The following is a 112,902-nucleotide window of genomic DNA, read 5'->3' as shown; positions in this document are numbered from 1 at the left end:
GGAGCGGCCCAGCGCTCTCGATGGCGTCCTGGACAGCGAGCCCGCCGCAGCCTGGTCCGGGGTGACCGTCGGGAGGTCGGAACCGTTCCCGGACCTGGCGCTGTGGATGGCGGCCGCGTTCTCCGGCTTCTGCCACCTGGTCGTGGACACCAGTGACGGTGACCCCGGAGTCGCGGTCGAGCCGGGTGGACGCCAGTTCCCGTTCGCTGCGGTCGATGACGACGGCGACTCCTTCGCCTATCTGTCGGTCCGTCCGGCGGGCGAGGGTGTTGTCGAAATGGGCGCGCATGGTTACGGGCCTCACGGGTCTCAGATTGCTGAGGCCATCGTGGAGCAGGTGCGGGTGTGGGACCGCGACTATCGCAACGGTCCCAGCCCCGACTTCGCCGTCTGGCCGATCGGCACCCCTGAGAAGGCGCTGCCTGAGGGCGCGATGGTCATCGACAAGCGCCACACGAAGATCACGATCTCCTGGCCCGACGTAACTGCTCGGAGCCAGGTAGCCCCACCCATCCAGTGAAGGAGGAAGCAGTGTCCGTCGACACCGTCGAGGCACCCAACGGGTTGCCCGCCAAGGAGATCCCCGCCGACGAGTTCGAGCTCGACATGCGCGTGATCGAGGCAAGTATGCCGATGCCCGTGCTGGCGTGCGACACCAGCGACGGCTGCAACCCCTCGTGCGCGAGCTCCTGCGCCACCGCCGTCGCCGACCCGTTCTGACGACGGAGTAACCCCTGCTGTCGGCGCCTGCCCTTGGCGGCGCCGACAGCCCCACTCTCTGAGGCGGAGGATCATGAGATCAGCGCCGTTCTTCCGGCCCTCCGGCCCAGTACTGGCCCGGGTGAGCACCTACCCGGACGGGTTGGAAGCGCCCGACCACCTCAACAATGCAGACGCCCAGGCGGAAGCCGATCGGCGGTGGCTGACCCAGATCTGGGCGCGTCCCGACGTCCGGGCTGCCCTGCGTCTGGCCAGCCCATCCCTTGCCAGTCAGCTCGACATCGTCACCTCCGAGGAGGCGAGTGCCGATCGGCTACGGCGGCTCACGCTGACGGTGGTGTCCTATCTGCTGCGCTGGCAGCGCCGCCCCGTCCCCTTCGGGTTGTTCGCCGGGATCGCACCGGCACGCGTCGGACACGCTACGAAGCCCTGCTTCGGCTCGGACCATCGGGTGGCGATGCGCGCTGACGGTCAGTGGCTCGCCACGCTCGTTGACCGGCTGGAGAGGCATCCCGGGCTCCTGGCCCGTCTGCCGGTGATGGTCAACAACACGTGCTTCGTGCGTGACGACCGGTTCATCATCCCCAGCCGGCCCAGTATCGGGCAGCCAGGTCCGCTGACCGAGATCTCGATCCGCCGCACCCGGCCTGTACGGCTCGCTCTGAAGGCGGCAAGCGCGCCGGTCCCGTTCGGACACCTCGCCGAGCAGCTTCACGCGGCGTTCCCCGCCACCACGCTCGACACGATCAGCACCATGCTGGCCGACCTCGTCACGCAAGGGTTTCTGCTGACCGCCTTACGCCCACCTTCGACCATCGTGGATGGCCTGCCGCATGTGATCGCCCAACTGCACGACGTCGGCGACGGGCTTGCCGATATCGCGGACCTGCTGAGGGATCTCGAAGGCATTCAGGATGAGCTCACCCGACCTCCAGAGGGGGATCCGCTGGCGCACGCCGACATGGCCGCCGTCGCGGACCGGATGATCTCTGTCTGCAGCGGCACCGATACCGTGCTGGCCGCCGACACCGCGGTGGACGGGCGGATCAGCCTGCCGCCCACGGTGCTGGACGAGGCAGCCGCAGCCGCGTCGATGCTGCTGCGCCTGACCACGCGCCCGTTCGGCCCGGAGATCTGGCGGAACTACCATCTCGCGTTCCGGGCCCGCTATGGACCCGGCGCTCTCGTGCCGGTACGAGAACTGATCGCAGACTCAGGGCTCGGGCTTCCCGCCGGATTCCTCGGCGCGGCGCGGGAGCGGCCTCTCCGGCATCTGAGCGAGCGCGACAGCACGCTGCTGGCGCTCGTCCAGCAGGCCGCAGTGGACGGCCGCCCAGAGATCACGCTGACCGAGCCGCTGATCAGGCAGTTGACGGTCGGCGACCCCGCCGAGATGGTCGTCCCGCAGCGCGCCGAGTTGCCCTTCCAGGTGGACGCGGACTCGGCGGACGCGCTCGCACGGGGCGCATTCACCTTGTGGGTCACCGGGGCGCCGAGGACCAGCAGCAGCATGGCCGGCCGATTCGCCCACCTGCTACCGCAGGAGGAGCGCGACCTACTGGCGGCCTCCTTCGCGCCTGATGATGACGCGGTCGCGGCGCAGCTGTCCTTCCCGCCCCGCCGCAGGCACAACGAAAACGTCGTCCGCGTCCCGCAGCTCCTGCCCGAGATGATCTGTCTGGCCGAGCATCCCGCCACCGGCACCGACCCGATCAGCGTGGACGACCTCGCGGCGACCGCCGACGCGACCCAGATGTACCTGATCCAGCTCTCGACCGGCCGCCGCGTCATGCCCTGGGCATTACACGCGCTGGAGGCGTCGCTACACACCCCGCCGCTGGCCCGGTTCCTCGCCGGAGTACCGCGCGCCCGCCACGCCGTCTACGGGCTGTTCGACTGGGGCGCGGCCCGCAAGCTGCCGCACCTGCCGCGCCTGCGCTACGGCCATACGGTGCTGGCCCCGGCCCGCTGGATCCTCAATACTTCCGACCTGGGCACGCGGCGCGACCCCGCGCAGGTGTGGGAGAAGCACCTCGAGGCGTGGCGGGATCGATGGTGCGTCCCCTCCTGGGTCGTGCTGTACCAGGAAGAAGCCCGGCTCCCGCTCGATCTCGACTCTCGTCTGGACCGGATCCTGCTGCGCACCCGCCTCGGCCGCACCGGGCAGGTCGAACTTCGCGAACACCCCACCGGGAACTGGACCGGCCGGGCTTGTGAGTTCCTCGCCACGCTGACCGCCGCACCATCCATCCGCCGCCCTGCCCCGCCCGCTGTCCTGGAGCGGCCCACCGCGATGCTGATGCCCGGCGCCGGAGGCCTGATCCACGCGCAGTTGCACGGTCACCCCGCCCGCTACGACGAGATCCTGACCGGCCACCTGTCCCGCCTCCTGGAGGCCCTCGACCTCGATGGCTGGTGGTTCCGCCGCCACCGCGACACCCTCCGTCCCGACAGCACCCAAGAGCTGTGGCTCTACCTCCAGCTCGCCCACCCCGACCAGTACGGAGCAGCCGCCGCCCACCTGGCCGACTTCGCGGCCGACCTGCAAGCGCGGGGACTGCTCGCCCACCTGTCGCTCGCCGCCTACCAGCCGCAGACCGGCCGATACGGACCCGGGACGGCCATGGCGACCGCGCACCGGGTGGCCGCCGCCGACTCCGCTGCAGCGCTGACCCAAATCACGATGGCCACGCTCGCCGGGCTTCCCGGCCAGGCGATCGCCGCGGCGTCGATGGCCGATCTCGCCGCCGGCCTCGCCGCGTCCGAAGAGGGGTACGGGTGGCTGATCAACCAGCTCGACCGCACGTTCGGGGAGCTCGACCGTACGCTGCGAGACACGACGCTGCGCCTGGCCGACCCCGCCAACCACTATCAGGTCCTGCGCGGCCACCCGGGCGGCGCGGCGGTGGCCGACGCATGGGCGACGCGGCGGGCCGCGCTGAACACCTACCGCGCCCAACTCGGCCGCCACCACCGTCTGCCCATCACCGTGCTGCGGTCCCTGCTGCACGACCATCACGTGCGCGCCCTCGGCGTCGACCCCGACGTCGAGGCCATCACCAACCGTCTGGCCCGCGCCGCCGCAATGCGCCGCCTGGCCCTCACCGAACGGACTGCGCCATGACCACGCCACCCAATGCACCGGCGCAGTCGCTCGCCAGGGGTGTTGCCGGAGCCGCGCTACTGCATATCGAACGCGCCCACACAGGAGCGCAGTCATGGCGCGCTGTGCACACCTGGATTCAGGCTGCCACCCGCGACGACATCAGCGCGGCCGACGACGCCGGACTCTACTTCGGCGCCCCGGCCATCAGCTTCATCCTGCACGCGGCCCAGATCGGCCATGCCCGCCGCTATGACACCGCCGCTATCGACGGCTCCGTCATCCGGCTCGCTGAACGGCGGCTGGCGCACGCGACCGCCCGCGTCGATCGGGGCGAGGCGGTGACGTTCGCGGAATACGACGTGTTCTCTGGCCTGACCGGGATCGCCGCGCTGCTCCTCCGCTACATTCCGGACGCCGACGTCCTGCCCGCGATCCTGTCCCACCTGGTACGGCTGACCCAGACTGCCGACGACGGGCTGCCCGGTTGGTGGGTCTGCCACGGCCCCGCTCCAGCCTCACCCACCCCGGGCGGGCACGCCAACTTCGGCATGGCCCACGGCATCACGGGCGTACTCGCCCTGCTCTCCATAGCCTCGCGCGACGGCATCGCCGTGGACGGGCAGGCCGACGCCATCCAGCGCGTCTGCGACTGGCTGGACCAGTGGCGCCAGGACGGCGAGACCGGACCGTGGTGGCCGCAGTGGATCACCCGCTCGGAGCTGGAGACCGGCCACGTCCTGCAGAAGGAACCGCTGCGCCCCTCATGGTGTTACAGCACTCCGGGGATCGCCCGCGCTCTCCAATTGGCTGGCATCGCCCTCCGCGACACAGCCCGCCAGCACATGGCCGAGCACGCCATGGCCGCCTGCCTCGCCGACCCCACCCAGCTCGGGCACCTCACCGAGCCGGGGCTCTGCCACGGCGTCGCCGGCGTTTACCAGACCGCATGGCGCGCGTCCCGCGACGCCCTCGGCCCCGGGATCACCGCCCGCCTTCCCACGCTGGCCATCCTGCTCAACAAGCACGACGTAGCAGAGCGGTACTACGACGGCAGCCTGCTCGACGGATCCGCGGGCCTCGATCTGGCCGTGCACACCTCCGCGTACGACACACCCCCGCACTCGGGATGGGACACATGCCTACTGATCACCTGACCGCTGACCCGCCAAACCGGCTAACCGATGCCGTGCTGGCGGTTCTGTCCGGCACCCCCGTAGCCGTGGCCGCGGCAGCGATCGACGCACAGCCCGGCGACATCACCGACGCGATCGAGGTCTACCAGACGGCTGGACGCGAGGCGCTGGAGGCCCGCGGCGCCGGCCATGCTTGGTACCAGGTCAACGCGGATTTCCCCGACACAGCCGATGCCGCAGCCGCTGCCATCGGCCGGCAACTGGACCGTCTTCACGCACTGGTCGGCGCCTGGTGGTTCATCCGCAAGCAGCCCGGCCTGCGGCTACGGCTACGCCCACGCTCCGACTCCACCGCCATGAGAGCGGCAGTCAACGCCGCACTGAACGACCTCGCCACCTCTGGAGTGATCACATGCTGGCGGTCGGCCATCTACGAGCCGGAAACCGCCGCGTTCGGTGGCCCCACCGGCATGGACATCGCCCATGACCTCTTCTGTGCCGACAGCCACCACATCGTCACCTACCTGCGGCAATCGGCGCCAGACGTGGGCCGCAAGGAGGTGTCGATGCTGCTCCTCGGCACCATGCTGAACACCTGCCTGGACCGCTTTGAACGCGGCGACGTCTGGCACCGCATCGCCGAACTACGCCCTCTGCCCACGCCCCCGTCTCCCGGCCAAGTGGAGGCGCTGGCTGACAAGATCCGCCCTCTGGTCGCCTCTCCTCTCAGCCCCATCGCCCCTACCGGGCCGCTCGCCTTCGCCGCCCCTTGGGCAGACGACTTCCGCCAGGCTGGGCAATCCCTGTACGGAGCCGCCACCGCAGGACACCTCATCCGGGGCATCCGCAGCGTCTTCACCCACCACGTGATCTTCCACTGGAACCGGCTCGGCCTGTCCGCAACCACACAGGGTGTCCTCAGCCGCGCAGCCTGCGAAGCGCTCCTCCCCGCAGGGAGCCAGCCATGACGACGGCCGACATCGCCCAGCTCGCACGCTGGTTCCCGCTGGTCGACCGGCCGCGCCCCACGTACCCGCCCCTCGCCGCACGGGTGGCCGAGGTCTGTACCCTCGCCCGCGACATCGAGGACGCCACCGACCCGCTTCTCGGCGCTGCCCGAGCGCTCAATCGGGCCGCCCTGATCGCCAGCGACTGCGGCCTGCCCGAACTGGCGCGGGAACTGTGCTGGCGGCAGATCGCCCCGTATCGCAACGCTGGCCACCTCACCGTCCGACAAGCCATGCACATGCTCGAACCCGTGGTGAACCTGGCACGGCTGCGCATCCGGGCAGGCGACGCCGAGACGGCTTGGGCCTCACTCAGCACCCTCTACCACGCCCTGAAGACCAACACTCATGCCGTCATCGAGGGCCGGTCACTGCCGACCCAGGACCTGACCGGCAGCCCAGAGGAGCAGCAGGAGCTGCGCATCTGGGCGTATCGCGTCTACCTGTCCGAAGGCACCCGCGCCCTCGTACGCCTCGGCCAGTGGCAGGAAGCGCTCGCCCACATCGAACAGAACAAGGGGATCGGCCTGCACCTGCTGGACGGCCGCCAGGTCAAGATCGTGAACGCCTGCCTCGACGGGGACGCGGACGCCGCCCTCGCCGTGCTGGACGGCAGCACGATCACGCAGCCGTGGGAAGCCCAGGTTTCCGCGTGCCTGGAGGTGCTGTGCCGCCTCGTGGACAACCCGCACGCCGACCGGGAGACCGCCCTGATGATCGAACGGTACCTCGCCGGTAGGCAAGAGCCTGGACACGCCGTCTTCCGCGCCCGCCTGGGCCTAGCCGTCGTCGACCTCACCACCTGCGCCGCCCCCGCCAGAGTCCACCCAGCGTACGCCCGCCTCGTGGAAGACGCCCTCGACTCAGCGGACGGCTACGTGGCTCGGGAAGTACTCGCTCACTACGGGTGCCGAGCGTTCCTCAACCACGTCGATGAGAAGGCGCTCACCTCCGCAGTGAAGTCCGCCGGGCTCGGGCTCGGCTCCATCCCGGACCCGCTATTGGCCGATCTCCTCACAGCCGTGGAGAACGGCGAGACGGCGATCGAACGCGCCTTGAACGCGCCCACGAGGGTCGCAAGTGAGCACGCGCCGACATAGGAGCCATCCCGGCCGTGGTTGCGAACCCCGCAGTCAATCACGGCAGCCGCCCAGCGGCCCGAACCGGGCGGCGCGGCTGTGGGACGGCGACGCTGAGCACCATCCCACAGCCGCGCCCCTTCCCTCAGGACAGCCAGCAGTGAAGGACACGCCATGGATCCCCTCCCCACGCCACCTGACGGCGGCTCCTACGGCTGGGTCCCACCTGCTGAGTGCTCGCCACGCTGGCCGTGGGTCGCGAGGCTGTTCGGATACCCCAACAGCCCTTCAACGTTCGGTCCTTCAGAGGTTCGACCCAACGGGCCGACACTGACAGCTCGACCTCGCCAGGAGTCGATACTGGGATGAGCTCCGGCGTTAGCGGCAACCCCAGTCCAGCCCAGCGTGGAGGAACTCGCCCAACCGCAGCCTGCCCGCTGCGGACATGACAACGCGCTTCCCGATGGCCATCGAACGTGGGGGCCTGCAACGGTATTCAGTGGATGCATGGCCGGCTGTCTTTGTACCGTGGTGCCGACGGCGAAGGAGGACGGGGTGGCGGCTGCGGGCACGGCCTTGCGGAACCTGCGTGCACTTCGACACGACCCCCCTGGATACGCGAGACAGGGTGCGCGGCGCACGACGTTCCAGTCCGCGTTGGAGCAGTGTGAGCAGTTTCTGGGCGCCGCCGGTGGCGCGGGCTACGCCACCCGACCCGTTCAGCTGTTCTATGCGCTGTCGCAAGCTGGCCGGGCCATCGTGGCTGCATCACCGCGCGTCGGTAACCAGGCGTGGAGGGTTAGCGGACACGGGCTGAGCGCTAACACCAACGCCGCCGTAGCCGCCGATGTCAGTGTCACGGCCGTCAAGGGTGGCCTGTTCCCGGCCGTCGCTTCGGCACTGGATATCGAGGCTCTGGTCCCTGATGAGCCGGTTGCCCTTCGTGAGCTGTGGCCGTTGCTGCCGGAGACGGCGGACGTCGCGCTCACGGCCAACGCCATGCTGCCCGTGCTGCTGTTCTCCCAGAACGGATGGCCCCAAGCCGCCACCTTCTCCCAAGCCGAGGTCAGCTGGATTCCCCGCCAGGTGAAAGACCTGTACGGCAAGGACCGAGTGCGGGTTAAAGAGCATCTCGATCGCTATCCAGCGTTGAAAGACAGCGTGCCGCGGGTATCGCAGCCGATGGGTGAACTGGACTGGGCCAGCGCGGGACCTGGGCTAACTCTAGGCGTCGAGTGGCGCAGCGGTTCGCCGCCGCTGACGCTTTTCGACAACAAGACGCTCAACGAGCTGGGTGTTGCCTGCTATAGGTCCGCCGATGATTGCGTCGTCACGCCAGCGATCGGATCGATGTCGACCGGGCTGCATCCGTTCTTGGCGTTGTGGGCCGTGCTGCTGGCGCTGTCATCGCTAGCGCGTTATGAACCGGCCGCCTGGTCCAAGATGATCGATATTGACCGCTCACCAGAGGCTAACGCGATCGAGCACCTTCTGGAGGAAGCGACCGGCTCCATCCCCGCCACGACGCTTCACCTACTCACCACCTTCAAGTAATCGCGCCGAAGCGGTATGGATCAGCGACGTCGAGCTGCGCGCGATCGGCAACGGCCGGTTCTATGGCCGGTTGATGCTCGATCCCACCCCGGGACCACTCCGCCTCTGCAGGCACGTCTGGTCGCGGTCATCTTCGCTGACCAAGTGGGCGCCGCGCTCGACACTGGCAACAGCGGCTAAGTCGCCATGCCTGCCCCTCTGGTCTCCCACCTCCTTCGCCCGCAAACCGTCAGGAGATGTCACGTTCGGTGACAACGAAGCGCGTTCCTGCGAGCACCGCTCCGACGGGAGTCTCGACCCAACCTGCGAGTTGCCCTGGGTTCTGCGCGTTGCGGTTCAGCAGATCAGCGATGTCGGCTGCGGTGGGGGGCGCCGAACAGGCGCAGCTAAGCAGTATGCGCCCTGTCGCGCTGCTACATTCTTCGTCCTCCGGATCATCCGGCTCCCACCGGCTTATCTCAACGCTCCAGACATCAGCATCATCATCGCCGGGTTGTGGTGCCTTGACCGTCAGGTAGTACCCATCCGAGCCGAAAGGCTCATCGAAGATCGTGAAGTCGGCTGGTTCCAGCTCTGCCTGACTGCCCTGGCGCTGCGCGTAAGAAGTGACTAGCAGTCGTAGATCGGCGACCGCCCGCTCGCGCTGGTCGGTGGTGATCCCCTCCTCACGGCGATCCATGAACTCTCGGCTCGCCTTGCACAGGTCCGGCGTCCCACCGTCATAGATCACGAACGGATACCCGAAGTCCCAATAGCGCGGGCTTTCCGTCTCCGGCGGCGAAATCGCCTCCGAGTAGTCAGCCAGCGCGCCACGCAGTTCGAATGCCTCTCTTTCCAGCTCCGCGTGAATCGCCGTCCGAACTGGCGCGGGCACTGCCGCGATGGCATCGTCCAGATCGGTCAGCGCCTGGTGGAGCAGCAGCTTGACGTGCTCGTACCACAAGCTGTGCGCACCATTAAGCAGATCGGCGCGGGCACTGCGGTCGGCCAACGCCTCAAGGTGCTTGCTCGGGTAGTGGTCGAAGCCGCCGTCGCGGGTGTCATGGACGCTGACCGGCACGGTGGCGAAGGCGGAGATACGGTTGAGGGCATCGACGATCGGCGCCGCAAGGGCCGCTTCCGCAAGGCTCGTAACGGTAGAAGATGTAGCTCCCGCTGACCCTTTGTAGGTCGCTAAGATCTGCACCTTTCCACGGTTCGGATGCTGAGAGTAAATGGTCATGGCAACGCCTCTCGGCTGACCCACCCGTCCGGGATGCATCAGCAACAGGACTGCAAGACAGGACAGAGGCGGTGGCGAGGGCGCGCTCCGACGCTCCGTGCCTCAAGGAGATCAGCGGTGGCTCAGGTTCTGTCCCGAGCTCCTTGCTTGGCACGACCGTAAGCCATGACGACGCTTGCGACAACCCAGCTTGATTACCACAGCTCTTCGCAGCTGACATCGAGCGCCTTAAGAAGGCTCAAGACCGTGAAGTAGCCCGGCTCGATCACCGCCGCCGACTCGATCTTTCTGAGTGTCGACAGTGCGATCTCTGCCCGATCAGCCAGTTGCTGTTGAGTGTAGCCCTTGTCCACACGGAGCTCTCGTAGTCTCGACCCCAAGCGCATCGCTTGCAAAAAATACCTGCTCTCCGTGCGTTTCTTTCGCCCCAACGCCACCGTACCAACGCTTGAAGTGATAAATTAATAGCGCTAAAAATTTATCACCTCTTCGACACGACGCCGACTCCCTGGCACGCTAGGGTGACGGGAGGCAATACCGTGGCTAGGCGCACAGCCATCGAATGGACAGAAGCAACCTGGAATCCCACTACAGGTTGCGACCAGGTCTCCACCGGCTGCGATAACTGCTATGCGCTTACTCTGGCGAAACGTCTCAAGGCGATGGGCGCCGAAAAGTACCAGGTAGACGGGGACCCACGCACTTCTGGTCCCGGGTTCGGCTTGACCTTGCACCCCTCAGCACTGCGCCAACCGTACTCGTGGCGCACCTCTCAGGTTGTGTTCGTCAACTCCATGAGCGACCTCTTCCACGCCCGAGTCCCCATTAGCTTCGTCCGCGATGTCTTCAAGGTAATCGCCGAGACGCCTCAGCACACGTATCAGGTTCTCACCAAGCGTTCAACGCGTCTGCGCAAGATCGCCAACAAGCTTGAATGGCCAAGCAACCTATGGATGGGCGTCTCCGTTGAGAACGAGGCCGCCCTCTACCGAACCAACGACCTCCGCTCCATCCCCGCGGCTGTGAAGTTCTTGTCCTGTGAGCCCTTGGTAGGACCCTTGCCAGGACTCGACCTGACAGGCCTGGACTGGGTAATCGCAGGTGGCGAGAGCGGTCCAGTCCATCGCCCCATCCAACCGGAATGGGTGAGAGACATCCGTGATATCTGTATCGAAAGTCAAGTACCATTCTTCTTCAAGCAGTGGGGAGGACGCACGCCAAAGGCAGGCGGCCGACTCCTCGATGACCGCATATGGGACGAAGCGCCCACCCCGATTCATCCCCCTAACGCCGGATCCGGGGTCGCAACTGCCTGACCGATTCTGGACAGGTCACACACGGGGGATGCGTTGCGAAACCGGGTAGGAGTGATGCATGGCGACCCCCAAAGACCTTCTTTGGCCCTGCGACCCCCACACGCGTGCCAAGCATGAACTGCTCCGCCACTACCTGGACGCATGGTTTCCGATCATGATGCAAAGTTCACGCTCCTGGAAACGCGTGACCTATGCGGAGGGGTTCGCCGGCCCCGGAATCTACGAGACAGGTGAGCCCGGTTCGCCTGTCGTGGCGCTGGAGGCCTTCCTCCGCCAGCGCCGGTTCCTCGACTCGGGAAAGAAAGTAAATGTCACCCTAGTCGAGGACAACGCCGCGCGCCTGGAAAGACTTAAGCAAGAAGTAAATGCCATCACCACCAAGTATGGCGGCCGACCACAGACCATGGAGATCGGATATCATAAAGGGAAGTGTGCCAACACACTTCTTTCCGCGCTCAGTGACGCCGGGTCTATGACGACGCCAATATTCGCCTTCCTTGACAGTTGGGGCGGACCGGATATTCCACTAGATATTGCGCGCACTATCGCCTCCGTTCCTTCGAGCGAGGTGCTTGTAACGTTCGGCACGCGCTTTCTTTTGCAGTTCGGTAACGCAGAAGCCCATCAGGTCGCTGGAGATAAGGCCTTTGGCGGAACTGCGTGGCGCGAGGTTAAGAAGCTGCCTTCTCGCGAGAAGAAGGCATTCCTTGTGAGCACTTATCGCGACTCCCTCAAGACTGCAGGATTCCCCTTCGTCCTCTCCTTTGAGATGCTCGACGAGGGGGGCCGCGACATCCATCTCGTCTATGGCACCACCAGCCATAAGGGCTTGGAGAAGATGAAGGAAGCGGTGTGGAAGGTCGATCCGGTTCGGGGTGTTAGATATCGCGATCCTCGCGACCCCGACCAGACCACTCTCGACTTCACTCTCGATCCAGACACGCGACCATTGCGACAAGCCATTCTGGCCGAACTAAGCAAAGGCGAGAGAACGCTTGAGAAATTGAGAGAAATGGCCCTGCTGGAGACAGTCTATCGCCCGCCGCATGTAACGCCGGTAGTTCGGCAAATGCTAGGCACGGGAGTTATCGAGCGCTATCCAGAGCGAGGGCAACTGAGCGGCGACAAGACGATCAGGCTCGTCAAACAGAGCGAGACAAAGCTGGAAACGCTTTTCTAGCATCAGCTAAATCCACTCCGAGCCTCAAGCGGTTCAACCGCTCCCAAGAGGACACCCGCGAGAGCGTTAATGAACTTTAGCTAGGAAGCATGGAGAACCGCCACGGTCATCTTGGCAGTGTGCCCGGCGAAAGCGTGCCGGGGCGCAGCAGGATGGCGGAGGATTCTGGTGGCAGGAGCTGCTGGCGATTGACAGTCAGCGGACCAAGCTCTAGCGAATATGGTCGCTAGGTCTAGCGGCTCTGCTAGCGGAGGAACCTCCTCCTGACCTGAGGTCTAGCGTTCTAGCGGGGTTTCACGCGATCGCCCCCGGAATAGGCTCCAGGGGCGACCAGCAGAGTAGGACGAACTGCTAGGGCTGGATCTTCCGCTTGCCGAGCGCTTCAGTGACGTCGATGCGATTGAAACCCTTCCGGTTGCGACCCTTACCAGCGGCGTCGCGGCCCCACGTGTCCTCCGTCCTGACGGCGTACTCCTTCAAGCGTGTGGTCAGCGTGGCGGTCTTGGCGTCGTCTTCCAGGTCCGCCCACTGGCCGTAGGCGTCGGGCCGGAAATCCGCGAGACGGTCCACGACCGTGCTGTTCCAGACCTTCTCCTCCTTGGCCGTGGTCACGGTCAGGATGTCGGCTAGCAGGTCGTACGAGACCCGCTTGGGCGGTTCTTGGCCGATGGCCTGGCCGGACAGCGTCCCAGCTGTCTGGCGGAGCTGGTGGGCGCGTGCGGCGATCAGCTCCGATGTAGGCCCGTCGAGGTAGGCCGACCGGACGATGATCGGGTCCTCAGCGACGCCCACCGCCCAGGAGATGCCCTTGTCATTCAGCGTGAACATCGTGGCCTTGACTCCGGCCTGGTGCATGCCGGTGCCGAGGATCATGTCATTCTCCTGCCAACCCATCACCCGCAGGCAGATCCGGATGCCCGCGTTCGCCGAGATGGCCTTGGGCAGGCTGTCCTTGTCCGGGCGCTGGGTGGCCAGGATGAGGATGATCCCGAGGGCGGGACCGCGTTTGATGATCGCGGTGGCGTACTTGGCGGCCTCCTCGCCGTACTCGTCGTCGGCGAACAGCTCCTGGCACTCGTCGATCGCCACCACCATCGGGTGCAGGCCAAGGTCGCGCCGAGCGGCCAGTTCGGACGTGACCTTGAACTCGGGCGCCTGGTGGCGGGGCAGGCTGTCGATGACCTCCGCGCGTCGGTCCAGCTCGGCGTACACCTCGGCCAGCGAGGCGACGCACGCCGCCTTCGCGGCGTCGGTGGCGCCCTTGGCGTAGTGGTGGGCCACCTTCTCCAGCGCCGACAGGTCGCCGGTGCCCTTCAGCTCGAACAGTCGCAGCTCGGCCAGCGGATCGAGGGCGCACGCCAGTAGTAGCACCCGCAGCGCGAACGTTTTGCCGTAGCGCGGCATGGAGCCGATGAGCACGTTGGCGAACATGAGCAGGATCGAGACCGGCCGGCCGCGCTGGTCGTTGCCGTACGGGATCGGGTCGAACAGGCTGACCTGTCCCGACTTCAGCAGCGGCCAGGCGGGCTGTTTGGCCTTGCGCATCTCCCGGTCGCCCACCCATAGCACCAGGCGGCCGGGGTGCTCCTCCGACATGGGTTCGGGCCAGACGCAGCCCAGGGCGCGGCGCAGGCCGGAGGCGAGCTTGTCGCGCTTCTCCAGCACCTCGGACACTGTCACGCCGAGCGGGAGATCCACCTCGGCCCGCCAGCCCGGCCCGTCACGCATGATCGGAGCCGGGAAGGTGATGCCGCGCCCACTCTTGCCGAGCGCCTGGTTGATGGCCGAGATGCCGAGCGAGCCGAGCGCGTCCAGCACCTGGTCGCTGGTGAGCTTCCGCACGCGGCTCGGAACCACTGCCCGATCCAAAAGCGGCTTGTCGACGGGTGACCCGATCAGGCCCACCACGGCAACGAGCACACCGACAATCGCCCACTGGGCCCAGGTCGGCGCGGCCACCGCCACGAAGATGCTCGCCAGCACCAGTGTGATGGCGCCGATGAGGAGGGTCCACAGCCGGGCCTTGACTCGGCTGTCGCGCTGCCGGGACAGCGCCAGGTACTCCGCGGCCTCGTCCTTCGACACGGCTGCTCGGCGGACCGGGCGGCCTTCCAGGTCGAACAGCCAACGGACCAGTTCTACGAGCAGCCGCCAGGCGCCAGCGGGGGTCCGTGCCAGGAGCTTGGCCGCGTATTTCGGGATGCGGAGCGTGTGGTACGCCAGCACGTAGCCGGTGTGCTCGGCCTGCCACTTGAGCACCTGCAAGGCATCCACCCGCGATCTCAGCCACACCGGAACCAGCGGCGACCGCTCCTGGCGGCGTGCAGCCAGCTCAGCGAGCAGGTCTACCGAGCCGGACTCGTGCGGCTGATCGACCGGGACCACCCTGCCCTCAAGGACATCGTTCTCGTTCGCAACCTCCTGTGTCGGCTTCTCCGAGGCAGGCGCGAAGGCGTTCTCGCGGGCGAGCGGCGAGACCTCATCCTGGAATGCGACCGCTACGCCGTCCTGCATCTCGTCTGTGGCAGTCACGCCTTCACCTCCGTCCGAGCGACCAGCGATCCGAGGATCTCGACGTGCACGGCGAGCGCCTCGACGACGATCCGCACCGCCTGCAGGCCATAGCTGGCGAGACGGCACAGCTCCACGAGGATGAGCAGCACGACCACCACGGCAACGCGAGCCACCGTGAAGACGGTCCGAGCACCGCCAGCGTGGCGGATGGCCGTCCACATCTGCCTGACGCTCCGGGCGTTCGGAGTCGCCTCGTGAATAGCGCAGAGGAGGAACAGACACGTCCACAGTGTGGGGATCAGGATGTCCTTCACGCCGCGTCCACCTCGCTCGTCCGCATGCCGTCCGGCGGTGGTACGACGGTCTCTGCTTCCGACGCCTCGGCCCCTTTCGTGTCGGCTGCCTGTGCCCGCTCCCTTTCCACCTCGGCGATGATCTCCTCAGCCTCGCGCTGCTCCAGTCCCCACCGGGTCATGAGCGGGCGTCGGCCGAGGCGCTGGTTGCCCTCGCCGAGGCTGTCGACGTAGGCGAGCCGTGCCGCCTCGTACCGGTCGGTGGGCAGGACCGGCACCACGCGTGCCACCTCGACGAGGGTCTCGGCGGGCTGGCACACGTGCTCGTCCGCTGGGGACTCGACCAACTCTCGCCGAGTGTTGCGGACGATCCACATCAGCAGCTCGTACGCACCCGCGAACGCCACCGGTGCCAGGGCGCTGACCAGGCGCGATCCGAGTCCGCCGGACCAGCCGTGCGCCACGTTGGCCGCCAGGGTCACGGCGCCTCCCAGGGCGAGCGCGACCCATGCCAGGACTGGCACACGAAGCCGACGGCGGGAGCAGTAGACCATCACCAGCGAAGCCATGACGATCACGCCATCGGACATCGCCGGATACAGGATGGCCATGTCGTGCCGCTCGCCGAGAGCGATGGCGAGGCCGTAGAAGTGGTGGTACGAGACATAGGCCGCCGCGCCGGCGACTGCCAGCAGGACGGCCACCGCGAAGCCGAGGATGACCCGGTCCCCAAGTCGGCCTGTGCCGACGTTGGGCGGGCTTGCGGCGATCGGCGCGGTGTCCTCGCGATCGGGCCGGAAGAGGTTGATGAAGAAGCGCCGGGTGCGCTTGAGCGGGGCCGCTTCAGCGGACATCGTTTCCCCGGCGATTGGTTGTGTGGAAGGGTGGCGCATGGCCTGGCTCCTGGGTTGATCAGGTTGCTGGGTCACAGGCCGGGGTTCGGTGTTGGAGTCACCGAGCCCTGGCCGCCGTACTGCCGCTGTCCTGGGCGCAGCGCGATCGGCTGCTGAAGATCCCGAATGGGCAGTTGCTGGACTTCACCGGTATGGGCGTGTGCCGCGCAGTAAGACCCGATCTCGTTGAGTTGGGTCCGGGCGCAGCCTCCTGCACGCCTATTCCGGGCACGAGATGTCCAGCCACGGAGCGTCGAAGCTACTCAGGAGATAGGCGAACGGTTCAAGTCCCCCCTCGGACACTTCATATCGAAGCGGGAGAAGTGATGACTTCTCCCGCTTCGCATTTCAACGCCTGTGGAGCGTGTCCTCAGCCCCGGCGAGATCGACGCCATGGTCGAGTTTGTATGAACTTTCTTGGCGGCAGCCGAACCGAGAACGCTCGTTCGTACTCGCCGACCACGATCGCGTCCCAGCCCCGGTCCGAATCGGCCGGCGCCGCCGGCAGCACAGCGGACTGCGGCCACGGCAACCGCCGCGAGTCAGCCGTCCGAAGTCCCCCTACTGGACTATGGCCTTGAGGGTCACCTCGATGTTCCCCCTGGTGGCGTTGGAGTACGGGCACACCTGGTGTGTGGCCTTCACCAGCTCGTCGGCGGTGGGCTGCTCCAGGCCGGGCAGGAGCGCTGTCAGCGACACGGCGAGGGCGAAACCGCCGGTCCCCGTCGGGAGCAGGCTCACCTTCGACCGCACGCTCGACTCGGGCAGTTCGACGCCCATCCCCTTCGCGATCAGGCGGAGTCCGTTGTGGAAGCAGGCGGCGTATCCGGCGGCGAAGAGCTGCTCCGGGTTGGTCCTGTCGCCGCCGGGGCCGCCCAGGTCCTTCGGGATCGCGAGGGCTTCGTCCAGGACTCCGTCGAGGGACCGTACGTGGCCGTTGCGGCCGTCACCGGTCGACAGGGCCTCGGTGGTGTACAGCGCAGACATGTTGTTTCCTTTCGCGGGTGCCAGGGATGACGGTGTGGTGCGGAAGGTCGGGCCGGTGCCTCTTCGGAACCGGCCCGGGGAGAGAGGCGGGCCCGAACGGTGGTGCGGGTCAGCGCACGTTGACCGGGCGCAGCGTGAAGCCGTCGTTCGGCTTGCCGGCCAGCAGGGCTGCCAGGCCGCCGCTGAGCGCGTAGGTCGTACCTCGGGGGCCGGCCGTGACGGCGCTGCTGACCGGGTCGGCGACGGTGTCGGTGACCGAGACGGTGGCGGACTTCCAGTGGCGGCCGGGGCGAACCCGTTGCACGACGGCGGCCTTCCCGCTGAGCAGTCCGCTGCTGATCGCGGCGATCGACCCGTCCGGCAGGGCCCGGATGCCCGCGGTGAGGGCCTTGAGGTTCTTGGAGAGCCTGACCTTGGCGGCCTGTTCGGGGTGGGCGACCGGTACCCGCACCAGGCTGCCGTCGGCCTTCGCGACGATGAGGAGGTTGCCTGGCATCCATGCGACGGCGCTCATGCCCACGTTGTCCAGGAAGTCCGGGATCTTCAGATCACCGGCCAGCAGGTCGTCGCGCAGGAGGACGGAGGCCCGTCCGGCGCGGTCGATGCGGAAGATCGTCGGGGAGAGCTCGTCGACGGCGTACGCCGTGCCGTCCGGAGCGATCGTCACATCGGACACGAGATGCTGCTTGCCGTCGTCCGCGACCTTGTTCAGGTCGGCGTACCAGAGTCGGCGTCCGCTGTCGGCGTCGTAGCCGGCGACACCCGCGACCTTGAACTTGGTGGCGGGCGTGGAGCGGTCGGCCGTTCCGTAGTCCACGTTGCCGGCCAGGATCCGGTTCCGCCTGGAGTCCACCCGTACGGCCTGCACGGACACCAGCTTCTTGTCATCGACGAGGGTGCGCACCTTGCCCTTCTGGTCGACGGAGGAGATGGTGCTGTGCGCCAGCGAACCCGTCACGAACTTCCGGGAGTCCGGGTCGTAGTCCGCGGAGTGAGGGAAGACCCCCGGCCCCTTGGCGTCTACGGTGGGCGCCGCCGGACGGGATTGGTCGGAGACGGTGGCGGCGTACCGGTCGGGAGTGGCGAGGGCGCCGGTGGTGCCGGCCAGCACGATGCCGGGGACCGTCATGGCGGAGAGGGCCAAGGCGATCGCGGACTGCTTCAGCTTCATGGGGTGTTCTTCCTTCCGAAGACGCGGTCCGGCCCGGCCTGCCGGGCGGCGCGTGGATACCGTTGCCAAGTGAGTCAGGTCGAGCAGTTGCCGTACCGGACTCCGGCCCTGCGTCCTGCTCGTGGCGTCGAGTCTGCTGCCGCCGACCGTTCACAGCCTGTCCCTGGCGGGGTCAGGCTGCCTGGCGCCCCGGTGCTCGATACTCGGCGTATGAACAAGAAGTCGGGGTTGGGGGAGTTCCTCAGGATGCGCCGGTCGCAATTGCAGCCGGCGGATGTGGGACTCCGGGACTTCGGAGAGCGCCGTCGCGTGCCGGGGCTGCGCCGTGACGAGCTGGCACAGCTCGCCGGGGTGGGCCTGTCCTACTACACGCGCCTGGAGCAGGGGCTCTCGCTCAACGCGTCACCGGAGGTGCTGGACGCGCTGGCCCGTGCCCTCGGTCTTGACGAGGTGGAGCGGGCCCACCTGCACGACCTGGCCCGCGCCTCGCGCCGCACCGGCACCCGGCGCAGGCCCGCGCCGGAGCGAGCGGGAGACACGACCCGGCAGCTGCTCGCCGCGTTCGGCGACGCGCCCGCGATCGTGCTGGGGCGCCGTAGCGACGTACTGGCCTGGAACCGCACGGGACACGCACTGTTCGCCGGGCATCTGGACCCGCACATCCCCGATCAGCCCGACCAGCGTCCGAACACGGCCTGGCTGGTCTTCCTGGACGCGCACACGCGGGACCTGTACGCGGAGGACTGGCCGAAGAAGGCCAGGGACGTGGTGGGGAAACTGCGGCTCGCCGCCGGGCAGCATCCGGACGATCCTCGGCTGGCCGCGCTGATCGGTGAACTGACCATGAAGAGCCCGGAGTTCGCCAGCATGTGGTCCGAGCACCGGGTCAGGAAGTGGGACCTCGCGACCTACCGCATGCACCATCCGGTCGTAGGCCGCATGCAGCTCAACCTCCAGACCCTGAACGTCCCGCAGGAGGAAGGCCAGCGGATAGTCGTGGTGACCGCCGAGGCCGGCACCGGGTCAGCGGCGGCGCTGAGCCTTCTCGCCCGGGCCGATGGTCCGAGCGGTGTTCGGTCTGTGCGCCGGGCGGGGCGAACCGAGGCTGCGGGATCCCCGAGGCACGGGGCGGACGGCCAAGCCGGGGAGAGCGTTGATTCCAACCATGATCGCGACGTGTCACTGGGGCGCTAGGCGAGGTCGACGACTTCGTGCATGCGCAGCCGGCGGTTGAACCCGCCGGTGATCCGCGCGACGACGGTGCGCGGCAGCAGGCGCGCGGGCCAGGTCAGGGCGCGGTTCACGGCCCGGCCCGGGTAGGACACCGCGCGTCGCCGGGCGTAGTCGTCCAGCGTACGGGCCGCGACGGTGGCCGGCGCGTCGGCGACCCGGGAGTCGATCGTGGCCGAGGTGCCGTCGAAGAAGCCGGTCGCGATCGCGCCGGGGTGCGCGGCCATGACGTGGACGCCGGTGCCGCGCAGTTCCTCGGCCAGCGCCTCGGTGAAGGAGAGCACGAAAGCCTTGGTCGCGGCATAGCTGGCCTGGTAAGGCATCGGCTGGAAGGCCGCGGTGGACGAGACGTTGATGATGCCGCCGGAGCCGCGGGCGACCAGTTCGGCCCCGATCGCGTGGGTCAGCGCGATCAGACCGACGACGTTGAGCCCGACGGAGCGCAGTTGCGGCTCGAGCGGGCGGCTGAGGAACGGGCCCGCGCTGCCCGCGCCGGCGTTGTTGAGCAGCAGATCGACGGTCAGGCCACGGTCACGCAGCGCCCGCAGGACCCGCTCCGGACCATCCGGAGCGGCGAGGTCACCGGTGATGACCTCGGCGTCCGGCCTGCCGTGCCGTTCCCGAATGTGTGCGGCGAGCTCCCGCAGGCTCCCGTCCGAACGGGCCAGCAGGATCACCCGCGCTCCCCGGCGCGTCAGCTCCAGCGCGTACGCCCGCCCCAGCCCCTTGGACGCGCCCGTGACGAGCGCGGTGACGCCGCGATAGTCGTCGGCCACAAAGACCTCCATTGTTTCAAGTCTCGAAGCATTGACGCTAGCACGATCCTTCGAGACTCGAAACACCGGTAGAATGGCGGCATGACCACGCCCGAGCTCACCGCGGTGGTCGCCGCGACCCACGACATCTGGATGCGGACCAACGACCTGCTCGGGCAGGCGCTGGCCAGGCACGCCCTGACACCGGCGACGTTCCAGGCGCTGTGGGCCATCGACCCGGCCGAGCCGCCACCCTCGATGAAGGTGATGACCGAGCGCCTGTACTGCAACGCCCCCAACCTAACCTTCATCACCAACCAACTCGTCGATCGGGGGCTGGTGGAGCGCGCCGTGGACCCGGCCGACCGCCGCTCTCGCGTCCTGGTCCTGACCGCCAAGGGCCGTGAGGTTCGCGACGAACTGGTCCGGACGGCGCTGGAGAAGACCCCGCTGGCGGCTCTGAACCGCGACGAACTGCGGCAGCTCATGGTCCTGCTGAACCGCGCCGTCCGCTCCGGCTGATCCGCCCGAGGCGGCCCCAGCGTGAGACCGTCGGCGTCCGGCGGTCCCACGCTCATGCCGTTCGGCGGAACGCACTCACCCGAGTGTGCCCAGCCGGTGCCTACGGTGCGATCGACCAGAGCTGGCAGGTGTTGTTGAGCCACATCCACAGCCGGGCCGGCGTGCCGTTCGCCGTGCCGCAGTTCTGGTCGTCGAGCACCATGCCGCTGTTCTCGACCACCAGCTCATATCGGCCGTTGCCCGCGGGGATGACCGCCCACTGCTGGCAGGTGTTGCCGAGCGGCTCCCACAGGTTGACGGCCGTGCCGAGGGCCAGCCCGCAGTTGACCGCGTCGAGCACCTTGCCGGCGTTGACGTTGGTGATCGTCCACTTGTTCGCGCCGACGCTGTTGAAGCGCCACTGCTGGCAGGTGTTGCCGAGCGCCTGCCACTGGTCGATCTGCGTGCCGTTGGCCGTGCCGCAGTTGACCGCGTCGAGCACCTTGCCGCTCGTGAGGTTCGTGAGCCGGTAGGTGGCTCCGTTCACGGGGAAGGTGACGCTCTTGCCGTAGCCGACGGAGACGATGTTGGCCTGTACGGCGTTCTCCGTGGCGTCGCTCGGATAGCCGCTGGTCATCACGCCTTCGAAGAACGATCCGACGGAGCCGTTGCTGTTGTCGCCGCCGATGCCGAGGATGATCGCGCCTTGCTTGGTCATCGGGTTGTAGCCCGCCTGGGTCGGCAGCGCCCCGTTGTACCGCGTCGCCAGGCTGCCGGACTGCGCGTTGCCGTCCTTGATGGCGTATGTCGAGGTACCGTTGTTCTTCAGCATCGCCGTCACGAACGCGGAGCTGCGGCCGGTGTTCGCGGTCCAGGAGCCGTTGCCGCCGGCGAACAACCCGTTCTCGAGGTCCGCCGCGACGCGCGGTCCGCCCGCGCACGGTGAGAACCAGCAAAGCGTGCCGAAGTAGATCGCGTCCATGTCGCCGTTGCCGGTGTCCATGTTGTTGGTCTCGGCGTTGCCGTAGTCGAAGCAGCACCGGTTGTTGACGTGAGTCCCCTCGGTCACCATGTACATGCCCTCGGGCTGGCTGCCGGTGGCGACGCCGTTCGTCGCGTTGTTGCGGTAGCCGTTGCCCGCGGAGATGTAGACGCCGTAGACCTTGTGGCCACCTGCCGTCACGGGCAGAGCCGCCGCGTTCGCGCCTTGGTCGGCCGTGGGATTGGCGCCGCCGCCGGGAGCGATCGTGAGGTCGTTGTGGCGCGACGTCTGGTCGTAGATGCGAACGATCGTGCAGTACGTACCCGAGCAGAAGGAGTCCTGGGTCGCGGCGTTCGCGTAACCGCCGGCGCTGAGCACGCCGATGTTGGTCGTCGCACCGTCGGACCAGCGCCGCACCTGGTAGAGCGCCCCGTTGTAGGAGCCGAAGAGCGCACGGGTGGTGCTGTGAGCGGCGACGCACGGTGTGCCGCCGCTCGCGTAGATGTCGCAGGACAACGTGCCCGCCGCCTGTGCCGTGCTTGGCACGGCGACCAGCGCGGTGACGACGAGCGCCGCGAAGGAGGCGACGGTGAGGGCCGTTCGTCGCCAGTGGCGCAGAGACCAGAAACCCATTGTGTGCCTTTCGTGTGCGGCGGTGACCATTGGAGAATTGTTAGCGCTAACATCTATGTCGATAAAATTTGTTTGTTAGCGCTAACATAGTTATCTCTGTATCAACGGGCTATTGCACGGTTCCTTGGCGTGGGACCGTCGGCATGGCTCTACACACTCTGACGTGCGCCGCAGGTCAGTCACCGGCGCGCGCTCCGCTATGACATGCAGGTTTCCGCTGCGTTTCGACCAAAGTGTCATCAACGATGCGGCGGCTGTCAATACCCGGCGAAGATCGCCGTCTATTCCGTCACAACGTGCGACAGGAGAACTTGGCAAAAAGCGTTACGCCAAAACTGAACTGCCATGGCCCCGGCGCCATGGTGAGGCGTCGGGGCCGCGTGGATGAAGGTTGAGCAGGCGTTCGGCCGGTTACTCCGCCGGTCGCTCAGCGCGCGGCGCGCGAGGTGACGTGCTCGATGGCCTTGACGGCGAGCTTGGGCTGGTCGAGGTAGATGTAGTGCCCGCTGTTCTTGGCGGTGCTCAGCTTGCTCCGGCTGGACAGGCCGAGCCACTTGCGCTGGCCCGCGGCCCACGCCCGCTCCAGGCTCGGCCCGTACGTGGGGATGGCCGCCAGGTACTGCTTGCCGTGCTGGATCACCTTGACCGGGATGTTCCCGGCGGAACGGACCTTGCCGTCGGTGATGACCAGCTTCTCCGGGTTCTTTCCCTGGAATATCGCGAGGTTCTGTGCGCGCACCTCGGCCGCCGGGCCCTTGGCGGAGGCGGGGATCGTCGTGGAGATGTCGGCGACCATGGTCGAGGGTGTGGCGTCCATCAGGACCAGGCCCTTGACCCGGTCCCGGTGCTCGGGGGCGTACCTGGCAGCGATCAGCCCACCCAGCGAGTGCCCGGCCAGGACGACCGGGTTGTCACCGGCGATACGGTCGAGCACCCCGGTCAGGACCTTGCCGGTGCTCGCGAAGTCCTGCGGCCCATCCGGCTGGTCGCTGCCGCCCGCACCCAGCCGGTCGTAGGAACACACCCGGTTCTTCGCGCTCAGCGTCTTCTGCAGGGCAGCCATCTTGTCCAGAGCATCACCCCCGCCGTGCAGCAGGACGACGACCGGCTTGCCCTCCGCCAGGTCGCCCGAGCAGGACACGTTCACCGACCGCCCGCCGACCTCGATCTTCTTGGTGCCGGAGAACGGATCGGCCTTCCGCGGCGCGGAAGCGAAGGGGTCCCAGTCCTCCGCCTTGGTGGAGGAGAAAGGGTCCCAGTCCGCCGCCGTGGCGGTCCCCGTACCGGCGAGTCCCACACCGACCACGGTGCAGCACAGTACGGCCACAGCGGATGCCTTGAACTTGCGGAGCATGATGTCCTCCAGTCAGAGAAATGACCGAATTGCTGCGGCCATGACGTAACGCTATGGAATCGACAACCCCCAAATCGTCACCACCTGGTGGACATTCGCCGGTAGCTCGCACGGGGGACAAGCGCGCCGCACCAGACGTAAGCCAAGGCCGGCGACCCAGGTACGGCAGGGCCGTCAGAGGCTGAGAGGCGGGCGCCGCGGGAATAGCATGGCCTGGTGGGCTCGTTGTGGCCGAAGTGCTCGCCCGGCGACGGGCGCCCTTTCCGGTGATCGCCCGTTCGGCTGCTGCGGCCATGGCCACCACGACACGACCTTTCTTGATGGAGTGTGCATGACCGACCGCCTCACCGCCGGGCTGATCAGCCAGGCGGCCGAACGGCTGCGGCCGGTGATACGCCACACCGCACTGGAGCCGAACCAGCGGCTGTCCGACCTGCTCGGTGGTCAAGTGCTGCTCAAGCGCGAGGACGCGCAGGTCTGCCGCTCGTACAAGGTGCGCGGGGCGTTCAACCTGATCGGCTCCCTCACCGATGAGGAACGGCGGCGCGGCGTGGTCTGCGCGAGCGCGGGCAACCACGGGCAGGGCGTCGCGTTCGCCTGCGCCCGTCTGGGGATCAACGGCCGGGTGTACGTCCCGTCCACCACGCCACGGCAGAAGCGCGAGCGCATCGCTGCGCTCGGCGGCGACCGGGTGGAGGTCGTGGTCGGCGGCGGCACCTACGACGAGGCGAGCAGCGCCGCGCACGCCGACAGCGAGCACACCGGCGCCATCTACGTGCATCCGTTCGACGACGTCAGGACGATGGCCGGGCAGGGCACGGTCGGCCTGGAGATCCTGGCGCAGTGCGGGGAGGCGCCGCACACCGTGGTCGTCCCGGTGGGTGGAGGCGGCCTGATCAGCGGCATCGCCGTCTGGCTGCGCGAGCACTCACCCGCCACCCGCATCGTGGGGGCCGAGCCCGCCGGAGCGGCCAGCATGCGCGCCGCCCTCGACCACGGCGAGCCTCTCGCCCTGCCCGAGTTGGACACCTTCGTGGACGGCGCCGCCGTCGGGAGGGTGGGAGACGCCACGTTCCCTCTGGTCAAGGACCTGGTCGACGAGGTCGTGGCGGTCGATGAGGGTGCGGTGTGCACCGAGATGCTGGATCTCTACCAGACCGACGGCATCATCGCCGAACCCGCCGGAGCTCTCGCGGGTGCCGCGGCCCGTGAGCTGCTGCCCTACGCCTCCGGAGGACCGGTGGTGTGCGTGGTGTCGGGCGGCAACAACGACGTCAGCCGGTACAACGAGGTGCTGGAGCGCTCTCTTGTGCACATCGGGCTGAGGCACTACTTCCTGGTGACCTTCCCGCAGCGCCCTGGCGCCCTGCGCCACTTCCTGGACGAAGTTCTGGGAGAGGGCGAGGACATCATCGTCTTCGAGTACGTCAAGAAGAACAACCGTGAAACCGGCCCGGCGCTCGTCGGCATCGAACTCGAGCGGGCCGGCGACCTCGACAGCCTCCTGTCCCGGATGAAGGCCAGCCCGCTCACGGTGGAGCGCATCCCACCGGGCTCGCCGCTGTTCACGTTCCTTCTCTGACGTCCCGTGCCCGCAGGCCACGCGTGCGGTCAGGCCGAGGTCTCGGAGGCGCCGCGTGCCGCCAGCATGCGCCGCATCAGGTCGATCTCGGCCTTCTGGGCGGCCAGGATGGCGCCGGCCATGCGGCTGACCTGGGGATGCTCACTCTGAACGGCCGCTTGGGCCATCTGCACACCGCCCTGATGGTGCGGGATCATCAGGCGCAGGAACAGCACTTCGGCGTCCTTGCCGTCGGCCTGCTCCAGCTCCTTGATCTGGGCCGCGGTGGCCATGCCGGGCATGGCCTTGTTCGTGCTGTGATGGCTCTGGCCCATCCAGGCCATGCGCGGCTGCAGCGAGGCCTGGGACAGGCCCCACATGTCCAGCCAGGCGTACATCTGCCCGATCTGCTGCTGTTGAGTGGTCGCGATGTCGTAGGCGAGCGTCCTGACCTCGCGATCGCTGGTGCGATCCCGGACGATGAGCGCCATCTGAACGGCCTGCGCGTGATGAGCCTGCATGTCACGGGCGAACCCCGCCTCCACCGAGGCGTCCGCGGGCGGCCGGGGGTAGAGGAGTCCGAGGCCCAAGACGGCCACCGTGAACGCCAGCGCAGCGGTCGCGGGCACCAGCACGCGACGCCGCCGCAGAACGGCCGGCAGCTTCATGCGGACGGCTCCCCGACCCCGCCGGTGCAGGTCGCCCCCGGCTCGGGCGTGCCCGGGCCGTTGATGTGGGTACGCAGGAACACCGGCAGTCGCGGATCGTCGGCGCTGTCGAGTTTGAGCTGCTTGCCCCAGGAGTTGAGCGCGACCGGGGACGACAGGCCCGGGTAGGGGGACAGGAGGACGAAGTCGCGTCCCCTGGCCTGGTCGAGCAGCATGTCGAGCTGTTCTTTGGGCAGTCCCGGACGGTAGGCCACCCAGACCGCTCCGTGCTCCTGGCTGTGGACCGCGTTCTCGTTGCGGATCGGATCGGTGTAGACGCCGCAGTTCTGCCAGGCCGGGGAGTGATCCCCGCCGACGGGCGGCGCCTGCGGATACGTGACCGGCTTGCTGGTGTGGTTGCGTTGCGTCACGTTGACCGTCTGCACCGCGTCCAGGGACGTGCGGGCACGGTCGTCGAGCCAGAACACCGTCACCGCCGCGGCCAGCGCGCCGACGCCGGTCACGGAGACGCCGATCACGGCGATCCGGCGCCGTCTCTCCTGTCGTCGCTGCTGAGCCTGCAGCGCGGAGAGCCGCTCCTTGATCGTGCCCTGCGGCTTGTCGCCCATTCGACTGCCTCTCCCTACGAGCTTCTACGTTGCGTAGAAGTTCTACCGCATGTCGAATACAGAGGCCGTAAGAGCAGCTGGTGCGCTCAGTTACAGAGTCGGCGTCCGGGGAAGCGGAACGGGGTGCTCATTCCTGTCGAACAGGACACCGGAGACCGTCACCCTTGGTGATCGTCATCATCGTCTCTCTGGGGGCGGCGTGCCTTCTGGGTATCGGCTTCGTCGCTCAGCAGCATGCCGCGTACCGCGAGCCGCTGGAGGAGATGCTGCACGCGCGCCTGCTCCTGAACCTCATGCGCATGCCGTTGTGGCTGGTCGGGCTCGGGCTGATGGTGTGCGGCCAGATCCTCGGCGCCATCGCGCTCCGGTATGCGGACGTGTCGCAGGTGGAGCCGCTTCTTGCGATGAACCTGCTGTTCGCCCTGACCGCGGCCCATGTCATCTACCAGGAACCGTTCGGCCGCACGCTGCAGCTGGGCGCCTTGCTGGTGAGCGGAGGAGTGGCGCTGTTCCTGTTCGCCGGAAGGCCCCAGGGTGGCCGCCTCCCCGATCCGGTCTCCATACGGTGGCTCGCGGCGCTCCCGGTGGTCGTGGTCGCGGGGGCGCTGGTCCTCTTCGGCCTGCGGCGGACCCTGAAGGTCAAGGCGATCTTGCTGGCGGCCGCCGCCGGGGTGCTGTACGGCCTGCAGGACGTACTGACCCGCGGCTCCCTGCTCACGCTGGACGGCGGGCCGAACATGCTCACGACCTGGCAACTGTACGTCTTGCCGTGCGTCGCCGTGGTGGGGTTGCTCCTCAATCAGAGCGCGTTCGACGCCGCCCCGCTCCAGATCTCGCTACCGGCCACCACGGTCGCGGAGCCGATCTGCGGGATCGTGCTGGGTGTGGCGATCTTCGCCGAACGCCTGCAGGTCACCCCGGCGGCGATCGCAGGTGAGGTGGCCGGCTTGGTCGCGATGGTGACCGGCATCGTCATCCTCGGCCGATCCCCGTTCCTGGCCAAGCCCGCGCAGCCCGTGCTCCAAGGTCCGCACCGAAGAGAGCGGTGATCCGGACACGGACTCCAGGCTCAGAAGACCTGGGCCAGGCACCCCAGGGCGACTGCCACCACGATCGTGGCCACCGCCAGGGCTCTTACGGGTGTGGGTATGCGCAACACGATGCCCCTCCAGGTTTCACAGGCAGTACCGCACGAGCCATTCGTCCTCGTCATAGACACCCCGCGCGGGGTCCGGCGCAGTGGCCGCACGCTCTTCGACCGTGTCCTCGAGCCGGATCCGCTCGGGCAGCCGGCCGAAGCGGGCGCGGCGTGCCGCTTCGGCGGGGTCCTGAGCCGACCGCACTTCAAGCGGCTTTCGCGTTGATGGTGACCGGAATGTTGCCGCGGGTCGCCTTGGAGTAGGGGCAGATCTGGTGGGCCGCGGCGCCGAGCTCGTCGGCCGTCTGCTGGTCCACGCCTCCGAGCTCCAGGTTGAGCACGGCGCTGAGGCCGAACTCGCCGTCGTCGCCGTGGTGCAGGGTCACCTCCGCCGTGATGGCCGTGCTCGTCAGCCTGATCTTGCGCTCCGCCGCCGCCCTTCTGACTGCGCCGAGGAAGCAGGAGCCCCAGCCCGCGGCCAGCAACTGCTCGGGGTTGGTGGCCCCGCCCGCGCCGCCGAGCTGCTTCGGGATGGCGAGCGTGGTGTCGAGGAGGCCGTCGTCGGCCTGGACCCGGCCTCCGTTGCGGCCTTCTCCCGTGACGGTGACGACTCCGGTGTAGCTGACAGCCATGGCTTTCCCTTCAAGGTTTCCGGGGACACAAGGCGCGTCACCGGTTCAACTGGTGACGATATTGGCAAAGCCGCTCGTCACCTGTCAAGCCGGTGACACGTCCTGGCGGCGGAACAGGCTCGGGTCCCGGGTCGGCACGCCGGAGGAGGTCACGCTCGTCCTGTCCGGCCTGCCGGAGCCCGCGCAGCGGTTCGTGCCCGCGATGCGCGACGGTCCTGGCCGGCGCCACGGAAGGCTGAGCGCACGGGACACATCGCGGTGCCCTTCGTCAACCGTTCGTATGCAGGCGGCGCCTAGGGTCGTGCCGTACGGCCGGTGCCGCGCAGCAGTGTGTCGACCACGACGTCGGCAGCCTGTGCGGCGCTCAGCTCGGGCAGGTTCTCGGCGGCGTGCACCAGCAGCGGCGGCAGGATCGTGGCCACCCAGCCGGGCGGCAGGTCGGAGCGCAGCAGGCCCTCGTCGGTGGCGCGCCGCAGGAAGGCGTCGACCTCGTCGATCAGGCCGCGGCGGCGCTCGTGGAGCGTCTCCTCGCGGAGCATGCGGCTCGTTTCCACGGGCCATTTGCGGTTGACGGCGATGATGCCCTCGACGTAGCGGTGCAGCGCGACCTCGACCGGGGCCTCGCGCAGCCTGGCCGCCTCGATGGCCTTCTCGACCGCGTCGTAGCGGGCTCCGTAGACGGCGGCCATGAGGTCTTCGCGGGAGGCGAAGCGGCGGTAGACCGTGCGGCGGTCCACCCCCGCCGCCACGGCGATGGCGGCGATGGTCGCTGAGGGGTCGTCGGCGAGCATGCGGGCGCCTGTGCTCAGGACGCGTTCGAGGTTGCGGGTCGCGTCTGCTCTCACCAGCCCAAAGATACCCCTTCCGGCGATTTAGTGTCACGCTAACGCTGATCTTAGTTTTCTAAGTGCTACATTGATGAGGCAGTTAGGCAATATCGACCAAAGGAAGCACCCATGGCCAGGACATGGCTCATCACCGGATCGTCGCGCGGCTTCGGCCGCCACCTCGCTGAAGCGGTCCTCGAAGCGGGCGACCAGGTCATCGCCACCGCACGCAGCCCCAAGCAGCTCGACGACCTGGTGGCCCGCCACGGTGACCGGATACGGGCGGTCGCGCTCGACGTCACCGACGCCGCCGCGGCCGCCCGCGCGGTCAAGGAGGCCACCGACGCCTTCGGCAGCCTCGACGTGGTCGTCAACAACGCCGGCTACGGCAACAGCGCGCCGATCGAGGAGATGGCCGAGGACGACTTCCGCGCCCAGATCGAAACCAACCTCTTCGGCGTGGTGAACGTCACCCGGGCCGCCCTGCCCGTCCTGCGCGCCCAGCGATCAGGAGTCTTCGTACAGTTCTCCTCCATCGGCGGGCGCGTCGGCGGCACTCCCGGGATGGGGGCCTACCAGACCGCGAAGTTCGCCGTCGAAGGCTTCTCCGAAGTGCTCGCCAACGAGGTAGCGCCCTTCGGCGTCAAGGTCGTCATCGTCGAGCCGGGCGCGTTCCGTACCGACTGGCAAGGGACCTCCATGGAGATCCACCTCGTCGGCCCCGACTACGAGCAGACCGTAGGCACCATCCACCGCCACCGGCGCGACACCGACGGCACCCAGCCCGGCGACCCCGCGCGCGCCGCCAGGATCATCATCGACGTCGTCGGCCACGACGACCCGCCCAGGCGGCTCCTCCTCGGCAGCGACGCCGTCGCCTCCGCCCAGAAGGCCGCCGAGCTCCGTGCCGCCGAAACCGAGAAATGGGCCGATGTCAGCCGCTCGGCCGACTACCCCGCCGACGAACGCTAGTCACCGCCCCGGCCGCGGGGCCGGTGGGGGCGGCGGGAGTGCGAGGACCGCGCGGACCGCGGCCGTCAGCCGTTCTCGGCTGTCGGCCCCGATCACGGGGCGGCCGTCCGCGGTCGGGGCCGCCAGCGCCCGCCGGAACACGGCGGTCGGCAGGTCGACCACGCACAGCGTCACCACCTCGACGCTCGCCCCGTCAGCACGATCCCACAGCGCCCGCGACAGGCGGGTCAGCAGCGCCACCAACCGCTTGTCCAGGGCGAACATCTCCTCGGCCAGCTCCTGCGGCACCTCGGGACCGAGCAGCTGGTCACGGCGCACCGCCACGAGCATCCGGGCGGCGGCAGGCCGGCGGTCGGCGAACACCGCGGGCACGCTCGCCACCGCCGCCACCGCCTCGACTGCCGCTTCGCGGTCGCCCCCTTGCACCGCGTCGGCCAGCTCGACCTGGAGATCCAGGAAATCTCCCGCCGCCCTCAGCCACAGCCGCCCGAGCAGCACCGGCAACGACCCGAACGCGTGGTAGATCACCCCGTTCGACACCCCGGCGGCCGTCGCCAGCGCTCGCACCGTGAACCGCTCCGGGCCGCCATCGGCCACCAACTGCTCGGCGACGTCCAGCAACCGGTCGAGATCATGAACTCGAGGGCGAGGCATACCCATTAGCATAACAGAGCGCACGCTCCATAATCACGCGGTGGCGTCCACGCGGGTGCGGCGGCCGTCCCAGATCCGGCCGAGCTGAATGACGCTCATGCCGAACATCAGGACGCCCAACGGGACGTGCAGGGTCTTCACGTGCGCTATGCCCAGCGCTATCTGCGCCGACGTGACCACGAAGAAGCCGGCCGCGTACCGGATGGGCCTGGGCGAGCCGCCGCCCGGCCGCCAGACCAGGATCGAGACCACCAGGTGCAACAGGGTCACGACGAACGTCGCGTATGCTCCAGCACTGTGCAGTGCCCCACCTCCGGGCAAGGACAAAAGCAGCCCGGCGGTGATCGCCTGGACGAAGACGGCCAAGGTTTGCAGGGTGATCGCGATCCGCAGGAACCTGAGGTTCGTGGGTGTGGACATGTCGGGGCTTCCCTTCTCGATCCCGGTGTCTCGGCAGTCCGACGACACGACCGCCGGGAATGTGAGGTGCGGCGACCTCACGTTCCGGGGAGTTGTCTCGTCTGTCCGGGTGAGGGCGGAAACGACCGAGGAGCAGGCGACACCATGACCACCCCATCCGAGCCAGGGATCGACCCGAGCCTGAGCGTGATCATGAGCGAGCGGCGTCAGCTGATCAATCTCGCCTACCGCCTCCTCGGCTCCCTTGCCGATGCGGAGGATGTCGTCCAGGAGGCGTGCGCCCGCTGGTACGCCATGACCCCGCAACAGCAGCAGGCCATCAACTCCCCCGGTGCCTGGCTGACGAAGGTCGCCGGCCGCATCTGCCTCGATGTGCTCGGCTCGGCACGCGCGCGGCGCGAGCGCTACGTGGGCGAATGGATCCCCGAGCCGCTGCCCGACCGTACGGAGTGGATCAGCGCGCGGCCGGGCGGCGCCATGACCGACCCGGCCGACCGGATCACCCTCGACGAGTCGATCAACATGGCCTTCCTGGTCGTGCTCGAGTCGATGACCCCGGCCGAGCGCGTGGCGTTCATCCTGCACGACGTCTTCCGCTACTCCTTCGCCGAAGTGGCGGAGATCGTCGGTCGTACGCCGGTGGCGTGCCGCCAGCTGGCCTCCTCGGCCCGCCGTCGTCTTCGAGAGACACAGGCTCCCGCGACTCCGGCGGCCCGGCCCGGCATCGTCGGCGACTTCAAGCGGGCGTGGGAAGCCAAGGACATCAAAGCCCTCATCGGGCTCCTCGACCCCGACGCCACGGCGGTCATCGACGGCGGCGGCCTCGTCAGCGCCGGCCTCCACCCGATCGAAGGCAGCGAGCAGATCGCCCGCTACCTCCTCGCCATCGCCGGAATGTCACCCGGCCTGACGATCCTGGAACGTACGGTCAATGGTCAGCCCGGTCTGGTGGCCCAGCAGGACGGCGTGACGGTGACGGTGGCGGCGTTCGACGTCACGGGCGACCGGATCAAGCACATCTGGGCGGTACGCAACCCCGAGAAGCTCCGGCCTTGGACGGCGCAGCCACAGCCCTAGGACCGGCTCATCCGGCGTGCTCCAGGAAGGCGCGGACCTCCCCGGCCTCCGGAACGCCCAGTTCCTCGTACAGGCCGAGGGCCACCCGCCCGTGCTCGCAGGCCTGCTCCGCCCGCCCGAGCGCGAGGTGGGCGCGGGCCAGCCCGTCGTGAGCTCGCGCCTGCTCCGGGCGGTTGCGGGCCAGGTTGGCGAGCGCGAGCGCGGCCGTGTGCTCCCCGATCGCCCAGGCCGGGTCGTCTGCCGCCTCGGCCAGCCCGTTGAGCGCGGCCGCCTCGTCGGTGGTGTTGCCGAGCTTGCGGTAGAGGGCCGCGGCCTGCTCGTGGCGGGTGCGGGCCTGGGCGAGCTCGCCCTGGTGCCGGAGGACGACGCCGAGGTGGTTGAGGATCATCGCCTCCCCTGCCGGGTTGCCGACCTTGCGGTGCAGCGCCAGTGCCAGGTCGAGATGGCGCCGGGCCTCCTCCGGGCGGCCGGCCCGGTCGAGGGCCAGGGCGAGGATGCCGAGCACGTTGGCCTCGCCCCAGGTGTCGGCGCCGATCCGGGTGAGGTCGAGTGCCTGCTCCAGGTACTGCTCCGCCTGCTCGTCCTGGCGTCGGCGCAGGGCCACGTTGCCCAGGGTGAGCAGTGCCCGAGCGCGTTCGTAGGCCTCCTCGCACGCGTCGAGGGCCTGGTGGGCGTGCTCCTCCGCGCGCTCGTACTCGCCGAGCCGCCAGTAGGTCCACGCCAGGTCGGCGAGCGCCCGCTCCTCGAACTCGCGGTGGCCGAACTTGCGGCTGCGCTGCAACGCCAGGGTGTGCAGCGTGAGCGCGTCGTCGTGGTGCGCCTGCCGGTCGAGGAAGGGGCGCATCGTCAGAGCCAGCATGCCGACGCAGATCTCGGGGCCGTGGACGGCGGTCGCGATGATGTTGGAGCGTTCGGCGTCAAGCCAGGCGATCGCCTCCGCGGCGTCCCGGATGGGCGCGATCGGGGCGGTCGGCTGGGGGATGCCCTCCCGCTGGCCGACGCTGTACGGGTAGAGCCGGTCCATCGCCGCCCGAGCGCGGTGCAGGTAGTAGGTGAGCAGTCGCAGAACCTCGCCGTCGTCCTCGGCGATCGAGCGCGCGTGCTCGCGGAGGAGGTCGTGGAAGGTGTAGCGGCCGGGTTCGAACTGCAGGAGCATGTGGGCGTCGAGGAGGCCTTCCAGGAGCTCCTCCGCCTCGTCCTCCGGGATGCCCGCCAGCGCGGCCGCGCCGCAGGCGTCGATGTCGCGTCCCGGCGCCAGCCCGAGCAGGCGGAACATGCGCTGCTCGGCCTCGTCGAGCTGCTCATATGACAGGGTGAAGGCCGCCGACACCCCGTCCAGGAGCCGGCGATGGTCCCGCAGCCGGCCCGCCAGGTAGGACACGGTCCAGCGCGGACGGTGCTGGAGGCGGGCGGCCGAGATCCGGATGGCGAGCGGGAGGTGCCCGCACAGCTGCAGCACCTCGCGTACGGCCTCCGGCTCACGGCCGGCGCGTTCGCCCACGATCCGCCCGAACAGCTCGGCGGCGTCCTGCTCGCCCAGCACGTCGACCGAGAGCGCGTGGGTGCCGTCCAGGTCGACCAGCCGCCGCCGGCTGGTGATCAGGACGAGGGTGTCGGAGTGTCCCGGCAGCAGGGGGCGTACGTGCTCGGCGTCGAGAACGTTGTCCAGCACGGCGAGCGCGCGGCGATCGGCCAGCTCGGCGCGCCACAGGGCGCTCCGCTCGACCAGCGTGACCGGGATGCGGTCGGCGGGCACCCCGAGCTGGCGCAGGAGCGCTTCCAGCGCGGCGGCGGCGTCGAGCGGCTCCCGGCCCGCGGTGTGGGCCTGCAGGTCGATGAAGAGCCGGCCGTCGGGATAGCGGGCGGCCAGCCGATGGGCCACGTGTACGGCGAGCGTGGTCTTGCCGATCCCGGCCATGCCGTCGATCGTCACGACCGCCGGCCCGTGCCGCTCACCCACCTCGCCTATGAGCCGCTCCAGCTCGGTGGTACGTCCGGAGAAATCGGGAATGTCGTACGGCAGGAACGTGGAGCGACGCGGCGGGCTGGCAACCACCGGCGCCGCGCCGCCCAGACGCAACGCCGGATCGTCCGCCAGGACCGCCCGCTCCAGCTCGATGAAGGCGTGCCCGGGATCCAGCCCCTGCTCGTCCGCCAGAGCCGTCCGGTAGGAACGCGCCGCGGCCAGGGCGTCGGCCTGCCGCCCCGCCCGGTGCAGGGCCAGGACGAGGTGGCCGTTGAGCTTCTCGCGGAGCGGGTTGGCGGTCACCTGGGCGGCGAGCTCGTCGAGCAGCTCGCCGTGCCGCCCGGCGGCGAGCTCTCCCTCCACCAGGCGTTCGTAGGCCGACAGCCGCCGGTCGTTCCAGAGCTCGCGGACGCCGGTGACGTAATGCGCGTGCACGTCCTCCAGCGCCTCGCCGCCCCACAGCTCAAGGGCCTTGCGCAGCTCACCCGCGGCTGCCAGCTCGGTGAACTCCTGCGCGTCGACCTGCCCGGACTCCGGCTGCGCGACATAGCCGCCGGCACGCGTCTCAAGGAGGTTTACGGCTCCCGCTCCGCGCAGCACCTTGCGGATCGCGGTGATCGAGGCGTGGATCTGCGACCGGGCGGTGTCGGGCTGGTCGTAGCCCCACATCGCGTCGATCAGCCGCTCGATACTGATCACCCGGCCGGCGTTGAGCAGGAGGTAGGCCAGCACAGCCCGGTGACGTGGGGCGATGCCCGCCAGCGGCGCGCCGTCGACGATCATCTGGACGGGGCCGAGAAGAGTGAATCGCAACATTCGTCCCCCATCACCTTCGCATCGTGCACGCATCGCGAATGTATCAACCTGGCCAGACACTCTGATCTCACACGAACCGAGACAGAGGAGAGCACGATGGAAGCCCGGATGAAGAACCCCGCCACCCTCATCCCCGCCGCGATGCAGCCGATCATGCAGGTGATGAAGGCCGCTCAGTCGCAGGGCCTCCCCCAGGAGCTCATGGAGATGATCCACCTGCGGGTCAGCCAGATCAACCGCTGCAGCTTCTGCGTCGACGCCGGCCTGAAGAACCTGCGCAAGCTCGGCGAGAGCGACGACCGCATCGGCCTGATCGCCGCCTGGCGCGAGGCTCCGTACTACACCGACGCCGAGCGGGCCGCCCTGGAGCTGGCCGAGGCCTCGACCCGGCTGGCCGACCGCGACGACGCCGTCTCCGACGAGATCTGGGACAACGCCGCCGACCACTTCGACGAGCAGCAGCTGGCCTCGATCCTGCTGATGACCGCCGTCACCAACCTCTTCAACCGCCTGAACGCCCCGATCCGGCAGGTCGCCGGCACCTGGTAAGCCCCTGCTCACACGTACATAAGGAGACACCGACATGTCCGCCGTCCGCTCGCACCGCTACTCCGTCCCCGAGGCCGATCTGGAGGAGTTCCTGGCCCGCCGCAGGTCGCTGATCGCGACTGTCCGGAAGGGCCACCCCGGGCTCACCCGCACCGTGCTGATCCGGCTCGACGACGACACGTACACCGACACCTGGCACTGGGAGAGCGCCGAGCAGCTGGGCGCCGCGCTCGCCGCCCTGCCCACCTTTCCGGAGGCCCCACTGACCATGTCCCTCACCAAGGACGCCACCGCCCTGAACGGCCGGCTCGTCGACGAGCACTGAGCCGCCACTGACGAGGAGTCCACCACGTGTCCAGCTCGGTCGGCACCCCATCCACGACGACGAACCACTCGTACCGCTCGAACCGCTCGTACCGTGACGTGCTGCGCGACAAGCGCGTGGCCGGGCTGCTGCTCGGCGACCTGCTGGCCAACATCAGCACGGGCATGATCCTCGTGGCCATGCCCGTGCAGACCCTGCGCATCCACGGGGACATACCTCCGGCGATCGCCGTCGGGATGGTGGAGGCGGCCCCGTTCCTCCTGTCCACGGTCCTGGCGCTCGGCATCGGCCTGGGCCGGCTCCGGCTACCGCCCCGCACCCTGCTGCTCGCCGACTGCGTGCTGCGGGCGCTGACCTTCACCGGCCTGGGCCTGGCCGCGGTGACCGACCGGCTCACCCTGCCCGTACTGGTCGGCGGGCTGCTGCTGGGCGCGGCCTTCCGGATGGCCGGTGCGAGCGGCCGCCGTCTGCTCGTCACCTCGATGGCGGGCGAGTCGGAACGGTACGGTGTCAACGGACTGCTGGGCCTGAACAGCAACGTCGCACTCTACGTGCTGGGCCCCGTGGCCGGCGGGCTCATGGTGGCGGCCGACGGGCCGGGCGCGGTGCTGTTCGTCGACGCGTGCGGCGCACTGCTGCTGATGGCCTGCGTACTGCGCTGGGCACCACGGGCACGGTCGAAGCCACAGTCACGGCCGCGGTCGAAGCCACAGTCACGGCCGCGGTCGGAGCCGCAGCCGAAATCGGAGCGGTCGGAACCGGAGCGGTCAGAACCGCGATCGGAGCCGCAGTCGCGGTCGAAGCCACAGCCGAGGCCATGGCCGGAATCGCCGCCAGAGTCGCAGTCGGAGTCGCTGTCGCAGTCGCAGTCGCAGTTGGAGTCACCGCCGGAGCCATGGTCGGAGTCGCCGCCGCAGTCGCAGTCGCAGTCGCGGTCGCAGTCGCGGTCGCGGTCGGAGTCGCCGCCGGAGTCACCGTCGGAGTCACCGTCGGAGTCGGAGTCGCGGTCGGAGTCACCGCCGGAGGAGTCCACCCACACGCGGCAGGACGAGTCGGGCTGGCGCATCCTGCGCCGCCGCCCCGTGGCGGCCCGGCTGCTGGTCGTGGTGTTCTTCTTCAACTTCCTCTACATGCCGGTCGAGGTAGCACTCCCCCTGTACGTCCAGGGCACCCTGCACAGCGGCGCGTCCGGCCTCGGCCTGCTGTGGAGCGCCCTGGGCGTCGGCGCGATCGCGGGCGCCGCCCTGGTCAACCTGATGCGCGGCCTCCCCCAGCGCCATCTGCTCATCACGATCATCGGTTTGTGGGCACTCTGCCCGATCGCCCTGGCCACCGCGGACAACCTGACCGCCGCGATGATCGTGTTCGCCCTGGGCGGCCTGGTCTGGGCCCCGTTCACCCCCGTCGCGTACAGCTTCCTGCAGTCAGACCTGCGGCCCAGCGAACAGCAGCCGGTAGTGACCCTCTGGACGACGGGGTCAACAATCGCGGCCCCACTGGGCCTCGTGGCCGGCGGCCCGCTCATCCAACTGACCGGCACCGACACGGGCCTGGTCATCTCGGGCCTCCTCACCCTGCTCCTGGTCCCGCTCGCCGCCGCAACCGTCCTAACCCGCGGCCAGACCGCTGTCGAGACCAGCCGCAGAGCTCCCGGCGCCACCACCCGCCGATAACGGCATCTGGCGCGTACGCCAACCCGACTTGACGAGGCCGACCACAGAGACCTCGCCACCACCATCCGCCGATATCCACTTCAGGCGGGTACGCCAACCCCGCTTGCCAAGGCCAACCGCAAAGACCCCGGCACACCACCCACCCATAACCACTTCAGACGCGTACACCAACCCCGCTTGACAAGACCAACCGCAAAGACCCCGGCACACCACCCACCCATAACCACTTCAGGCGCGTACGCTAACCCGGCTTGACAAGGCCGGCTTCGTAGGCGGCAATGACGAGCTGGGCGCGGTCTCGGGCCTGCAGCTTGGCCAGCAAGCGGCCGATGTGCGTCTTGACGGTCCCGGGGCTCAGCTGGAGCTGGGCGCTGAGCTCGGCGTTGGACAGACCGTGGGCGATGAGCGTGAGCACCTCACGCTCCCGGTCCGTCAGATTGCCGAGCCCGTGGAAGACCCGCTGGGCCGGCCGCCGTACGAACTCCGCGATCAATCGCGTGGTGACGCTGGGCGCAAGCAGCGTCTCGCCCGACGCGACCACCCGGATCGCCCTCAGGAGATCGTCAGGGGGCGCATCCTTGAGCAGGAACCCGCTGGCACCCGCACGCAGCGCCGCGTAGACGTACTCATCGAGGTCGAACGTAGTCAGGATGAGTACTCGGGTATCCCCGGCGATCTGCCGGGTCGCGGCGATGCCGTCCATCTCCGGCATCCTGACGTCCATGAGCACCACATCGGGTGACTCCGTCCGCGCGAGTGCCACCGCCTGGTGTCCGTCGGCCGCCTCCCCAACCACGATGAGATCGTCCTCCGAGTCGATCAACAATCGGAAGCTGCCACGCAGCAGTGCCTGATCGTCGGCGATGAGCACTCGAATCAAGAGATCCCCCACAACACACCCACCACAAGCAGGTTCAGCACCAGGCTCGCAGACGCGCTACCCAGGTCTCTGCCTCCCACATTGCGCCACTCAACACCACGGACACCGGCTCCTGGGCCAGGATCTTGACATCAGGCACTCCCGCATCCATCCATCCCCATCGCGCGGAACCACCGACCTCGAACGACGTCGCCGGCGTGAGTCACGTAGGTCACGGGATCTCCCATGATGCGTGTACGCCGAACCCGCCTCCCGGCAGAGGCCCGGCCTCGAAGGTGCCGCCGTACATCATGGCCCGTTCCCGCATCCCCGCAAGACCGTGCCCGCCCTCCTTGCCCGGCAGCACTCGCTGCCCCGGCCCGTCGTCGACCACCGAGATCTTCAACAACCCGTCGACGACCGACACGCCGGCCCGGCAACGGGCGGGAGCGGCGTGCCTGACGACGTTGGTGATCGCCTCCTGAACGATGCGATAGACGGACAGCCCCATGCTGTCGGGCACGGTCCCGCTCACCGAGAGCTCGACCTGCACGCCGGCCTCCGCCGCGCGTTGTGCCAGGGACGGCAGGTCGGCGAGGCCGGGGAGCGGCGTGCTCTCGGGTGCGCTGCCTGACGAACGCAGGGCGCCGAGCAACTGGCGCATCTCCACGAGCGAGCCGCGCCCGATCTGCTCGATGGCCCGTAACGCCTCGCGCCCTTCCTCCGGATGCTTGTCCAGGACCTTGGCCGCCACCCCCGCCTTGACGGTGATCATGCTCAGCGAATGGGCGACGACGTCGTGCAGCTCGCGGGCGATCCGCAGGCGCTCGTCGACCACCGCCTTCTCGGCCTGCATCTTGGCCTCGCGCGCGGCGGACACCCGGCGGGTGCGCGCCGCCGTACCGAGACTCCAACCGGCTCCCACGACCAGCCAGGCCGCCCCGACGATGAAGACGGGATCCGGCCAGCCGTCCACTCGCGGTACGCCCATCACCGAGGTCAGCAGAGCGCCTCCGGTGACGAGCAGGCCCAGCACGAGGGCGATCGCCGACCGCCGCGCCGGTTGGGTGGCCGACACCGGGTAGATGGTCAAGGCCACTACCCCGACCATCATCAGCCGGTTCGCCTGTAGCGTGAGCAGAAGGAGGCCGACCAGGAGCGCACCGTAGTATGCGGGCACCGGCCAGATCCGCCGCACGGCCACGGGCACCGCGAGCAGCCAGCAGATCAGCACCGACGCGGTGCTCACCGCCAGGCCCTCCGGATCCGTCGTGGACCCCAGCGCGAGCAGCACCGCGACCACGGTGTCGGCGAGAACGAGCAGCCAGTGTGGGGGCCGCCGGACGAGCAGGTTCACAGCTCGACGCTATCGAGGAACGACCGCGAGCGAATCGGAGCACGATCCGTCAGACCAGGGTCGTACTCCGCTCTCTTACGCCCGCACCGTATGACCCTGGTCCGAGCCGCAAGACCGGATCTGGCTCCGATGTGCGCACCCACCGCCGTGCAGGATCGTTTCCCGCATGGATCGACGCACACTCATCGCCCTGAGCCTCACTGCCTGCCTCGCCCTCTCGCTCGGCGGCATCGCACTGGCGTCGGCGCAAGAGTATCGCCTCGCCTGGAAGGAATGTGGTGACGGTCTGCGATGCGCCGAGCTGGTCGTTCCCGTGGACTGGGCCGATCCGGGCGGCCCCAAGACCTCGGTGCACGTGGCCAGAATGCCCGCGACGGGCAGGAGCATGGGCCCGCTGATCGTCAACTTCGGAGGCCCGGCCACCAGCACGGTGATGCTCAGGCAGAGAGACGATCCCGACATCCCGCCGGAGCTGCCGACCCTGCTCAAGGAGTTGCGGAGCCGATTCGACGTCATCGCCCTGGATCCGCGCGGGATGTCCGAGCCCGGCAGCGGCAAGAGAGTGAGCTGCGAGGAGCCCTCGGCCTCCATCTTCGGACTGGTCCTGGCACGGACGAAGCAGGACTGGGACGCTCACGCCGCCAAGAACGCGGCCCATCAGGCGAGCTGCCGCAAGACGGCCAGGTCGGCGTGGTACGGAATGACGGCATGGAACGTGGCGCACGACATGGACGCGCTGCGCGCCGCACTCGGCCAGGAGAAGCTCCGCTACGCGGGCAACTCGTACGGCACCGTCTACGCCCAGGCCTACCTGGAGCTGTTCCCGCAGCGGGTGGAGCGGATGTATTTCGACGGGACCGCCGATCACACCCAGCAGGAGTTCGAGCCCTGGTTGCGCAACTACGCGCGGACCCAGGAGCGACATCTCACCCGCTTCCGTGACTGGTGCGCTCGCCGTACGGACTGCGCCCTGCACGGCAGAGATGCGGGCAAGGCATGGGACGAACTGGTCGCAAGAGTGCGCCGCGCGCCACTGCCGGCGTCGGCCGGCAGGACGGTGCACGAGGGACAGCTGTACGCGGGCGCGGTCAAAGGCATGAACCCGGCGTACTGGCCGCGATTCGCGACTGCCATCAGCAAGGCCCTCGACGGCGACGCCGCCGGCTTTCTCACCGAGCTCGCACCGGATCAGGGCAGCTCATCCGTGAGCCAGGACTCTCTGTGCAACGACTTCATGCCGAAGCTGCCGACGTACGAGGAGTTCCAAAGCATCGAGGCCAGGCTTCGTGAGATCGCGCCGAGGTTCGGCTGGATCGAGGGACGCTTCGAACTCGGGCGGTGCTGGGGGCGTAGCGGGGGCGCGTCCTGGGCGCCGCACCCGTTACGGGTGAAGGACGTCCCACCAATCCTCTTCGCGATCGGGGAGCTCGACAACAACACCAACTACCTCGGGCAGCAGCACGTGGCGGAGCAGGTTCCGTCCGCGCAGGTCCTGTGGCACGGAGACGGCCACGCGGCGTGGGCCGCCAACACCTGCCTGCGGCGGCATGTCTTCGCCTACCTGACCACGGGGACGCTGCCCGCGCGGGGCACGCGCTGCCCGGCCGAGCTGATTCAACGGGTGGGGAAATGATCGAAGTCATAGATCTGACGAAGGTGTACGGTTCCACGCGGGCGGTCTCGGGGCTGACGTTCGACGTCAAACCCGGACAGGTCACGGGCTTTCTCGGCCACAACGGGGCCGGCAAGTCCACCACCATGCGAGTGATCCTGGGCCTCCACGCGCCCACCTCGGGCAAGGCGTTGATCAACGGCGTCCGCAAGCGCGACCTCCATGACCCCATGCGTGAGGTCGGTGCCATGCTCGATGCCACCGAGGTGCAGGGCGGGCGCAGCGCGTTCGATCACCTCCAGGCGCTGGCGCATGCCGGCGGGATCGCGCGCCACAGAGTCATAGCGGTTCTCGAGGAGGTCGGCCTGGCCGGCGCGGCACGCAAGCGGATCGCCGGGTTCTCCCAGGGGATGCGCCAGCGCCTCGGCATCGCGGCGGCACTGCTCGGCGACCCGGGGGTGCTCATTCTTGACGAGCCGGTCAACGGCCTCGACCCCGACGGCATCCGCTGGCTCAGGACGCTGCTGAGATCTCTGGCGGCCGAGGGGCGGACCGTCCTCCTGTCGAGCCATCTGATGACCGAGATGTCCCTCACCGCCGACCGGCTCATCATCATCGGCCGCGGTCAGCTGATCGAGGACACCACGATGACGGAGCTGCTGGCCCGCTTCCAAGGCGACGTATCGGTCCGGTCGCCACACGCGGCCCGCTTGTCCGGGGCACTCGAAGCGGCGGGAGCAACCGTACGACGCACCCAGACGTCCGGCGCGAGCACGCCTTCGACTTCTACCTCCTGGGCCGAAGGAGTGCTGCTGGTGACCGGCTTGTCCGCAGCGGCCATAGGCGATGTCGCCCTGGCGAACGGCTGTGCCATCCACGAATTGACACCCCGCCAGGCATCGCTGGAAGAGGCCTTCATGGAGATAACCCAATGATCAACGTCGTCGCATCGGAATGGCTCAAGCTGCGCTCGCTCCGATCCACCTACTACGTCCTGGCCTCCACGCTCTCAGCCGTGGCGCTCACCGGCTTCGCCGCCCTCTCGATCTCGCACTACTTCGACACCAAGGGTCCCGGCGGCGAACCCGTCGGCACGGGGCTCACCTTCAGCGCCGACATTCCCCCCGTGCTCTTCGGCATGCTGGGCGTGCTCGCCATCTCCGGCGAGTACAGCACCGGCATGATCAGGCTGACGTTGACCACGCTCCGGCGCCCGGGGATCCTGCTCCTGGCCAAGGCCACCGTGGTGGCCACCGTGGCCGCGATCACGGGTCAGGTGCTGGCGTTCGCCACCTACTTCACCGCACAGGCGGTGGTGGGCGGACGCCCGATCGGCGCCTCGTTCTCCGAACCGACCGCCCTGTCCGAGGTACTGTCGACAGGCGCAGGCTCCGCCGTCGCAGCGGTGATGGGGTTGTGCCTGGCCACGATTCTGCGTTCGACACCGGGAGCACTCATCGCACTGGTCGCCTTCCTGACGGCCCCGACCGTGATCGAGCGCTTTCTCCCCGCCCCTTGGAACGACTGGACAGGCTCCCTGACGATCCCCTCGCTGACGAGGCAGTTAGCCGGCGTCCCCGACTCCGGCGCCTTCGCCCCTTCGTCGGCCAGCGCCATCTTCGCGGGTTATGTCACGATTTTCCTCGTCGCAGCGGCCCTGGCAATCACCCGTCGCGACGCCTGACCACAACTGACCCACACGGACGGCATCCCACGACGGTATGAGGGCTGCGGCCCTCGGTCACACGGGGCCCTTGCACCTCAGCCGCTTCCGACCGCTCGCTTCCACGCCTCCGTCGCTTGCACCTCGCAGCCTCAGGCCTTTCACGTCGGGTCGACTGCGCCGCTTGCGCCTCGCCAGCCTCGAGCCTTTCACCTCGGGTCGCCTCCGTCGCATGCACCTCGCAGCCGCAGGCCTTTCACGTCGGGTCGACTGCGCCGCTTGCGCCTCGCCAGCCTCGGACCTTTCACCTCGGACCGACTCCGCCTCCCTTGCACCTCGCCAGCCTCGAGCCTTTCACCTCGGGGCGCCTCCACCCCTTTCACATCGACCGCCTCGGGGGCTCCGTGGTATGCGCCAGAGATCCAACACATTTGGCTGACCAGACTCGTCCCCCCCGCGCCCAGGCCGAAATTGCGCTCAGACAGGGCAATCCGTCACTGGGGAGGGACCTGCGTCAACGCTCCAGCTTGGGGCTCATGGCCGTTATCCGAGCCCCGGGCCGTGATGGCGTCCTCGACCGTGGCGTGGCGCGCCATCACACACGCCACGACGGCACACGTGCTCTCCCGGGTCTCCTGGGCGGCCCACCTGCGCCACACCGTGCGCTTCTCGGACGCGTTGCGCACGCTGCTCACCACCGGCTAACACGCGCTGCTCGAGCTGGGCCCGGGCCGTACTTCAGCAGCCTGGCCCGGCAGCACCCGCTGCACCTCAGCTGTTCGGCGTTGCTGACCCGCCTACGGCTATGAGATCGCGGCCTGGCTGCGGGAGCAGCTGTAAGGGCCGTGTCAGGACGGCAACGGTCCGGTATCAGAACGGTCGGCGATCGTAAAGGCCATGAACGGTTGAACGCCTGCCCGCCCAACCGAATCCCCAACAGTTCTGAGGAGCGCACCACCATGGCCATCACCCTCACCGACCAGGACAAGCTCGCCCTTCGGACCGCCGCGTGGGGCGCCGTCTCCCTGATGTCCGCCGCCGGTGCCGCCGGCTCGGCCCACAAGGTCGCCACCGAAGGCTCCATCGCCCTGACCTCCGCCACCGGCCCCGTCGGACACGTGCTCGCCAAGGCTCCCAAGGGCGTCAAGTACGGCAAGACCGTCGCTGCCCTCGCCGACCAGGTGCTGCCGGCGCTGACCGCATCCATGAACCTGCTCAAGCAGCAGGACCCGGCCGAGGCCGACAACTTCCGCAGCACCGTCATGGTCGCCGTCGAAGCCTCCACCGGAGAGCACCAGGGCCGGCCCAGCCCCACCCTGACCGACATGGCCCGCAAGATCACCGCGGCCCTCGACGCCGCCTGACGGGCTGCTGCATCCCCATCGACTCCGGGAGGAACCATGAGAACTATCTTCGGCGTACCCCACCGCAGCAAGGTCGTGCGGCGAGCGGCGGTCACGGTGCTGGCGGCCGCGCTGGTGGCCGGGGCGGCCACCCCCGCCGCGGCTACCGCACAGGACCGTCCTGAGCTGCATAAAGCCATCCAGGAGTGGATCGACGACGGTTTCGCCGGGATACAGATGCGCGTCCACGACGAGCGGGGCGACTGGGTGGGCAGCGCCGGGGTGCGCAAGCTGGGCGAGAGCGCCAAGCCGCCGACGAACGGGCGCTACTGGATCGGCAGCACCACCAAGACCTTCATGGCGACCGTGGTGCTGCAGTTGGTGGCCGAGGGCAGGGTCGGGCTGGACGCTTCGGTGGCCGGCTACCTGCCCGACCTGGGCCTGGACCCGCGGATCACCGTGCGGATGATGTTGCAGCACACCAGCGGGTTGTTCAACTACACCGGCGACGCCTACGACGACGGCGTATGGGTGCCGGGCCTGCCCTCCGTGGGCAAGGAGTGGGTGGACAACCGGTTCAAGTCCTACCAGCCGGAGGAACTGGTACGGTTCGCGCTGTCCAAGCCTGCCAAGTTCGCGCCGGGGACGAGTTGGAGCTACGCCAACACCAACTACACCCTCGCCCTACTGCTGATCGAGAAGGTCACCGGCCGCCCGTACGCCGAGGAGATGCAGCGCCGGATCCTGGGGCCGCTACGGCTGACGGGCACCTCGGTGCCGGGCAACCGGCCGGACCTCCCCGGACCGCACGCGCACGGCTACTACCGGTACGAGGACGCCGGCCAGTGGAAGGTGGTCGACGTCACCCGCCAGAATCTCTCCCTGTTGGCCGGCGCCGGCAACATGATCTCGACGACCAAGGACGTGCAGACGTTCATGTCCGCGCTGGTGAGCGGCAGGCTCCTGCCAGCCGCGCTGCTGACCGAGATGAGCACGCCGGACCCGAGGAGCGCCGGCCTCTTCGGCAGCTACGGCCTGGGGCTGTACGTGCTGGACACCGGCCCGGACTGCGCCGGCATCGTCCTCAACCACGACGGCAGCCCTCCCGGGGGCTACGGATCGCTGATGTACAGCACGCCCGACGGCAGCAAGGTCCTGACCGCCTCGCTGACCTCCGGAGACGCCGCGGTCGACACGGCGACGGTGTTCCCCAAGGCGTTGAACAGGCTCATCAACGAGGTGTTCTGCGACGGCCGTCAGGCACAGTAGGCGAACCGGGCCACGCCGCGCTCACCGGGCTCGGCGTGGCCCGCCTGCATGGCCGCCCGGAACGTGGTCATCCGATGCCTGGCCGACCACCGGTGCCGCAGCACGCGGACCCGCCCCCGTCAACCGCTGCCCCCGCACCGCACGCCGGCCTCATCCGTCCAGGGCTGCGGCAGATTTCACGCCCGCTCCGCACGCCGGCTTCGTCCGTCCAGGGCTGCGGCGGATTTCACGCCTTAGGACGCGGAACCTGCAGCAGCCCCACCTCGGTCAGCCGATTCCATCTCTTCACCTCATCCGCGTCCGTCGTTTACACCTCAACAGTCGCAGGCCTTTCGCGTCCGCCCCTTGCACCTCAGCCTGCTGACACTGGGGCGAAGTGCTGCCGGAGAAGCCGCCGGTGCCATCCGCGGAGTAAGGGAGCGTCGTTCAGTGGGGTGCTAGCGGTACTTGTTGAGGGCTGTGGCGACGAGCTTGGCGGCGCGGTCGGCGGTGCCGAATCCGGAGCGTCGGGCTCTGACGGTGATGGTCACCTCGACGTTCGACAGTCGGAAGGAGATCTTGGTCTCGTAGACTCGCCACGGCCAGTTGGGCACCTGCCGGGTGTAGCTGAACGCCTCGTCGCCGACCTTCGGCCCCGTGCGGATCTTGGTCTTTTCGTTGCGCTTCGGCTCGTCCTCCATGTACTTGACCATCTGATCATGAGTCAAGTTGGCCGCGGAGGCGCTCGGCAAGCGGAACGCCATGATGTTCAGGCTGGAAGCGTCCTTATTGGACCAGGAGCAGGCGGTGTCGGTCAGGAACTGGCGCTTCATCGGACCGCCGAACAGCGAGCGCGTCTGGGCGCTGGTCAGCAGATCGCATGCCTCGAAGTCGCGGGAGATGACCGGGGTGGCCTCCGGCGACGAGCCGAACGTCGGCCGCGGGGAATAGGTATAGGTGACGGGGGGCGCGAGCATGGCGCCGAGTACGCGGATGACGTTCGGGAACAGGTACGGCACGACCACCGCCCCTGCCGCCACGACCAGCACCACCGCGAGCAGGGCGCCCACGACGACCTGGACGCGGCGACGCCGGCGTGGGCGGCTGCCCGGGACGGTCCGCGTCCGTGGCGAAGTCGAGACGTCCGTCGTCTCGCCCCGTGAGAGGGCCCTCAACCAGCCGGCCACCTCGTCCGGGGAGCAGCGGCGTACCGGGTCCTTCTCCAGGATCGCGGCCAGCACGGGTGCCAGCGGGCCGGCCAGCCGGAAAGGGGCGGGCTCCTGCATCAGTACGGCGGCCAGGACCGCGGCCTCGTTCGGGCGGGGGAACGGCGGGCCGCCCTCCACCGCCGTGAAGAGCGTGGCGCCGAGCGACCACAGGTCGGCGAGCGGGCCGTCGGCCTCGCCGCGCAGGCGCTCCGGGGCGATGTAGCCGGGCGAGCCGGTCAGCATCCCCGTCTGCGTGAGCCCGGTGTCCCCGGCGATCGTCGCGATGCCGAAGTCGGTGAGCAGCACCCGCCCGTCGTCGGGGAGCAGGACGTTGGCGGGTTTGACGTCCCGGTGCAGGATGCCGGACGCGTGCGCGGCACCGAGGGCGTCGAGCATCTGCATGCCGATCTCGGCTACGCGGTGCGGCGGCAGTGGGCCGTCATCGCGTACGACCCGGTCGAGGGAGCGGCCGCGCACCAGTTCCATGATGATCCACGGCCGGCCGTCGTCCAGGACCACGTCGTGCACGGTGACGATGGACGGGTGGGAGCGCAGCGTCGCCGCGGCGCGCGCTTCCCGGAGCGTGCGTTCGGCCAGTTCGGCCCGCGACGCCTCGTCTAAATCCGACGGGAGCCGGACCTCCTTGATGGCCACTTCCTGTCGGAGGAGCTCGTCCATCGCCCGCCAGACGGTGCCCATGCCGCCCTGGCCGAGCTGCGAAAGCAGCCGATAACGGCCCGCGAGCAACGTCACCGTGCCATTACCGACGTCTCGGACTCCGCGACCATTCGTCGCCTCCTGTCGATATCCGGCTCAGCACGGGCACATCAGATAGTAAGCGAACGGATCGTGAGCGTCAGGGAATGTCGATCAAAGGTCACCCGACACCTTTGGACATTTGGCTCAGGCCGATCTCAGCCTTCCTGGGGATACCTGGCTGCAGACGGTCGCGGCCGGCGCCGACATCGCGGTGTTCGCGATGCAGGCGGCGTTCGCGGTGCTTGCGGCGTTCGCGGTGCTTGCGGCGATCGCGGTGCTTGCGGCGATCGGTGCTCTCGATGCTCGTTCGGTGCGCGCGGTGTTCCCTACCTTCACGGCGGTCGGTGCTCGCGGTGCTCACGGCGATCGGTGCTCACGGTGCTGGCAGGGTTCGCGGTGCCCGCGGGGTTGCGGGCTGCGGGGCTGCGGGCTGCGGGGTTGCGGGCTGCGGGGTTGCGGGCTGCGGGGTTGCGGGGTTCACGGTGCTCGCGTTCGAGGATCTCGGCGCCGTCCTCACCCCCTTGAGCTGGCCGATGTCCGAGGTCTTCTCCGATGTGCTCGGCCGTTCGTTTGCTAGGTCTGGGCGTCCGATGATGACGTTTGCCGATTTTGACCTCAGCTGCCTGGTGGGCCCTTGGTGTCTGGCTCGATGAGCAAGGGGGGCCGCGCCGATGTGCCCGCGCTGCGGCTCGGCCCTGGTCTGCTCACCTTTCAGCATGTTTACCAGTGGTGGGCGCCGTGGAGCTGGCCGCGGACCGCGCCGTCGGGGAACTCAGAGGTGTGCAGGTTGGCGTACCAGTTCTTCGGGTTCTTCTTGATTCCGTTGAGGACGCTGGTGTCCTTGACACGGACGGAGCCGGAGCTCGTGTTGCCGCGGGTGGTGCCGTTGGACAGCAGGTCGATGACGACGGGGCCGTTCGTGCCGGCCTTGCCCCGGTGAATGTGGAAGGCGGTGGGCTTGGCGACCTTCTTCCACTGGACGAAGTAGTAGAGGCGGTTGCCCTTGATGCGGAACTTCGCGGCTGCCAGGCCGTTCCGGTCGTTGACCTTCTTGCCGGCCTCCGGCACCTCGTTCTTGCCGAGAAGAACTGCGGTGAAGTAGTACGTCTTGGCCGCGCTGGCCACCTTTGCGTTGGCCACCTTGGCGCTGGTGAACGTGGCGGGGGCGGCGTTGGCCGGTGCCGAGGTGACGGCCAGGGCCGCGGTCGAGGCCAGCGCCGCGATGGCCGCGCCGGCCACTGCACGCCGCCACTGGATACGGCCGTTGCTGATCTGCTCGAAAGTGTTCATGGGTACCTGCCTCCGGTTGGTCTTACGGATCTCTTCGGACAGGGCAGGACGTTAGTGAGGTGGTCTCCGACGTTCTGTGGACAAATCCGCATAAGGCGTTGGGGTGATCAGTGTCACAACGCCCGAGGCGGACAGACCAAAACCCGGTGGCGATTTCGTGCAGGGCGCAGGCGAGCGAAGGCTGGTGAGGGGCGGGCGAAAGCTGGCGACGGGCCGGTGGAGGCCCGCGACGGGCGTGCCAGGGCCGGTAGACGGCGGGTAAAGCCTGGCGACGGGCGGGCGACGGCGGGCGGGCGAAGGCTGGGGGCGGGCGGGCGAAGGCTGGGGGCGGGCGGGTGACGGATGGGGGCGGGTGTGAAGGGGTGACGGTATGTGGCTTGGCGTGGGTGGGGTGCTGAGTGGTGTGGTTTTGGGGTGGAGCTGGCTTGGGCTGGTTGACGGTTTGTATGTGGGTTACTGGGTGACGTCGAGTTCTGCGCGCATGCCCATGGCGTAGTGCCCCGGGAAGTTGCAGATCAGCTCGTACCGTCCAGGCTGCAGGGTCAGCGTCGCCCAGCCTGCGGACCCGGGGGCGATGCCTCCGCCCTCGCCTGCGGCGCAGTTGTGGGACGCCTCGCCGACGGAGCCCGTCTCGCTTACGCGGCTGTCGGCTCCGATCGGCTGCTTCCCGATGGGCTTACCCGCCGCGAGCGGCAGTACGACCACCTCGTGGGCCAGGGTGCCGGTGTTGGAGGCACGGAGAGACACGGTGCCTGCTGTGACCTTGGCCGGCTTCACGGTCAGGCGCATGGGCGCTGCGCCGGCCGTGTCGGTCAGGTCGACGTCCACCACCTTGCTTGGCAGCGGTGGAGGGGTGCATTCTTGGGCGAGCCGCGACCTTGCCGCCTGCCCCGTGGCCGTCGGTGTGCCGGTGAACAGTTGGCCTGTGGCTGTTGGTGTGCCGGTGGACAACTGCCCTGTGACCGTTGGTGTGTGGGTGAACAGCTGCTCTGTGGCTGTTGGTGTGCCGGTGGACAACTGCCCTGTGGCGGTTGGTGTGCGGGTGAGCAACTGCTCTGTGGCTGTTGGTGTGCCGGTGAACAGTGCGGCTGTTATTGCGACTGCTGCGGTGCCTGCGGACCAGACGTCGTGAGGCCTCATCGGGCTCACCCCCCGAGTGCGCGTGTGCTCACCCGTCTCCCGCGTCATGGTCGAGCTCGACCGGCGAGCGTCCCTCTTCCAGACTACGCGTGGCACTCACCAGGACTCGCGCGAGCCCATCAAGCGCCGTATGGCCTCACGTGAGCGGCGCATCCTCGTACCCAGGCGGGTCTGACTGCGTTCGTGGCTTCGTGCGGCAGGGCGGGGAGCGGGGTGGAGGTGATCATCGTGGCAGCCGCCGGCGGCATTGCCGTGACCCTCGTCGGTGCTCCTCTTCCGGGTGAGTGCTGGGCCGGCCGGAACCGGCTGCCTGATGAGACAGGGATCGGAAAGGGTGGGTTGAAATACGTAAGCGCCGGATGTGAAAGTTTCAGTCATCACGTGGCCGTCGTCGCAGATGGGCGGGATGCGCGGGTCGCGGCGATTGAGGTCCCGCGGTTGCGATGCCTACGGTGCGGGGGTCCGCACACGTGATCCCGTCAAGGAGTCCGTCATGCGCGCCCGTGTCGTACCTGCCCTGATTCTGGCCCTGATCGCCCTCATCGTCAGCGCTCCCGAGGCACGCGCTCAGGTGCTTGGGGGTTTCGACTTCGCCAGGGCGGAGGTGTCCGTCACGGGGCTGCAGGTGCCGTGGGGGCTGGCGTTCCTGCCGGACGGCAGCGCGCTGGTCTCCGAGCGGAACACCGGGCGGATCCTCCAGGTACGGCCCGGCCAGACCCCCACCCAGGTCGCCACCGTGAACGGGGTGAGCGCTTCCGGTGAGAGCGGCCTGCTCGGCATCGCGGCCAGGGACGGCTGGGTGTATGCGTACTTCACCAGCACCGCCGGGGACAACCGCCTGGTCAGGTTCCAGTTGAGCGCCCCTCAGACACAGACGGTGATCTTCTCCGGCGTCCCGAGCGCCACCATCCACGACGGCGGCCGCCTGGCGTTCGGCCCGGACGGCATGCTCTACCTGAGCACCGGCGACGCCAGCAACACCAGCAACGCCCAGAACCTCAACAGCCCCGCCGGCAAGATCCTGCGCATGACGCCCACCGGTGGGGTGCCTTCGGACAATCCGTTCGCGGGATCCCGCGTCTGGAGCTACGGCCACCGCAACGTGCAGGGCCTGGCCTGGGACTCCCAAGGCAGGATGTACGCCAGCGAATTCGGCCAGAACACCTGGGACGAGATCAACCAGATCGTCGCGGGCGGCAACTACGGCTGGCCCACCTGCGAAGGCAACTGCGGCAACTCCTCCTTCCGCAACCCCATCGTCACCTGGACGACCGCCGAGGCGTCGCCGAGCGGGCTCGCGTACGCCAACAACACGCTCTTCGCCGCGGCGCTGGGCGGCCGGCGTCTCTGGACGGTGCCGCTGACCGGCAGTGGCACTCCCGGCACGCCGGTGGCCGAATTCCAGTCCGTGTACGGACGCCTCCGCGCGGTCGCGCTCGGACCCGACGGCTGGCTCTGGGTGACGACCAGCAACCGGGACGGCCGCGGCACACCGGTTGCCCAGGACGACCGCATCATCCGCATCCCGCCCGCCACGAGCGGAACCGACACCACCCCGCCGACCACCCCCGGCAACCTGGCCGCCTCCGCGACCACCTCCACCGGCACCACGCTGACCTGGACCGCCTCGACCGACAACGTCGGCGTGACCGGCTACGACGTCCTGCGCGCGCCGGGCTCATCCGGCGGCACCTTCACACAGGTGGGCACCGCGGCGACCGCCTCGTTCACCGACACCGGGCTGACCGCCGCCACCACCTACCGCTACCAGGTACGCGCCCGCGACGCGGCGAGCAATTTGTCGCCGGTGTCCAACACGGTCACGGTCACCACCGGTCCGGGCGGTAGCACCGGCGGATGCACGGCCACGCCGACCACCCAGACCCAGTGGAGCACCGGCTACGTGATCCAGCCGGTCACGGTCGCCAACACCGGGACCGCCACGACCACGGGCTGGACGGTGACGTTCACGCTGCCCAGCGGGCACGCCGTCACCGGCTCATGGAACGCCACGCTGACCGTCAGCGGCCAGACCGTCACGGTCAGGAACGCCGGTCACAACGGCACGCTCGCGCCTGGCCAGAGCACGACGTTCGGCTTCCAGGCCAGCCGCCCCAACGGCGACACCCAGACTCCTTCCGCCTATCGGTGCACGAGTTCCTGACCTGGCCGCCCGTTTCGCTGGGGAGACTGATCGACGTCGCGCGGCGAGCCGGATGGCGGGATCGCCGCTGATGGTGGCTTCGGGGATTGACCAAAGATGTAAGGCCGTACATCGATCGATGTACGGCTCATTTCGCCCGACGGGACGACAGGGAGCAGCCACCGCGCCACCAGGCTTGATGATGTGACCAGACGTATAGACGCGCTTGACGTGTTACGCGGCGTGGCCATCATGGGCACGCTCGGCACGAACATCTGGATCTTCACCGCGCCCGGCGGGTCCGCCGAGTTCCTTCAGTTCGGGGGCGGCGCCGGTGTGGTGGAGACGTTCCTGCGATTCCTGTCCAACGGCAAGTTCCTCGGGCTGTTGACCCTGCTCTTCGGCGTCGGCCTGGAGCTGCAGTACCGCAGCGCGGTCCGGCGCGGGCTGACGTGGCCGGGCAGGTATCTCTGGCGTGCGACGCTGCTGTTCGTCGAGGGGGCACTGCACTACGTGCTGGTCTTCGAGTTCGACGTGCTGATGGGGTACGCGATCACCTCGATGATCGTGGCGTACCTGGTGGGCAGGAGCCGCCGTGCGGTCACCGCCTGGATGGTCGCCGCGGGGGCGGTGCACGTCGCCATGGTGACTCTGATCACGGCAGCCCTGATGGCGGGGCCGGCGGGTGGCGGCACCCCGATCTACCCCCAGGACGGCTGGCTCGACCAGGTCGCCTTCCGGCTGCGGCATGTCGCCGTCTTCCGTGCGGAGCTGGTGTTCATCATCCCCATGGGCATCGTGCTGTTCCTGCTCGGCGCCCGCCTGTTGCGCGCCGGCGTCTTCGAGGAGGACGGCGCCAGCCTGCGGAGGAAGCTGATCGTCATCGGCCTCGGCGTCGGTGTGCCGCTGAACCTGGCCACCTCCTTCGCGGGGCCGGCCTGGTTCGCCGTCGACCGGTATCTCGTGGCGCCGCTGGTCGCCCTGGGTCTGCTGGGGCTGATCACCTCGATCGTGCTCGGCATGCGTGGTGCGCCGGGCGTGCTCAGGAGGGGAATCACGGACGTGGGGCGTACGGCGCTGTCCTGCTACGTCTTCCAGAATCTGGCGGCCAGTGTCCTCTGTTACGGCTGGGGTCTGGGGCTGGCGGATCGGTTCGATGGGCTGCGGCCGTGGTGGGTGCCGGTGGCGTGGGCCGGGATCTGCGTGCTGTTCATGGTGCTGTCGTCGTTGTGGCTGCGCCGGTTCAGCCGAGGGCCGCTGGAGCTGGCCTGGCAATGGGCCTACCAGGCGCCGGCCCTGGCGCGACGTCCCTGAGAACCGGCGGCCATGCGCGGGTGACCGGGCCGAAGCGGCTGGCGGCATGAGGCAGGAGGGGCGGCAGGGGGCAGGGGAGCAGCGGGCGGGGCGGCTGGAGGGGGTGGGGAGACCGTACGCTGGGTCGCGAGTCCGGGACAGGGAGGCGAGCGGAGGATGCGCTACCGGCGAGCGGTGGACAGGCTGCGGCAGCTCGCCCAGGCCTGCGAGCAGACCCGCCGCGTGCCGGCGGACGAACCCTTCCTGCGCGCCGCGCACGTCTTCGGCGACCTGCTCACGGGCGCCGACCCCGTCGATCACCTCGAGATCGTCCTGGTGCTGAACCTCCCACCGGAGGAGGTGACCTGGGGCTCCCAGCCGCCCGGCACCGCGTGGCTGGTCGATTTCCTCCGGCTGGACCAGGGCGGGGTCGCGTACTGGTGGCGCTCCCACCTGGATCCGGTGGAGAACCATCGCATCCATGACCCGGTGCGGTTCTGGTCGCTGGACGGGCCCGACCAGGACGTGCTCGACGCGCTGGCCGAGCGGCGCTTCGACCGGGTGCGTGAGGTGACGTCCCGGCCTCAGGAGGAGCCCGCCCAGGTCGCCGGGGAGTTGCGGGCGGCGCTGGACCATCTGCGTGCCGTACGCGACTCGTACTGGGACCGGCAGTGGCGCCGGCGGCACCGCAGCCTGGGGCGCTACCCCGAGCACCACCTGTGGGAGGCCGTACAGGGCTACCTGGACCTCCTCGAGGCACACGGAGACGGGCACGAGCACGAGGAAATTCGATTGCCGCCGGAATCCGCGGAGGGCTAGGGTCGCGATCACCATCTCGTGACGGAGGAGTTGCTTTATGCGTGTCGATGAGCTGACCGTCTCGGTACATCAGCCATCACACCTAAGGACTCACGATCTTGGATCTGTCACGTAGCTTCACCATCCGGGAGAGCAGCCACCGGATCATCAACGCGTTCACCCCTGAGAAGCTGGCCACGCTCGGCGCGGCGATCGGGCTGCGGCCCGGAGCCACCGTGCTCGATCTGTGCTGCGGCAAGGGTGAGATGTTGTGCACCTGGTCCCGTGATCACGGGATCACCGGCGCCGGGGTCGACATCAGCACCGTCTTCCTCGCCGCCGCCCGCGAGCGAGCTGCCGAGCTCGGCGTCGGCGAGCGGGTGACGTTCACGCACGGGGACGCCTCCACGTACGTGACCGGGGAGCCGGTCGACGTCGCGGCGTGCGTCGGTGCGACGTGGATCGGCGGCGGGCCCGCCGGCACGGTCGCGCTGCTGGAGCGCAGCCTGCGCCCGGGCGGCACGATGCTGATCGGCGAGCCGTTCTGGCGGGCCGAGCCGCCCGGCCAGGAGGCCGTCGAGGCGTGCCACGCGACCTCGCGCGACGACTTCGGGACGCTGCCCGACCTCTTCGAGCTGTTCGACGGGCTCGGGTACGACGTCGTCGAGATGGTGCTCGCCGACGAGGACAGCTGGGACCGGTACGTCGCCGCCCAGTGGCGCAACCTGCGTACCTGGCTGGACGCCAACCCCGGCGACGAGCTCGCGCCCGAACTGCGTGCCGAGCTGTCGCGCGAGCCGATGCGTTACGTCCGCTTCCAGCGGCACCTGCTCGGCTGGGGCGTGTTCGCCCTCATGAAGCGCTGAGCTCCGCGGAGGTCAGGCCCGGCCTGTTCAAGCCGGGCCTGACCACCGCCGGAGCAGAAAGCCGGAGCAGAAAGCCGGAGCAGAAAGCCGGAGCAGATAGCCGGAGCAGATAGCCGGGCTGGAGCCCCTTCAACGCAGCGGTCAGGTTTGAAAGAGGACGCGCGGAGAAACTTGACGGTGGGATCACTTCGCGGGCTATTGTTGTTTATATGAATAGCTCTTCAAGTGAGCGAGTCGTCTTGTCGCCGGACGGCTGCGCGGTCCGGGTCGTCGACCCCGACCGGGTCGCCGCCGTGTGCGAGCGGATGCCGGCGGCCGACGATCTGGCCGACACCGCCGACGTCTTCAGCCTGCTGTCCGATCCGAACCGGCTGCGGCTGCTCGTGGCGCTGCTGGACGGAGAGCTGTGCGTGTGCGACCTCGCGGCCGTGACCGGCCAGAGCGAGTCCGCGGTCTCCCACGCCCTGCGGCTGCTGCGCGCCCACCGCATCGTCGTCGCCCGGCGCGCCGGGCGGATGGCGTACTACCGGCTGGACGACCCCCACGTACGCATGCTGCTCGACCTGGCGCTCGCCCACACCGAGCACACCGAGGCCATCCACCCCGAACGGGACGGGGCCGACTGATGGGCGCCGGGCACGGACACGGGCACGCCGGCGCCCAGCACCGGTGGCGGCTGGCGGTCTCCTTCGTCCTCATCGGCGCTTTCTTCGTGGTCGAGCTGGTCTACGGCCTGATCTCCGGCTCGCTGGCGCTGATGTCGGACGCCGGGCACATGGCCGCCGACGTCGTCACCCTGGGCGCCGCCCTGGTGGCCACCCGCATCGCCACCCGGCCGGACGCCACGGGAAGGCGCAGCTACGGCTCCTACCGGGCCGAGGTGTTCGCGTCCCTGCTGGCCGTGGTCATGATGCTCGGCGTCGCGCTGTACGTGGTCTTGGAGGCCATCGGGCGGATCGGCGGACCCGCGGAGGTCTCCTCCGGCCCGATGCTCGTCGTCGGCGGCATCGGCCTGGTCGTCAACCTCATCGCCCTGTTGCTGCTGCGTGCCGGAGCCGCCGAGAGCCTCAACGTCAAGGGCGCCTACCTGGAGGTCGTGGCCGACACGGCCGGGTCCGTCGGCGTCATCGTGGCGGGCTGGCTGATCACGGCCACCGGTCAGACGTTCTGGGACACCGTCGTCGCCCTCGCCATCGGCGTCTTCGTCGCCCTGCGCGCGATCTCCCTCGGCCGTCAGGTCTTCGCGGTGCTGGGGCAGCACGTGCCCGAGGGCATGGACGCGGCCGCGGTGGCGGCCGACCTGGCGGCGCTCGAAGGCGTACGCGACGTGCACGACCTGCACCTGTGGACCCTCACCTCCGGCATGAACGTCGCCACCGCCCACCTGGTCACCGTCGACCCGAAGGACCACCACGCCATCCTGGACAAGGCCCGCGACCTGCTGCTCCGCCGCCACGGCGTGGCGCACGCGACCCTTCAGGTGGAGCCCGCCGACCACACCGGCTGCGACGAGCTCGGCTGGTGACCGCCCCCGCCCCTGAGGGACTCCTCAGGGACGTCTCAGGGAACTCCCCGACGCCCGGGCGGGGCCTGGTGAACCACACTTGGGCGTCATGGGCATGAAGAGAGCGGGCATGATCGCAGGGCTGCTGGGGGTCGCGGCGGTGTTGACCGGGTGCGGCCTCGCCGGCCCCCTCGATGAGGACACCAAGTCCTACGACGTCACCGACAAGGTGGCCGGCATCAGGATCGGGTCCGACTCCGGCACCGTCGAGGTGGTGGAGTCGGACCGCCAGGGCATCCGCGTGACCGAGCATCTCGTCTGGCGCAAGAACAAGCCGGAGACCAGCCACGGTGTGGAGGGCGACACGCTCGCCCTGACGTACAAGTGCCCCCGCAGCTGGGGACTGGGCAGCGGGGCCGTGGCCTGCGACGTGAACTACAAGGTGGAGATCCCCAAGGGGCTCCGCGTCAAGATCGACTCCGACTCCGGGGATCTGACGCTGAAGGACCTGTCCGGCGAGGTGGACGTTCACAGCGACTCCGGGGTGATCGAGGCCGGCGGGCTGTCGGGCAAGCGGGTCGTCACGGAGACCGACTCGGGGGACGTCGAGCTGGTCTTCACCGCGCAGCCGGACAAGGTCGTGAGCTCCTCGGACTCGGGCTCGATCACGATTCGCGTGCCGCAGGGGCCGTACAACGTGATCGCCAAGACCGACTCCGGCAGCAAGGACGTCACGGCGGCCACCGACACCTCGGCGCCGCGTACGATCGAGCTTTCCAGCGACTCCGGCAACCTGGAGGTCGCCACCCCCTGAACCCCCCGAACCCCCTGAGGTCACAGGTCCGGCCGAAAGTACTGTCGCGAACCCTGCTTCCGGCCGAAGCCGCCACCGGCATGAGGCCCGCAGGATGAGGCGTCATGCCACCCGAAACTCCCGATTCCCGAAGAAGGGCGCGGATCACCGCGCTCGACGTCATACGCGGCTTCGCGCTCTGCGGAATCCTCCTGGCCAACGTCCAGCCGATCTCCCACGTCGGCGACGCCCTCGTCCCCGTCCAGCACGCGGCGAAGACCCCTGGCGCGATGTGGATGGGGCTGCTGGTCGAGCAGCGGTTCTTCCCGATCTTCTCGCTGCTGTTCGGCATCGGCTTCTCGCTGCTCCTGGAGTCCGCGGCAGGACGCACCGCCAGTCCGCGGCTGCTCCTGCTGCGCCGGCTCCTGGTGCTGCTCGCGATGGGGCTGGTGCACATGTTCGCGCTCTGGCGGGGCGACATCCTGACGATCTACGCCGTCGTCGGCCTGGTGGTGCTCCTGCCCTCGACCTGGCTGCCACGCTGGGCCGTGGCGGGCCTCGCCGTCGCGTTCCTCGCCGCGGCGCCGGCCTTCGGCGGCGGGACCGCGCTGGTCCCCGGGCTGTTCCTGGCCGGCTCCGCGCTGACCCGGTACGGGGTGATCGACCGGATCGAGCGCTCCGCCCCCGTGGCGCTGACCGCGCTCTTCGCGGCCGGTGCGGCGGTCGCCCTGTGGCTGCAGGCCCGCGCGCAGGACGGATCGCTCGCCGTCGGCGGGCTGCTGATGGCGGGCGTGTACGTGTGCGGCCTGCTGGTCCTGCTCAGGACGCCGCTCCGGCCGGTCCTGCAGGCCGTCTTCGCCCCGCTGGGCCGGATGGCGCTGACCAACTACCTGTCCGCCACGATCCTCGTCCTGGTGATCTCCAGGGCCGTGGCGAGCCCGCCGGAGACCTGGCCGGTGACGACGGTGCTGCTGATCGCCGGGGCGATCCTCGCGGCCCAGTGGCTGGTCTCCACCCTCTGGCTGCGCCGCTTCCGGTACGGCCCCATGGAGTGGCTCTGGCGCTGGGCCACCTGGCTGCGCCGCCCGGCGATGCAGCGGATCGGGGACGGTGCGCGTTCCTAAGGCATGAACGGTGAGACAGTCGCTCGCGCGCCCGCGCCGCCCGAAGCCGAGGCGGTGCTGGCGAGTCTGTACCGCGAGCACTGGCTCGCCCTGGTGCGCCTGGCCGTGCTGCTCGTCGGCGACCGGGAGAGCGCCGAGGACGTCGTGCAGGACGTCTTCTCCAGGTTGCACGGCAAACGCCCCGGGAAGCTCACCCTGGCCTACGTCCGCGTCTGCGTGCTGAACGCCTCCCGCTCGGTCCTGCGCAGGCGCGGCGTGGCCGCCCGGGCGCCGCTGGGCGGGCCGGGCGAGCCGGTGGACTCCGCGGAGACGGCGGCGCTGCTGGGAGAGTCGCGCGAGGAGATGCTCGACGCGCTGGCCCGGCTGCCCAGGCGGCAGCGCGAGGTCCTCGTCCTGCGTTACTACCTCGATCTTTCCGACGCCGAGATCGCGAAGGCGACGCGCGTCAGGCAGAGCACCGTGCGGTCCACCGCCTCCAGGGCCCTGGACCGGCTCCAGCGCGAACTGGGAGGCAGGGCATGACCGGCATCGAGGAACGCCTCAGGGACGCGCTGACCGCCAGGGCCGAGTCCGTGCGCGACGACGGGCGGCCCCGCCGGCTGCCCGCGCCGCGCGAGCGGTCGGCCGGCGCGAGGTGGCGGGCGCCGCTGGCGGTGGCGGCCGCGATCCTGATCGTGGTGGCGGCCACCGTCGCGGTCACCCGTACGGTCACGTCACCCGCTCCGGCGGTCCGGCCGACCCCCGCCACGTGGGCGCCCCCCATCGAGCAGGTGTGGCCGGGCACCGTGCACGAGATCCCGGCCAAGGGACCGGGCGGCGGCGGGTTCCTACCGGACGTGTTCGTCACCGACCGGGTCGTGGTTGGACGGGGGTTCCCCAAGGACCGGCCCGGCGAGATCTGGTCGTACGACCTGGACAAGCGGACGTTCGCCAGGATCGCGCGGCTCAAGAAGGAGGATGTGGGGAACCACCCGCTGGTCTTCGGCGACGGTCACCTGGCGTGGTCGGCGTTCAGCGGCCATATGAAGGAGGTCTGGACGGTGCCGGTCACGGGCGGCGTGCCCCGCCGGATCGCCTCGGACCGCGCCACGGTCACCCGCGACAACATGACCTTGGGGATCGGGCGCCTGGCCATCGCGGACGGCCAGGTCGTGTGGTCGCCCGACGAGGGGGGCGTCTACCGGGCCCCGCTGAAGGGCGGCAAGGCGACCCAGATCGACGGGACAAAGGGTTACAGCCTGGTCGAATGGCCCTGGGCCGGTTCACCGCGAAATGACAACCTGGCGGACGACTTCAGCCGGCGTCCCGTGGAGCACCTGAAGAACGTGCTCACCGGCGAACGCAGGGACGTGGTCCCGCCTTCCGGAAGAACGTCGTGGACCGACTGCGGGGTGACGTGGTGCTTCAACGGTTCCGAGGCATGGCGGCGCGACGGCACGGGCCTGCGGAAGCTGCCGGGGAGCGCCCACGGAGAGCTCTCTTCGGGCCGCTTCGTCCGGCTCCTCCAGGAGACCGGCGGAAAACAGGCGATCGGCGTGCACGACCTCGCCACGGGACGCACCGGACTGCTGTTCCAGCTCCCGACGCCCACCACCCTTCACCTGAAGGACGGCATCGCCTGGCTCCGGAGGGAACGGAGCACCCTGGTCATCAATCTGGCCGCCATCGGCCGATGAGTTTCGCCGGCGACGCGAGTCATAGCCACGACGGTGAAACGACTGGAGGCTTCCATGACGACCACGCACACCCTCGCCATCCCGGGCGGACGCCTGAGCTACGAGGTCCGCGGCGCCGGCCCGGTGCTGGTGATCACGGGGTCGCCGATGGCCGCGGCCGACTTCGCGCCGCTGGCCGAGGCGATGGCGGGCGACTACACGGTGGTCACCCACGACCCGCGGGGCATCTCGGGCAGCGTGCTCGACGACCCCACCCAGGACTCCACCCCCGAACTGCGGGCCGACGACCTGGCCCTGCTCCTGGACGCCCTGGGCGCCGAGACCGCCGACGTGTTCGGCAGCAGCGGCGGCGCGGTGACCGGCCTGGCGCTGGTGGCCCGGCACCCCGGCCGGGTCCGTACGCTCGTCGCGCACGAGCCGCCCTCGCTGGAGCTGCTCCCCGACGCCGCCGACCAGCGCGCCGCGACCGAGGACATCATCGCGACCTACCACCGGGACGGCGTCTGGGCGGCTTTCGCGAAGTTCATGGCCACCGCCGGGTTCGACGAGGGCGACGAGGGCGCCCCGGCCGGGCCTCCCGGGGAGCCGACGGAGCAGATGCTGGCCGACAGCGCGCGCTTCTTCGCCCATGAGCTGCGCGGCACCACCCGCTACGTGCCCGACGTCGCCGCGCTGAAGGCCGCCCCGGCCCAGGTCGTGGTGGGCATCGGTGACGAGTCGGGCGGGCTGGTCACGTACCGGACCTCCGTGGCGCTGGCCGAGCTGCTGGGCACGACTCCGACGGAGTTCCCCGGCGACCACGGCGGATTCATCGGCAGGACCGAGGAGTTCGCCGTGGTGCTGCGCAAGGTGCTCGCCGGCTGAGATCGGCGGAAGACGCCTGCGGGCCCCGGGCGTTGGGGTGGAAGAACCCCTATGAGGAGGGCCGATGAGCAAGCGGGCACTGGTACTGGGTGGCGGCGGGGTCGCCGGGATCGCGTGGACGACGGGCGTGCTGGCGGCGCTCGCCGACGGCGGTGTGGACGTGACAGGGGCCGACCGCATCGTCGGCACGTCGGCGGGCTCGGCGGTCGCCGCCCAGGTCACCAGCGGCCGGCCGCTCTCCGAGCTGCTGGAACGGCAGGTCGATCCCGCGCTCCAGACGCTCGAACTGCCCAGCGGGGTGCGGGTGGAGGAGATGTGGGCGAAGCTCATGGAGGTCTACGAGAGCACGTCCGACCCGGTCGAGCAGCGGCGGAAGATCGGCGCGCTGGCGCTGGCCGCCGACACGATCAGCGAGGCCAGGCGGCGCGAGGTGATCGAGGCCCGGCTGCCCGTGCACGAGTGGCCGCGGCGTGACCTGGTGATCGTGGCGGTCGAGGCGGTCAGCGGCGAGACCCGGCTGTTCGAGCCCGGGTCGGGGGTGGAGCTGGTGGACGCGGTGGCAGCCAGCTGCGCGGTGCCCGGCGTGTGGCCGTGCGTGACGATCGACGGGGTCCGGTACATGGACGGCGGCGTGCGTACGAGCACCAACTCCGACCTCGCGGCCGGGTTCGACCGGGTGCTGGTGCTGGCCCCGATGCCCGACGTCGGCGAGCCGTCCTGGGCCGCGCTCGACGGCCGGGTCGAGGTGATCGGGCCGGACGCCGACTCGCTGGCCGCCTTCGGGATCGACCCGCTCGACCCGGCGGTACGCACGCCCAGCGCCCGAGCCGGTTACGCCCAGGGCCGCGACGCGGTCGCCCAGGTGGCGGCACTCTGGGAGTGAACGGCTTGAACCTCCCGCCACGGGAGGTTCTACGGTCGGGTGCGTGAGCGAAGACGCGCGTCGATGGACGATCGGGGAGCTGGCCAGAGCCTCCGGGGTGACCGTCAGGACGCTCTACCACTACGACGAGATCGGCCTGGTCAGGGCCGGCGAGCGGACGGCGTCCGGGCACCGTCGCTACACCGAGGCGGACCTGCGCAGGCTCTACCGGGTGCGCGCGCTGCGCGGCCTCGGACTGTCGCTGGACGAGATCGCCGAGGTCCTGAACAGGCCTGAGGACGACTTGGGGACGCTGCGCGACCTGCTCGGCGCGCAGCTCGCCGAGATCGAGATCCAGACCGCCCGGCTGGGGCAGCTGAAGCAGCAGATCAGCGGCCTCATGTGGCTGCTGGACAAGTCGGTCATGCCCGACGCCGAGCAGTTCATGGCCGCGCTCGAGATGATCTCGGTGTACGAGACGTACTTCGCCCAGGAGCTCCGCGACCACCTGGCCACGCGGCGGGCGGAGCTGGGCGAGGAGCGGCTGGCGGGCCTGCGGGCCGAATGGCTGGAGCTCGTCCGCGAGACCCGGGAGCTCCTCCTTGCGGGCACGCCCGTCGACGACCCCAGGGTGCAGGAGATCTCCGCGCGCTGGGAGGCCATGACCGCCGCGGTGCAGCCCGGCGACGAGCGGGTCCAGGAACGGCTCACCGCCGCGGGCATGGCGCTGTGGCGTGACAACAGCGCCGGGGTCAGCGCGGAGATCAGCCGCCAGATCGACTGGCTGGGGGCGGGCGATCTGCCCGCCGTCATCGACTACCTCCAGCGCGCCAGGCAGGCGCGCGAGAGCGGAGAGTGACGCATGCGGTATCCCGACGCACCGGCACGCCCCCAGCACAACGAGGTCGGCGGGCTGACGTTCGACGACCCCTACCAGTGGCTGGAGGAGGACGGCCAGGACGTCCTGGCCTGGCAGGCGGCCCAGGACGAGCTGGCCAGGTCCTGGATCCACGGCTGGCCGCACCACGGCGCGCTCGCGGCCAGGGTCGGCGAGCTGGTCGAGCAGATGGACGCGCGCAACCTGGTGGTCCCCGTCCGGTACGGGCCCCGGTGGTTCAGCGGCCGGATCCCCGACGGGCGCGAGCTGATGGTCCTGGAGGTGGCCGACGCGCCCACCGGGCCCTGGCGTACCGTGATCGACCTCAACGAGCTGTCCGACGGCACGCCGCTGAGAATGTCCCCCAAGCCGTCGCCGGACGGGCGGCTCCTGGCGTACTCGCTGGACGCGGCCGGCCACGAGTTGCCCGTGCTCAAGGTGGTCGAGATCGACACCGGGAAGGTGCTGCTCGACGGCGTGCCCCAGCAGCGGCCCGGCCTGGTGGCCTGGCTCCCTGACAGCAGCGGCTTCTTCTACATGGCCAACGAGACGGTCTCGGGGCCGCTGCGCTGGCGGCTGTTCTTCCACCGGCTCGGGGAGGAGCCGCCCGCGGAGCCGGAGCCGCTGGACATCCCGCACATGTTCGCCATCCCCAAGATCTCCCCCGACGGGCGCTGGGTGGTGCTCCAGGTCGACCACCTCAGGCCCCGGCCGCACTTCCTGGCCCGGCTGGACGGCTCGGGCCGGGAGTGGCGGGAGTTCGTCACCGACGCCGAGCACCTCTACAAGGGCGAGATCATCGGCGACGCGTACGTGTGCGTCACCACGGCCGGCGCCCCGCGCGGCCGCCTGGTCCGCATCCCCCTCGACAGCCCCGGCGACCAGGACACCTGGACGGAGCTGGTGCCCGGCGGCGACGCGGTGCTGACCGGCGTGACCCCGGTGGGCGACCGGCTGGTGATCGGCGAGCTGGTGGACACGGTCTCCCGCGTCCGGATCCTCGACCCGGACGGCAAGGAGCTGGGTGAGGTCCCCCTGCCCGGCCCCGGCTCGGTCAGCTCGGTGGCCCAGGGAGTGGTCGCGCTCGGCGTGATGGACCAGGTCGTCGGCTGCGAGGACGCCATCACCTTCGGCTACACCTCCTACACGCAGGTGCCGACCGTCTACCACTACGAGCTGGAGTCGGGCGCCCTGACCGCCCTGCAGGGCGGCGGGCACAGCCTGTCCGGGCTGGTCACCACCCGCGTGTGGGCCACCTCGAAGGACGGCACGCCCATCCCCTGCACGCTGGTCCACCGGGCCGACCTGGACCGGACCGGGCCGCGGCCGACGCTGCTCCACGCGTACGGCGGCTTCAACGTCGCGGAGCTGGCCTCGTACCTCGGTCCCCTGGCCGCGTTCGTCGAGGCGGGCGGGATCTACGCGCACGCCCACGTGCGCGGCGGCGGCGAGTTCGGCCTGGAGTGGTGGGAGGCGGGCCGGCTGCACGCCAAGCAGAACTCCTTCGACGACCTGTACGCCATCGCCGGCCGGCTGATCGCCGACGGGGTCACCGCCCCGGACCGGCTGGCCTTCCAGGGCGCCTCGAACGGCGGGATGCTCGCGGGTGTGGCCGCGACCCAGCGCCCCGACCTGTGGCGGGCGGTGGTCTGCGTCGCCCCGAAGCTGGACCTGATGCGCGTGGTCCACGACCCGGTGGGAGCCGCCGCCACCCTGCCCGAGTACGGCAACCCGGCCGACCCGGCCGACGCGGCCGTGCTGATGGCCTACTCGCCGTACCACAACGTGCGGCCGGCCACGGCGTACCCGGCGATCCTGCTGGACGCGGGCGCGAACGACCCCCGCTGCCCGGCCTGGCACTCCCGCAAGTTCGCCGCCAGGGCGCAGGCCGCCACCACCGCCTCCCACCCGGTCCTGCTGCGCGTCTGGGCGGACGCCGGGCACGGCGGCACGAACTGGAGCACGATCGTCGCCCAGCAGACGGACTGGCTGGCCTTCGTCATGCGTGAGCTGGGCCTTCGTCCGGGCGACGACGTTCGCCAAACCGTGTCCTGACATGACCGGCATCAAGGAGTTCACTGGCGGAAGGGGGCGATTCACGAGACCGGTCGATGGGCCGCGCACCACCGATCCGCAAGGAACGCGAGGTCGTGCAGATGAAGAAGATCCACCCCAAAGTCGAAGAAGCGGTCGACACCCTCAAGCTGACCCCGATCGCCCGGCGGCGCCTGCTCACCGGCGCCGGGCTGGCCAGCGCGTCGGCCGCGGCCTCCGCACTGCTGGCGGCATGCACCGCCGGCCAGGACAAGCCCGCCGCGAGCGGCGCGGCCGGGGCAGCGGCCGGCGACTTCCCCGCCACACCCAAGTGGAAGTTCGTGCTGGTCTGTCACGTCACCACGAACCCGTTCTTCACCCCCACCCAGTACGGCGCCCAGGACGCGTGCGCGCTCCTCGGCACCGAGTTCCAGTGGACGGGCTCGAAGGACTCGATCGTGGCCGAGATGGTCAACGCGTGCAACACCGCCGTCTCGGGCAAGGCCGACGGGTTGGCCGTGGCCGTCGTGGACAAGGCGGCCTTCCGCGACCCGGTCAACCGGGCGCTGGACGCGGGCATCCCCGTGGTGTCGTACAACGCGGACGGCTCCCGCGACGACAAGGGCACGAGCCGGCTGGCCTACATCGGGCAGGGCCTGTACGAGTCCGGCTACGCGCTCGGCCAGCGGGCGCTGCAGCAGGTGGAGTCGGGCGAGGTCGCCGGCTTCATCGCCACCCCTGGGGCCCTGAACATCCAGCCCAGGATCGACGGCGCCCAGCAGGCGTTCAAGGACTCGGGCAAGCCCATCAAGTTCACCCCGGTGGGTACGAACGCCGACGTCACCAAGGGCCTGTCGATCATCGACGCCTACGCCCAGGGCCACGCGAACCTGGCCGGCATGCTGGCCGTGGACGCCGGCTCCACCCAGTCGATCGGGCAGACGGTCAAGAAGTACAACATGCGGAGCAAGGGCCTCAAGGTGGCCGGAGGCTTCGACCTGGTGCCGGAGACGCTGGCCGCGATCAAGGCGGGCGACCTCGACTACACCATCGACCAGCAGCCCTACCTGCAGGGTTTCCTGCCGGTGCTCTACCTCTACCTCTACAAGCTGTCCGGCGGGTTGCTCTTCCCCTCCGAGACGAACACTGGCCTGCTGTTCGTGACGAAGGACAACGTGGGCCCGTACCAGACGACCAAGACGCGCTTCGAGGGCTCCGACACCGCGCAGAAGCTGGTGGCACGTTCGGGCGCCATCGCCCATGCGTAGATTCCGGGAGGAGTTCCTGAAGCACCGGGAGGCCGGCGTCCTGGTGGTGGCGATCGCTCTGGGGCTGTACTTCATGTCGGTCACGGACGTCTTCCTGACCGGGGACAACCTGGTCAACATCACCCAGGCCGCCGCGCCCACGGCCATCGTCGCGTGCGGGACCGTACTGCTGCTGGTCAGCGGGGAGATCGACCTGTCGGTCGGCGTGGTGGCGGCGCTGGCGCCGTTCATGATGCACTACGCGATCGACTTCTGGGGGTTCCCGGCGCTGCCGGCGATCCTGCTGGCGCTGCTGACCGGGACCGCGATCGGGTTCGCGAACGGGTTCGTGACCGTGGTGCTGCGGGTGCCGTCGTTCGTCACGACGCTGGGCACCTTCTACGCGGTGACCGGCATCGTGCTCACCACGTCGCACGCCTACCCCGCCGAGATCCCGGCCGCGGTGGACGGGACGATCGGGTCGTGGCTGGGCGCCTATCCGTGGGCCCACCTGGCGTGGGCCGCGGTGATCGTGGCCGTCCTGCACGTGCTGCTGACGCGTACCAGGTGGGGGTTGCACACGATCGCGGTCGGGGGCAACCCGCTGGGGGCGTCGGAGGCGGGCGTCCGCACCGCGCGCATCAAAATAGGAAATTTCATGATTGGCGGGACTCTGGGGGCTTTCGCGGGGCTGATTGAGGCGTTCCGGATCCACACCATCGACCCGAACATCGGCGGCGGCACCGGCCTGATGTTCACCGCGGTGTCGGCCGCGGTGATCGGCGGCACGGCGCTGGCCGGCGGCTCCGGGACGATCGTCGGCGGCGCGATCGGGGCCCTCGTCCTGGCCGTCCTCCAGAACGGCATGAACCTCATCGGCATCTCCGCCAACCCCTACTTCCTCATCCTGGGCGGCGCGATCCTGCTCTCCATGATCGCGAACGTCTCCCTGACCCGGCTGCGAAGGGCGGGACGGACATGACCGAGGTCCTGCGTACCGAGTCGCTGTCCAAGCGGTTCGGGGCGGTGACCGCGCTGCGGGACGTCAGCCTGACCCTGACGCGGGGCGAGGTGCTCGGCCTGATCGGCGACAACGGCGCGGGCAAGTCGACACTGGTCAAACTCCTGTGCGGGTTCCACCAGCCGGACTCGGGCCGGATCCTGCTCGACGGCGAGGAGGTGGCGCTCAGGTCGGTGCGCCAGGCCAGGTCGCTGGGGATCGACATCGTCTACCAGGACCTCGCGCTCATCAACGAGCTCAGCGTCTACCACAACATGTTCCTGGGCCGGGAGCACGTCGGGTTCGCGCGGCTGCTGAGCAACCGGCGCATGCGCCGCCTGGCCACCGAGCACCTGGACGCCATGGGAGTGCGCATCCCGTCGGTGGACGTCGAGGTCGCCAAGCTGTCGGGCGGCCAGCGGCAGGCCATCGCGGTCGCCCGCTCGGTCTACTCGCGCTCGCGGATCCTGCTGCTCGACGAGCCGCTGGCCGCGATGGGGGCCAAGGAGGGGGCGCTGATCCTCGACCTGGTCAGCGACCTGAAGGCGCGCGGCGAGGTGTCCATCGTGATCATCGCGCACAACTACGCGCAGATCCTGGAGGTGTGCGACCGGGTCAACCTGCTCCAGCACGGCACGATCACGTTCGACAAGCCCACCGCGGACACCTCGCTCCAGGAGCTCACGGACCTGGTCGTGCAGGAGTACCGCAGGGCGCGCGGCGGCGGTCACTAGCGGAGCCGCACGGTCGTGGAGGCGCCCTCCCGGCCGGCCAGGCCGTCGAAGGTGAACGTCTCCCCCGCCCACGTGACGGTCAGCTCGTCGAGGTCGCACCGGGGGTCCGACACGGTCAGCGTGTCCCCGCGCACCAGCACCGCGCACGGGCCCGAGGCGGTCAGGCCGCCCGCGGTCCCGGCGTCCCAGAAGTTCGCCGCGGTAAGGCCCAGCGAGGGCACGTGGACGGCCTGCAGGCGGTCGGTGTTGGCGAGCACGCGCACCCAGCCGGGGTCGGCGGCTCTCGCGCGGGTCTCCTCCTGGCCGGCGCCCGGCATGAGCAGGTAGACGTATCCGGCCGAGCGCGGATCGACGCCGTGGTCGAGCCAGAGCGTCACGTAGTCGCGGGTCACGCCGCCGCCGGCGCGGCGCTCGCGCAGCGTGCGCAGGGGCCCGCGCACGACGTAGCCGCCGTGCCCTTCGAGGTGGGCCCAGCCCTCCCGCACCGTCAGTGCGGCGCCGGTCCTGCGGTTGTCCACGACCGTCTCGACGGGCACGCCGTCCTCCGCGGTGATGCCCGCGCCCAGGCACACGATCGCGTCGTCGAGGAAGAACCACGACCTGAACGCCTCCATCGTGCTCTCCAGGCCGTTCAGGTGCTGGCCGACGGTGGCGTACGTGCCGTCCGTGGCCCCGCCCACCCACCGGCCCGGCGGGCAGGTGTCGCCCCAGTCGCCGCCCGCGCCGTCGGGCAGCCTCTTGGTCGAGACGGTCGTCCCGGGCAGCCGGTAGGGGTCCACGGTGGGCCAGAAGTCGTCCGAATACTGGTCGCCGTGGCCCGTCGCCCACCAATAGAGCATCCCCGAGCCGGTGTGCCAGCCGCGCAGGTTCTCGCCGTTGCCGTGCTCGTAGTGGCCGATCCTGGAGGAGGCCATGCTGAGCGCCGCGCACCAGCCCGGCCTGCGGTGCACGGCCCGGGCGCTCATCGGCAGCAGCCGGTGCCCGATCGGCTCCGCCGCCGCGGGCACGGAGGCGTCGTCCACGACCGCGGCCAGCCGGGCGTGGAAGGCGGGCTCGGGGTGCTCCAGCATCGGCCGGTACGTGTCGCGTACCGCCCAGCCCTTGACCATGGCGTGCCAGCGCGCCCGCTCGGCGGCCGGGGCGCCCTCCCCCAGCAGCAGGACCGCGGCGGCGATCTCCCGCCCGCGCTCGTGGTCGCCGAACGGCTTCCTGGCGACTCCCCTGCCGCGGACCAGGTCCATGCAGGCGCCGTCGCGGACGAAGGGGGCGAACGACCGCTCGACCATGTCGAACACATTCTGGTCGGAGACCTCCCACGGCGTGCCCCGCAGCACCGCGAACATCGTCGCCAGCCCCGACAGCAGCGTCACCCCGTAGGCCCCCTGGTAGGGCACGTGCGTGTGCTGGATGAACGACCCGTCCCGGTAGAACCCGTCGCCCTCGCCGACGAGGCGGAACACCGGCGCGAGCGCGGACGCCGCCAGCGCCGCCCTGCCGTGGTCGGCGTCGAGCATGGCCCGCAGCAGCATCACCAGGCACAGGTCCACGCGGTTGGCCGCGGTGCTGTTGCCCCTGTACCGGCCGAGCCGGCGTTCCGGCACGAAGTGGTCGACCGCGTCCCGCAGCCGCGCGCTCTGCGGCTCGGGCAGGCCGGCGAGCACCGCCGCGTCGAGCAGCGCCTTCGGCACGCCGATCTGCCAGTGCCACCAGTTGCCGGTCGCCTCGGCGCCGTCGGCGTACACGCTGCGCCGGTAGTGGTCCACCCCTTCCGCGATCGCCGCCGCCAGCCCCGCGTCGCCGGTCAGGCCGGTGCCCTCCAGCACGTACGCCTGCGCCATGGCCCGCAGCCGCCGCGGCGTGGCCACGAAGGAGGGGAACGCCTGGTCGGGCCAGAGCGAGGCGCGGCCGGGGGCCATGGTGTCGCGGTGGCGGGCGGCCGTTCTGCCCAGCCTGTCCAGCCAGGTCCGGTACGGCTCGGCGGCCGGATCGTACCCGCCGCCCACCGTGACCTCCCGCCAGCGGCGGCGTAAGCGGAGGAAGGAGTCGTCCGGGGTGTGCGCGGGGTCGGCGGGCACCAGCGCGCCGAGCAGCCCGGCCGCGGTCACGCCGCCGAGCCGGAGGAACGAGCGCCTGGTTGGCCGGTGCACGCCTCGATTATCGGGTCAGAGCGGGAGCACGGCCCCGAACCGCTTCACGGTCCTGATGATCGGCGCGGTCTCGATGCGCCCGATCGCGGGCAGCGCGCCCAGGCTCTCGGTCAGGTAGCGGTAGAACGCCGCGTCGTCGCGGCACACGATGTTGGCCATCAGGTTGGCGGGGCCCGTCGTCGCGCCGACGTACGCGACCTCCGGGTGCCAGGTCAGCGCCCGCCCGGTGGCGTCCAGCTCGGCCGGCGGCACCGACATCCACAGCTGCGCCTCCACCCGGTGGCCCAGCAGCACGGGCATCACGTCGAGGTGGAAGAAGAGCGCCCCCGTCCCGTAGAGCTGCTCCACCCGGCGCCGGACCGTCGACTCGGACCAGCCCGTCGCCGCGGCCAGGTCCGCGTAGGGCGCCCGGCCGTCCCGCGACAGCGCCTCCAGCAGGGCGTCGTCACCGGGGCCCAGCGTGATCTCCTCGTCCTCGGCATGGCGGGCGAACGCCCGTCCCTCCTCGATGCCCGCCGCCTGCTCGGGGGAGAGCGCGGCCAGCCCGGCCCAGCCGACCCGCCCGCCGACGAACCTGTGCAGGGTCCGGTGCGCCGTGACCGACAGCACGCGGTCGGTCTTGGCGAGCCTGCCCAGCAGCAGCGACTGGCGCTCCTTGGCCGTGCGCTGGATCGTGGTGCAGGAGATCTCGGTGCCTCCGGACAGGAGATTCACCCAGAACGTGTCGGAGCGCCGCGCGAGCGCCTCGGCGATCGAGACCGCCGCGTCGGGGGTGCACCGCAACCTGATGGACCACGACTCGAAGCCGAGCCGCCGCCCGTCCACGGCGCCGACCACCCGTACGGTGCCGCTGGCGCGCAGCCGCCGGTAGCGGCGGGCCACCCGCTGGTCGGACACGCCGAGCACCTCGCCGATGCGGCTGAACGCGGCCCGCCCGTCCACCTGCAGCGCGTGCAGGAGCCCTCGGTCCAGCTCGTCCAGCGCGATGTTTTTCACCATCACAGGCTAGCTCGCGGGGAAAAGCGCCAGAAGTGCTGCTTCTGCTGGCGAATATCCCCATGCGGGCCCGATCTTATCCCCCATGACCCAGACCTCCGCAGCGACGAGGACCGGCTGGTGGCCGTTGGTGGCCGCGTGCACCGGCGCTTTCATGCTCCTCGTCGACGTGACCATCGTGATGGTCGCGCTCCCCGACATCATCGACGACCTTCACATGTCCTTCACCGGCACCCAGTGGCTGCTGGACGGCTACGCGCTGGCCCTGGCCGCCCTGCTGCTCGCCGCCGGTTCCTTCGCCGATCACGCGGGACAGCGCAAGGTCTATCTGTGGGCGCTGATCGTGTTCGCGCTGGCCTCGCTGGCCTGCGGGCTGGCGCCCAGCGGCGGCGTGCTGCTGGCCGCCCGCGTGATCCAGGGCGCGGGCGGGGCCGCCATGATGGCCACGACCCTGGCCCTGGTCAGCGCCACCTATCACGGCAGGCAGCGCGGCATCGCGTTCGGCGTGTGGGGCGGCGTCAGCGGGGCCGCCGCGGCCGTCGCCCCCGTGCTCGGCGGCCTGCTCACCGAGCACCTGCACTGGCGGGCCATCTTCCTGGTGAACCTGCCCATCAGCCTGGGTGCCGTCTGGCTGACCCTGCGCACGGTCGAGGAGTCGCGCCGGCCCGGCAAGGGGCGGCTCGACTGGCCGGGCATGGTGACGTTCACGGTGGCGGCGGGCGCGCTCACGTACGGGCTCATCGAGGTCGGGCAGCACGGCTGGACGTCGGCGCGGACGCTCGTGCCGCTGGCCGCGGCGGCGGTGGCGCTCGCGGTGTTCGGCGTCATCGAGACGCGCGGCGACCACCCCATGCTGGACCTCAGGCTCTTCGCGAACCGGTCGTTCAGCGGCATCATGACCGGCGCCATGCTGCTGGTGCCCGCCGCGTTCGCCTGTCTCGCGTTCACCTCGCTCTGGCTGCAGCAGGACCTCCGGCTCGGCCCGGTGATGGCGGGGCTGGCGCTGTCGCCGATGGCCCTCGCCTCCCTGGTGACCTCGGTCGCCGCCGCCCGGCTCCTCCCCGGGCTGTCCCCGAGGGCGGCGATCGGCGGCGGGCTGCTGCTGATCGGCGCGGGCGCCTTCCTCCAGGGCACGCTCGACGCCGACTCGTCGTGGACCGCGCTGGTGCCCGGCCTGATCGTGACGGGGGTGGGCGTGGGGCTGTCCATCCCGTCGCTGAGCTCGGCCGCCATGTCGTACGCCCCTCCGCACCGCGCGGGCATGGCCGCGGGCGCCGTCAACACGCTCAGGCAGCTCGGTTACGCGCTCGGCGTCGCCGTGTTCGGCATCCTGTACCAGGACGGCCTGGCGCCGTACGCCGCGCTCGACGACGTCTACCGGGCGAGCGCCGTCACCGGCCTGGCGGCGGGGCTCCTGGTCCTGGCGACCGTCCGTCCCGCGAGAGCCGCGTGAGCGTCAGAGCAGCCGGCGGATGTCCCCGTACGCGCGGTAGAAGCCGCCCCGGCCGGCGGAGCGCACGCCGTCGACGAGGTAGCGGGCTCCGGCCTCCCGGATGTCCTTGGGGAACTGCACGTTCCACGTCTCGAAGCCGGGGCTGACGACGCGGACCCGCAGCCGCTCGCCCTCCTTGAAGCACTCCACCACCACGCCGTCGCCCGCGTCGGTGGTGGTCTCCAGCGTCACCGACGGCTCCACCACCTGCAGCGACGCGGCCGCCTTGACGTCGAGCGGCTGCGGCACGGTGCCCGTGCGGGCCGCGGCGATGGCCGCCTCACTGGCGTCGATGCAGGCCAGCGAGCCGTCGGTGGTGACGATGTAGAGGCGGTCGTCCAGGAACTGCATGGAGAACGCGGATCCGCAGCCGGTGCCGAGCTTCCACAGCCGCTCGCCGGAGGCGTCGAAGCAGTAGACCGACGAGTGGTTGTCACCGGCGAAGACGTGGCGGCCGCCCGGCGAGGTGGCGCAGGAGTAGACGGCGCCGTCGCACTGGTAGGCCGCCTCGATCCGGCCGTCGCCCTTGGCCAGACGGATCACGCGGCCCACGGAGCCGCGGGCGGTGCCGGCGTAGACGGAGTGCGCCTCCTGCCAGCCGAACAGCACCTGCTCGCCGAGGGCGGTCTGCCAGACGGGCGTGCCGTCCTGGACGTCGTAGCGGGCCACGCCCTTGGAGTGCCCGTGGTACACGGAGTCCTCGTCGCACCTGACCATCCAGGCCGAGTCGCCGGCGACGCCGCGCGACCACTGGAACTCGTCCTCGTAGTCGATCGTGGTGACCCCGCCGGCGCGGTCGGAGACGCCGAGCACGCCGTCGTGGATGTCGAGCCAGTAGATGTCCACGTCGGTGGCGATCTCGTACGCGGACCTCGGCACCTTGCCGCTCAGGTCGTACACGCGGCCGTCGTCGCAGCCCGCGTAGATCCAGAAGTCGTCGGCCACGATGCACTTGACGCCGTCGGGCAGCTTGAAGCGGCCGGTCACGGTACCGGAGTGGGTGACGGTGTAGACGTCGCCGTGCTGGTTGCCGACCCAGCAGCGCTCGTCGTCCACGAAGATGCCGAACGCCGACGCCCCGCTGTCGAAGCGCCACAGGACCGGCGCCTGCTGGGCGGTCGACTGCGTGCTGGGGATGGCCCGGTGGGTGACGGCCCGGCGCTGGCGCACCCCGCGGACCGCCGCGGCGTACCCCTTGCGGGTCTTCTCGCCGATCTTCTTGGCGGCCGCGGCCTGGGCCTTGGCCACGGTGGGGAAGTCGGTGACCTTGGTCTGGCCGCTCTCGCCGATGCGTCCGTAGGTGATCGTGACGCGGGTGCCCGCCACGGTCACGTCGTAGAACTTGTGCGATCCGCCGCCGTCCTCTGACAGCTCCAGGTAGGTCATGTCCGTACTTCTCCTGATTTGCCGGGCTTGATCACTTGCCCCGGAGAGTAGAGGACGGTGGCGACAAATCGCAGGGACTTACTTGTCGTACTCGTACGCTCCGGCGTCGACCGCGCCATCACTGCCGTCGATGGCCCGGCCGGTCACGTCGCTGTCGCTGAACTTGGTGATCCCGAAGTCGATGGCCGGGCTCCCGGCACGCAGGCTCAGCGGGTTGGCGGTGTTCGACAGGTTGAACCGCGGGTCGGCCGTGATGTTGTCGTGGCCGCCCATCTGGTGCTGCGAGGCGCCGAAGAACACGTTGTGGTGGCTGTCGGTGACGTTCGGGCCGTAGGCGGTCTTGGCCGTGACCTGGATGATGTTCTGCGACATCGACAGGTGGGCGTTGGTGCAGCCGGCGTCGCAGACGACGCCCTGGGAGCCCGCCTGGGGCAGGTACACGGAGTTGTTGCGGAACACGGTGCCCAGCACGGGTCCGTTCGGGTCGGGGTCCTCCCCGGGCTCCTGCGGGCCGCGGGTGACGAGGGCCGCGCCGGTCTTGGGGCCGGTGATCACGTTGTACTCGAAGACGTTGCCCGAGGTGCCGTCGGGGTCCTCGGGGTCGCCGTTCTCGTCGACGCCGTGGCTGGTGCCGAGCTCGGTGAAGGTCTCGTTGTCCACCGAGATGTTGTGGTGGATGCGGTTGTCGGAGCCGAGGAAGATCTCCACGGCCGCGCCGTCCAACCCGTAGTCGTAGCTGGTCGCGATCGAGCCGCGGAACTCGTTCCAGCCGATGTCGGAGTTGTCACCCTGGACGAGGATCGCGAACGCGCCCGAGTCGTCGTTGCCCGGCTCCTCGGTGTTCTTGCTCATGAAGTTGTTGTCGATGAAGTCGTTGGCCGTCACCGCGTTACGCTGCGCCTTCGGCGCGATGTAGACCCCGGCCGCGGCGCCCGTGATGTAGTTGCGCTCGACGACGTTGTCGTTGCCCGTCACCTTCACGCCGGCCCACGAACAGCGGCCGTCGTCCTGGGGCACTCCCACCTGGAGGTTGTAGACCTCGATGTGGTCGCCGTCCAGGCTCACGCACGCCTCGTTGTCCCCGGAGACGATCGGCCTGGCGCTGCTCGTGCCGTAGGTGTCCACGACGATCGGGGCCTGCGCCGTGCCCGACTCGGTGATCGCGAGTTGCTGCCCCTTCCACCTGCTGCCGCGCTTCAAGAACAGCTTGGCGCCTTCGGGCAGATTCGCCGCCGTCGCCTTGGTGAGGGTCTTCCACGCGGTGGCCTCCGAGGTGCCTAAGGCGGAGTCGTTGCCGTTGACGGAGTCCACGTAGAAGACGGCGGCATCCGCCGATGCGGTACCCGTGGCCACGGTCGTGGCGAGCGTGGTGGTGACGAGCGCGAGCGCTGCCGTCGACGCGCCGGTCCGCAAGTTCCAGCCTGACATTTCAGCCTCCAGAACTGCCGGGGCTCCGTCACGCAACGAAGATCATCCCCGGCTTGCGGCTGACACATTAACCGGATTTAGTCGGAAAGTCCCGATTTTTCCTGACTCAAATCGGAGGTTTAGGTCCCGGCCCTGATCGGCACCACGTTGCCGGGCGCCCCGCTGCGCGGCAGCGCGAACCAGGTGGCCTTGCCGACGAGATCAGGGTGGGTGACGTAGCGCTGGGGATGGCAGCCGTAGAACCCGTCGGAGAGCCTGGCGATGATCCGCAGCCCCCGCCCATGCTCGGCCCGCTCGTCCGGCGGGGCGGGCTCCGGCAGCAGCGGACTGCTGTCCACGACCACGCACATGATCTCTTTCGCGTCGATGTGCAGGGCCAGTTCGTACGGGCCGTCACCGTACATCAGAGCATTGGTGATCAATTCGCTCACCATGAGGACGGCGTCGTCAACGAGATCCGAACAAAGGGAGAGTGCCGACAATTCTTCGCGGATGATCGCCCGTGCGTGGCGCACCGTCCGGACGTCCTCGCGCAGCGGCCACACGTACTGCATCCGGCTCCGACGAGCTGATCGCAGCGTGGTCATGGCATCTCTTTCCTGTGTTTGCCGGGCTTCCGGGACAGAGGGACAGCGAATGCGCGTTTCACTCAACAAGAGAGCCTGCCTTTGGGTCGACGTACATGGCCGTCGAAACCTGTACGCACGGGGAGGCCTTTTGGGTCGAATCTTCGGTGAGAAATCGCAATTCTTTTTAACCGCCGCCCGAAACGACGGGTATGGGCCCTGCCATGAGCACTGACGAGAACACACCCGAGATCGACTCCCAGCCCCCCGCCGCCGCCCGGCGGCCGGGCCGGCGTGGAGAGCCGCCGCCGAAGCCCAAGACCGCGGGGATGCAAGCGCTGGAGCAGGCGCTGTCGCGGGCGGGCAAGGAGTTGAAGGACATCCTGTGGGTCCGGCCATGACCACTGGCTCCTGAGGGCCCTGTTCGCGTCGCCGCTGCCGAGGCCCGGCGACGCGACCGGCTCACGAGGTCTCGGCCACCCCCGCGAGCAGGGACCAGAGCGAGTACGGGGTCAAGGGGACGTCGGTGATCCGGCCGGCGATCTCCGGGAGGGCGGCGGCCACGGCGTTGGCGATGGCGGCCGGAGGACCGATCGTGCCCGACTCCCCCACCCCCTTCATCCCGCCGGGCGTCAGCGGCGACGGCGTCTCCAGCATCACGACCTCGATGTCCGGCACCTCCCGCGTCGTCGGCAGGAAGTAGTCGGTGATGGGCTGGCCTTCGGGGGTGTAGACGATCTCCTCGGTGAGCGCCTGGCCGATCCCCTGGACCACGCCGCCACGGATCTGGCCTTCCACGACGGCCGGATTGACCAGCACCCCGGCGTCGTTGACGACCCAGTAGCGCTCCACCTCGACGGCCCCGGTCTCCGGGTCCACGGCCACGGCGGCCGCGTGGGCCCCGTAGGCGAACGTGTAGGCGTCCGGGTCGTAGCTGACCCGTTCCTCCAGGCCCGGCTCGACCCCCTCGGGGAGGTCCCAGCCGCGCCACGCCGACGTGGCCAGCTCCCGCAGCGTGAGAGACGCCGCCGGGTCGCCCTTCACCCGCACCACGCCGTCGGCGATCTCCAGGTCGCCGGGGGCCGCCTCCAGGCGGTGCGCGGCCAGGGCCACGAGCTTGCCGCGCAGCCGCTCCGCGGCCCGGGTGAGCGCCCCGCCGCCGACCACGAGCGAGCGGCTGGCGATCGACCCGACCGACGAGTACGGCGTGGCCGCCGTGTCCCCCAGCACCACCCGTACCCGCTCGATCGGCACCCCGACCCGGTCGGCCGCGAGCTGGGCCAGCGCCGTCTCGATGCCCTGCCCTATCGACACCACCCCCGACGACACGACCACGGACGCGTCCTGCTCCATGCGCAGGAACACCGACTCGTAGCCGCCCGCCTGGATGCCGGCGTCCCTGAACTCCTTCGAGGGACCCATGCCGGTGGTCTCCACATGGCAGGAGTAGCCGATGCCGCGCCTGCGCCCGTCGGCCTTCTCGACCGGGGTGACCAGGTCGCGCAGGGTACGCAGGGCGTGCGGGTAGTCGCCGGAGTCGTAGCGCTGGTAGACGCGGTTCGTGTACGGCAGCTCGCCGGGCCCCAGCATGTTGCGCAGCCGCAGCTCGACCCGGTCGATCCCCAGCCTGCGGGCCGCCTCGTCGATCAGCCGCTCCCTGGTCAGGCTGCCCTCCGGCTGCCCGAACCCGCGGTAGGAGCCGGTCGGGGTGGTGTTCGTGACGACGCCGCGCACGCGTACCGCCACGCGGTCGAACCGGTACGGCCCCGGCAGCAGGGTGGCCGTCACCGCGAACGTCGACGCGCCCACGTTCGAGGGGTGCGCGCCGATGTCGCCGACCAGGTCCACGTACATCGCCACGAAGCGCCCGTCCCCGTCGAGCGCCAGCCGCCCCCGGTGCACGGCGGCCCGCGCCGGCAGCGTGGCGACCAACCGGTCGCCCGGCGACTCCGACCAGCTCACCGGCCGGCCCAGGCGCATCGAGGCCAGGCAGATGAGCGCCTCGTCCGGGTAGACGTGCTCCTTGCCGCCGAACCCGCCGCCCGTGTCGCGGCTGATGACGCGTACCCGGTCGTGGGAGAGCCCGAACGCCTCCGCCAGGTGCTCGCGCACCTGGTGCGGCGCCTGCGAGGAGGTGTGCACGGTCAGCTCGTCGTCGACGTACGAGGCCACCACGCCGCGCGGCTCCATCGGGTGCGGCGAGACGCGGCCCATCGTGAACGTCAGCTCCACGACGTGCGCGGCCCCCTCGACGAAGGCGGCGCAGTCCTCGTCGCCCATCGTGAAGTCGGTGAGCACGTTCGTGCCCCACTCCGGATACAGCAGCGGGGCCCCGTCCCGCATCGCCCGCTCCGTCCCGACCACCGCCGGCAGCTCGTCCAGCGAGAGGTCGACGAGCTCGGCGGCGTCCCTGGCGGCCTCGGGGGTGCGGGCGACGACGAGCGCGAGCGGCTGGCCCGCGTACCTGATGGCGTCGTCCAGCACCCGGTAGGACTGCAGCCGCTGGCCGGGGGACAGATGGACGCAGGGCAGGCGCAGGTCGGGGGCGTCGCCGGGGGTGATGACGTCGAGCACGCCCTCGACCGCCCAGGCCGCCTTGGCGTCGCAGCCGAGCAGCCGGCCGTGGGCGATGGGGCTGCGGACCACGTACGCGTGGACCGTTCCCGGCAGCCGCACCGCCCCGACGTACCTGCCTCGACCGGTCAGCAACCTGGCGTCTTCCCGCCGCGGCGTCCTGGCGCCGACATAAGGCTCACCCATGGTCCCGATTCTGAGCGCGCCCGCCCCGACTGTCGATGACCCCACCCCCTCCCGGTGGACCGACGCGGGGTCATACCACCTCGAAAGCCGCCATCATCGCCATGTCCTCGTGTTCGAGGTTGTGGCAGTGCAGCACGTACCGCCCCCGATAGTCGGTGAACCTGGTGACGATCTCGACGGTCTGGGCTTCGCGCAGCTCGACGGTGTCCTTCCACTCGGGCGGTCCCTGCGGGCGCTCACCGTTCACCGTCAGCACCTGGAAGTGGTCGAGATGCAGGTGCACGGGATGCGCGACGTCGCTGGTCAGCCGCCAGACCTCGATGTCCCCGAGCCTGGGCCTGGCCTCCATGCGCTTGGAGTCGAACGGCTTGCCGTTGATCAGCCAACCGGTGCCGCCGTGCATGCTGCCGCTGCTGAACTCGAAGTCCCGCGTCACCTTCGCCTTCCCGGGATCGAGCGCCTCCACCGTGGACAGCCGCTCCGGCACGGACGACTCGTCCTTCTCGTCCCGATCCACGGCGAACCGCATGACCCTCGCCTGCGCGCCCTCCCCCGCCAGGTTCCGCAGCTCGACCTGCTGGCCCACCTTGTACGCGGAGAAGTCGACCACCACGTCGGCCCGCTCGCCGGGAGCCAGCCGGAGCTGCCGCACCGTACGCGGCTGAGCCAGCAGCCCGCCGTCGGAGCCGATCTGGACCAGCGGCCCGCCGGTCGCCAGCTCGTACGTCCGGGCGTTGGAGGCGTTGCACAGCCGCAGCCGGTACCGGGCCCTGGCCACCCGCAGCTCGGGCCACGGCGCCCCGTTCACCAGGATCACGTCCCCGAGCACACCCCCCATGTACGCCTCCCGCACCCCGGGCCGGCCCTCCAGCGCCGGATACAGCATCGTGCCGTCGGCGGCGAACGACCGGTCGCAGATCAGCAGCGGCAGGTCGCGTTCCCCGGCGGGCAGCGGCAGCGCCTCCTCCTCCGCGTCCCGCACCAGGAACATCCCGGCCAGCCCGCGCCAGACCTGCGGCCCCGTGTAGTCCATGCGATGGTCGTGGTACCAGAGCGTGGCGGCCCGCTGCTCCAGCGGGAACACGTACTCGCGGGACGCCCCCGGCGCCACCAGGTCGGTGGGGAAGCCGTCGGACTCGGGCGGGGTGTGCCCGCCGTGCAGGTGCAGGACGGTCGGCTCGCCGAGCTGGTTGACCAGCTTCACGACGGTCCGCCGCCCGGCGCGCGCCTCGATGGTCGGGCCGGGGAACGTGCCCCCGTACCCCCAGATCCCGGTACGTAGGCCCGGCAGCACCTCCACCTCGGCCGCCCGCTCGGTCAGCTCGTAGAAGTCGGCCCCGCCCGCGCTGCGCACCGGCTTGGCCGTCTCCGGGACCGGCAGCGGCACCGCGTACGGCCTGGGCAGCGGCGCCGCGCTCGTCAGGAGCTGCGGCTGCGGGGTGCCGGCGATCAGCGAGCAGCCCGGCACCCCGGCCACCGCCACCGCGCCCAGTCCCAGCAGCCGCAGCACGTCGCGTCGTGTGGATGTCATCGCCGCGAGGTGACCCTGGCGAGCTGGGCGACCCCGCCGCCGAACATCATCACCCCGAGCGGCACGTGCACGGCCTTCACGTGGGCCGCGCCGAGGATCGCCGCCACCACCGTGGCCACCAGCAGCGCCACGGCCGGAGCGATGAACTTCGCGGTCCCCCCGCCCGGCCACCGGACGAGGATCGCCACGACGACGTGCGCGAGCCCGACGGCGAGCAGGGCGATCGCCGAGGCCATGTGCAGCGCCCGGCCGCCGGGCATGGAGAGCAGCAGGCCCGCCGTCACCGCCTGGACCAGCAGCGCGACGACGTGCAGGCCCGCCACGGCCGTCAACGCCCGCATGGGCCAGGTCACGGGCCGGACGGCAAGGGTGTGTTGCGCGGTCATGATCCATCTCCCGAGAGTGCTCGCGCGGGGAGGGCGTCCCCGTGTCCTGAGGCAGTGATCAAGGTCTCCATGCGTTCCATGGCCGAGGCCGCGCCGAACGCGCAGAGCCGTACCAGGTCCTCGTCCGGCCGCGAGCCGCGCCAGGCGGCCACGTCGGCGTCGGTCACCCGGTACGGCGCGAGCGCGGCGAGCAGGGCCAGCCGGGCCCCGGCGCGCTCCCCCGCCGGAACCTCGGCGAGCGGCGCGTCCAGCCAGGCGCCGCCCATGGGCGGGTGCTCCCCGTCCCAGGCCGCCACCGTGTCCGCCACGGCGGCGCGGGCGGCGTCCCCGAGCAGTTCCCCACCGGCGGCTCCGGCGGCCCGCAGCGCGGCGTAGGCGGTGCCGACGGCCTTGCCGGCGCCCCAGGCGGGCTCCGGCCGCGCGGGCAGGTCCGCGACCAGGGGCAGGCTCGCGCCCGGTGTCAGCCGCCTGCGCACGGTACGGGCCATCACCCGGCCGCCCACGCTCCTGACCAGGCGCGATTTCTGGAGGTTCGCGGGCAGGAGGTTCTCGGTGAGCAGGGCCGAGGCCATGCGGTTGATGAAGTGGAAGGTCAGCGCCGTGCCGATGTGCTCCGGCCCGATCTCCACCGCGCCGCGCCGCGACGTGGCCCAGGCCAGTAGCGCGGCGTGCTCGGGGTCGTCGGGCGTGCCGCCGGCGGCTATGGTCTCCGCCAGCCGGTGATCGCCGGTCGCGTGCAGCAGGGTCGTGTGCGCGGCCACGCAGAACGGGCACCGGTTCGCCAACGACACGCCCAGCGCCACGACCTCCTTCCCGGTCCTGGACGCGGTCCCGGCCAGCAGCGACTCGCGCAGGCTGGCCCAGGTCGCGGCGAGCACGTCCGGCGCGGGCGACAGCGTCAGGAAGACCGCCATGCGCGCCATGCCGAAGTCGTCCGCGAGTTGCGCGTAGACCTGGGCCACCCGGCCGGTCGCCGCCTGCGGCTGCACCGGCGTGACATAACGGAACTGTGTCTCCATAGCCGGACATCGTGGTACTTCTCATGCCTCGTGGCGTCGTGCCGTGGTCGACTCATGCACCTACCGCCCCGGAAGCACCTTCGTGCGGAGTACTGCGCCGGGAGTAGTCCGGAATTACATCCAGGCGGCGAGGCTTGTGCCCTGGTCAACGCTCTAATGTGCAGAGATGACCTTTCTGCGCGGATGGCACCCGCTCGCCGTGGACAGCGCGCTCGCCGCCGTCGTGGCCGTCATGCTGGCCGCCACCGTGCTGGTCACGCCGCAGGCGGGCGCCCTGGACCTGGCCGCCGTCCTGGTCGGCTCGCTCTCCCTCGTCGCGTGGCGCCGCGCGCCCCTGGTGCCGCTGGTCGTCGGCACGGTCAGCATGCTCGTCTTCTCCGTGCACGCCCAGCCGGGCCCGCCCGCCGCCTTCCCCGTGCTGATGGCCGTCTTCGCCGCGGTATGGGCCGGACACCGGCTGCTGCCCGCGCTGGCGAGCGCGGTGTTCCTGGGCGTCAGCCTGGCGATCAACCTGGCCACCGCGACCGGGCAGAGCCCCAAGGACATCGTCCAGGGAACGACGCTGCTGCTCGGCTGGTTCCTGGCGTCGGGGGTGACGGCGACGGTCACCCGGCAGCGGCAGGCGTACCTGGAGCAGGTCGAGCAGCGGGCCGTGGAGGCCGAGCGCACCCGCGAGGAGGTCGCGCGCCGGCGCGCGGGCGAGGAGCGGCTCAGGATCGCCAGGGAGCTGCACGACTCGCTCACGCACAGCATCTCGGTCATCAAGGTGCAGGCGGGCGTGGCCGTGCACCTGGCCCGCAAGCGCGGCGAGGACGTGCCAGGGGCGCTGCTGGCCATCCAGGAGGCCAGCGGGGACGCCATGCGCGAGCTGCGCGCCACGCTGGAGGTGCTGCGCGACACCGACGCCCCGGACGGCTCCGGCGCGCAGGACAGCCGGCTCGACCGGCTCGACGACCTGGTGGAGCGGGCCCGCTCGACCGGGCTGGCCGCCACGGTGACGATCTCGGGGGTACGGCACGAGCTGCCGCCCGAGGTCGACCGGGCCGCGTACCGGATCGTCCAGGAGGCGCTCACCAACGTCTCCAGGCACGCGGGCGGGGCGGCGGCGTCCGTACGCGTCGACTTCGGCGGCGACGAGCTCGTCGTGCAGGTGGACGACGACGGCCTGGCGAGCAGGGACGCGCCGCCCGTGCCCGGCGTGGGCCTGCTCGGCATGCGCGAGCGGGTCACGGCGCTCGGCGGCCGGCTGCGGGCCGAGCCCCGCCCGGAGGGCGGCTTCACCGTACGCGCAGAGCTTCCACTGGGGGAACCGACGTGATCCGCGTGCTGCTCGTGGACGACCAGGCACTCATCCGCGGCGGCTTCCGCGCCCTGCTGGAGGCCGAGGACGACATCGAGGTCGTGGCCGAGGCCGCCAACGGCGAGCAGGCCCTCGCCCTCGCCCTCGAACACCTGCCCGACGTGGCGCTCGTCGACGTCCAGATGCCGGTGATGGACGGCATCGAGGCGACCCGGCGCATCGCGGCCGACGAGCGGCTGAGCGAGGTCCACGTCGTGATCCTCACCAACTACGGCCTCGACGAGTACGTCTTCAACGCGCTCAGGGCGGGTGCGAGCGGGTTCCTGGTCAAGGACACCGAGCCCGCCGACCTGCTGCAGGGCGTCAGGGTCGCGGCCCGCGGCGACGCGCTGCTGTCCCCCGCCATCACCCGCCGCCTCATCGGCGAGTACGTGGCCCGCCGCCCCGAGCCGGACCCGCAGGGCCTGGAGGTGCTCACCAACCGCGAGCGCGAGGTGACCGCGCTGGTCGCCCGCGGCATGTCCAACGACGAGATCGCCGCGCACATGGTGATCAGCCCGACCACCGCTAAGACGCACGTCAGCAGGGCCATGACCAAGCTGCGGGCACGCGATCGGGCACAGCTCGTGGTCTTCGCGTACGAGTCGGGCCTGGTGACACCGCGTCAGAGCTGATCGCGTGATGAAATGAGGCGTGAACATCATTTCGCGCGGTTTCCGCGGACGGCACCGGCCGGACGGCGACCGGGTGCCGCCGGGGCAGTACCTCGTCGACGACTTCCCCGTGCTGTCGGCCGGGCCGACGCCGCGGGTGCCGCTGGACCGGTGGGAGTTCGCCATCGACACCGAGGCGGAGCAGACCCACCGCTGGTCGTGGCAGGAGTTCATGGCGCTGCCCAGTGAGACTCCCACGGCCGACATCCACTGCGTGACCAAGTGGACCAAGCTGGACACCACCTGGGAGGGCGTCTCGCTCGACGTGCTCTTCGAGGACGTCGAGACCGCCGCCGAATACGCGCTCATCTATTCGTACGGCGGCTACACCACGAACCTCCCGCTCGAGGACCTCCTCGACGGCAAGGCGTGGATCGTGCACCGCTTCGACGGCGAGGAGCTGGAGCCGCGGCACGGCGGCCCGGCCCGGCTGATCGTGCCGCACCTGTACTTCTGGAAGTCGGCCAAGTGGGTACGCGGCATCCGGCTGCTGAACGAGGACTGGCCCGGCTTCTGGGAGACCGCCGGCTACCACAACTACGGCGACCCGTGGCGCGAGCAGCGCTACGAGGGCGACTGAGGTGCGCCGCCTGGTCTGGCGGGCGGCCGAGCTCGCCGAGATCGTCACCGAGACCGCGACCGCGCGCACGCTGCGGTTCCGGGTGCCCGAATGGCCGGGGCACCTGGCGGGGCAGCACGTGGACGTGCGGCTGACGGCCGAGGACGGCTACACCGCGCAGCGCAGCTACTCGCTGGCCGGCCCCGCCGACGGCGACCTCGTCGATCTGACCGTGGAGACCGCGCCGGACGGCGAGGTGTCGCCGTACCTGACCGAGGTCATCGAGGTCGGCGACCAGGTCGAGCTGCGCGGCCCGGTGGGCGGCTGGTTCGTCTGGCGGCCGGAGAGCAAGGCGCCGGTCGTGCTGGTGGCCGGCGGGTCGGGGATCGTGCCGCTGATGGCGATGATCAGGGCGCGCAGGCAGGCGGGCAGCCGGGTGCCGTTCCGCCTGCTCTACTCGCTGCGCGACCCGGACCGCCGCTACTACGCCGAGGAACTGCGCCGCCCCGACCCGGGGCTCGACGTCTCCTACCTCTACACCAGGTCCGCGCCGTCCGGCGTGTCCCGCCCGGCGGGGCGGATCATGCTGGACGATCTGGCCGAGGGCGGCTGGCCCGCGACCTTCGAGCCCGACTGCTACGTGTGCGGGCCGACAGGGTTCGTGGAGGCGGCGGCCGACCTGCTGCTCGCGCTGGGGCACGCGCCCGAGCGCATCCGTACCGAACGCTTCGGATAGGGGGAGCTCACATGACCGCAGAACACCTCGACGGCAACGCGCTGGCGGGCCCGCTCGGAGAGATCTTCGCCGTGGACGTCACCGCCGCCACCGGCCGCTGCGCGAGCTGCGGCCTCGCGGGCCCGGTCGCCTCGCTCCGCGTGTACGGCCCCGACCCCGGGCTGGTGGCCCGGTGCCCCGGCTGCGAGGAGGTGATCCTCCGGCTGGTACGCGGCCCGGGTACGGCCTGGCTCGACCTGCGCGGCACGGTTTCACTGCGCGTTAACCTGCCCGACTGACGACGTTGGGGACAGATCGTTCCTCATGAAGGTGCCCGACTGAGTACACTCGGGCAGGTTCAACCGGCCGAGATCTGTACGGCGAGGCTCTTGGCCATGGGCGGCGACCCGCGGCCCCGTCCCTCTGGAGTCACGTGAGCAGCGGGCTAGTCGACGCGCCCCCGTCCGAACCGAGCGCGCCACCCCGGCGGCGCCGCCGCTGGCTGCGCTGGACGATCGCGGTCACCGTGACCGTGGTCCTCCTGGTCGCGGGCGTGGCCGTCGGCGTCTACGCGAAGCTGACCGGCAACGTCAAGCACATCGACGTCACCGCCGACGACCTCGGCGCCACCCGGCCGCCCAAGGTCGCGGGCACCGCCATGAACGTCCTGGTCGTCGGATCGGACCAGCGCGACGGCAAGAACGCCAAGTACGGTCACCACATCGCGGGCGAGCGCACCGACACGATCATGCTCGTGCACGTGTCGTCCAAGCGCGACAACGCGATGGTCGTCAGCTTCCCGCGCGACTCGCTCGTCCAGCTCCCCGCCTGCCGCGCCACCGGCGGCCTGCCCGGCCAGCGGCCGCACCTGGGCATGATCAACGAGTCGTTCAACTCCGGCGGCATCGCCTGCACCTGGAAGACGATCGAGACGCTCACCCACATCCGCATCGACCACTTCGTGAAGGTCGACTTCACCGGCTTCAAGAGCATGGTCAACGCCATCGGCGGCGTCGAGATCTGCCTGCCCGAGCCGGTGAACGACAAGAAGGCCCTGCTCCACCTGCCCGCCGGGCGGCAGACGCTCACCGGCGAGCAGGCGCTCGGCTACGTACGCGCCCGCTACAGCATGGGCGACGGCTCGGACATCGGGCGCATCCAGCGGCAGCAGATGTTCATCGCGTCGATGGTCAAGAAGGTCATGAGCGGCGAGACGCTCACCGACCCCGCCAAGCTGCTGGGCATCCTCGACGCCGGCACCAAGGCGGTGACCACCGACCGCGGCCTGAACTTCGGCGTCATGAAGGACCTCGCGACCAGCCTCCAGGGTCTGAACGCCGGGCAGATCCGCTTCATCACCACCCCCTGGCACTACTCCCTCACCCAGCCCGGCCGGGTCGAGTGGGTGCAGCCACAGGCCGGCCACCTGTTCCAGATCGTGGCCAAGGACCAGAGCGTCCAGGGTGTCAAGGGCGGCCAGGCCAAGGTGGGCCGTACCAAGATCCAGATCGAGCTCCGCAACGGCACCTGGCGCAGCGGCCTCGGCACCCAGGTGGCCGCCGTCCTGGAGCAGCGCGGCTACCACATCACCAAGATCGGCGACTCGGCCCGCAAGCCGCAGGCCAAGACCACCCTCCTGTACGGGCCCAACGGCGAGACCCGCGTCCCCACCCTCACCAACGACCTCCAGAACTCCACGCTGCGGAAGGTGGCGGGGGCGCAGACGAACCGGCTGGTGCTGGTGATCGGCTCGGACTGGACGGGGCTGAAGCCGTTGCGCGCGGACGACACGGAGTCGATCAAGGGCTTCGACGCCACCCACGACACCTGCGCCACCTGACCCCCGCCCCACCCGGCACCGGGGACGGCGTCCCGCGCGTCGGCCCCAGGGGCGCATCCCCGGCGCGCCACCGCACAAGAGCGCCGAGCCCCACCGCACCACGTCCCGCCGACGCGGCGCGCCGACAACCGGCACCGCAAACGCTCCGACGGGGGCTAGGGTCCGCCGTCGGCCAGCGCGCATTCGCCGACCTCGGCCCACACCCTCCGGCGCCGGGTCGGCGGGACGGTGGGCGGCAGCGCAATGCGCACGACGGCACCCGGGCGGCGATCAGCGCTGCGGGTGGGGCGTGTGGCGGGGCCGGGAGCGGGGGTTCGGTGGCCGGGCGTAGTGGGGGGTCAGAGGGCGTCGGAGAGGCCGCCGCCGTCGATGGCGGTGAAGCCGGCGTCCTCGATCAGCGGCACCACCGCCTTCTTGGCCGCCTCGTCGTCCCCCCAGTAGGGCATGTCGGCCCGCGACCCGCCCCGCTGCCCCACCGTCCCCAGCGTCAGCAGTTCCTTCGAGTACTTCGTGTTGAACGTCCGCACCAGCCGGACCTCCGCCCCGAGCACGTGCTGCTGGTACTGCGGGCTGGTGAGCCCGCCGGGGACGGCGACCACCACGGACAGGCCGTCCCGTTCGGCGATCGGGTTGCTGGGGTCGACGACGATCTTGCCGGAGAGCGCGCCGTCGAGCTCCGCCGACACGGCGCGGAACGCCTCCCACCCCACCGCCAGCACGATGACCTCGCCGAACCGCGCGGCCTCGCTCGGCGTGCCGCCTTGGGCCTGCCCGCCGGTCGCCGCCGTGGCCGCCTCCACGCGGCCGGGGTCGGCGTCGCTGAAGAACACCTCGTGTCCGCCCGTCGACAGCAGGCGGCCGAGAGGCACGCCGAGTCTTCCAGAACCCACGATTGACACACGCATGTCTTGATCACCTCGTCACCGAAAAGAACCCACCAGACCCCGCCGGTGACATTCCTCCCCAGGTCAGAGGCTTGCTACGCGATGAGCGACGAGAGAGCGGCGAGGGAATCGACGACCTGCCGGGCATTGGGCGTGGCGGCCGGGTCGAGCAGCCACTGCAGCAGCAGCCCGTCGGTGATGGCCACCAGCACCGACACGAGCACCTCGGGCGCCACCGGCAGCTCGATGTCGAACTGGGCGACGGCCCGGCGCACCATGTCGGCGCCCGCACGGCGGCAGCGGGCGTACGACTCGGCCAGCCGTTCCCGCAGCACGCTCTCGCGCAGCGCCGCCGGGTAGCCCTCGACGAAGACCACGAGCCGCGGCCGCAGTTCCTCGAACCTGTCGACCAGCTCCGTCATGGCGCGCTCCAGCATCTCCCGCGCGCTGCCCGGCTCCGAGCTGAACATCGCCCGCTCGACCTCGGCGATCCACTGGTCGAAGAACTCGGCGAGGGCCTCGTTCAGCAGCGCGTCCTTGCCGCCGAAGTGGTAGCCGATGGAGGCCAGGTTGGTACCTGATGCGGCTACCAGGTCCCGGGCCGTCGTACGGGCATAGCCCTTCTCCTGCAGGCAGCTCACCGCTCCCGCCAGCAGTCTCTCCCGGTATCCACCGGCCTCTGTTCGTGCCACGTGATCCATGCTACAGATGTATACAAGCGTCTATGACGGACGTACGTACACAAGGAAGGTCGGAAATGATTCCTCCAGGGCCGAGACTCCCCTCGGCGGTGCAGACGGCATGGTTCATCCGGGACGCGCCCGGCATGCTCACCAGGCTCCGGCGCAAGTACGGGCCGATCTTCACGGTCCGCTTCACCGGCCTCCCGCCGGAGGTCTACGTGACCACCGGAGAGCTGGCCGAGCAGGTCTTCCGGACCGACCACGGCGGCGGGCGCGCGGGCGAGGCGAGGCGCGAGTTCCTCGCGCACATGGTGGGCGAGCACTCCGTCCTCACGCTCGACGGCGACCCGTGGTGGCGGCACCGCAAGCTGCTCAACCCGCCGCTGCGCGCCAAGCAGGTCGCCGGCTACCGCGACGACATCGCGGCCATAGCGGCGGAGCGGATCGCGACCTGGCCGCTGGGCAGGCCGTTCGCGCTGCGCGACCGCATGCAGGACATCACGCTGGAGATCATCATCCGGTTGATCTTCGGCATCCGGGACGCCGGGCGCGTCAGCCGGCTCCGCGCGCTGCTGCCCCACCTGATCGAGACCGGCGGGTCCCCGCTGATCCCCATGCTCCCGGAGAAGTTCCGCAGGATCCCGTTCGGGCCCTACCCCCGGTTCGTACGGGTGAGCGCCGAGGTGGACGCGATCCTGTTCGACGAGATCCGCCGCCGCCGGGCCGCGCCAGGAGGCACCGACGTGCTCGGCCGCCTGCTGGACACCGAGCTGGGCGACCATGAGATCCGCGACGAACTGATCACCATGCTCCTCGCCGGGCACGAGACCACCGCCACCGGCCTCGCCTGGGCCTTCGAACGGCTCCTGCGCATGCCCGAGATCCTCGACCGGCTCCCCGACGACGAGACCTACCTCGACGCGGTGGTCAAGGAGGTGCTGCGGGTCAGGCCGGTCGTCTACGAGGCGCCGAGAATGCTCGACGCCCCGCTACGACTCGGTGAGTACGAGATCCCCGCCGGATGGTACGCCGGACCGTTCATCCCGCTCGTGCACCACGACCCCGCCGCCTTCCCCGAACCCGACGAGTTCCGCCCGGAGCGCTTTCTCGACGGGCCCCAGAGCAGGGCCTGGATGCCGTTCGGCGGCGGGCGGCGCTTCTGCGTCGGCGCGCAGCTGGCGCTGCTGGAGATGCGGGTCATCATCCGCGAGGTACTGCACCGCCTGGAGCTCACGGCACCCGATCAGGCACCGGAGGCCAGGCGGCTGAAGAACGTCACGCTCGCACCCGCGAACCTGACCCGCGTCACTGCGCGCGCTCGGACTCCTGCTCGGACGCCGTAGGCGGATAGATCTCCTCGCTACGCGCATCGGCTCCCAACTCCTCGCGAAGCCGGTCATAGTCGATGCTGTGGTTGGTGTACTTCAGCTGGCGAGCGACCTTCGTCTGCTTCGCCTTGGCTCTTCCTCGGCCCATGGCTACTCCCTAGTCCCCGCTGTCATGCTATCCAACAACGTTACGACTTGAAGAATTATGCAACTGCGCTGGATTAGTCTGGGCTATATGCACGTGGAGGTCCACCAGGCCAAGGCCGACTTCTTCAGAACGCTCGGCCACCCCGCTCGCATCCGAGTGTTGGAGCTACTCCAGGAAGGGCCGCTTCCCGTCCGGGATCTGCTGGCCCAGATCGACATCGAGGCCTCGAGCCTCTCCCAGCAGCTCGCCGTCCTGCGCAGAGCGGGGATCGTGAGCGCGATTCGCGAGGGCAGCACCGTCGTCTACACGCTGGCCACACCCGAGCTGGCCGACCTGCTCGGGGCTGCCCGCAGGATTCTCACCGACATGCTCGCCGACCAGGGCGAACTGCTCGCGGAGCTGCGAGCGGAGGTCACTTAGCCGGCGCCTGCCGCACGCGCTTGGGGTACCAGGCCGTGAAGACGGCGGGCAGAACGAATGTGAGCACCTTGATGGCGATGACGAGCGTCGTCGCGTGAGGTGAGACGGAAAGCACGAGCGTCAGGGAGGCCGCGGCGACGGTGAAGGCCGCCGCCCAGACCGTGGTGATCAACGCGTTGACGCGGTAGAACCGCGGGGTCTCCCAGACCTCCTTCGGCGCCATCGTGCGCGCGATGCCGAGCGTGAAGGGCCTGCGGATCGCCAGCGAGCCCCAGGCGGTGCCCGCCAGCCAGACGTTGACCAGCGCGGGGCCGTACGGAGTGAGCGGCGAGTGCGGGGCCACCAGCGACAGCGCCGTGAGGCAGGCGAAGAACACCGCCGCGCTGCTCTCGATCACCATCTCGTCCCAGGCCTTGCCCGCCCTGCGGTCGATGACGACGAGGCCGAGGGCGATGACGAGCCCGGTGATGGCGCCCCAGCGCCACTCGTCGCTGGTCGCGATGACCGCGTAGACGATCCAGGGCAGGAAGCCGAGCAGACCGCGCATGGTGGGGCGTCCTTTCACATTCCTAAACTGACATGTCGAAGCTAGAACATCCTGCGCTGATATGTCAATATAGGAATATGAGCCTTCGACACGCCGTGCTGGGACTGCTCTCCGAGGGGCCCGCGAGCGGATACGACCTGATGAAGATGTTCGACATCTCGTTGTCGAACGTGTGGCCCGCCACACAGAGCCAGCTCTACGCGGAGCTGGGCAAACTGGCCGACGCGGGTCTCGTGGACGTGTCGGCCGAGGGCCCGCGCGGCCGCAAGGAGTACGCGGTCACCGAGGCGGGCCTGGCCGAGCTGCGCCACTGGATCACCGAGGTCGAGCCGACCAGGGTCCTGCGCAGCGACATGCTGCTCCGCGTGTTCTTCCTGGCCCAGGTCGCGCCCGAGCAGGCCCGCGGATACCTCCGCCACCAGGCCGAACACGTCCGCAAGCACGTGGAGCACCTGGAGGGCCTCCGCGAGTTCCTCGAGAACCGCGAGGACAACCTCTCGGCGTACGGCCGGATCAGCCTCGAATACGGCCTGCGGCTGGGCAAGGCCCAGCAGGAGTGGGCCGAATGGGCCGAAGGTCAGATCCGTTAGGCTCTGGCGCATGGTCTCCGAGCTGTTCGATCCCAAGGCGTGGCAGGCGGTCGAGGGATTCGACTTCACCGACATCACCTACCACCGGGCAGTCGACCAGGGCACGGTGCGGATCGCGTTCAACCGCCCCGAGGTGCGCAACGCCTTCCGCCCACAGACCGTGGACGAGCTCTACCGCGCGCTCGACCACGCCAGGCAGACCACCGACGTCGGCTGCGTGCTGCTCACCGGCAACGGCCCCTCGCCCAAGGACGGCGGGTGGGCCTTCTGCTCCGGCGGCGACCAGCGCATCAGGGGCAAGGACGGCTACCAGTACGCCGACGGCTCGGCGGCCACCGGGCGGCTGCACATCCTGGAGGTGCAGCGGCTCATCCGGTTCATGCCCAAGATCGTGATCTGCGTGGTGCCCGGCTGGGCCGCGGGCGGCGGCCACAGCCTGCACGTCGTGGCGGATCTCACACTGGCCAGCGCCGAGCACGCCCGCTTCAAGCAGACCGACGCCGACGTGGCCAGCTTCGACGGCGGCTTCGGCTCGGCCTACCTCGCGCGACAGGTCGGGCAGAAGTTCGCCCGCGAGATCTTCTTCCTCGGCGACACCTACACGGCGGCCGACGCGCACCGCATGGGCATGGTCAACGCCGTCGTCCCGCACGAGGAGCTGGAGCGCACGGCCCTGGAGTGGGGCCGCAAGATCAATGGCAAGTCGCCGACGGCGCAGCGCATGCTCAAGTTCGCCTTCAACGCGATCGACGACGGGCTCGTTGGGCAGCAGGTGTTCGCCGGTGAGGCGACGCGGCTGGCGTACATGACGGAGGAGGCCGCCGAGGGGCGCGACTCCTTCCTGCAGAAGCGCGAGCCCGACTGGTCGCCGTACCCCTGGCACTTCTGAACCGGCGTCCCCGGGCAGACTGGGGGCATGAAGATCAGGGTGCCGGAGGCGTTGACCGAGTCCCACGTGAAATACGACGGGGAGGCCGGTCGCGCCTGGTCCGCGGGGCTGCCCGCGCTGGCCGAGCGTTACCTGGAGGAGTGGGCGCTGCGGCTGGACGGGGAGTCCAGGCACGGGGTGGTGTCCCTCGTGCTGCCCGTCGTACGCGAGGACGGCACGAAGGCGGCGCTCAAGCTCCAGCCCGTCAACGACGAGAACGCCACCGAGGCCCCCGGCCTGCGCACCTGGGCCGGTGACGCGTCGGTGCTGCTGCTCGACTCCGACCCCGGGACCGGCACCCTGCTGCTCGAACGGCTGGAGGCCGACCGCTCCCTGTCCGGCATGCCGGACGACATGAAGGCCCTGGGCATCCTCGCGGACCTCCTGGCCCGCCTGGTGTCCTACCTGGCACCCGAGGGGATGCGCCGGCTGGGCGACATCGCGCGGGCCATGCTGGACGACGTGGACGGGGCCGTGGCGAAGCTGCCCCGCGAGAGCGACCGCCACTGGATCCGCTACTGCGCGGGCGCCGTCGGTGAGCTCGTCCCCGAGCCGGGCGACCGGCTGCTGCACTGGGACCTGCACTACGACAACGTGCTGGCCGCCGACCGGGAGCCGTGGCTGAGCATCGACCCCAAGCCGCTGGCGGGCGACCCGGGGTTCGACCTGCTGCCCGCCCTGCACAACCGCTGGGACGACGTGGTCGCGACCGGCGACGTGCGGCGGGCCGTGCTGCGCCGCTTCGACCTCATGGTGGACCGGCTCGGCCTCGACCCCCGGCGGGCTGCCGGGTGGACGCTCGGCCGGGTGCTGCAGAACGCCCTGTGGGACGTCAAGGACGGGGAGACCGAGCTCAACGAGATCGGCCTCGCCGTGGCCGAGGCCGTGCGTCAGCGGATCTGAAGGACGATCTTGCCCTGGCCGTGGCCGGTCTCGATCTCCCGGTGCGCCTCCGCCGCGTCCTCCAGCGGGTACGTCCTGCGTACCGGGAACGTGAAGGCGCCCTCGGCGTACAGGCGGGCATAGCGCCCGAGCCGCTCGGCGGAGCGCTGCCCCTGCACCACCCGGACGCCCAGCTCGGCCGCCTTGCCGTGCTCGACCAGCGTGACGATCCGGGCGCGGTCCTTGACCAGCTCGATCGAGACCTCCAGCGCGTGACCTCCGGCCCCGTCGAGCGCGGCGTCCACACCGTCCGGGGCGAGCGCGCGTACCCGGTCGGCGAGCCCTTCGCCGTAGACCACCGGGATGGCGCCGAGATCGCGCAGGTAGTCGTGGTTGGCCTCGCGGGCCGTGCCGATCACCGTGGCCCCGCGCCGCCGGGCGATCTGCACGGCGGCCGTGCCCACGGACCCCGCCGCGCCGTGCACGAGCAGCGTCTCGCCCTCCGCGAGGCCGAGCCCGTCGATCGCCAGCTCGGCGGTCTGCACACCCGAGGTCAGCCCGCCGGCCACCTCCCACGGCACCTCCGCCGGCTTGGGCGCCACGTCCGTCCCCGGCACCACGATGTACTCGGCATAGGCGTACAGCGCCGAGAACCCGAGCACCTCGTCCCCCGTGGACACCCCGGTCACCCCGTCGCCCACCTGGTCCACCACGCCCGCGAACTCGTTGCCCGGAATGCGCGGGAAGGGGGTGGGGCCCATGTACGGCGGCAACCACCCCGCCCGTACGGCCGTGTCGAACGGCTGCACGCCGGCCGCGCGCACCCGCACCCTGACCTGGCCGGGACCCGCCTGCGGCGCGGGCAGCTCCATCACCTTCAGGACCTCCGGGCCGCCGGGTTCGGCGAAGGCCGCGGCTCTCATCACGTCAGTCATGAGCCCAACCCTGCAACCTCAACCTAAGTAGAGGTCAAGCAGGGAAAAGTCGCCAGACTTTTCGGGAACTTTCCGCTTTAGTCGTGCTTTATCTGTATATAGTCCGTCAGGACATCAACGGGGGATGGGCACACGGGGCGGGATGATCGAGTTCTTAGACACCGTACTGAGCTTTCCGACGGTCATTTTCACTTTCCTTCTCGTGGTGGTCATCGGCTATTGGCTGACCGTGATCACCGGGCTGTTCGAACTGGAAGATGACGCCACCTGGCTGGGCCTCGGGGGAGTCCCGGCCGGGATCGTGCTTTCGCTGTTGATTGCCCTGGCCTGGTTGCTCTGCCTGATAGGCAGCGTGGTGGCGAGTGGCGGCCTGCTGATCGCCGTCCCCTTCGCCGCACCGGCCGGGGCCTGGCTGGCCATCCGTGGCCTGCTGGGTCCGCTACGCAGGCTGTTCCCCGCCGGGGACCGGCACTCGCGTGGTGACTTCGTCGGCCAGATGTGTGTGATCCGCACCGGCGCGACCACCCCTGACTTCGGCCAGGCCGAGGTCACGGCCGCCGACGGCTCGTCCGCGATCGTGCAGGTACGCACGACCGGCGAGGACCGCCTCGCCCGCGGCGACGACGCACTCATCTTCGAATACGACAAAGACGGCGAATTCTTCTGGGTCATGCCCTACGAAAGTGAGCACTGATGGACGTCATCTCCACCGGCTTCGGCGTATTTCTCGCCGTCATCCTGGTCATCGTGATTGGCCTGCTCGCCGTCATCGGCCGCCTTTTCCGCAAGGTGGATCAGGGCAAGGCACTGATCATCTCCAAGGTCAACAAAGTGGACGTGACGTTCACCGGCGCCGTCGTCTTACCGGTCGTCCACAAAGCCGAGACCATGGACATCTCGGTCAAGACCATCGAGATCGAGCGGACCGGCCGCGAAGGGCTCATCTGCCAGGACAACATCAGGGCCGACATCAAGATCACGTTCTTCGTCCGCGTGAACAAGACCGCCGAGGACGTCATCAAGGTCGCCCAGGCCATCGGCACCGTGCGCGCCAGTGACGAGTCGACGCTGCAGGAGCTGTTCAGCGCGAAGTTCTCCGAGGCGCTCAAGACGGCCGGCAAGCAGCTCGACTTCGTGGACCTCTACACCAAGCGCGACGAGTTCAGGGACCAGATCGTCCGGCTCATCGGCACGGACCTGAACGGCTACAGCCTCGAGGACGCCGCCATCGACTACCTCGAGCAGACCTCGCTCATGCAGCTCGACAAGAGCAACATCCTCGACGCGCAGGGCATCCGCAAGATCACCGAGCTGACGGCGATCGAGCACGTGCGCACGAACGAGTTCCAGCGCAACGAGGAGAAGGAGATCACCCGCCAGAACGTCGACGCCCGCGAGGCCATCCTGGAGCTGCAGCGCCGCCAGGCCGACGCCGAGCTCAAGCAGCGGCGGGAGATCGAGACCGTCAAGGCCCGCGAGGAGGCGGAGATCGCCCGCGTGCAGGCCGAGGAGCGGCTGCGCGCCCAGAGCGCGAACATCAAGGCCGACGAGCAGCTCGGCGTGCAGAACGAGAACCGCGCCCGTGAGATCGCGGTCGCCGAGAAGAACCGCGAGCGCGTGATCGCGATCGAGTCCGAGCGGATCGAGAAGGACCGCGTGCTGGAGGTCATCGCCCGCGAGCGGGAGACCGAGCTGTCGCGCATCGCCAAGGACAAAGAGGTCGAGACCGAGAAGCGGACCATCGCCGAGGTCATCCGCGAGCGCATCGCCGTCGACAAGACCGTGGCCGAGCAGGAGGAGAGCATCAAGCGGCTGCGCGTGGTCGAGGAGGCCGAGCGCACCCGCCAGACCGTGATCATCGCCGCCGAGGCCGAGGCCCAGGAGAACCTGGTCAAGGACATCAAGGCGGCCGAGGCCGCGGAGGCCGCGTCCAAGTTCAGAGCGCGCGAGGAGCTGGTGCTCGCCGAGGCCAGGCAGCAGGCGGCCGAGCTGGAGACCAGGGCCAAGATCCGGCTGGCCGAGGGCATCCAGGCCGAGTCGGCCGCGGCAGGGCTGGCGGAGGTGCAGGTCAAGGAGCGCGACGCCGAGGCCATCGAGAAGGTGGGCCGCGCGGAGGCGCTGGTGCTGAAGGAGCGGCTGGCCGCCGAGGCCGAGGGCGCCAAGTCCATGGCGCTGGTCGAGGGCGACCGGCTCAAGGCGCAGGCCGCGGGTGAGCAGGCGATGGCGCTGGCCGGGGCGGCCGCGGTGGGCGAGAAGCTCAAGGCCGAGGCCGAGGGTCTCACGCAGAAGGCGGCCGCGATGGCGGCGCTGGACGAGGCCAGCAGGGCGCACGAGGAGTACCGCCTGCGCCTGGAGGCCGACAAGGAGATCAGGCTCAAGCACATCGACGTGTCGCGGCAGGTGGCGGAGTCGCAGGCCAGCGTGCTGGCCGCCGGTCTCGCCAAGGCGAACATCGACATCGTCGGCGGCGACACGATGTTCTTCGACAAGGTGGTCGGGTCCATCACCGCGGGCAAGGTGGTCGACGGGTTCGTGGACCACTCGCAGGTCGCGGGCGCGCTGGTCTCGCCGTACGTGAACGGCTCGGCCAGCCTGGCGACCGACCTGGCGAACGTGATCGGCGGCGTGCGTACCGAGGACATCAAGAACCTGACCGTCTCCGCCCTCCTCATGCGGCTCATCCAGGACGGCGGCCCGCAGGCGACGGCGCTCGGCGAGCTGCTGGAGACGGCCCGCAGGCTCGGCGTGGCCGACTCCCCCGTGGCGGCGCTCGCCGGGGCCGCTCGGTGACCGAGCTGGAGGCGGGGACTTACGAGGTCCTCAGGAACAGGCTCCAGGCCCAGGCCAAGACCCTGACGGCGGCGGCCGAGGCGCTCAACGGGGCGCGGCTGAAGGTGTTCGGGGGCGCGGAGCTGCGCCTGCTGGGCACCGAGCGGATCCGCACGGAGAACAACTGCGTCCCCAGGGACATCGTCTCCCTGGGCGACGTGATGCTCTTCGGCTACAACGTCTTCATCGGGCTGAAGCCGGAGACGGCGGTGGCGGACGTGTTCGCGGTGCACCGGTTCTCCAGGGACGGTGACGCGTTCAGGTTCGACGCCGACAAGCTGGAGACGCTGGACGATCCGGCGTTCAAGAAGGACTTCGCCGAGCTGTACCGGTACTACAAGGAGACCAGGCTGCAGCAGCTGCGGCGGGTCGAGGGCAAGCTGCTGGCGGTGTTCCAGACGGGGCCGGCGGACCTGCGGGTGCTGCGGTGGACGGTCGACAACGGCGGAGTCCCGAAATATGTGGATAGCCGGGGGGAGCGGGACCACACCTTCCCCCCGTCCCACGACTTCGAGTGGACGCCGACCACGCGCGACGACCACGTGCTCGGACGGCACCCGCACATCTCGATCGAGGGAGAGGTGTTCGTCGAGACGGTCGGCGGCGACCTGACCATCAAGATCGAGAACAACACGGAGACCGGCGCCGGCATCTACGCCGAGCCGGTCGCCGAACCGCTGCAGAGCCTGGCGGACGCCGACGTCGAGTACGCCAGGGTCGGGCCGCTCGTCCTCATGCGGATCAGGCCGTACAAGGAGACCGAGTGGCGCCACCTGGTCTTCAACACCCGCACCAAGGCGGTCATCAGACTCGACGGCCTCGGCCAGGCGTGCCAGCGCCTGCCCGAGGACCAGGGGCTGATCTTCCCCGGCGGCTACTACCTGGCGACCGGGGCCAGCAAGACGTTCGACACGGACGTGACGGACCTGGAGTTCGAGCGGGTGGTCCGCTCGCCCAACGGCGAGGACGTCCTGTACGTCTTCCACGCCAGGGGTGACGGGCGCTCGCTGCTGCTGCCGTACAACGTGATCAGGAAGGAGGTCGCCAACCCCATCGTCTGTCACGGCTACTCGCTGTTCGACGACGGCACTATGGTGGTCTTCCGCGCGACCTCCGACGAGCCCACCCGGGTGCACCCGATGCAGGTCTGGCAGACGCCGTACGTCTCCGACACGTACGCCGCCGCCCAGCCCGCCGGGACGGGACCCCTGGAGCGCATCGGCAACGCGGAGCTGGTGCGCGGCATCTCCGACTGCCTGTCCGTGTCGCGGATGGTCGAGGAGATGGCGGCGTCCGCGGGGACGTTCGAAGGGCTGATCGCGGCCTGCACGCGGACGTTCGACTCCTATCACTGGCTCGAGGAGCACGGCCTGAGCGGGCCGCTCGCCGACGTGCGGGCCACGGCCGAGCAGGTGCTGGACGAGTACGAGAACGTCGAGCAGCTCACCCGCCAGGCCGCCGAGGCGCTCGCCACCGCCTCCGAGGAAACCACCCACCTGGTACGCGAGGCGCGGGCGGACAGTCCCGTCACCGCGGACGCCTGGGTCGACACGCTGGCCACGCTGCGGCGGGCCCAGGGCCGCCTGGTGACGTTGCGCGAGACCCGCTACATCGACCTGGCCGGCCTGGACGCGCTGTCCTCCTCCGTGACGGAGGAGCTGGCGTCCGTCGGCAGGCGGGCGGTCGAGTTCCTGCAGGGTGCGGACGCGTTCACCGCCTACCACGCGGCCGTCGAGGAGCTCGCCGCCGGGGCGGCCGCGATCGGCACGGTCGCGGAGGCCGCCCCCGTAGCGGACCGGCTGGCCGCGCAGGCGGAGGGACTGGAGGTGGTGACGGAGGTCGTCGGCTCGCTGGACATCGCCGACGCGACCGTACGCACCTCCATCCTGGGCCGGATCGCCGAGGTCCTCGGCGGGGTGAACCGGGCGCGCGCCATCCTGGACGGGCGCCGGCGCGAGCTGCTCGGGACGGAGGGGCGGGCCGCGTTCGCCGCCGAGTTCGCCCTGCTCGGCCAGGCCATCACGGGCGCGCTGGCGATGGCGGACACCCCGGCCAAGTGCGACGAACAGCTCGGGCGGCTGATGCTGCAGCTGGAGACCCTGGAGTCGCGCTTCGGCGAGTTCGACGACTTCGCGGCGCAGCTGTCGGCCAAGCGGGAGGACGTCTACGAGGCGTTCTCGGCCCGCAAGCAGACCCAGCTCGACGACCTCGCCCGGCGCGCCGACCGCGTCTTCGCCTCCGCCGAACGCATCCTGGGCAGCATCACCCGCCGCCTCGGCGCCCTCGCCTCCCTGGACGATGTCAACACGTACTTCGCCACCGACCCGATGGTGGCCAAGGTCCGCTCGGCCGCCGTCGAGCTGCGCTCGCTCGGGGACGCCGTACGGGCCGAGGAGCTGGACGGGCGCGTCAAGTCCGCCCAGCAGGAGGCGGGCCGGGCCCTCCGGGATCGCCTCGACCTCTTCTCCGACGGCGGGGAGACGCTCCGGCTCGGCCGCCACCGCTTCGCCGTCAACACCCAGCCCATCGACCTGACGCTGGTGCCGCACGGGAGCGGGTCAAACGAGCCCGGAAGCGGCCGTGAGCATGAGCGCGTGTCCATGCACTTCGCGATCACCGGGACCGACTACCGCTCGCCGGTGCCCGCCTCTTTCGCCGACACCCGGCCCTTCTGGGACCAGCTGCTGGTGTCGGAGACGCCTGAGGTGTACCGGGGCGAGCACCTGGCCGCCTCGCTCCTGGACTCCCTCTCCCCCGGCGTCGCTCTTGAGGACGCGGTGCGGCAGGCGGTGGAGTCGCGCTATGACGAGGGGTACGAGCGCGGGGTCCACGACCACGACGCCGCTGCCATCCTGGACGTGCTGGTACGGCTGCGGTCGGGGGCGGGGTTGCTGCGGTACCCGGCCGAGGTGCGGGCGGCGGCGCAGCTGTTCTGGGCCTTCGGGTTGGACGAGGTTTCACGTAAAACATTCACCACGCGCGCCGTGTCGCTCGTCCGCGCCCGCGCCGTCTTCGGCCCCACCCCTGCCCTGGACTCGCTGGCGGTCGAGCTGGAGACGTTGATCGCGGACTTCGTCGGCGGCCTCCGCCCGAACCCACCGGGCGCGCTGGCAGCGGGCCTCCGCACGCCGGCGCCCGACCCTACCGTCACGGGGGCCGGGCTTGCGGGGGAGTATCTCGTCGAGGAGCTGGGCAGCAGCCCGTTCGGGTTCGTGACCGGCAAGGCGGCGCGCGACCTCCTCGACGGCTTCCGCCAGACCCTGGGCCCGGCCAAGCTCCGGGAGTTCGAGGACGAGCTCAAGAGCGTCCCGCTCCCCGAGCGCCTGCAACTGGCCCACGCCTGGATGGCCGCCTACCACCAGGGCCCCGAGGTGGCGGAGGCCATCGCGGTGCAGCTGTGCGACGTCCCCCGCCACGACTCCAGCGCCGCCGTCCAGGAGACCGTGGACGGCCTCCTGGGCGCCCACCCCCGCATCAAGGACCGCAAACTCGACATCCGGCTGGACGAGCTCCTCACCAGGACACGCCGCTTCCGCCAGGAGCGCGTCCCGGCGTACCGGGCCTACCAGCGGCGCAGGAGCGAGCTGGTCGAGGCCGAGCGCCACCGCCTGCGCCTGGACGAGTACAAGCCCAAGGTCATGAGCGCCTTCGTGCGCAACCGCCTGCTCGACGAGGTGTACCTGCCGCTGATCGGCGACAACCTGGCCAAGCAGCTCGGCGCGGCGGGCGCGGGCAAGCGTACCGACCAGATGGGCCTCCTCCTGCTCATCTCACCGCCCGGCTACGGCAAGACGACCCTGATGGAGTACGTGGCCAGCCGCCTGGGCCTGGTGTTCGTCAAGGTGAACGGCCCGGCCCTGGGCCACGAGGTGACCTCGCTGGACCCGGCGGACGCGCCCGACGCGACGGCCAGGCAGGAGGTGGAGAAGATCTCGTTCGCGCTGGAGACGGGCAACAACACGCTGCTCTACCTCGACGACATCCAGCACACCTCGCCGGAGCTGCTGCAGAAGTTCATCTCGCTCTGTGACGCCCAGCGGCGCATCGAGGGCGTGTGGAACGGCCGCACCCGCACGTACGACCTGCGTGGCAAGCGGTTCGCGGTGTGCATGGCGGGCAACCCGTACACCGAGTCCGGCCAGCGTTTCCGCATTCCCGACATGCTGGCCAACCGCGCCGACGTCTGGAACCTGGGCGACGTCCTGTCGGGCAAGGACGACCTGTTCGCGCTGAGCTATGTGGATAACGCGCTGACCTCCAACCCGGTGCTCGCGCCGCTCTCCGGCCGCGACCGCGCGGACGTCGAGCTCCTCGTACGGCTCGCCAGGGGCGACACGACCGTCCAGCCCGACCAGCTCCGTCACCCGTACAGCAAGCCGGAGCTGGATCAGATCCTCAGCGTGCTGGCCAAGCTCGTACGCGTTCAGGAGGTCGTGCTGGCCAACAACCAGGCCTACATCGCCTCGGCCGCCCAGTCCGACGCGGCCCGCACCGAGCCCCCGTACCGGCTGCAGGGCTCGTACCGCAACATGAACAAGCTGGCCGAGCGCATCGTCCCCGCCATGAACGACGCCGAGCTGGAAGCGGTGATCGACGACCACTACCTGGGAGAGGCCCAGACCCTGACCACGGACGCCGAGGCCAACCTGCTCAAACTGGCCGAACTGCGCGGCCGCCTCACCCCCGCCCAGGCCGGACGCTGGGCGGAGATCAAGACCGCCTACCTCAGGGCCAAGGCCCTGGGCGGCGCCGACGACGACCCGATGGCCCGGGCCGTGGGCGCCCTCGGCCTGCTGGCCGACCGCGTGAGCGAGGTCGGCACCGCCATCCGCGAAGCCGACCGCGTGGGCGAGGTGGACACGACCGTTCGCGAAGCCGACCGCTAGGCAACCGGCCCCGGTTCGCTCGCTCTGGTGCGGCGGCCCGTGATCCCACCCACCGGCCGCCACACCGGGGCCCCATCCCGCCGAGCCCGGTGCGCCGTGCAGGGTGTCCGTGCCGGAGGTCGCGGGTGATGGCGCAAAGGGGTGGGTTGTGCCCACCCCCAGGACAGCGGGCTAGGTCGTCAGGTCGCGGGTGGCCGCGCGTTGGAGGGCCGTGGCGCGGGTGACGTAGTCGAGGATCAGCTCCAGCTCGTCATCCGTGTACCGCGCGTACAGCTCCCCCAGCGCCGCCACGAACGGCTCGAACAGCTCGCTGAACCCGGCCAGCCGCTCGTAGTTGATCTCCACGATGACCCGCCGCCGGTCCCGGGTGTCGCGCACCCGCCGCACCAGCCACTTCGACTCCAGCCGGTCGATCAGCCCGCTGACGGTGGCCGGCGCCAGCCCCGCGTGCTGGCCGATCTCCCCCGCCGTCAGCGGCCCCATGCGCTGCAGCAGGTCGAGCGTCTTCTCCTCGGTCATGCCGAGCCCCAGCCGCTCGCCCATGGCGGTGTGGTACATCACGGCGGCGTTGCTGTTGTCCCGCCCCGCCATGCCGAGGGCCTCCAGCAAATTCTTTCGCCGCTCCGAAATATCTCTGGACACAGGTAAAGCCTCCGCATATATTTCGTTCGACCGAACGAAAGGTTATCACTATGAAGGCTCTGATCATAGGCTGCGGCATCGCCGGACCCGTCACGGCGATGGCCCTGCGCGAAGTGGGTGTGGACGCCGAGATCTTCGAGGCGTACGGGCAGGGTGCGGAGGACGTGGGCTCGTTCCTGAACGTCGCCTCCAACGGCCTGGCCGCGCTCCGCGTGCTGGGCGCGCACCACAACGTATTGTCCCAGGCCATCCCCACCCCGCGCATGGTCATGTGGAGCGGCTCGGGCAAGCGGCTGGGCGAGGTGGCCAACGGGCTGCGGCTCGACGACGGCACGGTGAGCCACACCGTCCTGCGCTCCGACCTCTACCGGACCATGCGCGACGAGGCCGCCCGGCGCGGCATCGAGGTCACGTACGGCAAGCGCCTGGTCTCGTACGACGAAAGCGGAAGGCAGGTGACGGCGAGGTTCGCGGACGGCACGGAGGCGACGGGCGACCTGCTGATCGCGTGCGACGGCGTGCACTCGAGCACCCGCACGATTCTGGACCCGCAAGCTCCCGCCGCCCGCTACAGCGGCCTCTACAGCTTCGGCGGGATCGTCAAGGACGCCGGCTTCCCCGGCGAGCCGGGCGTCTACAACATGGTCTTCGGCAAGCGCGCGTTCTTCGGCTACGCGGTGCCCGAGTCGGGCGAGACCTGGTGGTTCGCGAACCTGCCCAGGCGGCTCGGCGACGTTCCGAAGGACTGGAAGCCGGTGCTGGTCAGGGCGTTCGAGGACGACGCGAACTTCTCCGCCGAGCTCATCCGGCGCAGCGACGTCGATCCGGGGTCGCCGATCTACGACCTGCCGCCGGTGCCCGTCTGGCACCGCGGCCGGGTCCTGCTGATCGGGGACGCCGCGCACGCCACCTCACCCAGCTCCGGCCAGGGCGCCTCGCTGGCCATCGAGGACGCGGTCGTGCTGGCCAGGTGCCTGCGCGACAGCGGGAGCCACACGAAGGCGTTCGAGCGCTTCGAGGCCGAACGGCGGCCCAGGGCGGAGCGGGTGGTGGCGTACTCGAGGACGATCAGCAACAGCAAGGCCGCGAGCCCGGTCGCCCGGGTCTTCCGCGACCTGATGCTGCCGTTCTTCCTGAAGAAGAGCGCGAGCCAGGAGTCACTCGCCTGGATGTACCGCTACCAGGCGAGCCTGTGAGACCGCCGCCTCCCCGGCCGGGACCAGCGGCAACCGCACGTCCGGGGTCGGGATCAGGCCCTGGGCGTGCAGCACTCCCTTGATCACGGTGGGGTTCGGCTCGGCGAAGAGCGCGGCCGAGAGCCTGGCCAGCCGGTGCCCGAGCGCCCTCGCCCTGGCCGCGTCGCCCGCGTTCCAGGCGTCCACCAGCTCGACGTAGCCGCGGGTCTGCAGATGCGCCGAGGCGAGGATCCCGCCGACGGCGCCCAGCGCGAGCAGCGGCGAGATGAACGCGTCGTCGCCCCCCACCACCTCGAACCCCTCGGGCAGATCCCCCAGCAGGTCCACCGCGTCCTGGTCGATCCCGCCCGCCGCGTACTTCATGCCCGCGATCATCGGGTGCGCGCCCAGGTGCCGGAAGGTCGCGGCGCCGACCGCCTGACCCGTCCGGTACGGGATGTGGTAGATCACCAGCGGCACCGGCGTCGCCTCCGCCAGCGCCTCGAAGTGCGCGATCACCCCGCGCTCGCCCGGCCGCAGGAAGTACGGCACCGTCACCAGCGCGGCGCCGACCCCCGAGGGCAGGCCTTGCAGAGCCCGGGCCGTCGAACGCGTGTCGTTCCCCGTCACCCCCACCGTCAGCAGCGCCTGCCGCTCCGCGCACACCCGCGCGCACGCCTCGATCACCAGCTCCCGCTCGCCGGGGTCGAGCGCGGCCACCTCGCCCGTCGTCCCCAGCGCGACCAGCCCGGCGGCGCCCTGGTCGAGGTAGTCCGACGCGAGCTTCTCGATCGCGTCCACGGCCACCTCTCCCGACGAGGTGAACGGGGTGACCAGCGGTACGTGTAGTCCTCTCAGCATGGTTCGAGCCTGTCCTGCCCGGACCCGTTAGGTCCAGCGCGGATTTCTTCGTTTGAGATTAAGCTCAGCTTATGCTCGATCCGCGCAAGCTCCACCTCCTCCGCGAACTCGCCCGGCGCGGCACCATCGCCGCGGTCGCGGAGGCGGTGACGTTCACACCTTCGGCCGTCTCCCAGCAGCTCAGCGCGCTGGAGCGGGAGGCGGGCGTGCCGCTGCTAGAGCGCACCGGCCGTACGGTGGCGCTGACGCCCGCCGGGCACCTGCTGGTCGAGCATGCGCACGCCGTGCTGGAGCAGCTCGAACGCGCGTCGGCGGCGCTCGCCACCGCGCGTGGCGGGCCTTCGGGGCCGCTACGGATCGGCGCGTTCCCGACGGCGGCCCGCGTGCTCCTGCCCCCGGCGCTCGTCGAGCTGACCGGGGCGCATCCCGGGCTGGTGCCGATGGTCTCCGAGATCGACCCCGCCGACGTCTCGGCCGCGCTGCGGGCGGGCGAGCTGGACGTGGCGCTCGTACACGAGTACGACTTCGTGCCGCCCGTGACGGACGCGTCCATCGAGACGGAGCCGCTGTACAGCGAGCCCATGTACCTGACCGACCGGCCCTCCGTGGCCGACGCCCGCGCCGATGCGTGGATCACCGACAGACCGGGCACGCTCTGCCACACCATGGCGATCCGGGCGTGCCAGGCGGCGGGGTTCGAGCCGCTCGTACGGCACCACATCGACGACTTCGACACCGTGCTCGCCTTCGTCGCCGCCGGGCAGGGGGTCGCGCTCGTACCGCACCTGGCGGCGATCGACCCGCCGGCCGGGGTGACGCTCACCCGCCTGCCGCTGAGCCGCCGCACGCTCGCGGCGTTCAGGAAGGGGAACGGCGAGCACCCGTCGATCAGGGCGGCCGTCGCCGCCTTCCACGCGGCGATCCCCCACCTGCCCCTCTAACGCAGCAGCCCTCTGACCAGGTCGGCGAAGCCGGCGGCGAGCCGTTCGTGCTGCCCGGCCCGCAGCTGGCTCGCGATCGGCTCCATGTGCAGCGTGCCGAGCAGCATGTGGGCGATCTGCTCGGCGTCCACGTCGGACCGCCCTTCGGCGATCAGCCGGGACACGTGCCGGTGCCAGGACCGGTAGATCGGGTTCTCCTCCCTGCGCTGCTCGCCGTGGGCCTTCGTGGTGACCCTGGCGTGCTCGATGGCGCTGACGAGGTTCCCGTTGCGCGCCGCCAGCACGGCCACGTCCGCGAAGAAGGCGACCAGCCGCTCGACCGGCTCCGCGCCCGGCCCCAGCGGCGGCGGCCCCTCGGTGAACGCCTGCTCGAACTCGCGCGCCCGCTCGCTCATCAGCTCCAGCATGAGCCCCGTGCGGCTCCCGAACCGGTGGAACACCGTCCCCTTGCCCACGCCGGCGGCGACCGCCACCCGCTCGACCGAGACCTGCTCGGGCGGGTGCCGCCGCAGCAGCTCCTCGGCCGCCCGCAGGATGGCCTGCCTGTTGCGCGCGGCGTCGGCCCGCTCTCGACGTTCCATCCGGTCATTCTTTCCCATGGACAAACTTGACCAGTGGTCCATATATTAACTGGACCATCGGTTCAGTTAAAGGAGCTCACGCATGCGCGCGATCGTCCTGTCGGAAAAGGGCGGCCCCGAACGGCTCGAAGTCGCGGACCTGCCGCGCCCCGGCCCAGGAGAGGGCCAGATCCTCATCCGCACCCAGGCCGTCGGCGTCAGCTACGCCGAGACGCAGATCCGGGCGGGGACGCTGCCGTTCCCGCTGCCGCTGCCCGCCGTGATCGGCGCGGAGGCGGCCGGCGAGGTGGTCGAGGTCGGCGAGGGGGTGGACGCGAAGCTGCTCGGGAGCACGGTCGTGGGGGTCACCGGCGGGCTCGGCTCGTACGCCGAGTACGCCGTGCTCCCGGCCGGTCTGACGGCCCCGGTGCCGGACGGCGTGCGGCCGGACCAGGCGCTGGCCGCGGGGGCACCCGGCGCGCTGGCCCTCGCCCTGCTGCACAAGGCACGCCTCGCCGGCGGGGAGACCGTGCTGGTCGAGGCGGGCAGCAGCTCGGTGGGGACGTACCTGGTGCGGCACGCGAAGGAGTTCGGGGCCGGGCGGGTGATCGCCACCGCCGGCTCGGCCGCCAAGCGGGACCGGACCGCCGAGCTGGGCGCCGACCTCGTGCTCGACCACGGCCCGGCCGACTGGCCCGACGAGCTGCCCGAGGTGGACGTGGTGTTCGAGTCCATCGGCGGCACCACGGCCAGGCGGGTGCTCGACCACCTCACCCCCGGCTCCGGCCGGATGCTGTTCTACGGGATGCTGACCGGGGAGCCCGCCGCCGTCACGGCCGCCGACCTCATGGAACGCGGGGTGACGCTCACCGGGTGCAGCGGGCCCGGCTGGGCCGGGGAGGTGTTCGGGACGCACTATCCGGCGATGCTCGACCGGCTCGCCTCCGGGCGCAGCGTCGCCTACATCGACCGTACGCTGCCGCTGGAGGAGGCCGCGCAGGCCCACCGCCTCCTGGAGAGCCGCGCGGTCACCGGCCGGATCCTGCTCGTTCCCTAAGGAACCCTCAGGAGGCGAGGACCGCTTCGAGCACGGCCTTGGAGCTGTCCCCGCTCTGGTCGTAGTCGCCGGCCGTCAATGCCACGACCTGCTCCTCCTCGGGCAGGACGAGCAGGTGCTGACCGCCGTTCCCGAGGCCGCCGACCCAGTGGCGGTCCTTGGTGTTCACGTACCACTGGTAGCCGTACTCGAACCCGTCCTCGATCACCACCCGCGACCGCACCAGCTCCTGGAGCCACTCGGCGGGCACGATGCCCCGGCCGCCGTCGAGCACCAGCTGCCCGACGGCGGCCAGGTCGACCGGCCGCAGCCGAAGGCCGGCCGCGGCGCTCACCGTGTCGTGGAATCCCTTGGACCACTCGAACGCGTCGATCCCGAGCGGGCGGAAGAGCGCGGTCGCGGCGTACTCCTCCAGCGGCCTGCCGGCCCTGCGGGCGATCAGGCCGCCGAGCAGGGCGCTGGCTCCGCCGCAGTAGTGCCAGAGCTTTCCCGCCTCCTCGACGACGGGCCGCTCCAGCAGGTACCGGTACCGGTCGGGCGCCAGCTCCATCGCGATCTCGCTGTTGGCCGGGCTGGTGTAGGGGGCGCTCTCGTCCCATTCGAGGCCGAGGGTCATGGTCAGCGCGTGCTCGACGGTCAGATGAGCGCGCTCCGGATCCGCCACCAGATCCTGATATTCCGGAAACTGGGCTACCAAGGGCGCACTCGGCTCCGGCACGAGCCCTTCGCCCAGCGCGATGCCGTACAGCAGCGCCACCATGCTCTTGGACACGGAGCGCAGGTCGTGCAGCGTGTCCCGGTCGAACTCGACGTGCCCCAGCGAGTCGCCCAGCCGGTGGTCCGGCCCCGCGCCGTAACGCTCCAGCACGATCTCCCCGCCCCGCATCACCACGAGACCGTGGAAGTTCGGCGCCTTGCCCGTGCCCAGGATCTCGTCGACCCGCTCAGCCATTGCCACGATGTTCCTCCTGAAAGTCGGCACATCCTGGCATACCGCCTCACACAGTGTCAGGTGCAAGCCCTTAGGACAGCTCCGACAGCGCGCGTTCCCAGGGGAATCGGTGGGCGCCGGCGTCCGGCTCGTCCGTGGCGACCTGCCGTGGCAGGCCGAACACGACCCGGACGCCTTCGGCGCGCAGCTCGTCGATGCTGCGCAGGAAGGGCCGGCGGGCGGCCAGGGCGCTGTTGACGAAGGGCAGCACGACGACAGGGATGCCGAGCCCGGGCGCCTCGGCCAGCAGGCCCAGGGCATAGGTGTCGGCGATGCCCCCGGCGAACTTGTTGACCGTGTTGTACGTGGCCGGCGCGACGATGATCGCGCCCGGTCGAGGGGGTTTGGGCTCGTGCGGCTTGCGATAGCGGCTGCGGACGGGCCGGCCGGTCTGGGCTTCCAGGGCGGCCACGTCGATGAAGTCGAGAGCCGACGGAGTGGCGACGACCTGGACGGCCCAGCCCCGCTCCTGCGCCATGGCGACCAGCCGGCCGACGTCCGGGGCCGGCCCGGCGGCGCACACGATGATGTAGAGCTCGTCGCCCTGCGGTTCGGCCACGCGTCGGCTCCCGGGGGGTTCGGCGGTGCCGCGGCTGCCGGGCAGCCGCGGCCGTCTCCTCGTCAGTCGGTGCCGGACTCCATCGCGGCGTGGTCGAGCAGCTCGTCGTCGCCGGGGATCTCGCCGCGCTCGCCACGGTTGGCGATCGCCTCGGCGCCGCCCTCGGGCATCTCGCCGATCAGCTCGGTCGAGGCCGTCTGCGGCACGTCGTTCAGCATCGGGTGCTGGGGTCCGACGATGCCGAGCCCGGCGTACTGCTCCAGCTTGGCGCGGGTGTCGGCGATGTCGAGGTTGCGCATGGTCAGCTGACCGATGCGGTCGACCGGCCCGAAGGCGGAGTCCTCGGTGCGCTCCATGGACAGCTTGTCCGGGTGGTAGCTGAACGCCGGCCCGGACGTGTCCAGGATGGAGTAGTCCTCGCCGCGCCGCAGCCGCAGGGTCACCTCGCCGGTGACCGCCGTGCCGACCCAGCGCTGCAGCGACTCGCGCAGCATCAGCGCCTGCGGGTCCAGCCAGCGGCCCTCGTACAGCAGCCGGCCCAGCCGCCGCCCCTCGGCGTGGTAGTTGGCCAGGGTGTCCTCGTTGTGGATCGCGTTGACCAGCCGCTCGTAGGCGGCGTGCAGCAACGCCATGCCCGGCGCCTCGTAGATGCCCCGGCTCTTGGCCTCGATGATCCGGTTCTCGATCTGGTCGGACATGCCCATGCCGTGCCGGCCGCCGATGGCGTTGGCCTCCAGGACCAGGTCGACGGCGGAGGGGAACTCCTTGCCGTTGATGGTCACCGGCCGGCCCTGGTCGAAGCCGATCGTGACGTCCTCGGCGGCGATCTCGACGTCGGGGTCCCAGAACCGCACGCCCATGATCGGCTCGACGATCTCGATGCCCGCGTCGAGATGCTCCAGCGCCTTGGCCTCGTGGGTCGCGCCCCAGATGTTCGCGTCGGTGGAGTACGCCTTCTCCGTGCTGTCCCGGTAGGGCAGCCCGTTGGCGAGCAGCCACTCGGACATCTCCTTGCGGCCGCCGAGCTCGGTGACGAAGTCGGCGTCCAGCCACGGCTTGTAGATCCGCAGGGAGGGGTTGGCGAGCAGGCCGTAGCGGTAGAACCGCTCGATGTCGTTGCCCTTGAAGGTGGAGCCGTCTCCCCAGATCAGCACGTTGTCATCGAGCATCGCGCGTACGAGCAGGGTGCCCGTGACGGCCCGCCCGAGAGGCGTGGTGTTGAAGTAGGTGCGCCCGCCGGAGCGGATGTGGAACGCCCCGCAGGCCAGGGCCGCGAGCCCCTCCTCCACGAGCGCCGCCCGGCAGTCGACCAGCCGGGCGACCTCGGCGCCGTACGCCGTGGCTCGGCCGGGCACCGAGGCGATGTCAGGCTCGTCGTACTGGCCGATGTCGGCGGTGTAGGTGCACGGCACCGCGCCCTTCTCGCGCATCCACGCGACCGCGACCGAGGTGTCGAGGCCACCGGAGAAGGCGATCCCGACACGTTCACCGACAGGCAGAGAGGTGAGCATCTTAGACACGAGTCGAAGTATATACACACCTATGCATGACCATGCAAACCCCCTCGCCGGATTTCCACCGCGATGTGCATCGCCGGCTCAGGCCGCGGGTTTCCTGACCTCCAGGATGCCGGTGCTGAACCACGGTCCGCCGTACCAGAACCGCCAGCCCGCGTCGCGTCGCCGCACGTCCACCACGCCGAGCGAGCGCAGCGTGTCCTCGTACGCGGCCGTGTGCTGGAAGTCGGCGATCAGCATCAACCCGCCGGGCCGCAGCACCCGGTGCGCCTCGCGCACGGCCTGCGCGCGCCCGTCGGCGTCGGGGATGTTGTGGATGGCCAGGCTCGACACGATCGCGTCGAACGCGCCGTCGCCGAACGGCAGGTCGCGCATGTCGCCCGTCACCAGCTCGACGCGGTCGGCGACGCCCTCGGCGGCGGCGTTCGCCCTGGTCCTGGTCTCCCGGTTGCCCGACTGGTCCTTCGACTGCCACAGGTCGATGCCGGTCGCCTTGCCGTGTTCCAGCCGCCGGGCCGCCATCAGCAGCACCGCGCCCCGGCCGCAGCCGAGGTCGAGCAGGAGCTCGTCGCCGTTCAGCCGCTCGAGCTCACCGGCCCAGACCGCGAACTTGCCGCGCCGCGTCGTATAGAGGTAGCTGGCCGCGCTGGCCAGCGTGTAGAGCCCGCCGAGCAGGAACGCGATGCCCGCCAGGGGGATGTCGAGCAGGAACGAGACCGACGCCAGGGCCAGGAGCACGAGCGCTCCGAACAACAAGCCGACCAGCGCCCAGGGAGCGTCGAATCCGTAGCTTCCGTGTCGCTTGCGCACACTCACGTTATATCTCAAGGTGGTCTTGACATGGAATTGACCTGACCCGTCCCTTCCTACCGTCTTTCCCGCACAGCGCATTACTAAGGTGGCGTGGATGGGCGCGCAAATGGGGGTTTGACCAGGCATGACGGAGAAAGAGCGGGGATTCGGCCTGGGGGCGAGCATGGCCCTGACGCTGGCATCGTCCTTGTTGTGGGGAGTGGCACATCTGGCCGCGGAGCGCCGTAAGACGGGCTTGGCGCTCATGTTCGGATATGTCGTGATGCTGGCCGGCATCCTCATGGTGTTCACGGCGTACAGCACTCACCTGCTGTCGCTGGCGGTGCAGCCCCGCTGGCTCGTCGGGTTCACCGTGGTGCTGGTGGCGATCGCGATCGCCTGGACCGGCGTGGTCGTCTGGTCCTTCGTCCTGGTGCGCCCGCCGAGCTCCGACAGGATCGGCCGCTTCCTGACCACGGCGCTGACGCTCGCGCTCTGCGCGCTCATCATGACCCCGACGGTGTACGCCACCAGGCTGGCGTACCTGTCACGCGACGTCGTGAACACCCTGTTCCCCAGCACCACCGCCACCGCGCCCATCATGGCCCAGGACCCGTGGAACGGCGCCCGCCGGGTCAACTTCCTGCTCCTGGGCGGCGACGCCGCTCCGAACCGGCCCGGCGTGCGTACCGACAGCATGACCGTGGCCAGCGTGGACACCGAGACCGGCGCGACCACCCTGTTCGGCCTGCCGCGCAACCTCCAGCGCGTCGAATTTCGCGCGGGCCCGGCCAGGGACCAGTTCCCCTACGGCTTCACCGGCACCGGCCCCGACACGCCCGGCCTGCTCAACGAGATCTTCCAGTACGCCGAGGAGCACCCCGAGGTGGTGCCGGGCGTGGAGCGGCGCCAGCGCGGGCCGGCTCTGATCAAGCAGACGATCGGCGACATCCTCGGCCTCAACGTGGACTACTACGCCCTGGTGGACATGAAGGGGTTCGCGGAGATCATCGACGCCATGGGCGGTGTGAAGGTCACCATCAAGGAGCCCATCGTGTACGGCAAGTACCGCGAGGGCCTGCTGCCGGCCGGCACCCGCAGGCTGTCCGGCGAGGAGGCGCTCTGGTACGGCCGCTCGCGCACCGACAGCGACGACTACGTCCGCATGGGACGCCAGAAGTGCCTGCTCAACGCGCTCGCCAAGCAGGCCGACCCGATGACCGTGATCAACAGCTTCGAGCGGCTGGCCGTGGCGACCAAGCGGGCCATCTCCACCGACCTCCCGCAGGACCTGCTGCCGGCCGTCATCGACCTCGCGCAGCGGGTCAAGGAGGCCAAGATCCGCAGCCTCAGCTTCGTGCCGCCGCTGATCAACACGGCGTACCCCGACTGGTCGTTCATCCGCCGCAAGGTCGCCGAGACCCTGGAGGCCGGTCCCGTGACCAGGGCCGGCACCGCCGCCGAGCGGACACCGGACCCGGAGAGCCCGGTCAACCTCGACGCCACCTGCACCTGAATCGCCCCGCCCGAAAGGCCACGTGGAAACCCGTCCACGTGGCCTTTTCGCGTTGCCAGCACACGCCAAGCACGGAGTGTGGCATGATGACAACGGAAACGGTTTTCATATCCACCTGGAGGGGCCGTGAGAGTGGCGTTCGTCGGAAAGGGCGGCAGTGGCAAGACGACGATGTCCGCGCTGTTCGCCAGACATGTGGCGAGCCAGGGCGGGCCGGTGGTGGCCGTGGACGCCGACATCAACCAGCACCTGGCCATGGTGCTCGGCCTCGACCGGCAGCCCGAGCCGCTCGGCGCCCACCTGACCGAGATCAAGGAGCAGCTGCGCGGCGACAACCCCCGCATCCCCTCCGCCGACGCCATGGTCAAGACCACCCCGCCCGGCCGCGGCTCCCGGCTGCTGAGCTTCGAGGACCTGGCCGCCGACCCGTACGCGCTGACCACCCCCGACGGGCTGCGCCTCCTCGCGACCGGCCCGTTCAGCGAGGACGACCTCGGCGTGGCCTGCTACCACTCGAAGGTCGGCGCGGTGGAGCTGCTGCTCAACCACCTCATCGACGGCCCCGGCGAGTACGTCGTGGTGG

General features: G+C 70.0%; 106 protein-coding genes (2 of these 106 only partly in view). 62 read left to right on the top strand and 44 right to left on the bottom strand.

Translation table 11 applies throughout. From position 1 onward, the window contains the following. The 7 genes from fxlM to ABZX61_RS10120 form a co-directional block, all read left to right on the top strand. On the top strand, positions 1-520 hold the end of the coding sequence (gene fxlM, locus ABZX61_RS10150; protein WP_355193203.1) for a methyltransferase, FxLD system. It extends 1,166 nt beyond the left edge of the window; the window shows 520 of its 1,686 coding nt (coding positions 1,167-1,686); its start codon lies off the left edge, out of view; its stop codon occupies positions 518-520. 11 nt (positions 521-531) lie between these two features. Beyond that, the gene (locus ABZX61_RS10145) at positions 532-720 is read left to right on the top strand and encodes an FxLD family lanthipeptide (RefSeq protein ID WP_355193201.1); all 189 of its coding nucleotides are present in this window, start codon (positions 532-534) and stop codon (positions 718-720) included. 73 nt (positions 721-793) lie between these two features. Beyond that, on the top strand, positions 794-3,844 hold the full coding sequence (locus ABZX61_RS10140) for a lantibiotic dehydratase (protein WP_355193200.1): 3,051 nt from the start codon (positions 794-796) through the stop codon (positions 3,842-3,844). Then, positions 3,841-4,980: a lanthionine synthetase C family protein gene (locus ABZX61_RS10135; protein ID WP_355193198.1), complete on the top strand. Its 1,140-nt coding sequence runs from the start codon at positions 3,841-3,843 to the stop codon at positions 4,978-4,980. The genes ABZX61_RS10140 and ABZX61_RS10135 overlap by 4 nt, the downstream gene beginning before the upstream one ends. Next, positions 4,962-5,927, top strand: a complete 966-nt coding sequence (locus ABZX61_RS10130; RefSeq protein WP_355193196.1) for a thiopeptide-type bacteriocin biosynthesis protein — start codon at positions 4,962-4,964, stop codon at positions 5,925-5,927. Before ABZX61_RS10135 ends, ABZX61_RS10130 begins: the two co-directional genes overlap by 19 nt. After that, complete coding sequence (locus tag ABZX61_RS10125) at positions 5,924-7,066, top strand: hypothetical protein (RefSeq protein ID WP_355193195.1); 1,143 nt, start codon at positions 5,924-5,926, stop codon at positions 7,064-7,066. The genes ABZX61_RS10130 and ABZX61_RS10125 overlap by 4 nt, the downstream gene beginning before the upstream one ends. A gap of 636 nt (positions 7,067-7,702) precedes the next feature. Then, positions 7,703-8,599 carry a hypothetical protein gene (locus ABZX61_RS10120; RefSeq protein ID WP_355193193.1) on the top strand — a complete coding sequence of 299 codons (897 nt, stop codon included), beginning with the start codon at positions 7,703-7,705 and terminating at the stop codon, positions 8,597-8,599. A gap of 229 nt (positions 8,600-8,828) precedes the next feature. On the opposite strand, the gene ABZX61_RS10115 is transcribed toward ABZX61_RS10120, so the two are convergent. Next, a complete protein-coding gene (locus ABZX61_RS10115; protein ID WP_355193191.1) occupies positions 8,829-9,821 on the bottom strand; it encodes a hypothetical protein in 993 nt (330 codons plus the stop codon). 194 nt (positions 9,822-10,015) lie between these two features. Beyond that, positions 10,016-10,207, bottom strand: a complete 192-nt coding sequence (locus ABZX61_RS10110; protein WP_355194047.1) for a helix-turn-helix transcriptional regulator — start codon at positions 10,205-10,207, stop codon at positions 10,016-10,018. A gap of 135 nt (positions 10,208-10,342) precedes the next feature. On the opposite strand from ABZX61_RS10110, the gene ABZX61_RS10105 reads away from it, so the two are divergent. Next, complete coding sequence (locus ABZX61_RS10105) at positions 10,343-11,137, top strand: phage Gp37/Gp68 family protein (protein ID WP_355193189.1); 795 nt, start codon at positions 10,343-10,345, stop codon at positions 11,135-11,137. A gap of 58 nt (positions 11,138-11,195) precedes the next feature. Next, the gene (locus ABZX61_RS10100; RefSeq protein WP_355193188.1) at positions 11,196-12,317 is read left to right on the top strand and encodes a three-Cys-motif partner protein TcmP; all 1,122 of its coding nucleotides are present in this window, start codon (positions 11,196-11,198) and stop codon (positions 12,315-12,317) included. Positions 12,318-12,668: 351 nt separating this feature from the next. On the opposite strand, the gene ABZX61_RS10095 is transcribed toward ABZX61_RS10100, so the two are convergent. The 5 genes from ABZX61_RS10095 to ABZX61_RS10075 form a co-directional block, all read right to left on the bottom strand. Next, complete coding sequence (locus ABZX61_RS10095; protein ID WP_355193186.1) at positions 12,669-14,849, bottom strand: FtsK/SpoIIIE domain-containing protein; 2,181 nt, start codon at positions 14,847-14,849, stop codon at positions 12,669-12,671. Further along, positions 14,846-15,145 carry a hypothetical protein gene (locus ABZX61_RS10090; RefSeq protein WP_355193184.1) on the bottom strand — a complete coding sequence of 100 codons (300 nt, stop codon included), beginning with the start codon at positions 15,143-15,145 and terminating at the stop codon, positions 14,846-14,848. The genes ABZX61_RS10095 and ABZX61_RS10090 overlap by 4 nt, the downstream gene beginning before the upstream one ends. Next, positions 15,142-15,978 carry a DUF2637 domain-containing protein gene (locus ABZX61_RS10085; RefSeq protein ID WP_355193182.1) on the bottom strand — a complete coding sequence of 279 codons (837 nt, stop codon included), beginning with the start codon at positions 15,976-15,978 and terminating at the stop codon, positions 15,142-15,144. The genes ABZX61_RS10090 and ABZX61_RS10085 overlap by 4 nt, the downstream gene beginning before the upstream one ends. Before the next feature lie 600 nt (positions 15,979-16,578). After that, positions 16,579-17,004, bottom strand: a complete 426-nt coding sequence (locus tag ABZX61_RS10080) for an organic hydroperoxide resistance protein (RefSeq protein ID WP_355193180.1) — start codon at positions 17,002-17,004, stop codon at positions 16,579-16,581. A gap of 109 nt (positions 17,005-17,113) precedes the next feature. After that, positions 17,114-18,175 carry a hypothetical protein gene (locus ABZX61_RS10075; protein WP_355193178.1) on the bottom strand — a complete coding sequence of 354 codons (1,062 nt, stop codon included), beginning with the start codon at positions 18,173-18,175 and terminating at the stop codon, positions 17,114-17,116. A gap of 210 nt (positions 18,176-18,385) precedes the next feature. Between ABZX61_RS10075 and ABZX61_RS10070 the strand changes: the two genes are divergently transcribed. Continuing rightward, positions 18,386-19,369: a helix-turn-helix transcriptional regulator gene (locus ABZX61_RS10070; protein WP_355193176.1), complete on the top strand. Its 984-nt coding sequence runs from the start codon at positions 18,386-18,388 to the stop codon at positions 19,367-19,369. Here ABZX61_RS10070 and ABZX61_RS10065 read toward each other — a convergent pair. Next, on the bottom strand, positions 19,366-20,193 hold the full coding sequence (locus tag ABZX61_RS10065) for an SDR family oxidoreductase (RefSeq protein ID WP_355193174.1): 828 nt from the start codon (positions 20,191-20,193) through the stop codon (positions 19,366-19,368). The genes ABZX61_RS10070 and ABZX61_RS10065 overlap by 4 nt on opposite strands. A 69-nt stretch (positions 20,194-20,262) precedes the next feature. Here ABZX61_RS10065 and ABZX61_RS10060 point away from each other — a divergent pair, with 69 nt between their 5' ends. Beyond that, entirely contained in the window at positions 20,263-20,682 is a 420-nt protein-coding gene (locus ABZX61_RS10060) for a MarR family winged helix-turn-helix transcriptional regulator (RefSeq protein ID WP_350723870.1), read from the top strand. Positions 20,683-20,782: 100 nt separating this feature from the next. Here ABZX61_RS10060 and ABZX61_RS10055 read toward each other — a convergent pair whose 3' ends face one another. Continuing rightward, positions 20,783-22,276, bottom strand: a complete 1,494-nt coding sequence (locus tag ABZX61_RS10055) for an arabinofuranosidase catalytic domain-containing protein (protein ID WP_355193171.1) — start codon at positions 22,274-22,276, stop codon at positions 20,783-20,785. A 427-nt stretch (positions 22,277-22,703) separates the two neighbouring features. Then, positions 22,704-23,630: an alpha/beta hydrolase gene (locus ABZX61_RS10050; protein ID WP_355193169.1), complete on the bottom strand. Its 927-nt coding sequence runs from the start codon at positions 23,628-23,630 to the stop codon at positions 22,704-22,706. A gap of 331 nt (positions 23,631-23,961) precedes the next feature. Here ABZX61_RS10050 and ilvA point away from each other — a divergent pair, with 331 nt between their 5' ends. Next, positions 23,962-25,212 carry a threonine ammonia-lyase IlvA gene (gene ilvA / locus ABZX61_RS10045; RefSeq protein ID WP_355193167.1) on the top strand — a complete coding sequence of 417 codons (1,251 nt, stop codon included), beginning with the start codon at positions 23,962-23,964 and terminating at the stop codon, positions 25,210-25,212. Positions 25,213-25,241: 29 nt separating this feature from the next. On the opposite strand, the gene ABZX61_RS10040 is transcribed toward ilvA, so the two are convergent. Both ABZX61_RS10040 and ABZX61_RS10035 read right to left on the bottom strand, forming a co-directional pair. Further along, a complete protein-coding gene (locus ABZX61_RS10040) occupies positions 25,242-25,859 on the bottom strand; it encodes a DUF305 domain-containing protein (protein ID WP_355193165.1) in 618 nt (205 codons plus the stop codon). Beyond that, on the bottom strand, positions 25,856-26,467 hold the full coding sequence (locus ABZX61_RS10035) for a DUF3105 domain-containing protein (protein ID WP_355193163.1): 612 nt from the start codon (positions 26,465-26,467) through the stop codon (positions 25,856-25,858). Before ABZX61_RS10035 ends, ABZX61_RS10040 begins: the two co-directional genes overlap by 4 nt. Before the next feature lie 167 nt (positions 26,468-26,634). Here ABZX61_RS10035 and ABZX61_RS10030 point away from each other — a divergent pair, with 167 nt between their 5' ends. Further along, positions 26,635-27,516 carry a DMT family transporter gene (locus ABZX61_RS10030; RefSeq protein WP_355193161.1) on the top strand — a complete coding sequence of 294 codons (882 nt, stop codon included), beginning with the start codon at positions 26,635-26,637 and terminating at the stop codon, positions 27,514-27,516. Between the two features lie 295 nt (positions 27,517-27,811). On the opposite strand, the gene ABZX61_RS10025 is transcribed toward ABZX61_RS10030, so the two are convergent. After that, positions 27,812-28,237 (bottom strand): organic hydroperoxide resistance protein, encoded by a 426-nt coding sequence (locus ABZX61_RS10025; RefSeq protein WP_350723884.1) that lies wholly within the window; start codon positions 28,235-28,237, stop codon positions 27,812-27,814. Positions 28,238-28,530: 293 nt separating this feature from the next. Beyond that, complete coding sequence (locus ABZX61_RS10020; RefSeq protein WP_355193159.1) at positions 28,531-29,082, bottom strand: TetR family transcriptional regulator; 552 nt, start codon at positions 29,080-29,082, stop codon at positions 28,531-28,533. Positions 29,083-29,193: 111 nt separating this feature from the next. Between ABZX61_RS10020 and ABZX61_RS10015 the strand changes: the two genes are divergently transcribed. Continuing rightward, positions 29,194-30,036: an oxidoreductase gene (locus ABZX61_RS10015; RefSeq protein ID WP_355193157.1), complete on the top strand. Its 843-nt coding sequence runs from the start codon at positions 29,194-29,196 to the stop codon at positions 30,034-30,036. On the opposite strand, the gene ABZX61_RS10010 is transcribed toward ABZX61_RS10015, so the two are convergent. Continuing rightward, on the bottom strand, positions 30,037-30,690 hold the full coding sequence (locus ABZX61_RS10010) for a helix-turn-helix domain-containing protein (RefSeq protein WP_350723907.1): 654 nt from the start codon (positions 30,688-30,690) through the stop codon (positions 30,037-30,039). Between the two features lie 33 nt (positions 30,691-30,723). Next, positions 30,724-31,110 carry a hypothetical protein gene (locus tag ABZX61_RS10005; protein ID WP_350723909.1) on the bottom strand — a complete coding sequence of 129 codons (387 nt, stop codon included), beginning with the start codon at positions 31,108-31,110 and terminating at the stop codon, positions 30,724-30,726. A 144-nt stretch (positions 31,111-31,254) separates the two neighbouring features. Between ABZX61_RS10005 and sigJ the strand changes: the two genes are divergently transcribed. Further along, positions 31,255-32,187 (top strand): RNA polymerase sigma factor SigJ, encoded by a 933-nt coding sequence (sigJ, locus tag ABZX61_RS10000; RefSeq protein ID WP_355193154.1) that lies wholly within the window; start codon positions 31,255-31,257, stop codon positions 32,185-32,187. Between the two features lie 7 nt (positions 32,188-32,194). On the opposite strand, the gene ABZX61_RS09995 is transcribed toward sigJ, so the two are convergent. Continuing rightward, positions 32,195-34,969, bottom strand: coding sequence for a BTAD domain-containing putative transcriptional regulator (locus ABZX61_RS09995; RefSeq protein ID WP_355193152.1), 2,775 nt, complete (start codon positions 34,967-34,969; stop codon positions 32,195-32,197). 96 nt (positions 34,970-35,065) lie between these two features. On the opposite strand from ABZX61_RS09995, the gene ABZX61_RS09990 reads away from it, so the two are divergent. Genes ABZX61_RS09990 through ABZX61_RS09980 form a run of 3 tightly spaced genes read left to right on the top strand, consistent with a single transcriptional unit; the run spans position 35,066 to position 37,516 of the window. Next, positions 35,066-35,518: a carboxymuconolactone decarboxylase family protein gene (locus tag ABZX61_RS09990; protein WP_350723914.1), complete on the top strand. Its 453-nt coding sequence runs from the start codon at positions 35,066-35,068 to the stop codon at positions 35,516-35,518. Positions 35,519-35,552: 34 nt separating this feature from the next. After that, on the top strand, positions 35,553-35,843 hold the full coding sequence (locus ABZX61_RS09985) for a hypothetical protein (protein ID WP_355193150.1): 291 nt from the start codon (positions 35,553-35,555) through the stop codon (positions 35,841-35,843). 26 nt (positions 35,844-35,869) lie between these two features. Further along, a complete protein-coding gene (locus tag ABZX61_RS09980; RefSeq protein ID WP_355193148.1) occupies positions 35,870-37,516 on the top strand; it encodes an MFS transporter in 1,647 nt (548 codons plus the stop codon). 241 nt (positions 37,517-37,757) lie between these two features. Here the strand turns inward: ABZX61_RS09980 and ABZX61_RS09975 are convergent, their stop codons facing one another. Then, positions 37,758-38,396: a response regulator transcription factor gene (locus tag ABZX61_RS09975; RefSeq protein WP_355193146.1), complete on the bottom strand. Its 639-nt coding sequence runs from the start codon at positions 38,394-38,396 to the stop codon at positions 37,758-37,760. Positions 38,397-38,607: 211 nt separating this feature from the next. Then, on the bottom strand, positions 38,608-39,732 hold the full coding sequence (locus tag ABZX61_RS09970) for a sensor histidine kinase (protein WP_355193144.1): 1,125 nt from the start codon (positions 39,730-39,732) through the stop codon (positions 38,608-38,610). Positions 39,733-39,898: 166 nt separating this feature from the next. Between ABZX61_RS09970 and ABZX61_RS09965 the strand changes: the two genes are divergently transcribed. The 6 genes from ABZX61_RS09965 to ABZX61_RS09940 all read left to right on the top strand — a co-directional run bounded on the left by ABZX61_RS09965 (position 39,899) and on the right by ABZX61_RS09940 (position 45,619). After that, entirely contained in the window at positions 39,899-41,365 is a 1,467-nt protein-coding gene (locus ABZX61_RS09965) for an alpha/beta fold hydrolase (protein WP_355193142.1), read from the top strand. Then, positions 41,362-42,279, top strand: a complete 918-nt coding sequence (locus ABZX61_RS09960) for an ATP-binding cassette domain-containing protein (protein ID WP_355193140.1) — start codon at positions 41,362-41,364, stop codon at positions 42,277-42,279. Before ABZX61_RS09965 ends, ABZX61_RS09960 begins: the two co-directional genes overlap by 4 nt. Further along, positions 42,276-43,028 carry a hypothetical protein gene (locus ABZX61_RS09955; RefSeq protein ID WP_355193138.1) on the top strand — a complete coding sequence of 251 codons (753 nt, stop codon included), beginning with the start codon at positions 42,276-42,278 and terminating at the stop codon, positions 43,026-43,028. Before ABZX61_RS09960 ends, ABZX61_RS09955 begins: the two co-directional genes overlap by 4 nt. 540 nt (positions 43,029-43,568) lie before the next feature. Continuing rightward, entirely contained in the window at positions 43,569-43,712 is a 144-nt protein-coding gene (locus ABZX61_RS09950; RefSeq protein WP_355193136.1) for a hypothetical protein, read from the top strand. Between the two features lie 254 nt (positions 43,713-43,966). Continuing rightward, positions 43,967-44,371, top strand: coding sequence for a hypothetical protein (locus ABZX61_RS09945; protein ID WP_355193134.1), 405 nt, complete (start codon positions 43,967-43,969; stop codon positions 44,369-44,371). A gap of 36 nt (positions 44,372-44,407) precedes the next feature. Beyond that, entirely contained in the window at positions 44,408-45,619 is a 1,212-nt protein-coding gene (locus ABZX61_RS09940; protein ID WP_355193132.1) for a serine hydrolase domain-containing protein, read from the top strand. A gap of 437 nt (positions 45,620-46,056) precedes the next feature. Here the strand turns inward: ABZX61_RS09940 and ABZX61_RS09935 are convergent, their stop codons facing one another. The 4 genes from ABZX61_RS09935 to ABZX61_RS09920 form a co-directional block, all read right to left on the bottom strand. After that, complete coding sequence (locus ABZX61_RS09935; protein WP_355193130.1) at positions 46,057-47,559, bottom strand: serine/threonine-protein kinase; 1,503 nt, start codon at positions 47,557-47,559, stop codon at positions 46,057-46,059. Positions 47,560-47,683: 124 nt separating this feature from the next. Then, complete coding sequence (locus tag ABZX61_RS09930) at positions 47,684-47,926, bottom strand: hypothetical protein (RefSeq protein ID WP_355193128.1); 243 nt, start codon at positions 47,924-47,926, stop codon at positions 47,684-47,686. Positions 47,927-48,285: 359 nt separating this feature from the next. Next, the gene (locus ABZX61_RS09925) at positions 48,286-48,855 is read right to left on the bottom strand and encodes a CHRD domain-containing protein (RefSeq protein WP_355193126.1); all 570 of its coding nucleotides are present in this window, start codon (positions 48,853-48,855) and stop codon (positions 48,286-48,288) included. A 453-nt stretch (positions 48,856-49,308) separates the two neighbouring features. After that, positions 49,309-49,683 carry a plastocyanin/azurin family copper-binding protein gene (locus ABZX61_RS09920; RefSeq protein WP_355193124.1) on the bottom strand — a complete coding sequence of 125 codons (375 nt, stop codon included), beginning with the start codon at positions 49,681-49,683 and terminating at the stop codon, positions 49,309-49,311. 805 nt (positions 49,684-50,488) lie between these two features. Between ABZX61_RS09920 and ABZX61_RS09915 the strand changes: the two genes are divergently transcribed. The 17 genes from ABZX61_RS09915 (at position 50,489) to ABZX61_RS09835 (ending at position 67,810) form a co-directional block, all read left to right on the top strand. Then, entirely contained in the window at positions 50,489-52,159 is a 1,671-nt protein-coding gene (locus ABZX61_RS09915; RefSeq protein ID WP_355193122.1) for a PQQ-dependent sugar dehydrogenase, read from the top strand. A gap of 183 nt (positions 52,160-52,342) precedes the next feature. After that, positions 52,343-53,452, top strand: a complete 1,110-nt coding sequence (locus tag ABZX61_RS09910) for a DUF418 domain-containing protein (RefSeq protein ID WP_355193120.1) — start codon at positions 52,343-52,345, stop codon at positions 53,450-53,452. A 156-nt stretch (positions 53,453-53,608) separates the two neighbouring features. After that, positions 53,609-54,250 (top strand): hypothetical protein, encoded by a 642-nt coding sequence (locus ABZX61_RS09905; protein WP_355193118.1) that lies wholly within the window; start codon positions 53,609-53,611, stop codon positions 54,248-54,250. A 98-nt stretch (positions 54,251-54,348) separates the two neighbouring features. Further along, entirely contained in the window at positions 54,349-55,095 is a 747-nt protein-coding gene (locus ABZX61_RS09900) for a class I SAM-dependent methyltransferase (RefSeq protein WP_355193116.1), read from the top strand. Positions 55,096-55,304: 209 nt separating this feature from the next. Next, positions 55,305-55,721, top strand: coding sequence for a metalloregulator ArsR/SmtB family transcription factor (locus ABZX61_RS09895; RefSeq protein ID WP_350723952.1), 417 nt, complete (start codon positions 55,305-55,307; stop codon positions 55,719-55,721). Next, entirely contained in the window at positions 55,721-56,620 is a 900-nt protein-coding gene (locus tag ABZX61_RS09890) for a cation diffusion facilitator family transporter (RefSeq protein WP_350723954.1), read from the top strand. The genes ABZX61_RS09895 and ABZX61_RS09890 overlap by 1 nt, the downstream gene beginning before the upstream one ends. Positions 56,621-56,708: 88 nt before the next feature. Further along, the gene (locus tag ABZX61_RS09885) at positions 56,709-57,413 is read left to right on the top strand and encodes a DUF4097 family beta strand repeat-containing protein (RefSeq protein WP_355193113.1); all 705 of its coding nucleotides are present in this window, start codon (positions 56,709-56,711) and stop codon (positions 57,411-57,413) included. Between the two features lie 104 nt (positions 57,414-57,517). Further along, positions 57,518-58,516 (top strand): DUF418 domain-containing protein, encoded by a 999-nt coding sequence (locus tag ABZX61_RS09880; protein WP_355193111.1) that lies wholly within the window; start codon positions 57,518-57,520, stop codon positions 58,514-58,516. Positions 58,517-58,519: 3 nt separating this feature from the next. After that, positions 58,520-59,038 carry a sigma-70 family RNA polymerase sigma factor gene (locus tag ABZX61_RS09875; protein WP_355193109.1) on the top strand — a complete coding sequence of 173 codons (519 nt, stop codon included), beginning with the start codon at positions 58,520-58,522 and terminating at the stop codon, positions 59,036-59,038. Next, complete coding sequence (locus ABZX61_RS09870) at positions 59,035-60,192, top strand: hypothetical protein (RefSeq protein ID WP_355193107.1); 1,158 nt, start codon at positions 59,035-59,037, stop codon at positions 60,190-60,192. The genes ABZX61_RS09875 and ABZX61_RS09870 overlap by 4 nt, the downstream gene beginning before the upstream one ends. Before the next feature lie 54 nt (positions 60,193-60,246). Next, a complete protein-coding gene (locus ABZX61_RS09865; RefSeq protein ID WP_350723961.1) occupies positions 60,247-61,056 on the top strand; it encodes an alpha/beta hydrolase in 810 nt (269 codons plus the stop codon). Between the two features lie 64 nt (positions 61,057-61,120). Then, positions 61,121-61,939, top strand: coding sequence for a patatin-like phospholipase family protein (locus ABZX61_RS09860; protein WP_355193105.1), 819 nt, complete (start codon positions 61,121-61,123; stop codon positions 61,937-61,939). 43 nt (positions 61,940-61,982) lie between these two features. Next, positions 61,983-62,777, top strand: a complete 795-nt coding sequence (locus ABZX61_RS09855) for a MerR family transcriptional regulator (protein ID WP_355193103.1) — start codon at positions 61,983-61,985, stop codon at positions 62,775-62,777. Between the two features lie 3 nt (positions 62,778-62,780). Beyond that, a complete protein-coding gene (locus ABZX61_RS09850; RefSeq protein ID WP_355193101.1) occupies positions 62,781-64,850 on the top strand; it encodes a prolyl oligopeptidase family serine peptidase in 2,070 nt (689 codons plus the stop codon). 56 nt (positions 64,851-64,906) lie between these two features. Beyond that, entirely contained in the window at positions 64,907-66,097 is a 1,191-nt protein-coding gene (locus ABZX61_RS09845; RefSeq protein ID WP_355193099.1) for a sugar ABC transporter substrate-binding protein, read from the top strand. After that, entirely contained in the window at positions 66,090-67,058 is a 969-nt protein-coding gene (locus ABZX61_RS09840; RefSeq protein WP_350723969.1) for an ABC transporter permease, read from the top strand. Before ABZX61_RS09845 ends, ABZX61_RS09840 begins: the two co-directional genes overlap by 8 nt. After that, entirely contained in the window at positions 67,055-67,810 is a 756-nt protein-coding gene (locus ABZX61_RS09835; protein ID WP_350723970.1) for an ATP-binding cassette domain-containing protein, read from the top strand. The genes ABZX61_RS09840 and ABZX61_RS09835 overlap by 4 nt, the downstream gene beginning before the upstream one ends. On the opposite strand, the gene ABZX61_RS09830 is transcribed toward ABZX61_RS09835, so the two are convergent. Together ABZX61_RS09830 and ABZX61_RS09825 are read right to left on the bottom strand one after the other, a co-directional pair. Continuing rightward, a complete protein-coding gene (locus ABZX61_RS09830) occupies positions 67,807-69,957 on the bottom strand; it encodes a polysaccharide lyase 8 family protein (protein WP_355193096.1) in 2,151 nt (716 codons plus the stop codon). The genes ABZX61_RS09835 and ABZX61_RS09830 overlap by 4 nt on opposite strands. A 15-nt stretch (positions 69,958-69,972) precedes the next feature. After that, entirely contained in the window at positions 69,973-70,956 is a 984-nt protein-coding gene (locus ABZX61_RS09825) for an AsnC family transcriptional regulator (RefSeq protein WP_350723974.1), read from the bottom strand. 82 nt (positions 70,957-71,038) lie between these two features. Between ABZX61_RS09825 and ABZX61_RS09820 the strand changes: the two genes are divergently transcribed. After that, positions 71,039-72,406: an MFS transporter gene (locus tag ABZX61_RS09820; RefSeq protein ID WP_355193094.1), complete on the top strand. Its 1,368-nt coding sequence runs from the start codon at positions 71,039-71,041 to the stop codon at positions 72,404-72,406. 3 nt (positions 72,407-72,409) lie between these two features. Here the strand turns inward: ABZX61_RS09820 and ABZX61_RS09815 are convergent, their stop codons facing one another. The 3 genes from ABZX61_RS09815 to ABZX61_RS09805 form a co-directional block, all read right to left on the bottom strand. After that, positions 72,410-73,831: a WGR domain-containing protein gene (locus ABZX61_RS09815; RefSeq protein ID WP_355193092.1), complete on the bottom strand. Its 1,422-nt coding sequence runs from the start codon at positions 73,829-73,831 to the stop codon at positions 72,410-72,412. Between the two features lie 78 nt (positions 73,832-73,909). Continuing rightward, entirely contained in the window at positions 73,910-75,259 is a 1,350-nt protein-coding gene (locus ABZX61_RS09810) for a hypothetical protein (RefSeq protein WP_355193090.1), read from the bottom strand. A 119-nt stretch (positions 75,260-75,378) separates the two neighbouring features. Continuing rightward, complete coding sequence (locus ABZX61_RS09805; RefSeq protein ID WP_355193087.1) at positions 75,379-75,846, bottom strand: ATP-binding protein; 468 nt, start codon at positions 75,844-75,846, stop codon at positions 75,379-75,381. Between the two features lie 203 nt (positions 75,847-76,049). On the opposite strand from ABZX61_RS09805, the gene ABZX61_RS09800 reads away from it, so the two are divergent. Then, complete coding sequence (locus ABZX61_RS09800) at positions 76,050-76,226, top strand: hypothetical protein (protein WP_355193086.1); 177 nt, start codon at positions 76,050-76,052, stop codon at positions 76,224-76,226. 61 nt (positions 76,227-76,287) lie between these two features. Here ABZX61_RS09800 and ABZX61_RS09795 read toward each other — a convergent pair whose 3' ends face one another. The 4 genes from ABZX61_RS09795 to ABZX61_RS09780 form a co-directional block, all read right to left on the bottom strand. Continuing rightward, positions 76,288-78,585: a xanthine dehydrogenase family protein molybdopterin-binding subunit gene (locus tag ABZX61_RS09795; protein ID WP_355193084.1), complete on the bottom strand. Its 2,298-nt coding sequence runs from the start codon at positions 78,583-78,585 to the stop codon at positions 76,288-76,290. A gap of 70 nt (positions 78,586-78,655) precedes the next feature. Further along, positions 78,656-80,116 (bottom strand): multicopper oxidase family protein, encoded by a 1,461-nt coding sequence (locus ABZX61_RS09790; RefSeq protein ID WP_355193083.1) that lies wholly within the window; start codon positions 80,114-80,116, stop codon positions 78,656-78,658. After that, the gene (locus ABZX61_RS09785) at positions 80,113-80,502 is read right to left on the bottom strand and encodes a hypothetical protein (RefSeq protein WP_350723988.1); all 390 of its coding nucleotides are present in this window, start codon (positions 80,500-80,502) and stop codon (positions 80,113-80,115) included. The genes ABZX61_RS09790 and ABZX61_RS09785 overlap by 4 nt, the downstream gene beginning before the upstream one ends. After that, a complete protein-coding gene (locus tag ABZX61_RS09780; protein WP_355193080.1) occupies positions 80,499-81,521 on the bottom strand; it encodes a carboxymuconolactone decarboxylase family protein in 1,023 nt (340 codons plus the stop codon). Before ABZX61_RS09780 ends, ABZX61_RS09785 begins: the two co-directional genes overlap by 4 nt. 166 nt (positions 81,522-81,687) lie before the next feature. Between ABZX61_RS09780 and ABZX61_RS09775 the strand changes: the two genes are divergently transcribed. The 6 genes from ABZX61_RS09775 to ABZX61_RS09750 all read left to right on the top strand — a co-directional run bounded on the left by ABZX61_RS09775 (position 81,688) and on the right by ABZX61_RS09750 (position 86,648). After that, on the top strand, positions 81,688-82,839 hold the full coding sequence (locus tag ABZX61_RS09775) for a sensor histidine kinase (protein ID WP_355193078.1): 1,152 nt from the start codon (positions 81,688-81,690) through the stop codon (positions 82,837-82,839). Further along, positions 82,836-83,495 carry a response regulator transcription factor gene (locus tag ABZX61_RS09770; RefSeq protein ID WP_350723993.1) on the top strand — a complete coding sequence of 220 codons (660 nt, stop codon included), beginning with the start codon at positions 82,836-82,838 and terminating at the stop codon, positions 83,493-83,495. Before ABZX61_RS09775 ends, ABZX61_RS09770 begins: the two co-directional genes overlap by 4 nt. Before the next feature lie 19 nt (positions 83,496-83,514). Continuing rightward, the gene (locus ABZX61_RS09765; protein ID WP_355193076.1) at positions 83,515-84,114 is read left to right on the top strand and encodes a sulfite oxidase-like oxidoreductase; all 600 of its coding nucleotides are present in this window, start codon (positions 83,515-83,517) and stop codon (positions 84,112-84,114) included. Position 84,115: 1 nt separating this feature from the next. Further along, a complete protein-coding gene (locus tag ABZX61_RS09760) occupies positions 84,116-84,829 on the top strand; it encodes a ferredoxin reductase (RefSeq protein WP_355193074.1) in 714 nt (237 codons plus the stop codon). 11 nt (positions 84,830-84,840) lie between these two features. Then, positions 84,841-85,107 carry a DUF6510 family protein gene (locus ABZX61_RS09755; RefSeq protein WP_185069447.1) on the top strand — a complete coding sequence of 89 codons (267 nt, stop codon included), beginning with the start codon at positions 84,841-84,843 and terminating at the stop codon, positions 85,105-85,107. A gap of 134 nt (positions 85,108-85,241) precedes the next feature. Further along, complete coding sequence (locus ABZX61_RS09750) at positions 85,242-86,648, top strand: LCP family protein (protein ID WP_355193072.1); 1,407 nt, start codon at positions 85,242-85,244, stop codon at positions 86,646-86,648. 338 nt (positions 86,649-86,986) lie between these two features. Here the strand turns inward: ABZX61_RS09750 and ABZX61_RS09745 are convergent, their stop codons facing one another. Further along, on the bottom strand, positions 86,987-87,553 hold the full coding sequence (locus tag ABZX61_RS09745) for an NAD(P)-binding domain-containing protein (RefSeq protein WP_355193070.1): 567 nt from the start codon (positions 87,551-87,553) through the stop codon (positions 86,987-86,989). A 74-nt stretch (positions 87,554-87,627) separates the two neighbouring features. Beyond that, entirely contained in the window at positions 87,628-88,224 is a 597-nt protein-coding gene (locus ABZX61_RS09740; RefSeq protein ID WP_355193068.1) for a TetR family transcriptional regulator C-terminal domain-containing protein, read from the bottom strand. Positions 88,225-88,289: 65 nt separating this feature from the next. On the opposite strand from ABZX61_RS09740, the gene ABZX61_RS09735 reads away from it, so the two are divergent. Continuing rightward, a complete protein-coding gene (locus tag ABZX61_RS09735) occupies positions 88,290-89,558 on the top strand; it encodes a cytochrome P450 (RefSeq protein ID WP_355193066.1) in 1,269 nt (422 codons plus the stop codon). Here the strand turns inward: ABZX61_RS09735 and ABZX61_RS09730 are convergent. After that, the gene (locus ABZX61_RS09730; protein WP_350724005.1) at positions 89,521-89,691 is read right to left on the bottom strand and encodes a DUF3073 family protein; all 171 of its coding nucleotides are present in this window, start codon (positions 89,689-89,691) and stop codon (positions 89,521-89,523) included. The genes ABZX61_RS09735 and ABZX61_RS09730 overlap by 38 nt on opposite strands. An 87-nt stretch (positions 89,692-89,778) precedes the next feature. Between ABZX61_RS09730 and ABZX61_RS09725 the strand changes: the two genes are divergently transcribed. Further along, entirely contained in the window at positions 89,779-90,111 is a 333-nt protein-coding gene (locus ABZX61_RS09725) for a metalloregulator ArsR/SmtB family transcription factor (protein ID WP_090938046.1), read from the top strand. Here ABZX61_RS09725 and ABZX61_RS09720 read toward each other — a convergent pair. Beyond that, a complete protein-coding gene (locus ABZX61_RS09720) occupies positions 90,104-90,658 on the bottom strand; it encodes a hypothetical protein (protein ID WP_355193063.1) in 555 nt (184 codons plus the stop codon). The two genes, ABZX61_RS09725 and ABZX61_RS09720, sit on opposite strands and share 8 nt — an antisense overlap. A gap of 77 nt (positions 90,659-90,735) precedes the next feature. Between ABZX61_RS09720 and ABZX61_RS09715 the strand changes: the two genes are divergently transcribed. The 3 genes from ABZX61_RS09715 to ABZX61_RS09705 are packed head-to-tail and all read left to right on the top strand — an operon-like array spanning position 90,736 to position 93,079. Further along, the gene (locus ABZX61_RS09715; protein WP_350724009.1) at positions 90,736-91,248 is read left to right on the top strand and encodes a PadR family transcriptional regulator; all 513 of its coding nucleotides are present in this window, start codon (positions 90,736-90,738) and stop codon (positions 91,246-91,248) included. A 10-nt stretch (positions 91,249-91,258) separates the two neighbouring features. Further along, positions 91,259-92,137 carry a 1,4-dihydroxy-2-naphthoyl-CoA synthase gene (locus ABZX61_RS09710; protein WP_355193061.1) on the top strand — a complete coding sequence of 293 codons (879 nt, stop codon included), beginning with the start codon at positions 91,259-91,261 and terminating at the stop codon, positions 92,135-92,137. Between the two features lie 27 nt (positions 92,138-92,164). Next, positions 92,165-93,079 carry an aminoglycoside phosphotransferase family protein gene (locus ABZX61_RS09705; RefSeq protein ID WP_355193059.1) on the top strand — a complete coding sequence of 305 codons (915 nt, stop codon included), beginning with the start codon at positions 92,165-92,167 and terminating at the stop codon, positions 93,077-93,079. Here the strand turns inward: ABZX61_RS09705 and ABZX61_RS09700 are convergent. Continuing rightward, entirely contained in the window at positions 93,067-93,981 is a 915-nt protein-coding gene (locus ABZX61_RS09700; protein WP_355194045.1) for an NADP-dependent oxidoreductase, read from the bottom strand. The two genes, ABZX61_RS09705 and ABZX61_RS09700, sit on opposite strands and share 13 nt — an antisense overlap. Positions 93,982-94,135: 154 nt before the next feature. Here ABZX61_RS09700 and ABZX61_RS09695 point away from each other — a divergent pair, with 154 nt between their 5' ends. The 3 genes from ABZX61_RS09695 to ABZX61_RS09685 are packed head-to-tail and all read left to right on the top strand — an operon-like array spanning position 94,136 to position 101,708. Then, positions 94,136-94,687, top strand: a complete 552-nt coding sequence (locus ABZX61_RS09695; protein WP_355193057.1) for a hypothetical protein — start codon at positions 94,136-94,138, stop codon at positions 94,685-94,687. Further along, a complete protein-coding gene (locus ABZX61_RS09690) occupies positions 94,687-96,783 on the top strand; it encodes a flotillin family protein (RefSeq protein WP_355193055.1) in 2,097 nt (698 codons plus the stop codon). Before ABZX61_RS09695 ends, ABZX61_RS09690 begins: the two co-directional genes overlap by 1 nt. Then, the gene (locus ABZX61_RS09685; protein WP_355193053.1) at positions 96,780-101,708 is read left to right on the top strand and encodes a DNA repair ATPase; all 4,929 of its coding nucleotides are present in this window, start codon (positions 96,780-96,782) and stop codon (positions 101,706-101,708) included. Before ABZX61_RS09690 ends, ABZX61_RS09685 begins: the two co-directional genes overlap by 4 nt. Before the next feature lie 171 nt (positions 101,709-101,879). On the opposite strand, the gene ABZX61_RS09680 is transcribed toward ABZX61_RS09685, so the two are convergent. Continuing rightward, positions 101,880-102,350, bottom strand: coding sequence for a MarR family transcriptional regulator (locus ABZX61_RS09680; RefSeq protein ID WP_350724022.1), 471 nt, complete (start codon positions 102,348-102,350; stop codon positions 101,880-101,882). Between the two features lie 50 nt (positions 102,351-102,400). Between ABZX61_RS09680 and ABZX61_RS09675 the strand changes: the two genes are divergently transcribed. Beyond that, positions 102,401-103,546: an NAD(P)/FAD-dependent oxidoreductase gene (locus ABZX61_RS09675; RefSeq protein WP_350724023.1), complete on the top strand. Its 1,146-nt coding sequence runs from the start codon at positions 102,401-102,403 to the stop codon at positions 103,544-103,546. Here ABZX61_RS09675 and ABZX61_RS09670 read toward each other — a convergent pair. Then, positions 103,508-104,386: a 4-hydroxy-tetrahydrodipicolinate synthase gene (locus ABZX61_RS09670; RefSeq protein WP_350724025.1), complete on the bottom strand. Its 879-nt coding sequence runs from the start codon at positions 104,384-104,386 to the stop codon at positions 103,508-103,510. The two genes, ABZX61_RS09675 and ABZX61_RS09670, sit on opposite strands and share 39 nt — an antisense overlap. A gap of 71 nt (positions 104,387-104,457) precedes the next feature. Between ABZX61_RS09670 and ABZX61_RS09665 the strand changes: the two genes are divergently transcribed. Continuing rightward, positions 104,458-105,327, top strand: a complete 870-nt coding sequence (locus ABZX61_RS09665; RefSeq protein ID WP_355193050.1) for a LysR family transcriptional regulator — start codon at positions 104,458-104,460, stop codon at positions 105,325-105,327. Here ABZX61_RS09665 and ABZX61_RS09660 read toward each other — a convergent pair. Next, positions 105,324-105,908: a TetR/AcrR family transcriptional regulator gene (locus ABZX61_RS09660; protein ID WP_350724028.1), complete on the bottom strand. Its 585-nt coding sequence runs from the start codon at positions 105,906-105,908 to the stop codon at positions 105,324-105,326. The genes ABZX61_RS09665 and ABZX61_RS09660 overlap by 4 nt on opposite strands. A gap of 82 nt (positions 105,909-105,990) precedes the next feature. Between ABZX61_RS09660 and ABZX61_RS09655 the strand changes: the two genes are divergently transcribed. After that, on the top strand, positions 105,991-106,944 hold the full coding sequence (locus ABZX61_RS09655; RefSeq protein WP_355193047.1) for a zinc-binding dehydrogenase: 954 nt from the start codon (positions 105,991-105,993) through the stop codon (positions 106,942-106,944). 7 nt (positions 106,945-106,951) lie between these two features. Here the strand turns inward: ABZX61_RS09655 and ABZX61_RS09650 are convergent, their stop codons facing one another. From ABZX61_RS09650 to ABZX61_RS09635, 4 genes are all read right to left on the bottom strand, one after another. Then, positions 106,952-107,896 (bottom strand): serine hydrolase, encoded by a 945-nt coding sequence (locus tag ABZX61_RS09650; RefSeq protein ID WP_355193045.1) that lies wholly within the window; start codon positions 107,894-107,896, stop codon positions 106,952-106,954. A 70-nt stretch (positions 107,897-107,966) separates the two neighbouring features. Further along, on the bottom strand, positions 107,967-108,494 hold the full coding sequence (locus tag ABZX61_RS09645) for a flavoprotein (protein ID WP_350724033.1): 528 nt from the start codon (positions 108,492-108,494) through the stop codon (positions 107,967-107,969). Between the two features lie 62 nt (positions 108,495-108,556). Next, the gene (gene argG / locus ABZX61_RS09640) at positions 108,557-110,014 is read right to left on the bottom strand and encodes an argininosuccinate synthase (RefSeq protein WP_355193043.1); all 1,458 of its coding nucleotides are present in this window, start codon (positions 110,012-110,014) and stop codon (positions 108,557-108,559) included. A gap of 78 nt (positions 110,015-110,092) precedes the next feature. Beyond that, the gene (locus ABZX61_RS09635) at positions 110,093-110,821 is read right to left on the bottom strand and encodes a class I SAM-dependent methyltransferase (protein ID WP_350724037.1); all 729 of its coding nucleotides are present in this window, start codon (positions 110,819-110,821) and stop codon (positions 110,093-110,095) included. 127 nt (positions 110,822-110,948) lie between these two features. On the opposite strand from ABZX61_RS09635, the gene ABZX61_RS09630 reads away from it, so the two are divergent. Further along, positions 110,949-112,319 carry an LCP family protein gene (locus tag ABZX61_RS09630; RefSeq protein ID WP_350724039.1) on the top strand — a complete coding sequence of 457 codons (1,371 nt, stop codon included), beginning with the start codon at positions 110,949-110,951 and terminating at the stop codon, positions 112,317-112,319. 126 nt (positions 112,320-112,445) lie between these two features. Continuing rightward, positions 112,446-112,902: the 5' end (the start) of an ATP-binding protein gene (locus ABZX61_RS09625; RefSeq protein ID WP_355193040.1), read on the top strand. The gene runs 473 nt beyond the window's last position; the window shows 457 of its 930 coding nt (coding positions 1-457); the start codon lies at positions 112,446-112,448; the stop codon falls past the right edge of the window.

Origin of the sequence: Nonomuraea sp. NPDC003709 (genome assembly GCF_040610775.1) — a bacterium.
GTDB lineage: Bacteria > Actinomycetota > Actinomycetes > Streptosporangiales > Streptosporangiaceae > Nonomuraea > Nonomuraea angiospora_A.
This window is presented reverse-complemented; position numbering and strand designations above follow the sequence as displayed.

What these genes read in the sequence shown, in the direction of transcription:
- ABZX61_RS10140 (WP_355193200.1), top strand. Translation starts at nt 794, where the DNA reads ATGAGATCAGCGCCGTTCTTCCGGCCCTCCGGCCCAGTACTGGCCCGG.
- ABZX61_RS10135 (WP_355193198.1), top strand. Translation starts at nt 3,841, where the DNA reads ATGACCACGCCACCCAATGCACCGGCGCAGTCGCTCGCCAGGGGTGTT.
- ABZX61_RS10130 (WP_355193196.1), top strand. Translation starts at nt 4,962, where the DNA reads ATGCCTACTGATCACCTGACCGCTGACCCGCCAAACCGGCTAACCGAT.
- ABZX61_RS10125 (WP_355193195.1), top strand. Translation starts at nt 5,924, where the DNA reads ATGACGACGGCCGACATCGCCCAGCTCGCACGCTGGTTCCCGCTGGTC.
- ABZX61_RS10115 (WP_355193191.1), bottom strand. Translation starts at nt 9,821, where the DNA reads ATGACCATTTACTCTCAGCATCCGAACCGTGGAAAGGTGCAGATCTTA.
- ABZX61_RS10110 (WP_355194047.1), bottom strand. Translation starts at nt 10,207, where the DNA reads ATGCGCTTGGGGTCGAGACTACGAGAGCTCCGTGTGGACAAGGGCTAC.
- ABZX61_RS10100 (WP_355193188.1), top strand. Translation starts at nt 11,196, where the DNA reads ATGGCGACCCCCAAAGACCTTCTTTGGCCCTGCGACCCCCACACGCGT.
- ABZX61_RS10085 (WP_355193182.1), bottom strand. Translation starts at nt 15,978, where the DNA reads ATGTCCGCTGAAGCGGCCCCGCTCAAGCGCACCCGGCGCTTCTTCATC.
- ABZX61_RS10080 (WP_355193180.1), bottom strand. Translation starts at nt 17,004, where the DNA reads ATGTCTGCGCTGTACACCACCGAGGCCCTGTCGACCGGTGACGGCCGC.
- ABZX61_RS10075 (WP_355193178.1), bottom strand. Translation starts at nt 18,175, where the DNA reads ATGAAGCTGAAGCAGTCCGCGATCGCCTTGGCCCTCTCCGCCATGACG.
- ABZX61_RS10070 (WP_355193176.1), top strand. Translation starts at nt 18,386, where the DNA reads ATGAACAAGAAGTCGGGGTTGGGGGAGTTCCTCAGGATGCGCCGGTCG.
- ABZX61_RS10065 (WP_355193174.1), bottom strand. Translation starts at nt 20,193, where the DNA reads ATGGAGGTCTTTGTGGCCGACGACTATCGCGGCGTCACCGCGCTCGTC.
- ABZX61_RS10060 (WP_350723870.1), top strand. Translation starts at nt 20,263, where the DNA reads ATGACCACGCCCGAGCTCACCGCGGTGGTCGCCGCGACCCACGACATC.
- ABZX61_RS10055 (WP_355193171.1), bottom strand. Translation starts at nt 22,276, where the DNA reads ATGGGTTTCTGGTCTCTGCGCCACTGGCGACGAACGGCCCTCACCGTC.
- ABZX61_RS10050 (WP_355193169.1), bottom strand. Translation starts at nt 23,630, where the DNA reads ATGCTCCGCAAGTTCAAGGCATCCGCTGTGGCCGTACTGTGCTGCACC.
- ilvA (WP_355193167.1), top strand. Translation starts at nt 23,962, where the DNA reads ATGACCGACCGCCTCACCGCCGGGCTGATCAGCCAGGCGGCCGAACGG.
- ABZX61_RS10040 (WP_355193165.1), bottom strand. Translation starts at nt 25,859, where the DNA reads ATGAAGCTGCCGGCCGTTCTGCGGCGGCGTCGCGTGCTGGTGCCCGCG.
- ABZX61_RS10035 (WP_355193163.1), bottom strand. Translation starts at nt 26,467, where the DNA reads ATGGGCGACAAGCCGCAGGGCACGATCAAGGAGCGGCTCTCCGCGCTG.
- ABZX61_RS10025 (WP_350723884.1), bottom strand. Translation starts at nt 28,237, where the DNA reads ATGGCTGTCAGCTACACCGGAGTCGTCACCGTCACGGGAGAAGGCCGC.
- ABZX61_RS10015 (WP_355193157.1), top strand. Translation starts at nt 29,194, where the DNA reads ATGGCCAGGACATGGCTCATCACCGGATCGTCGCGCGGCTTCGGCCGC.
- ABZX61_RS10010 (WP_350723907.1), bottom strand. Translation starts at nt 30,690, where the DNA reads ATGCCTCGCCCTCGAGTTCATGATCTCGACCGGTTGCTGGACGTCGCC.
- ABZX61_RS10005 (WP_350723909.1), bottom strand. Translation starts at nt 31,110, where the DNA reads ATGTCCACACCCACGAACCTCAGGTTCCTGCGGATCGCGATCACCCTG.
- sigJ (WP_355193154.1), top strand. Translation starts at nt 31,255, where the DNA reads ATGACCACCCCATCCGAGCCAGGGATCGACCCGAGCCTGAGCGTGATC.
- ABZX61_RS09995 (WP_355193152.1), bottom strand. Translation starts at nt 34,969, where the DNA reads ATGTTGCGATTCACTCTTCTCGGCCCCGTCCAGATGATCGTCGACGGC.
- ABZX61_RS09990 (WP_350723914.1), top strand. Translation starts at nt 35,066, where the DNA reads ATGGAAGCCCGGATGAAGAACCCCGCCACCCTCATCCCCGCCGCGATG.
- ABZX61_RS09985 (WP_355193150.1), top strand. Translation starts at nt 35,553, where the DNA reads ATGTCCGCCGTCCGCTCGCACCGCTACTCCGTCCCCGAGGCCGATCTG.
- ABZX61_RS09965 (WP_355193142.1), top strand. Translation starts at nt 39,899, where the DNA reads ATGGATCGACGCACACTCATCGCCCTGAGCCTCACTGCCTGCCTCGCC.
- ABZX61_RS09960 (WP_355193140.1), top strand. Translation starts at nt 41,362, where the DNA reads ATGATCGAAGTCATAGATCTGACGAAGGTGTACGGTTCCACGCGGGCG.
- ABZX61_RS09955 (WP_355193138.1), top strand. Translation starts at nt 42,276, where the DNA reads ATGATCAACGTCGTCGCATCGGAATGGCTCAAGCTGCGCTCGCTCCGA.
- ABZX61_RS09945 (WP_355193134.1), top strand. Translation starts at nt 43,967, where the DNA reads ATGGCCATCACCCTCACCGACCAGGACAAGCTCGCCCTTCGGACCGCC.
- ABZX61_RS09940 (WP_355193132.1), top strand. Translation starts at nt 44,408, where the DNA reads ATGAGAACTATCTTCGGCGTACCCCACCGCAGCAAGGTCGTGCGGCGA.
- ABZX61_RS09925 (WP_355193126.1), bottom strand. Translation starts at nt 48,855, where the DNA reads ATGAACACTTTCGAGCAGATCAGCAACGGCCGTATCCAGTGGCGGCGT.
- ABZX61_RS09915 (WP_355193122.1), top strand. Translation starts at nt 50,489, where the DNA reads ATGCGCGCCCGTGTCGTACCTGCCCTGATTCTGGCCCTGATCGCCCTC.
- ABZX61_RS09905 (WP_355193118.1), top strand. Translation starts at nt 53,609, where the DNA reads ATGCGCTACCGGCGAGCGGTGGACAGGCTGCGGCAGCTCGCCCAGGCC.
- ABZX61_RS09895 (WP_350723952.1), top strand. Translation starts at nt 55,305, where the DNA reads ATGAATAGCTCTTCAAGTGAGCGAGTCGTCTTGTCGCCGGACGGCTGC.
- ABZX61_RS09890 (WP_350723954.1), top strand. Translation starts at nt 55,721, where the DNA reads ATGGGCGCCGGGCACGGACACGGGCACGCCGGCGCCCAGCACCGGTGG.
- ABZX61_RS09885 (WP_355193113.1), top strand. Translation starts at nt 56,709, where the DNA reads ATGGGCATGAAGAGAGCGGGCATGATCGCAGGGCTGCTGGGGGTCGCG.
- ABZX61_RS09880 (WP_355193111.1), top strand. Translation starts at nt 57,518, where the DNA reads ATGCCACCCGAAACTCCCGATTCCCGAAGAAGGGCGCGGATCACCGCG.
- ABZX61_RS09875 (WP_355193109.1), top strand. Translation starts at nt 58,520, where the DNA reads ATGAACGGTGAGACAGTCGCTCGCGCGCCCGCGCCGCCCGAAGCCGAG.
- ABZX61_RS09870 (WP_355193107.1), top strand. Translation starts at nt 59,035, where the DNA reads ATGACCGGCATCGAGGAACGCCTCAGGGACGCGCTGACCGCCAGGGCC.
- ABZX61_RS09865 (WP_350723961.1), top strand. Translation starts at nt 60,247, where the DNA reads ATGACGACCACGCACACCCTCGCCATCCCGGGCGGACGCCTGAGCTAC.
- ABZX61_RS09860 (WP_355193105.1), top strand. Translation starts at nt 61,121, where the DNA reads ATGAGCAAGCGGGCACTGGTACTGGGTGGCGGCGGGGTCGCCGGGATC.
- ABZX61_RS09850 (WP_355193101.1), top strand. Translation starts at nt 62,781, where the DNA reads ATGCGGTATCCCGACGCACCGGCACGCCCCCAGCACAACGAGGTCGGC.
- ABZX61_RS09845 (WP_355193099.1), top strand. Translation starts at nt 64,907, where the DNA reads ATGGGCCGCGCACCACCGATCCGCAAGGAACGCGAGGTCGTGCAGATG.
- ABZX61_RS09840 (WP_350723969.1), top strand. Translation starts at nt 66,090, where the DNA reads ATGCGTAGATTCCGGGAGGAGTTCCTGAAGCACCGGGAGGCCGGCGTC.
- ABZX61_RS09835 (WP_350723970.1), top strand. Translation starts at nt 67,055, where the DNA reads ATGACCGAGGTCCTGCGTACCGAGTCGCTGTCCAAGCGGTTCGGGGCG.
- ABZX61_RS09825 (WP_350723974.1), bottom strand. Translation starts at nt 70,956, where the DNA reads ATGGTGAAAAACATCGCGCTGGACGAGCTGGACCGAGGGCTCCTGCAC.
- ABZX61_RS09820 (WP_355193094.1), top strand. Translation starts at nt 71,039, where the DNA reads ATGACCCAGACCTCCGCAGCGACGAGGACCGGCTGGTGGCCGTTGGTG.
- ABZX61_RS09815 (WP_355193092.1), bottom strand. Translation starts at nt 73,831, where the DNA reads ATGACCTACCTGGAGCTGTCAGAGGACGGCGGCGGATCGCACAAGTTC.
- ABZX61_RS09810 (WP_355193090.1), bottom strand. Translation starts at nt 75,259, where the DNA reads ATGTCAGGCTGGAACTTGCGGACCGGCGCGTCGACGGCAGCGCTCGCG.
- ABZX61_RS09805 (WP_355193087.1), bottom strand. Translation starts at nt 75,846, where the DNA reads ATGACCACGCTGCGATCAGCTCGTCGGAGCCGGATGCAGTACGTGTGG.
- ABZX61_RS09800 (WP_355193086.1), top strand. Translation starts at nt 76,050, where the DNA reads ATGAGCACTGACGAGAACACACCCGAGATCGACTCCCAGCCCCCCGCC.
- ABZX61_RS09795 (WP_355193084.1), bottom strand. Translation starts at nt 78,585, where the DNA reads ATGGGTGAGCCTTATGTCGGCGCCAGGACGCCGCGGCGGGAAGACGCC.
- ABZX61_RS09790 (WP_355193083.1), bottom strand. Translation starts at nt 80,116, where the DNA reads ATGACATCCACACGACGCGACGTGCTGCGGCTGCTGGGACTGGGCGCG.
- ABZX61_RS09785 (WP_350723988.1), bottom strand. Translation starts at nt 80,502, where the DNA reads ATGACCGCGCAACACACCCTTGCCGTCCGGCCCGTGACCTGGCCCATG.
- ABZX61_RS09780 (WP_355193080.1), bottom strand. Translation starts at nt 81,521, where the DNA reads ATGGAGACACAGTTCCGTTATGTCACGCCGGTGCAGCCGCAGGCGGCG.
- ABZX61_RS09775 (WP_355193078.1), top strand. Translation starts at nt 81,688, where the DNA reads ATGACCTTTCTGCGCGGATGGCACCCGCTCGCCGTGGACAGCGCGCTC.
- ABZX61_RS09755 (WP_185069447.1), top strand. Translation starts at nt 84,841, where the DNA reads ATGACCGCAGAACACCTCGACGGCAACGCGCTGGCGGGCCCGCTCGGA.
- ABZX61_RS09745 (WP_355193070.1), bottom strand. Translation starts at nt 87,553, where the DNA reads ATGCGTGTGTCAATCGTGGGTTCTGGAAGACTCGGCGTGCCTCTCGGC.
- ABZX61_RS09735 (WP_355193066.1), top strand. Translation starts at nt 88,290, where the DNA reads ATGATTCCTCCAGGGCCGAGACTCCCCTCGGCGGTGCAGACGGCATGG.
- ABZX61_RS09730 (WP_350724005.1), bottom strand. Translation starts at nt 89,691, where the DNA reads ATGGGCCGAGGAAGAGCCAAGGCGAAGCAGACGAAGGTCGCTCGCCAG.
- ABZX61_RS09725 (WP_090938046.1), top strand. Translation starts at nt 89,779, where the DNA reads ATGCACGTGGAGGTCCACCAGGCCAAGGCCGACTTCTTCAGAACGCTC.
- ABZX61_RS09720 (WP_355193063.1), bottom strand. Translation starts at nt 90,658, where the DNA reads ATGCGCGGTCTGCTCGGCTTCCTGCCCTGGATCGTCTACGCGGTCATC.
- ABZX61_RS09715 (WP_350724009.1), top strand. Translation starts at nt 90,736, where the DNA reads ATGAGCCTTCGACACGCCGTGCTGGGACTGCTCTCCGAGGGGCCCGCG.
- ABZX61_RS09710 (WP_355193061.1), top strand. Translation starts at nt 91,259, where the DNA reads ATGGTCTCCGAGCTGTTCGATCCCAAGGCGTGGCAGGCGGTCGAGGGA.
- ABZX61_RS09705 (WP_355193059.1), top strand. Translation starts at nt 92,165, where the DNA reads ATGAAGATCAGGGTGCCGGAGGCGTTGACCGAGTCCCACGTGAAATAC.
- ABZX61_RS09700 (WP_355194045.1), bottom strand. Translation starts at nt 93,981, where the DNA reads ATGAGAGCCGCGGCCTTCGCCGAACCCGGCGGCCCGGAGGTCCTGAAG.
- ABZX61_RS09695 (WP_355193057.1), top strand. Translation starts at nt 94,136, where the DNA reads ATGATCGAGTTCTTAGACACCGTACTGAGCTTTCCGACGGTCATTTTC.
- ABZX61_RS09690 (WP_355193055.1), top strand. Translation starts at nt 94,687, where the DNA reads ATGGACGTCATCTCCACCGGCTTCGGCGTATTTCTCGCCGTCATCCTG.
- ABZX61_RS09675 (WP_350724023.1), top strand. Translation starts at nt 102,401, where the DNA reads ATGAAGGCTCTGATCATAGGCTGCGGCATCGCCGGACCCGTCACGGCG.
- ABZX61_RS09670 (WP_350724025.1), bottom strand. Translation starts at nt 104,386, where the DNA reads ATGCTGAGAGGACTACACGTACCGCTGGTCACCCCGTTCACCTCGTCG.
- ABZX61_RS09665 (WP_355193050.1), top strand. Translation starts at nt 104,458, where the DNA reads ATGCTCGATCCGCGCAAGCTCCACCTCCTCCGCGAACTCGCCCGGCGC.
- ABZX61_RS09660 (WP_350724028.1), bottom strand. Translation starts at nt 105,908, where the DNA reads ATGGAACGTCGAGAGCGGGCCGACGCCGCGCGCAACAGGCAGGCCATC.
- ABZX61_RS09655 (WP_355193047.1), top strand. Translation starts at nt 105,991, where the DNA reads ATGCGCGCGATCGTCCTGTCGGAAAAGGGCGGCCCCGAACGGCTCGAA.
- ABZX61_RS09650 (WP_355193045.1), bottom strand. Translation starts at nt 107,896, where the DNA reads ATGGCTGAGCGGGTCGACGAGATCCTGGGCACGGGCAAGGCGCCGAAC.
- ABZX61_RS09630 (WP_350724039.1), top strand. Translation starts at nt 110,949, where the DNA reads ATGACGGAGAAAGAGCGGGGATTCGGCCTGGGGGCGAGCATGGCCCTG.